Origin of the sequence: Arthrobacter cavernae, assembly GCF_017368795.1 — a bacterium.
GTDB lineage: Bacteria > Actinomycetota > Actinomycetes > Actinomycetales > Micrococcaceae > Arthrobacter > Arthrobacter cavernae.
In genome coordinates, this window is record NZ_JAFNLL010000013.1 from 1 (window position 1) to 115,343 (window position 115,343).

102 protein-coding genes, 1 tRNA gene and 3 pseudogenes (1 of these 106 running past the window's edge) are annotated in these 115,343 nt (G+C 64.5%); 37 read left to right on the forward strand and 69 right to left on the reverse strand.

Features of this window, described 5'->3' with window-relative positions; genetic code table 11:
* Positions 1 to 59 precede the first annotated feature (59 nt).
* The 12 genes from J1902_RS06985 to J1902_RS07040 all read right to left on the reverse strand — a co-directional run bounded on the left by J1902_RS06985 (position 60) and on the right by J1902_RS07040 (position 12,712).
* On the reverse strand, positions 60 to 1,145 hold the full coding sequence (locus J1902_RS06985) for a phosphotransferase family protein (protein WP_242701724.1): 1,086 nt from the start codon (positions 1,143 to 1,145) through the stop codon (positions 60 to 62).
* Positions 1,142 to 2,263, reverse strand: a complete 1,122-nt coding sequence (locus J1902_RS06990; RefSeq protein ID WP_207615535.1) for an ABC transporter substrate-binding protein — start codon at positions 2,261 to 2,263, stop codon at positions 1,142 to 1,144. Before J1902_RS06990 ends, J1902_RS06985 begins: the two co-directional genes overlap by 4 nt.
* A gap of 71 nt (positions 2,264 to 2,334) precedes the next feature.
* Positions 2,335 to 3,351, reverse strand: coding sequence for an NADPH:quinone oxidoreductase family protein (locus tag J1902_RS06995; protein WP_207615536.1), 1,017 nt, complete (start codon positions 3,349 to 3,351; stop codon positions 2,335 to 2,337).
* A gap of 2 nt (positions 3,352 to 3,353) precedes the next feature.
* Complete coding sequence (locus J1902_RS07000; protein ID WP_207615537.1) at positions 3,354 to 3,575, reverse strand: biotin/lipoyl-binding carrier protein; 222 nt, start codon at positions 3,573 to 3,575, stop codon at positions 3,354 to 3,356.
* A gap of 2 nt (positions 3,576 to 3,577) precedes the next feature.
* On the reverse strand, positions 3,578 to 4,963 hold the full coding sequence (locus J1902_RS07005; protein WP_207615538.1) for an acetyl-CoA carboxylase biotin carboxylase subunit: 1,386 nt from the start codon (positions 4,961 to 4,963) through the stop codon (positions 3,578 to 3,580).
* A 12-nt stretch (positions 4,964 to 4,975) separates the two neighbouring features.
* Positions 4,976 to 6,550, reverse strand: a complete 1,575-nt coding sequence (locus tag J1902_RS07010; protein ID WP_207615539.1) for an acyl-CoA carboxylase subunit beta — start codon at positions 6,548 to 6,550, stop codon at positions 4,976 to 4,978.
* Positions 6,551 to 6,552: 2 nt separating this feature from the next.
* On the reverse strand, positions 6,553 to 8,775 hold the full coding sequence (locus J1902_RS07015) for an acetate--CoA ligase family protein (protein WP_207615540.1): 2,223 nt from the start codon (positions 8,773 to 8,775) through the stop codon (positions 6,553 to 6,555).
* A gap of 284 nt (positions 8,776 to 9,059) precedes the next feature.
* Entirely contained in the window at positions 9,060 to 9,734 is a 675-nt protein-coding gene (locus tag J1902_RS07020) for a substrate-binding domain-containing protein (RefSeq protein WP_207615541.1), read from the reverse strand.
* Positions 9,698 to 9,961, reverse strand: a complete 264-nt coding sequence (locus J1902_RS07025; protein WP_207615542.1) for a helix-turn-helix domain-containing protein — start codon at positions 9,959 to 9,961, stop codon at positions 9,698 to 9,700. The genes J1902_RS07020 and J1902_RS07025 overlap by 37 nt, the downstream gene beginning before the upstream one ends.
* Before the next feature lie 111 nt (positions 9,962 to 10,072).
* Positions 10,073 to 10,888: an SDR family NAD(P)-dependent oxidoreductase gene (locus tag J1902_RS07030; RefSeq protein ID WP_207615543.1), complete on the reverse strand. Its 816-nt coding sequence runs from the start codon at positions 10,886 to 10,888 to the stop codon at positions 10,073 to 10,075.
* A 97-nt stretch (positions 10,889 to 10,985) separates the two neighbouring features.
* Positions 10,986 to 11,837 carry an ABC transporter permease gene (locus J1902_RS07035; RefSeq protein ID WP_207615544.1) on the reverse strand — a complete coding sequence of 284 codons (852 nt, stop codon included), beginning with the start codon at positions 11,835 to 11,837 and terminating at the stop codon, positions 10,986 to 10,988.
* Between the two features lie 41 nt (positions 11,838 to 11,878).
* Entirely contained in the window at positions 11,879 to 12,712 is an 834-nt protein-coding gene (locus tag J1902_RS07040; RefSeq protein WP_207615545.1) for an SDR family NAD(P)-dependent oxidoreductase, read from the reverse strand.
* 398 nt (positions 12,713 to 13,110) lie between these two features.
* Here J1902_RS07040 and J1902_RS07045 point away from each other — a divergent pair, with 398 nt between their 5' ends.
* Genes J1902_RS07045 through J1902_RS07070 form a run of 6 tightly spaced genes read left to right on the forward strand, consistent with a single transcriptional unit; the run spans position 13,111 to position 18,515 of the window.
* Complete coding sequence (locus J1902_RS07045) at positions 13,111 to 13,950, forward strand: ABC transporter ATP-binding protein (RefSeq protein ID WP_207615546.1); 840 nt, start codon at positions 13,111 to 13,113, stop codon at positions 13,948 to 13,950.
* Entirely contained in the window at positions 13,943 to 14,755 is an 813-nt protein-coding gene (locus J1902_RS07050) for an alpha/beta fold hydrolase (protein ID WP_207615547.1), read from the forward strand. Before J1902_RS07045 ends, J1902_RS07050 begins: the two co-directional genes overlap by 8 nt.
* Before the next feature lie 49 nt (positions 14,756 to 14,804).
* A complete protein-coding gene (locus J1902_RS07055; RefSeq protein ID WP_207615548.1) occupies positions 14,805 to 16,718 on the forward strand; it encodes a flavin-containing monooxygenase in 1,914 nt (637 codons plus the stop codon).
* A 7-nt stretch (positions 16,719 to 16,725) separates the two neighbouring features.
* Positions 16,726 to 17,625, forward strand: coding sequence for an alpha/beta fold hydrolase (locus J1902_RS07060; RefSeq protein ID WP_207615549.1), 900 nt, complete (start codon positions 16,726 to 16,728; stop codon positions 17,623 to 17,625).
* Positions 17,625 to 18,335 carry an SDR family NAD(P)-dependent oxidoreductase gene (locus J1902_RS07065; RefSeq protein ID WP_207615550.1) on the forward strand — a complete coding sequence of 237 codons (711 nt, stop codon included), beginning with the start codon at positions 17,625 to 17,627 and terminating at the stop codon, positions 18,333 to 18,335. Before J1902_RS07060 ends, J1902_RS07065 begins: the two co-directional genes overlap by 1 nt.
* 15 nt (positions 18,336 to 18,350) lie before the next feature.
* Positions 18,351 to 18,515: a hypothetical protein gene (locus tag J1902_RS07070; protein WP_207615551.1), complete on the forward strand. Its 165-nt coding sequence runs from the start codon at positions 18,351 to 18,353 to the stop codon at positions 18,513 to 18,515.
* A gap of 88 nt (positions 18,516 to 18,603) precedes the next feature.
* On the opposite strand, the gene J1902_RS07075 is transcribed toward J1902_RS07070, so the two are convergent.
* Positions 18,604 to 19,398, reverse strand: coding sequence for an oxepin-CoA hydrolase, alternative type (locus J1902_RS07075; protein ID WP_207615552.1), 795 nt, complete (start codon positions 19,396 to 19,398; stop codon positions 18,604 to 18,606).
* A 71-nt stretch (positions 19,399 to 19,469) separates the two neighbouring features.
* Between J1902_RS07075 and J1902_RS19285 the strand changes: the two are divergent.
* Both J1902_RS19285 and J1902_RS07080 read left to right on the forward strand, forming a co-directional pair.
* Positions 19,470 to 19,620 (forward strand): annotated as a pseudogene (locus J1902_RS19285) (XRE family transcriptional regulator); the annotation flags it as partial.
* A gap of 83 nt (positions 19,621 to 19,703) precedes the next feature.
* The gene (locus J1902_RS07080) at positions 19,704 to 19,901 is read left to right on the forward strand and encodes a hypothetical protein (protein ID WP_207615553.1); all 198 of its coding nucleotides are present in this window, start codon (positions 19,704 to 19,706) and stop codon (positions 19,899 to 19,901) included.
* A gap of 19 nt (positions 19,902 to 19,920) precedes the next feature.
* Here the strand turns inward: J1902_RS07080 and J1902_RS07085 are convergent, their stop codons facing one another.
* Positions 19,921 to 21,270 carry an MFS transporter gene (locus J1902_RS07085; protein WP_207615554.1) on the reverse strand — a complete coding sequence of 450 codons (1,350 nt, stop codon included), beginning with the start codon at positions 21,268 to 21,270 and terminating at the stop codon, positions 19,921 to 19,923.
* 315 nt (positions 21,271 to 21,585) lie between these two features.
* The gene (locus tag J1902_RS07090) at positions 21,586 to 22,659 is read right to left on the reverse strand and encodes a YeiH family protein (RefSeq protein ID WP_207615555.1); all 1,074 of its coding nucleotides are present in this window, start codon (positions 22,657 to 22,659) and stop codon (positions 21,586 to 21,588) included.
* Positions 22,660 to 22,778: 119 nt separating this feature from the next.
* On the opposite strand from J1902_RS07090, the gene J1902_RS07095 reads away from it, so the two are divergent.
* From J1902_RS07095 to J1902_RS07135, 9 genes are all read left to right on the forward strand, one after another.
* Positions 22,779 to 23,660 carry a LysR family transcriptional regulator gene (locus J1902_RS07095; RefSeq protein ID WP_242701725.1) on the forward strand — a complete coding sequence of 294 codons (882 nt, stop codon included), beginning with the start codon at positions 22,779 to 22,781 and terminating at the stop codon, positions 23,658 to 23,660.
* 209 nt (positions 23,661 to 23,869) lie between these two features.
* Positions 23,870 to 25,072 (forward strand): acyl-CoA dehydrogenase family protein, encoded by a 1,203-nt coding sequence (locus J1902_RS07100; RefSeq protein ID WP_207615557.1) that lies wholly within the window; start codon positions 23,870 to 23,872, stop codon positions 25,070 to 25,072.
* A 53-nt stretch (positions 25,073 to 25,125) separates the two neighbouring features.
* Positions 25,126 to 26,352, forward strand: coding sequence for an acetyl-CoA C-acyltransferase (locus tag J1902_RS07105; RefSeq protein WP_207615558.1), 1,227 nt, complete (start codon positions 25,126 to 25,128; stop codon positions 26,350 to 26,352).
* Entirely contained in the window at positions 26,352 to 27,161 is an 810-nt protein-coding gene (locus tag J1902_RS07110) for an enoyl-CoA hydratase/isomerase family protein (protein ID WP_307794390.1), read from the forward strand. The genes J1902_RS07105 and J1902_RS07110 overlap by 1 nt, the downstream gene beginning before the upstream one ends.
* Positions 27,158 to 28,045 (forward strand): 3-hydroxyacyl-CoA dehydrogenase family protein, encoded by an 888-nt coding sequence (locus J1902_RS07115; RefSeq protein WP_207615559.1) that lies wholly within the window; start codon positions 27,158 to 27,160, stop codon positions 28,043 to 28,045. Before J1902_RS07110 ends, J1902_RS07115 begins: the two co-directional genes overlap by 4 nt.
* Before the next feature lie 45 nt (positions 28,046 to 28,090).
* Positions 28,091 to 29,251 carry an acyl-CoA dehydrogenase family protein gene (locus tag J1902_RS07120; RefSeq protein ID WP_207615560.1) on the forward strand — a complete coding sequence of 387 codons (1,161 nt, stop codon included), beginning with the start codon at positions 28,091 to 28,093 and terminating at the stop codon, positions 29,249 to 29,251.
* A gap of 29 nt (positions 29,252 to 29,280) precedes the next feature.
* Entirely contained in the window at positions 29,281 to 29,553 is a 273-nt protein-coding gene (locus J1902_RS07125) for a hypothetical protein (protein WP_207615561.1), read from the forward strand.
* A gap of 105 nt (positions 29,554 to 29,658) precedes the next feature.
* Positions 29,659 to 30,993, forward strand: coding sequence for an MFS transporter (locus J1902_RS07130; RefSeq protein ID WP_207615562.1), 1,335 nt, complete (start codon positions 29,659 to 29,661; stop codon positions 30,991 to 30,993).
* Positions 30,994 to 31,053: 60 nt separating this feature from the next.
* A complete protein-coding gene (locus J1902_RS07135) occupies positions 31,054 to 32,283 on the forward strand; it encodes an MFS transporter (protein WP_207615563.1) in 1,230 nt (409 codons plus the stop codon).
* 184 nt (positions 32,284 to 32,467) lie between these two features.
* Here the strand turns inward: J1902_RS07135 and pcaC are convergent, their stop codons facing one another.
* The 16 genes from pcaC to J1902_RS07215 form a co-directional block, all read right to left on the reverse strand.
* A complete protein-coding gene (gene pcaC / locus J1902_RS07140; protein WP_207615564.1) occupies positions 32,468 to 32,983 on the reverse strand; it encodes a 4-carboxymuconolactone decarboxylase in 516 nt (171 codons plus the stop codon).
* Positions 32,980 to 33,783: an alpha/beta fold hydrolase gene (locus J1902_RS07145; RefSeq protein WP_207615565.1), complete on the reverse strand. Its 804-nt coding sequence runs from the start codon at positions 33,781 to 33,783 to the stop codon at positions 32,980 to 32,982. The genes pcaC and J1902_RS07145 overlap by 4 nt, the downstream gene beginning before the upstream one ends.
* The gene (locus J1902_RS07150; RefSeq protein WP_207615566.1) at positions 33,776 to 35,200 is read right to left on the reverse strand and encodes a lyase family protein; all 1,425 of its coding nucleotides are present in this window, start codon (positions 35,198 to 35,200) and stop codon (positions 33,776 to 33,778) included. Before J1902_RS07150 ends, J1902_RS07145 begins: the two co-directional genes overlap by 8 nt.
* Positions 35,197 to 35,808, reverse strand: a complete 612-nt coding sequence (pcaG, locus tag J1902_RS07155; protein ID WP_207615567.1) for a protocatechuate 3,4-dioxygenase subunit alpha — start codon at positions 35,806 to 35,808, stop codon at positions 35,197 to 35,199. The genes J1902_RS07150 and pcaG overlap by 4 nt, the downstream gene beginning before the upstream one ends.
* A gap of 4 nt (positions 35,809 to 35,812) precedes the next feature.
* A complete protein-coding gene (gene pcaH, locus J1902_RS07160) occupies positions 35,813 to 36,688 on the reverse strand; it encodes a protocatechuate 3,4-dioxygenase subunit beta (protein WP_207615568.1) in 876 nt (291 codons plus the stop codon).
* A gap of 122 nt (positions 36,689 to 36,810) precedes the next feature.
* On the reverse strand, positions 36,811 to 37,998 hold the full coding sequence (locus J1902_RS07165) for a 4-hydroxybenzoate 3-monooxygenase (RefSeq protein WP_207615569.1): 1,188 nt from the start codon (positions 37,996 to 37,998) through the stop codon (positions 36,811 to 36,813).
* A gap of 121 nt (positions 37,999 to 38,119) precedes the next feature.
* Entirely contained in the window at positions 38,120 to 38,872 is a 753-nt protein-coding gene (locus tag J1902_RS07170; protein ID WP_207615570.1) for an IclR family transcriptional regulator, read from the reverse strand.
* A 58-nt stretch (positions 38,873 to 38,930) separates the two neighbouring features.
* On the reverse strand, positions 38,931 to 40,460 hold the full coding sequence (locus J1902_RS07175; RefSeq protein ID WP_207615571.1) for an aldehyde dehydrogenase family protein: 1,530 nt from the start codon (positions 40,458 to 40,460) through the stop codon (positions 38,931 to 38,933).
* Complete coding sequence (locus tag J1902_RS07180; protein ID WP_207615572.1) at positions 40,457 to 41,197, reverse strand: HD domain-containing protein; 741 nt, start codon at positions 41,195 to 41,197, stop codon at positions 40,457 to 40,459. Before J1902_RS07180 ends, J1902_RS07175 begins: the two co-directional genes overlap by 4 nt.
* Positions 41,198 to 41,227: 30 nt before the next feature.
* A complete protein-coding gene (locus J1902_RS07185; RefSeq protein WP_207615573.1) occupies positions 41,228 to 42,541 on the reverse strand; it encodes an NAD(P)/FAD-dependent oxidoreductase in 1,314 nt (437 codons plus the stop codon).
* A 2-nt stretch (positions 42,542 to 42,543) separates the two neighbouring features.
* Positions 42,544 to 42,864, reverse strand: a complete 321-nt coding sequence (locus J1902_RS07190; RefSeq protein WP_207615574.1) for a 2Fe-2S iron-sulfur cluster-binding protein — start codon at positions 42,862 to 42,864, stop codon at positions 42,544 to 42,546.
* A 50-nt stretch (positions 42,865 to 42,914) separates the two neighbouring features.
* The gene (locus J1902_RS07195) at positions 42,915 to 43,691 is read right to left on the reverse strand and encodes an SDR family NAD(P)-dependent oxidoreductase (protein ID WP_242701726.1); all 777 of its coding nucleotides are present in this window, start codon (positions 43,689 to 43,691) and stop codon (positions 42,915 to 42,917) included.
* Positions 43,684 to 45,558, reverse strand: coding sequence for a PEP-utilizing enzyme (locus tag J1902_RS07200; protein WP_207615575.1), 1,875 nt, complete (start codon positions 45,556 to 45,558; stop codon positions 43,684 to 43,686). The genes J1902_RS07195 and J1902_RS07200 overlap by 8 nt, the downstream gene beginning before the upstream one ends.
* Positions 45,559 to 45,624: 66 nt before the next feature.
* On the reverse strand, positions 45,625 to 46,740 hold the full coding sequence (locus J1902_RS07205) for a PEP/pyruvate-binding domain-containing protein (RefSeq protein ID WP_207615576.1): 1,116 nt from the start codon (positions 46,738 to 46,740) through the stop codon (positions 45,625 to 45,627).
* A 5-nt stretch (positions 46,741 to 46,745) separates the two neighbouring features.
* Positions 46,746 to 48,023, reverse strand: coding sequence for a cytochrome P450 (locus tag J1902_RS07210; RefSeq protein ID WP_207615577.1), 1,278 nt, complete (start codon positions 48,021 to 48,023; stop codon positions 46,746 to 46,748).
* Between the two features lie 136 nt (positions 48,024 to 48,159).
* Entirely contained in the window at positions 48,160 to 48,954 is a 795-nt protein-coding gene (locus J1902_RS07215; protein WP_207615578.1) for an IclR family transcriptional regulator, read from the reverse strand.
* Between the two features lie 423 nt (positions 48,955 to 49,377).
* Between J1902_RS07215 and J1902_RS07220 the strand changes: the two genes are divergently transcribed.
* Positions 49,378 to 49,650, forward strand: a complete 273-nt coding sequence (locus J1902_RS07220; protein WP_207615579.1) for an NAD(+)--rifampin ADP-ribosyltransferase — start codon at positions 49,378 to 49,380, stop codon at positions 49,648 to 49,650.
* Between the two features lie 105 nt (positions 49,651 to 49,755).
* Here the strand turns inward: J1902_RS07220 and J1902_RS07225 are convergent, their stop codons facing one another.
* On the reverse strand, positions 49,756 to 50,406 hold the full coding sequence (locus tag J1902_RS07225) for an alpha/beta hydrolase (RefSeq protein WP_207615580.1): 651 nt from the start codon (positions 50,404 to 50,406) through the stop codon (positions 49,756 to 49,758).
* Between the two features lie 216 nt (positions 50,407 to 50,622).
* On the opposite strand from J1902_RS07225, the gene J1902_RS07230 reads away from it, so the two are divergent.
* Positions 50,623 to 51,708 carry an ATP-binding protein gene (locus J1902_RS07230; protein WP_207615581.1) on the forward strand — a complete coding sequence of 362 codons (1,086 nt, stop codon included), beginning with the start codon at positions 50,623 to 50,625 and terminating at the stop codon, positions 51,706 to 51,708.
* Positions 51,709 to 51,726: 18 nt separating this feature from the next.
* Positions 51,727 to 51,846: a helix-turn-helix domain-containing protein gene (locus J1902_RS19800; RefSeq protein ID WP_207615582.1), complete on the forward strand. Its 120-nt coding sequence runs from the start codon at positions 51,727 to 51,729 to the stop codon at positions 51,844 to 51,846.
* A gap of 172 nt (positions 51,847 to 52,018) precedes the next feature.
* Here the strand turns inward: J1902_RS19800 and J1902_RS07240 are convergent, their stop codons facing one another.
* The 6 genes from J1902_RS07240 to J1902_RS07265 all read right to left on the reverse strand — a co-directional run bounded on the left by J1902_RS07240 (position 52,019) and on the right by J1902_RS07265 (position 57,992).
* Positions 52,019 to 53,500 carry an aldehyde dehydrogenase family protein gene (locus J1902_RS07240; RefSeq protein WP_207615583.1) on the reverse strand — a complete coding sequence of 494 codons (1,482 nt, stop codon included), beginning with the start codon at positions 53,498 to 53,500 and terminating at the stop codon, positions 52,019 to 52,021.
* Between the two features lie 50 nt (positions 53,501 to 53,550).
* A complete protein-coding gene (locus J1902_RS07245) occupies positions 53,551 to 54,651 on the reverse strand; it encodes an NAD(P)-dependent alcohol dehydrogenase (protein WP_207615584.1) in 1,101 nt (366 codons plus the stop codon).
* Positions 54,641 to 54,997, reverse strand: coding sequence for a muconolactone Delta-isomerase (catC, locus tag J1902_RS07250; protein ID WP_207615585.1), 357 nt, complete (start codon positions 54,995 to 54,997; stop codon positions 54,641 to 54,643). Before catC ends, J1902_RS07245 begins: the two co-directional genes overlap by 11 nt.
* A 39-nt stretch (positions 54,998 to 55,036) precedes the next feature.
* A complete protein-coding gene (catA, locus tag J1902_RS07255; RefSeq protein ID WP_207615586.1) occupies positions 55,037 to 55,900 on the reverse strand; it encodes a catechol 1,2-dioxygenase in 864 nt (287 codons plus the stop codon).
* Between the two features lie 71 nt (positions 55,901 to 55,971).
* A complete protein-coding gene (locus tag J1902_RS07260) occupies positions 55,972 to 57,081 on the reverse strand; it encodes a mandelate racemase/muconate lactonizing enzyme family protein (RefSeq protein ID WP_207615587.1) in 1,110 nt (369 codons plus the stop codon).
* Positions 57,078 to 57,992, reverse strand: coding sequence for a LysR substrate-binding domain-containing protein (locus J1902_RS07265; RefSeq protein ID WP_207615588.1), 915 nt, complete (start codon positions 57,990 to 57,992; stop codon positions 57,078 to 57,080). The genes J1902_RS07260 and J1902_RS07265 overlap by 4 nt, the downstream gene beginning before the upstream one ends.
* 258 nt (positions 57,993 to 58,250) lie before the next feature.
* Between J1902_RS07265 and benA the strand changes: the two genes are divergently transcribed.
* The 8 genes from benA (at position 58,251) to J1902_RS07305 (ending at position 68,020) form a co-directional block, all read left to right on the forward strand.
* Positions 58,251 to 59,618 (forward strand): benzoate 1,2-dioxygenase large subunit, encoded by a 1,368-nt coding sequence (gene benA / locus J1902_RS07270; RefSeq protein WP_207615589.1) that lies wholly within the window; start codon positions 58,251 to 58,253, stop codon positions 59,616 to 59,618.
* Positions 59,619 to 59,644: 26 nt separating this feature from the next.
* On the forward strand, positions 59,645 to 60,187 hold the full coding sequence (benB, locus tag J1902_RS07275) for a benzoate 1,2-dioxygenase small subunit (RefSeq protein WP_207615590.1): 543 nt from the start codon (positions 59,645 to 59,647) through the stop codon (positions 60,185 to 60,187).
* 28 nt (positions 60,188 to 60,215) lie between these two features.
* The gene (gene benC / locus J1902_RS07280; protein WP_207615591.1) at positions 60,216 to 61,268 is read left to right on the forward strand and encodes a benzoate 1,2-dioxygenase electron transfer component BenC; all 1,053 of its coding nucleotides are present in this window, start codon (positions 60,216 to 60,218) and stop codon (positions 61,266 to 61,268) included.
* Positions 61,265 to 62,065 carry a 1,6-dihydroxycyclohexa-2,4-diene-1-carboxylate dehydrogenase gene (locus J1902_RS07285; RefSeq protein WP_207615592.1) on the forward strand — a complete coding sequence of 267 codons (801 nt, stop codon included), beginning with the start codon at positions 61,265 to 61,267 and terminating at the stop codon, positions 62,063 to 62,065. Before benC ends, J1902_RS07285 begins: the two co-directional genes overlap by 4 nt.
* 83 nt (positions 62,066 to 62,148) lie before the next feature.
* A complete protein-coding gene (locus J1902_RS07290) occupies positions 62,149 to 63,555 on the forward strand; it encodes an MFS transporter (RefSeq protein ID WP_207615593.1) in 1,407 nt (468 codons plus the stop codon).
* A gap of 17 nt (positions 63,556 to 63,572) precedes the next feature.
* On the forward strand, positions 63,573 to 66,377 hold the full coding sequence (locus J1902_RS07295) for a helix-turn-helix transcriptional regulator (protein ID WP_207615594.1): 2,805 nt from the start codon (positions 63,573 to 63,575) through the stop codon (positions 66,375 to 66,377).
* A 205-nt stretch (positions 66,378 to 66,582) separates the two neighbouring features.
* Entirely contained in the window at positions 66,583 to 67,386 is an 804-nt protein-coding gene (locus tag J1902_RS07300) for an alpha/beta fold hydrolase (RefSeq protein WP_207615595.1), read from the forward strand.
* A 217-nt stretch (positions 67,387 to 67,603) separates the two neighbouring features.
* Positions 67,604 to 68,020, forward strand: a complete 417-nt coding sequence (locus J1902_RS07305; RefSeq protein WP_207615596.1) for a hypothetical protein — start codon at positions 67,604 to 67,606, stop codon at positions 68,018 to 68,020.
* 321 nt (positions 68,021 to 68,341) lie between these two features.
* Here J1902_RS07305 and J1902_RS07310 read toward each other — a convergent pair whose 3' ends face one another.
* From J1902_RS07310 to J1902_RS07330, 5 genes are all read right to left on the reverse strand, one after another.
* Complete coding sequence (locus tag J1902_RS07310; protein WP_207615597.1) at positions 68,342 to 68,647, reverse strand: helix-turn-helix domain-containing protein; 306 nt, start codon at positions 68,645 to 68,647, stop codon at positions 68,342 to 68,344.
* Entirely contained in the window at positions 68,647 to 69,000 is a 354-nt protein-coding gene (locus J1902_RS07315) for a type II toxin-antitoxin system RelE/ParE family toxin (RefSeq protein WP_207615598.1), read from the reverse strand. Before J1902_RS07315 ends, J1902_RS07310 begins: the two co-directional genes overlap by 1 nt.
* Positions 69,001 to 69,134: 134 nt before the next feature.
* Positions 69,135 to 71,555 carry a TOTE conflict system archaeo-eukaryotic primase domain-containing protein gene (locus tag J1902_RS07320; protein ID WP_307794391.1) on the reverse strand — a complete coding sequence of 807 codons (2,421 nt, stop codon included), beginning with the start codon at positions 71,553 to 71,555 and terminating at the stop codon, positions 69,135 to 69,137.
* A 568-nt stretch (positions 71,556 to 72,123) separates the two neighbouring features.
* Positions 72,124 to 72,492 carry a type II toxin-antitoxin system death-on-curing family toxin gene (locus J1902_RS07325; RefSeq protein ID WP_207615600.1) on the reverse strand — a complete coding sequence of 123 codons (369 nt, stop codon included), beginning with the start codon at positions 72,490 to 72,492 and terminating at the stop codon, positions 72,124 to 72,126.
* Entirely contained in the window at positions 72,489 to 72,689 is a 201-nt protein-coding gene (locus J1902_RS07330; protein WP_207615601.1) for a ribbon-helix-helix protein, CopG family, read from the reverse strand. The genes J1902_RS07325 and J1902_RS07330 overlap by 4 nt, the downstream gene beginning before the upstream one ends.
* Positions 72,690 to 73,354: 665 nt before the next feature.
* On the opposite strand from J1902_RS07330, the pseudogene J1902_RS07335 reads away from it, so the two are divergent.
* Positions 73,355 to 73,694, forward strand: a pseudogene (locus J1902_RS07335) (LexA family protein).
* 190 nt (positions 73,695 to 73,884) lie between these two features.
* Here J1902_RS07335 and J1902_RS07340 read toward each other — a convergent pair.
* The 4 genes from J1902_RS07340 to J1902_RS07355 form a co-directional block, all read right to left on the reverse strand.
* Complete coding sequence (locus J1902_RS07340; protein ID WP_207615602.1) at positions 73,885 to 74,922, reverse strand: hypothetical protein; 1,038 nt, start codon at positions 74,920 to 74,922, stop codon at positions 73,885 to 73,887.
* A gap of 1,227 nt (positions 74,923 to 76,149) precedes the next feature.
* The gene (locus J1902_RS07345; RefSeq protein WP_207615603.1) at positions 76,150 to 76,461 is read right to left on the reverse strand and encodes a Fic family protein; all 312 of its coding nucleotides are present in this window, start codon (positions 76,459 to 76,461) and stop codon (positions 76,150 to 76,152) included.
* 357 nt (positions 76,462 to 76,818) lie between these two features.
* Entirely contained in the window at positions 76,819 to 78,294 is a 1,476-nt protein-coding gene (gene pntB, locus J1902_RS07350) for a Re/Si-specific NAD(P)(+) transhydrogenase subunit beta (protein WP_242701727.1), read from the reverse strand.
* Positions 78,291 to 79,847, reverse strand: a complete 1,557-nt coding sequence (locus tag J1902_RS07355) for a Re/Si-specific NAD(P)(+) transhydrogenase subunit alpha (RefSeq protein WP_207615605.1) — start codon at positions 79,845 to 79,847, stop codon at positions 78,291 to 78,293. Before J1902_RS07355 ends, pntB begins: the two co-directional genes overlap by 4 nt.
* Positions 79,848 to 80,908: 1,061 nt before the next feature.
* Here J1902_RS07355 and J1902_RS07360 point away from each other — a divergent pair.
* Together J1902_RS07360 and J1902_RS07365 are read left to right on the forward strand one after the other, a co-directional pair.
* A pseudogene (locus tag J1902_RS07360) lies at positions 80,909 to 81,813 on the forward strand (IS982 family transposase).
* Between the two features lie 750 nt (positions 81,814 to 82,563).
* Positions 82,564 to 83,289 carry an Abi family protein gene (locus tag J1902_RS07365; protein ID WP_207615606.1) on the forward strand — a complete coding sequence of 242 codons (726 nt, stop codon included), beginning with the start codon at positions 82,564 to 82,566 and terminating at the stop codon, positions 83,287 to 83,289.
* A 253-nt stretch (positions 83,290 to 83,542) separates the two neighbouring features.
* On the opposite strand, the gene J1902_RS07370 is transcribed toward J1902_RS07365, so the two are convergent.
* The 3 genes from J1902_RS07370 to J1902_RS07380 form a co-directional block, all read right to left on the reverse strand.
* Positions 83,543 to 85,471 (reverse strand): coiled-coil domain-containing protein, encoded by a 1,929-nt coding sequence (locus J1902_RS07370; RefSeq protein WP_207615607.1) that lies wholly within the window; start codon positions 85,469 to 85,471, stop codon positions 83,543 to 83,545.
* Entirely contained in the window at positions 85,468 to 85,665 is a 198-nt protein-coding gene (locus tag J1902_RS07375) for a hypothetical protein (protein ID WP_207615608.1), read from the reverse strand. Before J1902_RS07375 ends, J1902_RS07370 begins: the two co-directional genes overlap by 4 nt.
* Before the next feature lie 343 nt (positions 85,666 to 86,008).
* Positions 86,009 to 87,301, reverse strand: coding sequence for a hypothetical protein (locus J1902_RS07380; RefSeq protein WP_207615609.1), 1,293 nt, complete (start codon positions 87,299 to 87,301; stop codon positions 86,009 to 86,011).
* Positions 87,302 to 89,357: 2,056 nt separating this feature from the next.
* Here J1902_RS07380 and J1902_RS07385 point away from each other — a divergent pair.
* A complete protein-coding gene (locus J1902_RS07385; protein WP_207615610.1) occupies positions 89,358 to 89,540 on the forward strand; it encodes a hypothetical protein in 183 nt (60 codons plus the stop codon).
* Between the two features lie 19 nt (positions 89,541 to 89,559).
* On the opposite strand, the gene J1902_RS07390 is transcribed toward J1902_RS07385, so the two are convergent.
* A complete protein-coding gene (locus J1902_RS07390; protein WP_207615611.1) occupies positions 89,560 to 90,198 on the reverse strand; it encodes a hypothetical protein in 639 nt (212 codons plus the stop codon).
* A gap of 943 nt (positions 90,199 to 91,141) precedes the next feature.
* Between J1902_RS07390 and J1902_RS07395 the strand changes: the two genes are divergently transcribed.
* Positions 91,142 to 92,380: an IS110 family RNA-guided transposase gene (locus tag J1902_RS07395; protein ID WP_207615641.1), complete on the forward strand. Its 1,239-nt coding sequence runs from the start codon at positions 91,142 to 91,144 to the stop codon at positions 92,378 to 92,380.
* Between the two features lie 362 nt (positions 92,381 to 92,742).
* Here the strand turns inward: J1902_RS07395 and J1902_RS07400 are convergent, their stop codons facing one another.
* Entirely contained in the window at positions 92,743 to 93,981 is a 1,239-nt protein-coding gene (locus tag J1902_RS07400) for a PIN domain-containing protein (protein ID WP_207615612.1), read from the reverse strand.
* A 269-nt stretch (positions 93,982 to 94,250) separates the two neighbouring features.
* Here J1902_RS07400 and J1902_RS07405 point away from each other — a divergent pair, with 269 nt between their 5' ends.
* The gene (locus J1902_RS07405; RefSeq protein WP_207615613.1) at positions 94,251 to 94,460 is read left to right on the forward strand and encodes a hypothetical protein; all 210 of its coding nucleotides are present in this window, start codon (positions 94,251 to 94,253) and stop codon (positions 94,458 to 94,460) included.
* Between the two features lie 353 nt (positions 94,461 to 94,813).
* Positions 94,814 to 94,936 carry a hypothetical protein gene (locus J1902_RS19665; protein ID WP_278253605.1) on the forward strand — a complete coding sequence of 41 codons (123 nt, stop codon included), beginning with the start codon at positions 94,814 to 94,816 and terminating at the stop codon, positions 94,934 to 94,936.
* 452 nt (positions 94,937 to 95,388) lie between these two features.
* Here J1902_RS19665 and J1902_RS07410 read toward each other — a convergent pair.
* A tRNA-Leu gene (locus tag J1902_RS07410) sits at positions 95,389 to 95,470 on the reverse strand.
* A gap of 196 nt (positions 95,471 to 95,666) precedes the next feature.
* Between J1902_RS07410 and J1902_RS07415 the strand changes: the two genes are divergently transcribed.
* Positions 95,667 to 96,272, forward strand: a complete 606-nt coding sequence (locus J1902_RS07415; protein ID WP_207615614.1) for an ANTAR domain-containing response regulator — start codon at positions 95,667 to 95,669, stop codon at positions 96,270 to 96,272.
* Between the two features lie 129 nt (positions 96,273 to 96,401).
* Here J1902_RS07415 and pyk read toward each other — a convergent pair whose 3' ends face one another.
* From pyk to hisI, 11 genes are all read right to left on the reverse strand, one after another.
* Complete coding sequence (gene pyk, locus J1902_RS07420; RefSeq protein ID WP_207615615.1) at positions 96,402 to 97,871, reverse strand: pyruvate kinase; 1,470 nt, start codon at positions 97,869 to 97,871, stop codon at positions 96,402 to 96,404.
* A 55-nt stretch (positions 97,872 to 97,926) separates the two neighbouring features.
* The gene (locus J1902_RS07425) at positions 97,927 to 99,384 is read right to left on the reverse strand and encodes a glutamate synthase subunit beta (RefSeq protein ID WP_207615616.1); all 1,458 of its coding nucleotides are present in this window, start codon (positions 99,382 to 99,384) and stop codon (positions 97,927 to 97,929) included.
* Positions 99,377 to 103,990, reverse strand: a complete 4,614-nt coding sequence (gene gltB, locus J1902_RS07430) for a glutamate synthase large subunit (RefSeq protein ID WP_207615617.1) — start codon at positions 103,988 to 103,990, stop codon at positions 99,377 to 99,379. Before gltB ends, J1902_RS07425 begins: the two co-directional genes overlap by 8 nt.
* 261 nt (positions 103,991 to 104,251) lie before the next feature.
* Positions 104,252 to 105,379 (reverse strand): prolipoprotein diacylglyceryl transferase, encoded by a 1,128-nt coding sequence (gene lgt / locus J1902_RS07435; protein WP_207615618.1) that lies wholly within the window; start codon positions 105,377 to 105,379, stop codon positions 104,252 to 104,254.
* Between the two features lie 3 nt (positions 105,380 to 105,382).
* Positions 105,383 to 106,189: a tryptophan synthase subunit alpha gene (gene trpA / locus J1902_RS07440; RefSeq protein ID WP_207615619.1), complete on the reverse strand. Its 807-nt coding sequence runs from the start codon at positions 106,187 to 106,189 to the stop codon at positions 105,383 to 105,385.
* Entirely contained in the window at positions 106,189 to 107,568 is a 1,380-nt protein-coding gene (trpB, locus tag J1902_RS07445) for a tryptophan synthase subunit beta (RefSeq protein WP_207615620.1), read from the reverse strand. Before trpB ends, trpA begins: the two co-directional genes overlap by 1 nt.
* A 131-nt stretch (positions 107,569 to 107,699) precedes the next feature.
* Positions 107,700 to 108,518 carry an indole-3-glycerol phosphate synthase TrpC gene (trpC, locus tag J1902_RS07450; protein WP_207615621.1) on the reverse strand — a complete coding sequence of 273 codons (819 nt, stop codon included), beginning with the start codon at positions 108,516 to 108,518 and terminating at the stop codon, positions 107,700 to 107,702.
* A 2-nt stretch (positions 108,519 to 108,520) separates the two neighbouring features.
* Complete coding sequence (locus J1902_RS07455) at positions 108,521 to 108,793, reverse strand: HGxxPAAW family protein (protein WP_207615622.1); 273 nt, start codon at positions 108,791 to 108,793, stop codon at positions 108,521 to 108,523.
* Positions 108,794 to 108,924: 131 nt separating this feature from the next.
* Positions 108,925 to 109,548, reverse strand: coding sequence for a Trp biosynthesis-associated membrane protein (locus tag J1902_RS07460; RefSeq protein WP_207615623.1), 624 nt, complete (start codon positions 109,546 to 109,548; stop codon positions 108,925 to 108,927).
* A complete protein-coding gene (locus tag J1902_RS07465; RefSeq protein ID WP_242701728.1) occupies positions 109,545 to 111,158 on the reverse strand; it encodes an anthranilate synthase component I in 1,614 nt (537 codons plus the stop codon). Before J1902_RS07465 ends, J1902_RS07460 begins: the two co-directional genes overlap by 4 nt.
* Positions 111,159 to 111,215: 57 nt before the next feature.
* Positions 111,216 to 111,650: a phosphoribosyl-AMP cyclohydrolase gene (gene hisI, locus J1902_RS07470; RefSeq protein WP_207615624.1), complete on the reverse strand. Its 435-nt coding sequence runs from the start codon at positions 111,648 to 111,650 to the stop codon at positions 111,216 to 111,218.
* Positions 111,651 to 111,739: 89 nt separating this feature from the next.
* Here hisI and J1902_RS07475 point away from each other — a divergent pair, with 89 nt between their 5' ends.
* On the forward strand, positions 111,740 to 112,384 hold the full coding sequence (locus tag J1902_RS07475) for a TIGR03085 family metal-binding protein (RefSeq protein WP_207615625.1): 645 nt from the start codon (positions 111,740 to 111,742) through the stop codon (positions 112,382 to 112,384).
* 89 nt (positions 112,385 to 112,473) lie between these two features.
* Here the strand turns inward: J1902_RS07475 and hisF are convergent, their stop codons facing one another.
* From hisF to ribA, 5 genes are all read right to left on the reverse strand, one after another.
* Positions 112,474 to 113,250: an imidazole glycerol phosphate synthase subunit HisF gene (gene hisF, locus J1902_RS07480; RefSeq protein WP_207615626.1), complete on the reverse strand. Its 777-nt coding sequence runs from the start codon at positions 113,248 to 113,250 to the stop codon at positions 112,474 to 112,476.
* 58 nt (positions 113,251 to 113,308) lie between these two features.
* Positions 113,309 to 114,169, reverse strand: coding sequence for an ATP phosphoribosyltransferase (gene hisG / locus J1902_RS07485; protein ID WP_207615627.1), 861 nt, complete (start codon positions 114,167 to 114,169; stop codon positions 113,309 to 113,311).
* Between the two features lie 110 nt (positions 114,170 to 114,279).
* Entirely contained in the window at positions 114,280 to 114,543 is a 264-nt protein-coding gene (locus tag J1902_RS07490) for a phosphoribosyl-ATP diphosphatase (protein WP_207615628.1), read from the reverse strand.
* Between the two features lie 134 nt (positions 114,544 to 114,677).
* Positions 114,678 to 115,163, reverse strand: coding sequence for a 6,7-dimethyl-8-ribityllumazine synthase (gene ribH / locus J1902_RS07495; protein WP_207615629.1), 486 nt, complete (start codon positions 115,161 to 115,163; stop codon positions 114,678 to 114,680).
* Between the two features lie 18 nt (positions 115,164 to 115,181).
* Positions 115,182 to 115,343, reverse strand: the end of a protein-coding gene (gene ribA / locus J1902_RS07500) for a GTP cyclohydrolase II (RefSeq protein WP_207615630.1). 543 nt of this gene lie beyond the right edge of the window; the window shows 162 of its 705 coding nt (coding positions 544–705); its start codon lies off the right edge, out of view — the gene reads right to left on this strand; the stop codon is at positions 115,182 to 115,184.

Genomic DNA, 115,343 nt, shown 5'->3' on the forward strand with positions numbered 1-115,343 from the left:
ATGAAGTCGACCAGTTCCTTCTTCAGGAGCTCGGTCCGCTCGTCGGTTGCGAAATCCATCTACTTGTACTCCTTCAGTGATTCGAGCCCGAGTCCCAGCAGCAAAGGCACAGTGCTGCCGCTGTCTTCGAAGCCCTCGCCAACGGTTTGGCGGTTGATGTGTCTGTAGCGGACGCCCTCGGAAATGCCTGCCAGCTTGAAGCAGGCCAGTCCCAAGTGGAATCCGAATCCGTCAAGAGAACGGCCGCTCTCTCTCTCGTACTGCGCCATGATCTCTTCCTCCGAGGGGTAGCCCGGCGCCAGCGTCACGTCATAGGTGGCCGGATCAGTCGATTCCCGGGCTGCCACGATCCGTGCGCGCCGCTGATAGATCAGCATCAGCGCCAGGTCCAGCAGCGGGTCCCCGAGCGTGGCCATCTCCCAGTCGATGACTGCGGCCGGCAGGTCGTCGGCGCCCATCAACACGTTGTCCAGGCGGAAGTCGCCATGGACGATGCCCGAGGCGGACTCGGAGGGCACCGCGGCAAGGAGCTCTTCGTGCAGCTTGTCCGCGCCGGGAAGTTCGCGGGTGAAGGATGCATCGAGTTGCTGCTTCCAGCGCTTCACCTGGCGGCCGAGGAAGCCCTCGGGTCGGCCGAAGTCATTCAGGCCGACGTCGGCGGGATCCACACGGTGCAGCTTCGCCAGGGTGCGCACCAGCTCGGTTCCGATGGCCCGTGTGCGTGCCTCGCCGAGCGGTTTGATCTCGTCGGCATACCGGTACGGAACGCCGTCGATCCGTTCCATGATGTAGAAGTCTGCACCCAGGACGTCCTTGTCCCCGCAATAGGCGAACATCCGCGCCACGGGGACATCCGTATTACGAAGCGCATCGGCCATGGTGTACTCGCGGCGCATGTCGTGGGCGGTGGCCATGATCGTGCCCAGAGGCGGACGGCGCACAATCCATTGGCTCACCCCGTCGCTGAGCTCATAGGTCAGGTTCGATTTTCCGCCCTGGATGAGGCTGGCAGAGAGCTCTCCCGCAACCAGACCGGGGCACTCCCGGGCCAGCCAATCCGTCAGGCGGTCAAGGTCGAGACCTGTGGGCGATTCACGGCGCGTCGCCACGCCGCCGTCGTGTGCTGTCTTCATTGCGTCACTCATGCCCGGGCGAACTCCGGGACGAGCGCCTCATAGGTGATGTCACCCTCCTTGACGCTTCCAAAGCGAAGGGCAAGTTCGGCCATATGGTCCACGGTCTCCTTCGTTGCCTTGAAAATCGGTTTGAGCTTGGGTGCCACCTCGTTCGAATAGTGCTCGACGTAGGCCGCAGCGATCTCAGGAGCCTTGCCGCCGAGGCCGGTGGTGTTGAGCAGATCGGCCGCCGCCGCCTTGTTCCCGATGATCCATTTGCTGGCATCGTCCTGGGCAGCCAACCAGTTCTTGACGATGTCCGGGTGCTGCTGCACCATGTCCTCGCGGACGCCCATCGCGACCACGGCCTGGTTGCGCATCAGCTCGGGCACATTCGCCTCGGCGAAGTCAATCAGGATCTTCCCGCCGGTCTCCTGGGCGACGAAACGCGTGGCAGTCCACTGGACCGTGACGTAGGCATCGATGCGCCCGGCATTCAGGTTGGGGATCGCCTGCGCCGTGGGGCCCACGGCAAGGGCCGTGACGTCGCCGTACTGCATGCCTGCCAGCTCAAGGGCAAGCTTCAATTGCAGATCGCCGCCGGAGCCGACGCTCGAGACGCCGATGCGTTTCCCCTTCAGGGAACGGATCTTCTCTTCGAAGCTCGCCTCGGGCCCAGGCCAGCTGTGGTCTTTGCTGCCGACGATCCCGTAGGTTGTTTCGAGAGTCCGGAAACCGACGAGCAGCGGGCGCTTGCCCTTGGAGCTGTTTGCGTGGGTTGCCATCAGCAGCAGCGTGTCCGATGCGTAGGCGTCGACGGCGCCGGCCACCAGCAGCTGGTATGCCTGGACACCGCTTTGGGGGTTGAGGTGCTTCGGGACCTCAAGCTGGTGCTTCTCATAGTCCTTGTTGGAAAGGTTGATCGCATCAAGGAAATACGCGTCGCCGGGGAAGGCGGCAATGGCGAACTTCTGCGGCTGGGAGGCGGTGGCCGCACCACCGCCTCCTCCACAGCCAGTCAGCAAAGAGGCCGAACCAATCGCCGCCGCGCCGAGGCCGAAATACTGCAACAGCGATCGTCGGGAGACGCCGCCGTCCAACGCCAGCAGACTCCCGAAGGGCGATCCGCCTTTCTGTGACTCAAACATTCCTACTCCTTTGTAGCTGATTCATGCCTGGCGGACTTGGCTGTGCCCATTGCCCGCATTGGTGCGGCTTCCTACCGCTCGGCCCTGGCGTGTTCCATGACGACCCGGCCAACGGTCTTTCCGTCGGCGAGCCGCTGAAGTGCTGCGGGCACGCCGTCCAAGGTGAATCTTTCGCTGACGAAGGGGGCAATGGCACCCGCGTCCGCCAGTTTGCTCAGTTCACGGTGGCATTCATCGACCGCTGCGGGGTTCTTGGTGTTGTAGAGGCCCCAGTGGATGCCGATGATCGAGTAGTTCTTCACAAGTGCGTGGTTCAGGGAGGCGGACTGGATCTCCCCGCCGGCAAAGCCGACCACAATGATCCTGCCTTCGAACGCGATGCACTTGGTGGAACGCTGGTAGGTCTCCCCGCCGACCGGGTCGTAGATCACGTCCGCGCCCTTGCCGCCGGTGAAGATCTTGACCTGCTCCACGAAGTCGTCCTTGCGGCGGTCGATGACCAGGTCCGCGCCGAGCTTCCTCGCGTATTCAGCCTTGGCTTCGCCACCGACGACGCCGATGACGGTTGCGCCGGCAGCCTTGCCGAGCTGGATGGCGGCACTGCCCACGCCGCCGGCGGCGGCGTGGACCAGCAGAGTCTCGCCTGGCTGGATCCGGGCCAGCCGGTGCAGCCCGAACCAGCCGGTCTGGTAGCCGATGAACAGGCTGGCTGCCTGCGCGTCGTCGAGCGAGGCCGGCGCCTGGTGCACCTTGTCCTGGTCCATCAGGGCGTACTCGGCGAAACCACCGTACGGAAGTGTGGTCAGGCCCAGCACCCTGTCGCCGACCGCGGCCCGGGTGACCCCCGGGCCCGTGGCGATGACCTCGGCGCAGACCTCGCGTCCGGGTGTGGAGGGCAGCTCCGGCTTGACCTGGTAGACGCCGCGGCACATCAGCACATCGGGGAAGTTGGCCGCGGAGGCCAGTACGCGCACCAGCACCTGGCCTTCGCCCGCTTCCGGCACTGCGCGTTCAACAAGTTGCAGGGCATCCACCGGTTCACCGAGTTCTGTGACCGACCACGCCTTCAAAGTGTTGGGGATGGACATGCCTACTCCGCCTCGAACTTGATCAGCGGCTGCCCGGGGGCAACCACGTCGCCTTCGGACACATGGACTTCCAACACAGTGCCGGTGTCCTCGGCCGTGACCGGAATTTCCATCTTCATGGCCTCGAGGATCATGAAGACGTCGTCTTCCTCCACCTTGTCACCCGGTGCCACCAGGATCTTCCATACGTTGGCACCCATGTCTGCCTGAATTGTCTCTGCCATTTTCATGCACTCCTTTTGGCCAGCTTGGCCTGTTCTTTAAGTCGTTGCTGGATGCGCTCCACCAGTCCGGTGTCGTAGCGTCCGTCAGTGAATTCCTCATCGGCGAGGATCTCCTCGAGGAATGGCTGGTTGGTGACCAGCCCCTCAATCTCGAAGTCCTCGCAGGCCTTGATGGCCCGTGCCAGTGCGTCTTCGCGGGTTTCCCCGTACGCGCAGACCTTGGCGATCAGCGAGTCGAAGTGCGGGGTGACCTCGGTGCCGGCCGCGTAGCCGGAATCCACCCGGATTCCCTCGCCGGTTGGTTCGATCCAGCCGTCGATCGGGCCGGGGCGCGGGAAGAACTTCTTCGGGTCCTCGGCGCAGATGCGCAGCTCGATCGCGTGTCCTCGGAACACCGGGTTGAAGTCCGCGGTGGTCGTGCCGGAAGCCGCGATGCTCAGCTGCTGCTCGATCAAGTCGACGCCGTGGGTGAGCTCGGTGATCGGGTGCTCGACCTGGATGCGGGTGTTCATCTCGAGGAAGACGAAGTCGCCGGTGCGGGTGTCGAGCAGGAACTCGACGGTGCCCGCGTTGCGGTAGCCGACCGAGCCTGCGGCCGCGATGGCCGATTCGATGAGCCGTGCGCGGGTTTCCGGGGCCAAGTGCGGCGCCGGGGATTCCTCGATCAGCTTCTGGTGGCGGCGCTGGGTGGAGCAGTCGCGCTCGCCCAAGGCCACGATGGTGCCGTCGTTCAGGCCCAGGACCTGGATCTCGACGTGGCGTGCGGACTCGACGAAGCGCTCGACGAAGACGCGGTCGGAGCCGAAGCTGCGCTCGGACATCGACTTGGTGTTCTCGAAGGCTTTGCGCAGCTCGTCGGCGTCGTGGGCCACGGCCATGCCGATGCCGCCGCCGCCGGCGGAGGCCTTGACCATGACCGGGTAGCCGACGCGTTCCGCTTCCTCGACGGCCTCATCGCCGGTCTTCAGGGCCGCACCCGCGTCGCCGCTGATCGGCACGCCTGCAGCCGCGACGGCGCGGCGGGACTCGACCTTGTCGCCCATGACGTCAATGACGTCGGCCGAGGGGCCGACCCAGGTCAGTCCGGCGTCGGCGACCTCGCGGGCGAAGCCGGCGTTTTCTGCCAGGAACCCGTAGCCGGGGTGGATGGCGGTGGCGCCCGCTTCCTTGGCGATCGCGATGATCTGCTTGCGGTCAAGGTAGGACTGCACAGGCACGTCGCCCTTGAGCTCGATGGCCACGGAGGCCTCGGAAACGTACGGCAGGCCGGCATCGACCTTGTGGTAGACGGCGACGGTGCGGACGCCGAGTCGATTTGCCGTCTTGATGATGCGTCGTGCGATTTCGCCGCGGTTGGCGATCAGCAGGCTTTCCGGAAATGAATTCACGGTGATCTCTCCTTAGAAGCTCGTCGGCCAGGTGCGCAACAGGTGTTCGCCTACGCCGTTGCTCCGGGCCCGGTAGTGGTCCTTCAAGGCGCCGAGGATGAACTCGCGCGTTTCGGACGGATCGATGACCTGTTCAAAGCCGAAGACCTGGGCCACGTCGTAGGCGGTGGTGCCCTTGTTCATCTCCGCGAGGCGCAGCTCGTACATCTCGGGGTCGCTTTCGGGGGTGATGCCGTGGACCACGGAGACAGCGGAGGTCGGATCCATGAAGCTGACCTCGGACGACCACCAGCCGGCGGTGGCGTCGGCGGTGCCGCCACCACCCATGTTGATCAGGGCCTGGCCGTAGTTCTTGCGCATGGTGACCGCGATCTTCGGCACGGTGACCAGCGAGAGAGCGTTCATCCAGTTGATGATCTTGCCGGCAACCTTGCTCCGCTCGGCCTCGAGGCCGATCAGGAAGCCCGGCTGGTCGACGAGCATGACCACGGGGATGTTGTAGGAGTCGCAGAGGACCAGGAAACTGGTCGCCTTGTCGCAGGCGGCACCGTCAAGCGCGCCGCCCTTGAACATCGGGTTGTTGGCGATGATGCCGACGGACTGTCCGCCGATGCGGGCCAGCGAGGTCACCAGGGACTTGCCGTACCGGGCCTTGATTGGGAACACCGAACCGGTGTCGGCCACAATGTCGATGACCTTGCGCACGTCATAGGTCTGGGTGCGGGACTCGGGGACGATCGACTTGAGCTCCTCCGCACGCTCACCGGATCCGTGGGGAATCGGCGCGAGAGGCGGGGTCTCGCCATTGTGCGAGGGCAGGTAGGAGAGGAAGCGGCGGATCAGTTCGATCGCTTCCTCGTCGGTGTCGGCAACGGCATCGGCGAAGCCGGTGACCTCGGCGTGCATCTTCCAGCCGCCGAGTTCCTGGGCGTCCACCTGCTGGCCGGTGGCGCGGGCCACCAGGTTGGGGCTGGACACGGCGAGCACGGCCCCCTTGCGGAAGACCGCGAAGTCGGAGGCCATGGTGTGCCAGGCGGCCGAACCGAAGCAGTAGCCGAACGCAGCGGAGACCCACGGGCTTTCACGCTGGCGCAGGAAGCGGGTCTTACCGCTGGCACTGCCCATGCCGGTGCCGCCCATGGCGTCGGGCATGCGAACGCCCGTGGATTCGCAGAGGTAGACCAGCGGCTGGCCGGTCTTGACGACCAGTTCCTTGAAGTGGGCCATCTTCTTGTTGCTGATCGGGGAAGAGGATGATCCCTTGACGGTGAAGTCGTAGGCGACAACGCTCGCGCGCCGGCCGTCAACCTCGCCGGTACCGGTGATCTTGCCGTCGGCAGGGGTCTTGTCGCGGTCCGCCGGAACGGCCGAGGTCACGAACAACCCGCTCTCGCGGAAGGTACCCGGGTCCAGCAGCAGCGCGATGCGCTCGCGTGCGTTCAGTTCGCCCTTGGCGGCCCGGGCCTCAAGCTTCCTGGTGCCGCCCATGGCCAATGCCGCGGCACGCTTCTTCTCGTGCTCCTGCTCGCGGGTGAGCTTGGCTTCCTCGATGGTGATCGCGTCGGTCTTGACTGCTTCGGTTGTCATCTCTACTGCCTTCCGTCTGCGCCACGCGACGCCTGGTGGATCTGCTTGCTCTGTTCGAGCACTGCCCGTGAGGCCAGTGCCGCGTCTTCGAAGGCCCCGAAGACCGGGATGCCGATCTGGCGTGCGCGCTGGGCGTAGGCCTTGACCATGTCGCCGGTTCCGTCGCTGCCGTCGGACTTCAGCACCAAGAGCTGGTGGGTGTTTGATTGTGATTCGTCGCGGGCCGCGGCGATCGAGTCGATGATGGTCCCCGTCACGTCGCCGTGGGTGGCCCCGAGGTTGCGCTGGATGATGCCCACGTTCAGGTGGGTGATCAGCACTGCGGGTTCGCTGCCGGCCAGGACGACCTTGAGAATGTCCCCGGCCACGCCGCCGCTCTTGACTGCCAGCGTCCCGGCCGGTACGTCGATCGGGTTGTGGAACCCGTTGCCGGGCGGAACCTCGAGGGATTCCAGTTCGGCGATGACCGATTCCGGAAGGGGCGTCGTGGAGATGCCCTGACGGTCAAGTGCGTCGGCGCCGAGCACGCTGGCTCCGCCGCCGTTGCCGAACAGGACGGCCTCGTTGCCGTTCGGCTTAACGCTGAGGTCAACGGTCGAGAGGGCGTGAAGGGCGGTTGCGAAATCGGCGAGGGAATCAACGAGGGTGATTCCGGCCTGGCGGGCGATGGCCGGCCACAGCCGGTGGTTGCCTGCCAGGGCGCCGGTATGGCTGGTGGCGGCGCGGGAGCCGCCGCTGGTGCGTCCGCCGGCAAGCAGCACTACGGGCTTGCGGGTTTCGGCCGCGTCGAGCACGTCCAGGACCTCGCGGGCAATGCTGAGGGATTCCAGGTACAGGCCGATGACATGGACCTCGTCGTTGCCCAGGTGGGATGAGACGAGTTCGGCGGCGCTGACATCGGCGCTGTTGCCGATGCTGACGACCGAGTGGAAGTCGATGCCGCTGGCAGCCCCGACGCGCAGGATGTCAACGCTCAGCCCGCCGCTCTGGGAGACCACCGCCGTGGTTCCCGGGGTCAGCGGGGCCTCGGGGACGAAGGAGAGCTTTCCGGCCGGGGCGTGGGTGCCCAGGCAGTTCGGGCCGATGAGGCGGATGCCTGCCTCGCGCACCGTTGCCACGAGCGTGGCCTCGAGTTCCTTGCCCTCTTCGACCTCGCCGAAACCGCTGGACACGACCTGGGCGAAACGGACCTTGCCGGCGCCCTGGCCCAGCGCCTCGGCGACGCGTGCCCCGGGCAGCGCCACAAAGGCGTAGTCGATGGGTTCGTCCACATCGGCCAGCGAGGCGATGGTGGGCAGGCCCTCGATCTCGTCGGCAGCGGGGTGGACCGGGATGATGGTGCCGTCGAAGCCGCCGGCGCGGAGGTTGCGGATGAACCGGTTGGCGAGGTTCGGGCGCTTGCCGCTGGCACCGAGCACCGCGATGCGGCGGGGGTGGAAGAGCGGGGAGAAGTCGGTGGCCTGGGCGTTGCCGGCTGCGGAACCTTCCGTTTGGGCGGCTTCGGAGCCGCCGACGACGAAGCGTGCGTCGACTGCCACAGCGCGGGTGTCGGAGACGATCACCGGGTTCAGGTCGATTTCGACGACGTCTTCGGGCAGTGCGGCCAGCAGGCCTTCAGGGCCGGCCAGGCGTGAGATCAGCGTGACGAGTGCCGGAATGTCGGCCTTGACGCCGCCGCGTGCACCGTTGAGCACCTTCATGCCGCGCAGTTCCTGCAGCATGTCAAGAATCTGGGTTTCGGAAAGCGGGGCCAGGCCGAAGGCCACATCCTCGAAGACCTCCACGAGGACACCGCCGAGGCCGACCATGACGGTCCAGCCAAGTCCGGGCGCCCGCACAGCGCCAACGATGATTTCGTGGCCGGCCGGCACCATCTCTTCGACAAGCACGCCATCGAGCTCGTGTCCGAAATTGGCCAGGCTCCCGCGCATCTGCAGCGCAACTTCGTCGAGCTCGGCGCGGGACACTCCAACGCGGACTCCGCCGGCGTCGGACTTGTGCACGAGCGTGGTGGAGATCGCCTTGACGACCAAGGGCTCGCGAAGGTGGCCGGGAAGTTCCTGGCCAACCTCGATCTCGACACCCTGGGGGGTATCGATTCCGAAGGCCGAAAGCAGGGATTTTCCTTCGGCTTCGGTGAACATGGCCGATTCTCTGTTTTTGGCCTGGGCGATGAACTCGACGATAGTGTCGGGGCTACTCGTCTGGGCTGTATCAACTAACAACTGGGGGCACCTCACTGAACGTCGGATCCGGGCGGCAAGCGGTCGCGCCCGTTGTGATTTCAGTCTCGTGAGTGAATCCGCCCTTGGGAAGGCCGCCAGCCGTGGCAGGGTGATACCACTGCACTATCGGAAGGCCCGCGAACACGGCACAGCGACGGCACGAAAGCAGGAGGCAGGGGGCATGACGGAAGGCGGCAGCCGCCGTCGTGGGAGCGCCACGGATGTGACCCCTCCCACGACGGCATCACCGCCCATGAAGGCCGCCCTTTCGGGCGGCATGGCGGCTAGAAGGTCTTGGCCGCTTCCCGCAGGAGGCGCAGGAATGCCTGGACGGCAGAGGACCTGGCCTCGTCCTTCCTGACGATGGCCGAAATGCTGGCGTGCGCCCACTCGAAGGGAAGCGGAACGAGCGAAACACCGTTTCCGCTCACGGTCGAATCGAGAAGCGTGTTGGACATGCAGATGCCGACACCGGCGCGCACCATGGCTTGCGATGCCTCCGCGTTGGGCGTGGTGTAGACGATCCTCGCCTCGATGCCTTCGAGCAGCTGTTCCCACGCCGCACGCAGGATGCTTGATTCCGCGGGGAAGATCAGCGGCTCCCCCTCCAGATCGGAGGGTTCGAAGTCATCTTTGTCGGCGAGCCGGTGGCCCTCCGGGACCGCCAGCACCAGCCTGCCCTGGATCAGGTCGATGTGGTGCAGCAAGGCATCTTCGGCTGGGGTCAATTCGATGCCGGGCAGGCGGGTCACCAGGCCGACGTCGAGTTGGCCGCTGAGGACACCGCGGACCACATGCTTCGACGGGCCCTCGTCGACCTCGAAGCGTACGTTGGGGAATTCCGTCAACAGGCGTTTGACCGTCCGGGGAAGGATCGTCTGGGACGCTGCCGGCACCGTTCCGAGCCTTACTGTTCCCAGCTTCAGGCCGCCGATGGCGCTGGCTTCGGCGCGCAGCATTTTCTCGGCCTGGACCGCAGCGACAACGTGCGGCAGTATCCTGTCGCCGCATAAGTCGGCCGGACCCCCTTGGCGCCGCGGGTCACCAGAATGACACCCAAATCCTCTTCGAGCCGCTGCACTTGGTTGGTGATCGTCGGCTGCGAGATATCCAGTTCCTTGGCGGCTTGCCGGAACGAACCGGTTCGAAGCGCTGCCTCCAGGTAGCGCAGTTGCGCAAATCTCATGGCACCCTTTCTTTTCCTTCGCGGCCAGAGGCCGCTGGTAGCCCACGTTACTCCGATCACACCCCCCGGAGTGACTCACGAAGCACGTGGGCCCTTTGTAACTGTTCGTTCTCAGCCCAACATCTCATCGAGCCCGGTGGAGTCCCTGGACAAGGAACCTCCTTCGACCGGAATCGTTGTCCCTGTGATGTAGCCGGCTGCCGGGGACAGCAGGAACGCGATGGTGGCGGCCACTTCGAACGGTTGGCCGAGCCGCCTGAGCATGGGGCGCGTTGCCAGGGCCTGCGCATCGCTGCTGCTTCGTTCCTTGGCCAGGTATCTGGGTGACAGGAAGAGCCCGGGCGCCACGGCATTGACGCGGACGCCGCGCGGCCCGTGTTCGGCAGCCATCTGCTTGACCCATACCTGCAAGGCCGCCTTGCCCGGGCCGTAGCCCGGCGCCGTCAGCCCACCGTGAGTCCCCACCACGCTGGAGACATGCACTATCGACCCGTCGCTGACCAGCGGGGCTAGGCTTCGCGCAGCCAAAAAGGCATGCGCCAGGTTGACCCTGAAGTCCAGCTCCCAGTCGGCCAATCCGTAACCGGAGAATTCCTTGCGATGCATCTGCCCGATGACATCGACGTAGCCGTTGATCCGGGCGAATTCGGTTTCGGTGCACGCTGCTATGCAGTCGATGCCTTCCTCGCTTGTCGCATCGGCAACAAGGAACGGCATCTGCAGCTGGTCGGCAACCGCGGTCACCCGTTCCTCGCTGATATCCACGCACAGGACGCGGCCACCCATCCCGACGATCGTCCTGCTGACGTGCTCCCCGATCCCGCCGCCTGCGCCAAGGACGACATAGGATCTGCCCTCCAGGCTGAACAGCTTCGAGTGATTGACCTCGTAGGCGGGAATCGCGTTGTCGGTATCGCCGATGTACATGACGTCCTTTCGTTAAACTGACACCGACCGAGGCAGCGTTAATGCCTGCCCCGGCCGATATCGCCCTAAATTTGGTTATGGCCGAACTGGGGTCGAGCTACCGCGTCCACTTCGTCACGAGCTTTTGCAAGCCCGAGATGGATAGGTCAAGGACCATCGACAACAAGCCCATGGCGAGCAGGATGGCGAAGGTCTCCGAAACCTGGAAGTTGTTGGTCACCACCACCAGTCGCTGTCCCAGGCCGGTGTATGCGCCCACCATTTCCGAGACCACCGCACCGAGCACCGAGTACACCGCGCCCAGCCGCAATCCGCCAACGATGGACGGCAGCGCCGAGGGCAACTCGATCTTGAAGAAGCGCTGCTTGCGCGTCATGCCCAGCGACTGGGTCAGCTGCTTGATGTCGTGGTCGATGCTCTGCAAGGCACCCATCGTGCTGGTCATCAGGACGAAGAACACGACGCTAAAGGCAACGAGTGCCTTCGGTCCGAACCCCAGGCCGAACCAGAGGATGAAGATCGGTGCCAGCGCCGGGCGCGGAAGGCTGTTCATCAGGGTCAGGAAGGGCCTGGCCGCGACATGCAGAACCTCGACGCGGGCGAAAACGACGCCTGCCAGGATGCCGAGGATCGCACCGGAGACCAAGCCGGCCATGGCGCCGCTGAACGTCGCGGTCACATCAACCCAGAAGGTTCCATCACCGAGTTGCTTGATGAAGGATGTCCCGACAGCATCCGGGGTGGAAACCAGCGTCGGATCCATGATCCCCTGACCGGTCACAAAGGACCAGCTGAAGACGAAGACAGAGAGCGCACCGATCCTCAGGGCCCAGATGCTGAGCTCCCGGTTGATGCGTGATCGGCGCCGTTCGTCGAGGATGGTGCTGTCGTTGTAGGCCGGCGAGCCTGCGGAGGCGAGCAGAGTGTCCGCCTTGGTGATCGTTCCCATGTCAAACCCTTCCCTTGCGGTCTTCGGTAGTGCTGGATGAATCACGCATTGCGCGGTGCTCGAACGAGCTTTGAATCCAAGGGCGATGAGGTGTGCGGTCCGCCCGTGACCTGCAGGACCGTTCCGGTGATGAAACTGGACGCGTCAGAACACAGGTACAGGCACGCGTCAGCGACTTCCTCCGGCAAGCCCACACGCCCAAGCGCCAGGAATTCGCCGAAGGACTTCTCTACGTCCGGCGAGGCAAAGCGCGATGACGGGGTCAGGGTGGCGCCCGGCTCGACGCAGTTGGCGCGCACGCCGCGGTCGGCCCATTCCCAGGACATGGTCTTGGTCAGCGAGGCAAGCCCCGCCTTGGCGGCCGCATACGCTCCACGCATCGGGTGGGCGTAGTTCGCCGAACCCGAGCCGACGTTGATGATGTTGCCGCCGCCCTGCTTCTCGAAGACCGGGAGGCAGGCGACCGAGGCGTGGAACGCACCGCTGAGGTTGGTGCCGATCGTCGCGTTCCATGCATTGACCGACAGGTCTTCCAGGCGTGCTGCGAAGTTGCCGCCGGCGTTGTTGATCAAGACATCGATCCGGCCGAATTCCTCCAGGGCGGCGCGGACCAGCGCATCGGCGGTCTCGGGTTCCCGGATGTTTCCGGTGACCACAATGGCCTTGCGTCCGAGTTCACGGAGCTGCTCGGCCTTCGCTTCGAGCGCCTCGGCCTTGCGCCCGTGCAAGACCAAATCCGCGCCGGCTTCGGCGAACTTGTCAGCAAGTGCCGAACCGATGCCGCCGGAAGCGCCCGTCACGATGACGACCTGGCCGGTGAAATCGAATGTGGTCTGACCCGACTTCTTGCGGGTGGTGGTGACTGTGTTCGTCATCTGACGTCCTCCTGATTGATGCGCGCCCTGTGTGTGCGGCTGACTATCACGCACGGCGGGGCCCTCATGGCAATGGTGCGCTTGAGAAAGCTTCCTTCCATTCACAGCCAGGGGCAATGTCCTAATCGCTATCGAGGCGATAGCCCTGGATAGGCCGTCTTTTTCTTGACTCTTTTGCCAAGGTGTTCAACGATTCATTGACCAGTGGGTGACGTGCACCACAGGATCAGCCATCCGGTTTCCACGTGTTCATTGCTGTTCCAGCGTGATCATCCTTGGTGCCGGCTCAGCAAGCGTCAGCCAACGAAGACTGCCACATCGGGTCGGCCCCGCAAATAACGACTGGAGCGACAATGCCCAATACAACCCTCCGCTCAACCGGCGATAGTGAGACTTCCATGACTGAAACGGCAGCGCTGCCCACCGCAGCCAAGGGGGTTTCTGTCGAGTTCGAAAATGTGAACCACAGCTTCCTCCACGGCAACCGGCCGGTACGGGTCTTGGACAACTTCAACCTGCGCATCGAGCCTTCCGAGTTCGTCAGCATCGTGGGCCCGTCTGGCTGCGGCAAGACGACGGCACTCGGCATGGTGGGCAACCTCTTGAAGCCACGCAGCGGCAAGGTCCGCATCGATGGCCACGAAGTGCGCCCCGGCAGCAATGACGCTGCCTTCCTCTTCGCCCGGGATGCCCTTCTCCCCTGGCGCCGGGTCCGCAGCAACGTCGAACTCGGGATGGAAATCCGCGGCGTGCCCAAGGAAGAGCGCCGTGTACGCGCCGAGGCCTGGCTCCGACGAGTCCGCCTGCACGAGTTTGCCGACTCCGATGTCCTGCACCTCTCCCAGGGCATGCGCCAGCGCGTTGCCATCGCACGCACCCTGGTCCAGAACCCCAAGGTCCTGCTGATGGACGAGCCGTTCGCGGCCCTTGATGCACAGACCCGCGCGATCCAGCAGGAGGAGTTCACCCAGCTCTGGGAAGCCGAGCGACCCACGGTCATATTCGTTACGCACGACCTCGAGGAAGCCATCCTCCTCAGCGACCGCGTTATCCTGATGGCCAGCCGGCCGGGCCGCATGGTGGTGGACATGAAGATCGAGCTCGAGCGGCCGCGACGCCAGGAGATGCGCCGGGATTCCGATCTGTTCAAGTCCTATTTCCACGACATGTCCGATCGCCTTCGGAGCGAAGTCGAACTCGCCGAACAGCGCATCAGGGAGGAAAACCAGCATGGCTGAGACCCTGCAAAAGGTTGCCGGCGCCGATGGCACCACCGTTGCCTATCGCCAGTACGGCGAAGGTCCGCGCCTGATTACCTGCCTGCACTCATTGGCCCTTGACGGGTCCTGGTACGCACCTTTGGCCGAGGCGCTTGGCGAAGAGTATCGCCTGCTCGCACCGGACTTCCGCGGACATGGCGAAAGCGCGCACGGAGAATCCGCCCCCACGCTGGGACTCGTTGCACAGGACATCGCCGCCATGTGGGACGCCGAAAACATCGAGAGTTCAGTCATCTTGGGCATCTCGCTGGGCGGCATGGTCGCCCAAGCTGTCACCGGAACCTTCCCCGACCGCGTCGACGCGCAGATCCTGATGGCAACGCGGGGAGCCTTTGACGAAGCAGCAACCCGCGGAACCCTGGCGCGCGCGGCCGAGGTCCGGGCCCCGAACGGGCTCGAGCAGGCGGAAGAAATGACCATGCACCGCTGGTTCGGCGAAGGTTCGAGAAATACCGCGGACCCGCTGGTCCGGCAGGCCCGCGCACAGTTCCTCGGCGCAGGCGGCAACACCATCGCCGAGTATTTCGAAGCCATGACACAGGTGGGCGAATTCCATACGGACTCCCCGCCGCCAACCCTCGTCATCGGCGGAGATGACGACCAGAGCACCCCCCGTGCGGTGATCGAACAGCTCGCCATCTCAATCACAGGTGCCGAACTGCGCTTTGCGAAGGGCGGACATCTCGTCGCCTTCGAGAATACGCAGGAGGTCGCCGCAACGGTGCGGCCGTTCCTCGACAGCCTGGATTGCTGGACACGCTAACGGCCAACGAGCCCGTCGTTCCCTTGATAAACTGCCTTACGGAGAAGAAATGAACAAGACCCTGGATCGCAACTCGACGCAGGTCACCGAAGAAGAACTCGCCGCCCACCTCGCATCTGCCCAGGTGCCGGCGCTGGTCATGCTCACGGCCCACGTCACTGGCGACGCCTCGGTGCTGCGCGATGAATGGCGACCCAATCTGAAGACGCTTCCGCTCAGCGGCCTGGATCCGGAAACCGAGGCGGCGGCCCGCTCCCGCTGCTTCGAGCTGCTCGCACCCTTCCTGGCCACCCAGCACGAATGGGCGGCCGTCCCCGGCGAGCCGCTGCGCCGGAAGCTCGTCACCTGGCTGATGGGCGGGGAGAACGAGGACGCCCAGGCCATAGCCCAGGTCGCATTCACCCCCAACAAGGTGGACCCGCGCCGGCCGGACTGGACGCTGGACTCGGCTGCCCCGGACAGCGCCCTGAATGCCGTGGTGATCGGCGCAGGGTTCTCCGGCCTGCTGGCCGGCCTCCGCCTGAAGCAGGCCGGCGTTCCGTTCAAGATCATCGAGAAGAGCGTCGGCGTCGGCGGTACCTGGTGGGAAAACACCTACCCCGACTGCCGCACCGACGTCCGCAGCCACATCTACACCTACTCCTTCGTGCAGCACGACTGGGAGACCCACTACGGCCGCCAGGACAGGATCCACGGCTACCTGCACCAGTTCGCCGCCGACAACGGCCTGCTCGAGCACATGGTCTTCGGTACCGAGGTCACAGCCACCCGCTGGGATCAGGAAACCGGAACCTGGACCCTTGAAACCAAGACCGCCCAGGGCGTCGGGGAAACCATCGAATCCAACATCGTGGTCAGCGCCGTGGGCCAGCTCAACCGTCCCTCGATCCCCAAGCTCCCGGGCTTGGATACCTTCGACGGCCCAGTGGTGCACTCCGCGCAGTGGGACCACGGGATCGACTTCACAAACAAGCGCGTAGTGGTCATCGGCACCGGCGCCAGCGCCCTGCAGTTCGCACCCGCCGTCGCGAAGGTCGCCGAGCAGGTCACCATCTTCCAGCGCAGCGCCCCCTGGCTGCGCCCCACCCCCGTGCTGCGCCAGGAAATCGAAAACGGCGAACGCTGGCTGCTGATCAACCTTAACCAGTACCGCGCCTACTACCGCTTCTCCATCTTCCTTCCGCGGTTGATCGGCAACCTGCCGGCCGCAACCGTGGACCCTGACTTCCCGCCGACCGAGGTCTCGGTCTCTGCCGCCAACGAGGCGCTGCGCCAGGAGCTGACCGCATACCTGGAGGAGCAGGCCGGGGACGACGAGGAACTGCGCAAGCAGATCATCCCCAACTACCCACCGGCAGCCAAGCGCATCATCTGCGACGACGGCACCTGGGTGAAGACACTCAAGCGGGACAACGTACGCCTGGTCAGCCAGGGCGTGAACCGCATCGACAAGGACGGGGTGTGGCTCGGCGACGAGCACGTCCCGGCCGACATCATCCTGCTCGGCACCGGCTTCAAGGCCTCCGACTTCCTGCTGCCCATGTCCGTGGCGGGCATCGACGGCAAGGACCTGCACGAGACCTGGGGCATCGACGCCAGCGCTTACCTGGGCGTGACGCTTCCCGGCTACCCAAACTTCTTCTGCATGTACGGGCCCAACACCAACACGGTCGTCCACGGCAACCTGGTCTTCTTCCTCGAATGCCAGGCCAACTACATCATCGACGCCGTCAAGACACTGGCCACCGGCGGACACCGTTCCCTGGACCTGCGCGATGACGTGTTCGCCGCGTACGACAAGGAAATCGTCGCCGAAAGCGCCAAGCGCACCTGGGGCTGGTCCAAGACCCATTCCTGGTACATGAACGCCGAGGGCCGCTCCACCATCATGTGGCCGCTGCCGGCCCGGAATTACTTCGAACGCACCTCGAAGGTGCGCACCGAAGACTACAAGCTCAGCTAACCCCCCCATGACTTCCACCATCCGATCCACTTCAACGGAGACCACCTTGCTCACCGAGACACCCTTGATCACCGAGGAAACGATCCTCGTCGCCAACCTCGAAACCCGCTACTTCTCCGGAGGGCCCGAAAACGGGACCCCCGTCGTGTTCCTGCACGACGGCGCCTGGGGCGGCGCCTCGGACGTGACCTGGAGCCAGGTCCTGCCGCTGGCGGCGGAAAACTTCCGCGTCATCGCCCCCGACTTCCTCGGCTACGGCGGATCCGCCAAGTCGATCCGCGTGGACGTATCGCCGTTCGCCTTCCGCATCCGCCACATCTTCTCGCTGCTCGATTCCCTGGGCGTGACCGAGCCGGTGCACATCGTCGGCAACTCGTTCGGCGGATCGATCGGCCTGCGTGCGCTGGCCGACGAGTCCTACCGCGGCCGCATCGCCTCGGTCACCACGATCAACGGCACCGGCGGCCCGTGGAAGGCACCGGACATGACCAAGATCGGCGACTTCGACGGCACCCGCGAGCGCCTCGAGGAAATCGTCGACATCCTGTGCGATGCATCCGAGGACAAGGAAAGCCACCTGGATGCCCGCTTCGGCTGGGCCACCGCACCGGGGCACTTCACGGCCATGCGCGGACCGCACATGCCGATCCCGGAGGCGCTGAAGGTCGAGCGCCCGGCCGATCCCTTCCCGGCACCGCTTGAGGGCGTGTCGACCCCGGCACTGCTCGTCGAGTGCAGCGGCGACACCCTGCTGGAGGCCGGCTGGTCGCAGAAGCTGAAGGCCCTGCTGCCCAACGCACAGGCCGAGCTGCTGCCGTACAAGCACTGCCCGAACATCACCCACCCGCAGGAAACCTGGAACCTGATCAACGGATTCCTCGAGACCATCACCGAGGGCGGCAAGTAATGGCGGCGAACTCCACGGCCCCGGCACTGGTCCTCACCGGCGGTTCCTCCGGCATCGGCGAGGCGCTGGCCAACGACCTGCGCAACGACTGGGACGTCACCTCCGTCTCCCGCTCCCTGCCGACCAACCCGCTGGACGGGGTCAACTACGTCGCCGGCGATGTCGCCGGAAACGCACCGGAAGCCGTGCGCGAGTCCCTGGCCGCTCAGGGCCGCACCAGCATCCACTCGCTGGTCCACTGTGCCGGCGTTGGTTTGTTCGGCAAATTCCTGGACACCCCCAAGGCCGAGTGGGAACGAGCGCTGATGCTGAACCTGCATGGCACGCTGAACTTCATCCAGGGAACCGCCGACCTGGTGGAGGACGGCGGGCGCATCGTTCTGTACTCCTCGGGCACCGTGTTCAAGGCTCCGGGCGGAGCTGCCGCCTACGCTGCATCCAAGGCCGGCATTATCGGCTTTGCCCGCAGCTTTGCCGTGGAGATGGGCGAACGCAACATTACCGTCAACGTGATCGCACCGGGTCTGGTCATGACACCGTTGGCTACCGATCTTGCGGGTGGCGAGGCAGCAAATATTGCAACCCGAGCCATCAAGCGCGCCTCGGTTGTTGAGGATTACGTGGGTCCGACCCGCTTCTTCCTCTCCGAGGGCGCAGGATTCGTGACCGGGCAGACCCTGGTGGTCGACGGCGGCTCGATCCGCCGCTGATTCCCGCAGCATCCCATGGCCGCCGGCCCCGCACCCCGTATGGGTGCGGGGCCGGCGGTTTTTTGGGTATCAGGGCATGCCGATCAATGCCTCGTCCACACCTATGAGGGCATTGACTCCGTCCAGTCGCTCATCCTGGACCGCGAAGTCACCGGGATCTCCGCCTTCAACGGCGCCTGACCCGCCCGCCGCAGACGCAGGAGGCGGTGACCATGTGGTCACCGCCTCCCGCGTTTCGCGTTCCCGGCGCCTGCGCGCCGCGCTGCCGTTAGCCGCGCAGCGCATCGAAGTCCGGGTTGCGCCGCCCCAGCACCGCCGCGATCCCCTCGACCGCCTCGGAATCCCCCAGGCTTTCCACCATGGACCCGGCCTCCCGTTCCATCTGCTCGTCCAAGGGCAGGGCGGGCGCGGTGCGGCACAGCCCGAGAATCCGGGCGGTGGCGCGTTCCGGTCCGCGGGCCAATTGCCGGGCCAGGCCGATGGCCGCCGCCTCCGCACTGCCGGGTTCGGCCAGCGTGCCCACCACGCCGAGTGCATGCATGCGCTCGGCGCTCACGCGTTCGCCGGTGAGGCACATCCGGGTCAGGAATTGGCGCGGCACGGATTCGGCAAGCAACGCCGTCAGTCCGCCGTCGGGAGTCAGCCCCGCCTTGATGTAAGCCGCAGCGAAGAACGCGTTGCGGGCGGCGACCAGCAGGTCACCGGCCAGCGCCAGGGACATGCCGGCCCCGGCGGCCCCGCCCTCCACGGCCATGATCACGGGTTTCGGGTTATTCCTGATGGCGCGGATGAGCCCATGGAGCAGCTCGAGCCTGGCACGGCGGGCCTCAGCGGTGAGCTCCCGGGTGGCGGCCAGCTGGTTGAGGTTGCCACCGGAGGAAAAGAATCCCCCGGCTCCGGTGAACACGATGGCGCCTACCACCGGGTCGGCCGCGGCCGCATTCAGCGCCTCCCTGGCGGCCTGGAAGAACTCGGGGCCGATCGAGTTGCGGGTGGCGGGATTGTTGATGGTCAGTACCAGAGCCGCACCTTCGTTGCGGGCCAGTAGAACCTCGGTGTTCATGGTGCGAATTCCTGTCCGGGTCGGCCTTTCGGCACACGGGGCGTGCGGCTAGGCGAGCGTCAAAGGCCGTGGACGTGAGCATCGACGAGCTGCTCGTCGCCGAGCCGCCAGCCGCCGTGCCGCCGCGCCGCCGTGGAGATCGAGCTCGAACGCGCCCAGCGCGGGCCCCTATGTCAGCCTCCCAGACTGGCCGCGGTCCGCATCAGCTCACGCCTGCCGCTAGCCACGCCGTCTACGACTGCTGTGCCTCGCTTATCAGGTATTTCTGGGACTTCCGTCTCCATCGGGGCTGCACCCCTGAAGGCATGGCCGCGGTCTGGGGACTGGCGAACCCTGCCCTGGGTGAACGCAACGACGCGAAGGCCCTGCTCACCCAAGACCAGCATCTCGTGACCGCGAGCCAGGTGATCGTCGGGGACAAGGGCTTTGCCGGCCGAAACTCGAACGCTTCATCGTCGGCAGCCTCGGTCCTGGGGAAGAGGAACCCCGGGCGGCGTCTCTGACAGACGTAACTTCAGCGGCTCATCGGGCGGCCTGCTTGCGTCTGGCATGGATCTCGGTGAGCTCCAGGAGGCGGATCCGGGCGCGGGCGGGATTCAGCATGACGCCGCCGGCAACGCCGAAGATGCAAATGACGATGCCGACGATGAAGAACCCGTTGGCATATCCCTCTGCGGGAGTTGCGGCGCTCTCAACAATAAGACCCAGTGCGTAGGGTGCAACCATTCCTGCCACCGAGTATGCGGCGATGATGCAGCCAAAAAACGCTGCGCGCTGGTGGGCGGGCAGGAAGTCCGAGGCCCCGGCGAAGCCGATCGCGAAAGCGATCGAGTTGATGGAGAAAGCGGCAACTACCAGCAACAACTGCAACGGGCCTGCGGGGAGCTGGGTGAAAGTGATCATGCAGACCCCGGCGAACAGCAGGCAGGCGGCGGTGAGGAAGGAGCGCGCCACGCGGGAGGAGAATCCTCGCTTGAGCATCCATCCGGAGAGCGCGCCCGTTCCGAGCAGGATTGCCATGGCAGAAACGTAGGGAATGGCCGCCAGCATACCAACAGTTTCCATCGAATAGCCCAAGCCTTCGTTCATGAAAGCCGGCAGCCACGTGACCTTCAGCGAGGTGATCAGGTACCCGGCAAAGGAAAGCAGGGCCAGTCCCCAGAAGCTGGGGAGCATCAGCAGCCGGTAGAAGGGGACAATGATGTCGCCGTTGGGGTCGACCGTTGCTTCCTTCTCTTCGGCGGTTTCAATACGCTTCTTGAACGGAAGGCGGTCCGCGTAGAAGAACCACACGACGGTCCACACCACACTGACCCCGACCAGGAAGATGAACGACGCGTGCCAGTCCCACGTCAGGATGATCCATGTCAGCACGGGCGCTGCGATCAGCGGGCCGAGTGATGTCCCGGCGGTGACTACGGCACCGGCGGCAGCCCGCTTCTCGGCTGGGAAAAGCCCATGAACGATTGATTGACACAAAGCGTGCGCTGGGCCCTCAAAGAACCCGAGGGCGACGCGGCTGGCTAACAGGACGCCAAACGTGGTTTGCGTCGTCAATGGCAGCATTGTCAAGACCCAGGTCATCATCAGAATGCCGACGGCCCAGTTGTAGGAGATCTTCCGGAAAACCGCGGTCAACACCACGGCGCCAATGGCAAATAGCCAGAAGAATGCGCTGGAGAGCAGTCCGTATTGGCTGGCACTGAGATCCATGGTCTCGCGGATCGGCTTGCTGGCCAGTCCGATCGCCGCCTTGTCGGCAAAATTGAGCATGGAGAAAATCAATAGCATTAGAACAATGCCCCAGTTGCGCCGGCTGGTAGGCGTGCTGGACTGGGTGACGCTGCCTCGCAGGGTCGTGGTAATCGCCACGACAGTCTCCTTGCGTTTGGGAGTCGATGGACGTGAGGGCGAACGTGATCTAGCGCACATCGCTATCCTCTCGTAAAAGTAGAACCGAGGCACTGGGGACGATCAACGGCCAAGGGACTATCAGTCTGATCGGGAAATCATGTGGACAAGTGGATCGTTTTCCCACCTGCGGCTTGCCGCCTTGCCCTGGACGGACCGCCGGACCCTGGAGGCCATGAGGATCCGGGCGGTTGCCCAGGTGGGGCCGGGGCGCATCCGGAGGACGTGGCCGCTGCGCTGGGGCTGCACCGCAACCAACCTCCCTGGGCAGCCCAGCTAGTGTGCCGGCGGGAAAAGCAGCGTGCCGGCCACCGCAACCACCAGGATCACGATGGTCGCCAGGGCCGCGAGCACCAGCGAGCGGCTGCCTGAGCGCATCAGCCCGCGGATGTGGACCCCGAGCCCGAGCCCGAACATTGCGGCGGCGAGCAGGAACGTCTGGGCCAGCTGGGCCGCTTCGAGCAGCGGTGCCGGCACCGTCCCCGTGGTGCGCAGCAGCATCGCCGCGATGAAACCGAGGACGAACAGCGGAACGAGCGGCGGCTTCTTGGCCTCCCCCACGGAGTGCTTCTTCCGCATGTAGATGCTCAGCCCCGCCACGATGGGGGCCAGGGTGACGACGCGGGCCAGCTTGACGGTCACTGCCACGGCCAGGGCGCTGGAACTGACCGCTCCCCCGGCGGCCACCACCTGGGCCACCTCGTGGGTCGATGCCCCGATGAGCATCCCGATGGCTGACTCATCCATTCCGAAGAGGGCACCGACCGCCGGGACCGCCGGGATCATCAGGGTGCCGAAGAGCACCACCAAGCCGATCGCCGTCGCCACTTGCTCCTGCTTGGCCCGGGTGGCATTTTCCGTGGCAGCCACGGCCGCGGCACCGCAGATCGAGAATCCGGCCGCGATCAGCAGCCGTTGCGGCAATTCGATGCCCAGCCACCCGCCGATGAGGAGCGTGGCCCCGAAGGTCACCCCGACGCAGAGCACCACCACCAGCAGCACGCCCGGGCCCAGGCCCAGGATCGTGGAGAGCGAGAGCTGCAGTCCCAACAGGACAATGCCCGTGCGCAGCAGCTTCTTGGAGGAGAACGTCACACCCGGACCCAGCGACGGCAGAACCGGCAGGGCATTGCGCCAGAGCGCACCGAGCAGGATCGCTATCAGAAGCGGGCTGGCCCCGGGGATCAGCTTGGCACCGGCCATCGATGCGGCACCTCCGATGATGCAGGCAACCAGGCCGGGCAGGAGCTTCTGCACGCGCTGGCCGTAACCGGCCGACGCGGCGGTTTCCACGGGCCGGGCTGCCGCAACAACCTCCGGTTCTTCGAGCGATGTCTCTTCGTTTCGCATGATACGAACCTTTCATGCCCACCTCTTGCCCGGTAGACTCCGCATGGCTATCACGGGCATATGCTTTTGATATGGATGAGGTTTCGGGGCGCTCGCCCGGGATGGAACACTGGATTCAGATGTCTTCACTCGCCCTGCTGGTGGGCATTGCCGATCACGGCAGCCTCAGCGCCGGCGCGCGTTCCGTGGGTATGGCGCAATCGAACGCGACCCGGGCAGTGAAGACCCTCGAGCGACGCCTGGGATACCCGCTGCTCTCCCGGGCAACCACCGGCTCGAAACTCACCCAAGAGGGGGCGCTGACCGTCGAATGGGCGCGCGAAGCGCTCCAGAGCCTCAACACCCTGTGGACCGGGGCGCAGGCACTTGCTGCCCCGGCGGACCGGGAATTCACCTTCGCGGCCAGCATGACGGTTGCCGAGCACCTGGCACCGATATGGATCGGCCGCTTGCATGAAGCCGATCCACGTATCAAGACCAGGCTGCAGGTCATGAATTCCCGCGAGGTCATTGCCGCCGTGCAGAACCGTGACGTTGCACTCGGGTTCGTCGAGACCCCGGACGTACCCCCGCAGCTATCGTCCGCGACGGTGTGGACCGACGAACTTGTGCTCATAGCCCCTCCCGGCCATCCCTGGGCCACGCGCCGGGAACCCGTCACCCTCCAGGAGTTGGCGGCAACGCACTTGTTGGAACGGGAAGCCGGATCGGGGACCAGGGCCTTCCTCGACGAACGCGTCGGCGCGGCGCGGGCCACGCCGATCGTGGAGTTCAACAGCAACTCCGCCATCTGCCAGTCGGTCTCTGCCGGCATGGGACCGGCGGTGCTGAGCCGCCTGGCCGTGGAAGGATCCCTGCGGATGGGCAGCTTCACCGAGGTTCCCCTGCGCGAGGGAAATCTGGCTCGGAACCTGCAGGCCATCTGGAGCGGACCGGCCCCGTCGGAAGGACCCGCAGCAATGCTGCTGGGCATCTGCGCACAGGCACGCACCGGCCTCTAGGAAGCCACCCGGGATCGGCAGCATCACGGGAGCGCCACACGAACCACGTCGCCGTCCAGGACACCGTCCTGGACGGCGACGTCCGTTAAGCACACCTTCCGACTATTACATTTTTCACAATAATCAGCACCCCAATAGGTATTGGACCGAAAGTAATCCCGATGGGATCGTTAGCTGCAGTTCAGTCAAGCTCAAGAACGGAACCTGCCATGACCACCACAGTCGATCAGCAAACTGCGACGTCGGATTACTTCCGCCTCGACGACGACCTCACCGCCGAGGAAATCGCCATCCGGGACAAGGTCCGCGACTTCGCCGAGCAGCGTGTCCTGCCGGTCATCAACGCCTATTGGGAGAAGGCAGAGTTCCCGGAAGAGCTCCTGCCGCCGCTGGCCGAGCTGGGCATCATCGGAACCACCATCCGGGGCTACGGATGCCCGGGGATGAGCCGCAAGGCCGCCGGCATGGTGGCCCGCGAAATGGCCCGCGCGGACGGCAGCCTCAACACCTTCCTCGGCGTCCACTCCAATCTGTGCATGGGGGCACTGAACATTCTGGGCAGCGGCGAGCAGAAGCAACGCTGGCTCCCCGCCCTGGCCCGAATTGAGAAGACCGGCGCCTTCGCGCTGACCGAGCCCGACCACGGCTCGGACTCCGTTGCCCTGGAAACCAGCGCCCGCCGCGACGGGGACCACTGGGTCCTGAACGGCCACAAGCGCTGGATCGGCAACGGGCACGCGGCGGACGTCATCGTCCTGTTTGCCCGGAACGCGGAGGATGGGAACGTCAACGCCTTCGTCGTCGAAAAGGACGCCGACGGCCGCTACCCCGCGGGCTACGCCCCCACCGTCATCACCGGCAAGGTGGGCAAACGCGCCATCCTCCAGGCCGACATCGTCATCGACGAGATGCGCCTTCCTGCGGCCAACAGGCTGGAAGGGTGCCATTCCTTCCGCGACGTGTCCCGGGTCCTACAGGCCACCCGTGGCGGTGCCGCCTGGGAGGCCGTGGGACACGCCATGGCTGTCTTCGAAATTGCCGCGGACTACGCCCAGACCCGCCACCAGTTCGGCAAGCCCATCGCCTCGTTCCAGCTGGTGCAGTCCCGGCTGGCAAACATGCTCAGCGAACTGACCACCATGCAGCTGCTGTGCACCCGCATGGCCGAACTCGCGGACCGGGGCCAGCTCACCAACGCCCAGGCATCCATGGTCAAAATGGCTACCGCCCAGAAGGGCAAGTGGATCTGCAACGAGGCACGCGACCTGCTGGGCGGCAACGGACTGCTCCTGGAGAACCACGTCATACGCCACATGACCGACATGGAAGTTGTCTCCACCTATGAGGGAACCGACTCGATGCAGGCACTCATCGTGGGCCGCGACATCACCGGCATCTCCGCCTTCAACTGAACTTCCCCATCCGGCACGCCGGACAGCGACACGAACAAAAGGAATGAATAGACATGGCTGAGGCCTTTCTGATTGGCGGCGCCCGCACTCCCGTGGGCCGCTACGGCGGCTCCCTCTCCTCCGTCCGGCCGGACGACCTCGCGGCATTGACCGTGAGGGCCGCCGTCGAACGCGCCGGCATTGACCCGGCCACCGTGGACGAGGTCATCCTCGGCAACGCCAACGGCGCCGGCGAGGAAAACCGCAACGTCGCCCGGATGGCCTGGCTGCTCGCGGGCTACCCGGACAGCGTTCCCGGGATCACCGTCAACCGCCTGTGCGCCTCCGGGCTGTCCGCCATCATCATGGCGAGCCACATGGTCAAAGCCGGCGCCGCGGACATCGTCGTCGCCGGCGGCGTGGAATCGATGAGCCGCGCCCCCTGGGTCATGGAGAAGCCGGACAAGGCCTTTGCCAAGCCCGGCGCGGTGCTCGACACATCGATCGGATGGCGTTTCACCAACCCCGAGTTCCTCTCCGGGCAGCACTCCCGCGACGGCAAGGCCGCGTTCTCCATGCCGGAGACCGCAGAGGAAGTGGCCCGGGTCTTCGGCACCTCACGGGATGACTGTGACGCCTTTGCCGTCCGCTCCCACGAACGCGCCCTGACGGCCATCCAGGCCGGCCGCTTTGCCGAAGAAATCGTGCCCGTAAGCGTTGCAGGGCGCAAGGGCGCCGTTTCCGTGGTGGACACCGACGAGGGCCCCCGGCCCGGGACCACGCGTGATGTGCTCGCCGGACTCCGGCCCGTGGTCAAGGGCGGCTCCGTGGTCACGGCCGGCAATGCCTCCACCCTCAACGACGGCGCGTCCGCAATCGTGGTCGCCTCCGAAGCTGCGGTCAGGAAGTACGGCCTGACGCCGCGGGCCCGGGTCCTTGAGGGCGGCTCCGCCGGAGTGGCCCCGGAAATCATGGGGATCGGCCCGGTCCCCGCGACCCGCAAGGTGCTCGAGCGCGCCGGCCTCTCGGTCGGCGACCCGGGCGCCGTCGAACTGAACGAGGCCTTCGCCTCGCAGTCGCTGGCCGTCATGCGGGAGCTCAAGCTGGAAGAAGACATTGTGAATTCCGACGGCGGCGCCATCGCCCTCGGCCACCCGCTCGGCTCCTCGGGGTCCCGCCTCGTGGTGACCCTGCTCGGGCGCATGGAACGCGAACTTTCCCGGGAAGGCCGCAAGCTCGGCCTCGCCACGATGTGCGTCGGCGTCGGCCAGGGCACCGCCCTCCTGCTGGAAGGCGTGTAGTGACAGCGGTAGTGAACGACGCCGGGACGGCGTTGGATGCCTCGGCTTTCGTGACGCTTCTGGTCGAGGAACGCGGGGACCGTTTGGCGGTCCAGCTGAACCGTCCCGAGGTGCGCAACGCCATCGACCAGACGATGGTGGATGAGCTGCACGCTGTGTGTGCCTACCTTGAGCGCACTCCGAAAGTCCTCATCCTGTCAGGAACAGCGGCGGACCCGGAGACCGGGGCGAAGGCCATTTTTGCCTCCGGCGCTGATATCGCCCAGCTGCGCGAACGGCGCAGGGATGACGCCCTGGCCGGCATCAACTCCTCACTGTTCGACAGGATCGCGAAGCTTCCCATGCCCGTGATCGCAGCCCTCGACGGCTACGCCCTCGGCGGGGGCGCCGAGCTCGCCTACGCCGCCGATTTCAGGATCGGGACCTCCGGCCTGCGCATGGGCAACCCGGAAACCGGGCTGGGCATCATGGCAGCAGCAGGTGCCACCTGGCGCCTTCGCGAGCTCGTCGGGGAACCCCTGGCCAAGGAAATCCTCCTCGCCGGACGCACGCTGACAGGCGAGGAATGCCTCAGTGCGGGACTGATCACCGAGCTCGTGGAACCCGGGGCCCTCCTTGATGCGGCCCACGCCCTGGCCGGCCGCATCGCCCGGCAGGAGCCCCTCGCGGTCCGCCTGACGAAGACCGTGTTCCACAGTCCGCGCGAAGTCCACCCACTCATCGACAACCTCACCCAGGGCCTACTCTTCGAATCCGCGGCGAAATTCGACCGCATGCAGCAGTTCCTGGACAGGAAGAAGCAGTCATGACCAACAGCAACGAAGCAAGCCAGAACAGCTCCGCAGTGCTGCTCCCCGCCACGGTCGGCGTACTGGGCGGCGGCCGCATGGGCGCCGGCATCGCCCACGCCTTCCTCGTCACGGGCTCGAACGTCATCGTCGTGGAACGCGACGACGACTCCGCCCGCGGCGCCCACGAGCGCGTCGCCGCATCCGTCGCGGCGTCATTTGACCGCGGCATCCTGTCAGGGAACCAAGCCGAGGTCCTCGCGAGGTTCGACACGAGCACCGACTACGCCGCCTTCGCGTCCTGCGACCTCGTCGTCGAGGCAGTCCCCGAGGACGGAAAGCTGAAGGCGACCGCACTCAGCGCCGTGGCGGAGCACCTGTCCCCGCACGCCTACCTGGCCACCAACACCTCGTCCCTGTCGGTCAGCCGGCTCGCCGAAGCGCTGCCCACGCCTGAGCAGTTCCTCGGCCTGCACTTCTTCAACCCCGTCCCTGCCTCCACTCTCATTGAGGTGGTCGTCGCGGAGAAGACCTCCGAAGAGACCCTCGCCGCCGCACGAGGGTGGGTAACGGCGCTGGGTAAGACCGCCGTCGTGGTCCGGGATGCGCCCGGCTTCGCGTCATCCCGCCTCGGTGTAGCGATCGCACTTGAGGCAATGCGGATGGTCGAAGAGGGAGTAGCCGGCGCCGAAGACATCGACAACGCCATGGTTCTGGGATACAAACACCCGGTAGGGCCGCTTCGGACCACAGACATCGTCGGGCTCGACGTGCGCCTGGGCATCGCCGAATACCTGCAGTCAACCCTGGGCGACCGCTTCGCACCCCCGCAGATCCTCCGCGACAAGGTCGCAGCCGGTGAATTGGGCCGTAAAACGGGCAAGGGCTTCTACGACTGGAGCTGAACGCCCGTCCCGCAGCAATCGACCACCACTGTGAAAGGCCCACACATGTCTGATCCCAGCGATCTGATTGATTTTGATTCCCTGCTCACCGCAGATGAGCGTGCGCTGCGCGATTCCGTGCGGACTTTCGTGGACAGCGAGATCAAGCCGAACATCGCAAGCTGGTACGAAAACGGCGTCTTCCCGCTGGAGATCGTCCCGGAACTGGCCAAGCTGGGCCTGCTGGGCATGCACCTGAAAGGCTACGGCTGCGCCGGCCGCTCCGCCGTCGACTACGGCCTGGCCGGCGCGGAACTGGAAGCCGGCGACTCGGGGCTGCGGACGTTCGTTTCCGTGCAGGGCTCGCTGGCCATGAGCGCCATCCACAAGCACGGCTCCGAGGAACAGAAGGCCGAGTGGCTGCCGCAAATGGCCAAAGGCGAGGCGATCGGCTGCTTCGGACTGACCGAACCCACCGCAGGGTCGGACCCAGGCGGCATGACCACCTTCGCCCGCCGCGACGGCGGTGACTGGGTGCTCAACGGCGCCAAGCGCTGGATCGGCCTGGCTTCCGTGGCCCAGGTCGCCGTCATCTGGGCCCAGACCGAGGAGGGCGTGCGGGGCTTTGTGGTGCCGACCTCGACGCCGGGATTCACGGCCACCCCGATCGAACCGAAGCTCTCCATGCGAGCCTCGATCCAGTGCGACATCGAACTGACCGATGTGCGCCTGCCCGAATCCGCGGTGCTGCCGAACGTCGTCGGACTCAAGGGCCCCTTCTCCTGCCTCAACGAGGCCCGCTACGGGATCATCTGGGGTGCCATGGGCGCGGCCCGCGACGCGTTCGAGGCCGCCCTGGACTACTCCAAGGGGCGCATGCAGTTCGACAAACCACTGGCCGGATACCAGCTGACCCAGCAGAAACTGGTGGACATGGCCCTGGAGATCAACAAGGGCTTCCTGCTCGCCCTGCACCTGGGCCGCAAGAAGGACGCCGGCACGCTGCAGATAGAACAGATCTCGGTCGGCAAACTCAACAACTGCCGCGAGGCCATCAAGATCGCCCGCGAGGCCCGCACCATCCTCGGCGGCAACGGCATCACACTGGACTACTCACCGCTGCGCCACGCGAACAACCTCGAATCCGTCCGCACCTACGAAGGCACCGACGAAGTCCACACCCTCATCCTGGGCCAACGGCTCACCGGCGTCCCGGCCTTCCGCTGACCGGGAGACCCCACGAAGGAACTCGATTCATGCACACGTTGAGGCGAAGTGAACCCTATCTGATGACCCGGTGGAAGTACCTCTGGCGCAACGAGTTCGTCGAGCTGCGCCGGGAGCAGCGGGTAACCGGCGCCGGCTGGGTCGACGACGTCAGCCCGGATGGCACCATCCTGTGGATCCACCTGGCAGGAGGAAGGGGCCGCGTCATGATTCACGTCGACGACGGACTCGACATTTGGCGGGTGGATCCCCGGATGCTGCCAGACCGAACCGCGCCAATCCCGGCAAGGCTTGCGAGCTAACCGGCCAGGCGCCCGCCGCTGGCATGCCAACAGGGCAGGCCACACACCAGGCGTCAACCGTCCGTGCTGTTGCGCAAAGGTGCGCAACAATAGAAGGGTAATGACATGTCCAAACCCACCATTCTGCAAGCAACACCGGAGACAATGATGTCGCCGGGTCAGGAGTCACGCGCCAAGGCGTGGGGCCTGACGTCAGTACTGGTCTTGCTCTACACAGTGAACTACAGCGACAAGATCCTGCTCGGGCTCGTCGCCCAACCTCTCAAGGACGAATTCGGGCTCACATCAGCCCAAATCGGGCTGACCGCGAGCGTGTTCTTCTTCGCGTTCTCGGCCGGAGGATTCTTTGCCGGACTCATCAACAAGTGGGCCTCCCTCAAGTGGTCGCTGATGGCGTTGGCCGTCATTTGGGCGGCCTGCATGGTCCCCATGATCGTCGCCGGCAGTTTCATGGTTCTCCTTGTCAGCTGCTTCCTGCTCGGTCTGACAGAAGGCCCTTCCGGTGCACTCATCCACACGGCCGTGTATTCATGGCACCCTGTGGAAAGGCGCTCGATGCCCGGGGCGTTCATCGCCTCTTCAAGTTCACTGGCAAAGATCGCCGTTGCACCGGCATTGGCATTCCTCATCGTGCAATTCGGCTGGCAATCCGCCTTTGTTGCCATGCTGGTTGTTGGCTTGGGCTGGTGCGTGCTGTGGCACTTCACGTGGCAGCCAGGGCCCCATGGCGAAGTCCGAATTTCAGCGGTCAAGGGTTCGGCCACAGCCACGACTCCACCTCCCTCCGTTCCGTGGATGTCGATCTTCCGCACGCCGACCTTCCTGGGTGCGGTTGCAGCAGTTGTCCCCATGTACGCGCTGCTGACCGTTGTCCTCACGTGGTTGCCGTCGTACTTCGAGGTCGGATTGGGTTTCACCCGCCTCCAGGCTGGAGCGATGTTCGGGTTCCCCAGCATGGCAGCAATGCTCGCAATGTTTGCCAGCACATACTTCAGTGACAGGTTCATGAGTCGAGGCGTGAGTTCAAGGATCATGAGAGGAATCGTCCCGGCCGCAGGACTTCTTGTGTGCGGCCTGTCGATGGCAGCGCTGCCATATATCGGCACTCCCATCGTCGTGGTGGCAGTTGTCTCCATCGGCTACGGAATCGGCTGCATCCTCGCTCCCATCATGAACGCAGCCATTTCGCAGATCTGTCCCAAGCATCAGGTAGCGGGTTCACTGGGCATGTTCCTGGCCGTGATGGCCATTGGTGGCATCGTCGCTCCGCCATTGACGGGAATGATCGTGGACCAGGCGGTTTCACCCGCCGTCGGATACGCACAATCCTTCCAAATATTCGGCATCGTTGCGGTGGTCGGCGCGATTCTGGCCATGATCCTGGTGAATCCCGACCGTGACGCCGCGCGCGTGATGGCACAGCTTGCACCCGCTGGCTGACGGTCCATGTCGTCGGCCATGAAGCGGGCACGGACGGCGGCCGGAGACAGGCAGCGGTCGATGGTTGGCTTGGGCGCGGTCCTGACCCTGGCCACAGGGATCGGTCCGCTACTCACCACGGGCGTGAGTGCCCTGGGTCCTTTGCTGACCCGGGACCTGAACCTGACGCGCCTGGAGTTCGGCTCCTTTGCCGTGGTGGCCTCTGCCTCCGCTGCGCTCCTGTCCACGCCGCTCGGCTGGGCTGCCGACCGGTTGTCACAACGTACCGGCATCCTGATGCTCCACGGCTTCGGGCTGGGCGCCCTGGTCACCGCCGCCCTGTCCCAGTCGATGGCCGGCCTGTGGGCCAGCGCCGTCCTCGGCGGAGCAGCCCTTGGCCTGGCCAATCCGCTGACCAATGGCATGGTGGCGTTGCGGGTCGAGCCGGGCCGCCGCGGCATGCTGGTGGGCGTGAAACAAACGGGCGTCCAGCTCATCCAGATGTTCACCAGCCTGGCCTACCCGCTGGCTGCCGCACTGGTGTCCTGGCAGGCGGGGTTCCTGGTGGGCGCCATCGTCACCGTACTCTCACTCTGGGCGGCCCTGCACTACCTCCGCGCCCGGCCCCAATGCACCGCGCCACGACTCGCGTCCCGCGAGCGGCGCCGCCACATCAAGGCGTCCGGGCTTGCATGGCTGGTGGCCTACGCCTTCCTCTCCGGCTTCCAGTACCAGAGCTTGGCCTTCTACCTGCCGCTGTTCGCTTTCGAGGCCCTCCATCTGCGGCCCGAAATCGCCGCTGCGTGCGGTGTGGTGCTGGGGGCAAGTGGCCTGGTGTCACGGCTAGTCTGGGGCCGACTCACGGAGCGGTTCAGGTCCCCCGGGGTGCCGCTGGCCTTGATAGCAGTCTTCAGCGCCGTGGCCGTAGGCCTTGTCGCCGGTTCATCGCTTTGGGGAACACAGGCCCTCATGTGGACAGGAACCGCGCTCTACGGCTTGTCCGGAACCGCGGCCGCCGTCATCCTGCTCACGGTGGTCATGCACCTGGTCCCCAGGGCCCAGGCCGGTGCCGTGACTGGACGGATCTCCATGGGGCTGTTCGCCGGCTTCGCCACAGGACCGGTGCTCTTCGGACTCCTGGCAGACCAGTGGGGCTATTCCACCGGCTGGGTGAGCCTGCTGGCCGCAAGTGTCATGATGATGCTGGCACCGCTCGGCCTGCGCAGGCTGGCAGTTCCAGATCCACCCAAAGAAGAAGTACACGTAAGCGGGGAGACGGCCGCGGATCTACGGCAAGCTGACACCCACTGACACGCCCCCGGGCAACCCCCGCCACGGAAGCCAGTTCGTGTGCCGCAGGCGCAAGGCATCCATGCCGCCGTCCACTGGGAAGTCGCTCCTCGTCGCAGCGTGCTGGACCTGCTGGGGACCCCGGCAAGGCCGGAACCGAACTTGCCGAAGGGGGTGCGCACGGCGTCGTACACATAGGCCTGGTTCATGGGGATTCCTCTGATTCCAACTGAGTAAGGGTGCGTGGCTGATGGGGCGGGCCGGCGGCTTCGTCGATGTCTGCGGCGTCGTCGATATCGGCGAACACTGCCTGCGCGGTCTTGAAGGCCGTGTTGGCGGAGGGGACGCCGCAGTAGATGGCACTCTGCAGCAGGATTTCCTTGATTTCGTCCCGGCTCAGGCCGTTGGTGAGCGCGGAGCGGATGTGCATGGCAAGCTCTTCCCAGTGCCCGTGCGCGATCATGGCGGTGATGGTCACGGCCGAGCGCATGCGCCGGTCCAGGCCGGGCCGGGTCCAGACGCCGCCCCAGGCGATCCGGGTGATCATGTCCTGGAAGTCGCCGGTGAAGTCGTCCTTCCCGGCATTCGCGCGGTCCACGTGCGCATCGCCGAGCACTTCGCGGCGGACCACCATGCCGGCGTCGTAGATGTCCTGCGAGGTGGCGTCCGGCTGCACGGCGCCCTGCGATGGGTCGCTGCTCTGTGAGGGATTCGTGCTCATCGTCCGTTCTCCTTCATGAAGTCGCGCATCAGTTCAGCGACGACGGCGGGTGCTTCGGCGGGCGCGAGGTGCGCAACGCCGTCGAGCGCTACGGCCACGGCGCTGCCGCCGCCGGCGTTGATGCCGGCCGCGACTTCCTCGGCGAACGACGGCGGGGCGACCGTATCCTCGACGCCGGCAATCGCCTGCGTGGGGACGGTGATGCCGGCGAGCTGCCCGCGGACGTCGAAGCCGGCCAGGGCTTCGCAGCAGAAGGCGTAGCTGAAGCGGTCGGCGTCGCGGAGGGCGTGCAGGAGCCGGCTGCTGGTGTCCGGCCGGCGGCCCATGAAGCCCGGGGCGAACCAGCGCTGCGCGGAACCCTGGACCATCACGGGCGTGCCCTGGGCACGGACGGTTTCGGCGCGCTCCAGCCAGCCCTCCGGGGTGCCGAGCCTGGCGCCGCTGCACTGCACGGACAGGCTGCGGAGACGGTCGCCGTGCTTGATGCCCAACTGCAGGCCGGTGGCCCCGCCCAGGGAAACGCCTGCGTAGTGGAAGTCCGCGCCGGGACTGACTGAGTCGACAAGATCGACGACGGCGTCGGCCAGTTCCGCGACGCTGAAGCCTTCCGTGGCGGCCGGCGAGATGCCGTGCCCGGGCAGGTCCCAGCCGATGACGTCGTACTCCTCGCCGAGCAGGGCAGCGGCCTCGGTCCACAGCACGGTGGACGTGCCCAGCGAGGGCCCCACCACGAGGAGCGGCTTCGCACCCAGTTCACGCTGCGGGGACAGCAGCACCGCCTTGACAATTGGCTTAGCCACGCGGGGCTCCCTTCCTTGGAGTTGTTGCAGTGAAGTCGGGATAGGCGGCAAAGATGCGCCGGCTGATTTCGGCGGCCTCGCCCAGATAGCTGACGGGATCCAGCAGGGCCTCGAGTTCGGCGTCGGAGAGCATGTCCGCCGGGACGGTTTCGCGCAGGAGCTTGGCGTAGATACGGGACTGCTCGGCGGCAGGCGCCTGGAGCGTTTCGTCGACGACGGCCTGCAGCTTCTGCTTTCCATCGGAACCCAGGAGAGGCGCGACGGCGGACACCACCGCTTCGCTGAGCAGCAGCGGTCCCGAGATTTCCAAGTTCCGGCGCATGGCTTCCGGGAAGACCCGGAGCCCTTCGGTGAGTTCGCGGAGGTGACCGGCGGCTCCCAGGGCGAGTGCCAGCAGCCGGCGCAGGGCCGGCCATTCGCTGTGCCAGGCCCCGTCCGGGCGCTCATCGTTGAAGGTGGCGGCCGCGAGGTGCAGCTGCGCGGCCAGGCCGGGGGCCTGCAGCGCGGCGCTGCGGATCAGAACGGACAGCACGGGGTTCTGTTTCTGCGGCATGGCCGAGGACACGCCGCGTCCGGCGGCCAGCGGTTCGCCGAGCTCCCCGACTTCAGGCCGGCTCAGGAACAGCAGGTCCGAGGCGATCTTGCCGAAGGCGTCCGTGAGGGCCGCGATGGCGTCCCCGAGTGCCGTGACGGCCAGCCGGTTCGTGTGCCAGGGGGCGGGGGCAGGAGCGAGGCCCAGCTTCGCGGCCAGGGCGTCGGCCAGGGTGAACGGGTTTGAGGAGGAACCGGCGGTGAGGACCGTGCCCGAGGCGAGCGTTCCGCCGGCCCCGCCGAACTGCACGGGCAGCCCCAGGCTCTCCAGGCGGGCAGCCCCGGCGGCAACGCCGTGGAACCACTGCGCGGCCTTGAGCCCGAAGGTGAAGGGCAGCGAGTGCTGGGTCAGGCTGCGGCCCACACACAGCGTGTCCGCATGCTGCACTGCCAAGGCTGCCAGCGCCGTCGTCGTACCCTTAACCTCGGCGAGCAGCGCCTCGACGACGCGGCTCGCAAGGAGCATGAGGGCGGAATCGAGGACATCCTGGCTGGTCAGCGAGGTGTGGACGGCCTTTCCAGCGCCAATTCCCGCGGTGTCCAGCGCTTTGACCCGCGCGCGCAGGTCGCCGAGCAGGGGGATGACGGGGTTGCCGCCGCCCTGGGCGCGTTCGGCGATCGACTCCGGGTCATACAAGCCGGCACCGGCGGCTTCGGCCGCGACGGCGGCGGAAGAGGCGGGCGCCAGGCCCGCCTCTTCGAGCACGGCGGCCCAGGCGGCTTCGACGTCGAGGATTGCCGCGATCACGGCACGGTCGCCCGTCAGCGCCGCCACGGCGGGCGCCGCCGACACAGGCGTGAGGAGGCCGAAGTCGCCGTCGGTCATGCCCGGATTCCTTCGAAGTCCAGGAACACGGTCTCGTCCCTGCCCTGCAGGCGGATGTCCCAGCTGAGGCCACCATCGTGGTCGCGGCGGGCGATGAGGGTCTTGCGGCGCTCGGGGTCCAAGGAACTCAGCAGCGGGTCCTTGGCCAGGGCTTCTTCGTTTTCCGGAAGGTACACGCGGGTGAAGAGGCGGTTCATGAGGCCGCGGGCAAACACGGCCACAGCGATGAACGGGGCGGCGCCTGGCTTTCCGGGGACCGGTTCGGTGGGGCCGGGGTTGACCGTGGTGAAGGTGTAGACACCGGTGTTGCCGACGGCGGCGCGGCCCCAGCCGGTGAAGGTGTAACCGTCGCGGACCAGGGAGCCGGTGCGCTGGACAATGTTGCCGTCGGCGTCGGGCTGCCAGATTTCCAGGATGGCGTCCGGGATGGGGTCGCCGGCGCCGTCGTAGACGATGCCCTGCAGGCGGATGCTGCCGGGGGTGCCCGGGGCCAGGAGTTCGTTGTCCTTGGTGAAGGGCAGCGCGTAGCCATAGAAGGGGCCAACGGTCTGTCCGGGCGTTGGGGTCAAAACTGTTGGGGTCAAAGACGTGGGTGTCAGCTTGCTCATGTGTCTACTCCTCGTCGCCGGCGTTGCCGAATGCTTCGTTTTCCGTCCAAGTCCGCTTGGACCCACTCAGGATGATGTCCCAGTTGTAGCCGAGAGCCCATTCGGGGCTGGTCTGCTCGTGGTTGTACGTGGCCACCAGGCGGTCACGGGCATCCTGATCCACGATCGACTGGTAGATCGGGTCCAGCGGGAAGAGCTGGTCGCCCGGGAAGTACATCTGGGTGACGATACGCTGCGTGAACTCCGTGCCGAACATCGAGAAGTGGATGTGGGCCGGGCGCCAGGCGTTCAGGTGGTTCTTCCACGGGTACGCCCCGGGCTTGATGGTGGTGAAACGGTAGGAGCCGTCCGGGCCGGTGATGCATCGCCCGACGCCGGTGAAGTTCGGGTCCAGCGGGGCCGGGTGCTGGTCACGCTTGTGGATGTAGCGTCCTGCAGCGTTTGCCTGCCAGATCTCCACCAGCTGGCCGGCGACCGGGCGGCCGTCGCCGTCGAGCACTTTGCCCTGGACGATGATCCGCTCACCGATCGGCTCGCCGTTGTGCTGGATGGTCAGGTCCGATTCAAGCGCGTGGACATCCTGGTGGCCGAACGCCGGGGAATACAGCTCGATGGTCTCCGGATCGGCGTGGTAGAGGTTCTTGGTGGGGTGGCGCAGGATGCTGCTGCGGTAGGGTGCATAGTCCAGGCGGGGCTGGGTTTCCGGGGCTGCGCCGTTCCTGAGGGCCCGGGCGTAGGCATCGCTGAGGGAGCCGATCTCGGCCGTGAGATCCTCCTGCGTATTCGCGGCGGCATCCGACGACACATGCGCGGCCCGCGGCTCGGCGGCCGGCACAAGTTCGTCTTCGGCCGGAAGCACGGAGGTTGATTGGTCCAGCATGGCTGGCTCCTTTCGGGTGGTTCTTGCCTGTTCTGGCGAGGTGAGGGGTCTATTGGCGACAGTGCTTCATTGGCGACATCGGCAGTAAATCCGCCATGCCGCCGTCGGGCAATCCTGCGGAATTACCGCGAACCCGGCCAGCCCGTGTACTGCTCCGCCAGGTACGCCTTGGCATGCTGGGAGGAGACCACGGAGTGCAGTTCGCCGAGCTGCCGCGCACGGCCGAAGTCGTCCGCGCCGGGGAGGCTGTGCAGCATGGAGGTCATCCAGTAGGAGAAGTGCTGCGCCTTCCAGACGCGGTCCAGGGCGTGGTCGCTGTAGGAATCGAGCAGGCCGGTGGAGCCGGTGGCGTAGAAGGAGTCGAGGCCTTCGAAGAGGACCTTGACGTCGTGGATGGCCAGGTTCAGGCCCTTGGCGCCGGTGGGCGGGACGGTGTGCGCGGCGTCTCCGGCCAGGAAAAGGTTCCCGTGGCGCATCGGCGACTGGACGAAGCTGCGGAACGGCAGGACCATCTTCTCGGTCACCGGGCCTTCCTTCAGCTCGAAGCCGTTGCCATTGACCCGCTTGCGGAGTTCGGTCCAGATGCGTTCGTCGTCCCAGTCGGCCACGTTTTCCGTCGGGTCGCACTGGAAGTACATGCGCTGGACCGTCTCGGTGCGCTGGCTGATCAGGGCGAAGCCGTGCTCCGAGTTCGCGTAGATCAGCTCATCGGAGCTGCGCGGGGCTTCGGTGAGGATACCGAACCAGGCGAAGGGGTATTCATGGAAGTGCTGGGTCCGCGCGGCTTCCGGGATCTGGCGGCGGCAGTGGCTGCGGGAGCCGTCGGCGCCCACGAGGAAGTCGGACTGGATCTCGAACTCCCGGCCCTCGGCGTCGGTGAACCAAACCTTGGGCTTGCCCTCGAGCTCGTGCACCGTGGTGTCGGTAACGCTGTAGCGGACGTCGCCGCCATCGGCCTCGCGACGGGCTGCGAGGTCTGCGAACACGTCCGTCTGCGGGTAGAGCCACACGGACTCCCCCACAAGCTCCTTGAAGTCGATCCGGTGGCTTTCGCCGTTGAACCGCAGCTCGATCCCGTCGTGCCGGTCGCCGTCGCGCAGCACGCGGTCCGAGACACCGGAGTCCACCAGCAGGTTCACGGTGCCGTGCTCCAGGATGCCCGCGCGGACGGTTTCCTGGATTTCCTTGCGGCTGCGGATTTCGACCACGACGGACTCGATGCCCTGCTTGGCCAGCAGATGGGAAAGCATCAGGCCGGCGGGGCCGGCGCCCATGATGGCCACCTGGGTGGTGATGGTAGTGCGTGCCATGGTGTTCCTCGCTTCGTTGCGGATCCCGGCGTTGGCGCGGGCTGTGCGGTGGGCTTCTTCCACCAGTGTGGCCCGGGCCGCATGATCGCCGGAACACGGATTCCGTTGAACGGAAGATCCCTTAGCCTTCCCGCAGCTTGTCGAGTTGCCGTCCGATGCCCCGCGCGGCCGTCTGGAGCGCCGGCACCAGCGCCTGTGGCCGCGTCTCCGCCAAGGGGAGCACCACGCCGAGCGCCGCCACCGTGCGGCGCTTGCCGTCCACCACGGGCACGGCGATGCTCCAGGTGTCAGGGTCCACCACGCCCGCGAGCTGTGCATAGCCCTGCTGGGCGGTCTCGGCCAGCAGTTGGCGGACGACGCCGGCGGTTACCTTGCCGCCCGGGTCGCTGAACTGTCCGAGGTACTCGGCCTGCACGTCACGCGGCTGGTTGGCCATCAACGCGAGGCCGGCCGAGGAGATGTGCACGGGCATCCGGCCGGCAACGCGGGCACGGTTAGCCACGGATCCCCGTCGCGACAGCCGTTCCACGAACAAGGCCTCCCAGCCGTCAAGGACCGCCAGATTCACGTTCCGGCTCAAGACCTGCTGGATGTCCTCCATGAACGGCATGGCCGCCTGGCGCAGGGCCAACGTGGGCGAATTCCGATTGACAAGCTCCCACAGCCGCATTCCCAGACGGACGTTGCCACCGGCACCCAGATCCAGGAATCCATGCTCCGCGAGCTGGCGGACCAGCCGGTGCGCACTGCTCAAGGGAAGCCCCGCACGTTCCGCAAGCTCGGACAGCTGCAGAACCGCAACGCCTTCCGGAAAAGCGGCAATGACGCGCACGACGCGGTCCACCACGGAATCCCCCGATGCTGAATTGGCCACGCCGGCTCCTTTACTGTTCGCCTGCACTTTCCATTCAATGGTACGGGCTCGTCCGGTACTAGGCCCGGCGGTGGATCGACTTGTAGCTCAGGTAGGCGTTCAGGCCCTCGATGCCGTACTCCGTCCCGAGGCCGGAGTCGTGCCGCCCGCCGAAGGGGGCCGCATGGTTGGAGGCGAAGAAGTTCAGGCCCACCGAGCCGGTGTCCATGCGGTCCGCCACGGCGAGCGCGGCCTCAGGGTCCGAGCCGAACACCAGCCCGCCCAGGCCGAACTCGGTGTTGTTCGCCAGGGCAACCGCCTCGTCGACTCCGCTGTCGACGTCGTCGTACTTAAGGATGCACATGACGGGCCCGAAGATCTCCTCGCGGGAGATCCGCATGTCCGGGGTGACATCGGCGAACACCGTCGGTTCCACGAAGTAGCCGTTTTCCAGCCCTCCGGAGAGCGACGCGGCGCGGCCGCCGGTGGTGGCACGGGCACCTTCGTCCAGCCCCGACTGCACGTATTCCAGCACGGTCCGGTACTGGGACTCCGTGGCGCAGGGACCGAACACGGTATCCGGCTCCAGCGGATCACCCTGCTTCCCGGCGGCGATCGTGGCGGTCACCATGTCCACCACCTCGTCATAGCGGCTCGCTGGGGCGAGGATCCGGGTGGAGATGTAGCAAGTCTGGCCGGTGTTGCGCATGGAGGACCGGATCAGCACCTTGGACATGGCGTCCAGGTCCGCGTCGGGCAGCACAATGGCGCTGGATTTCCCGCCCAGCTCCAGGGTGACCGGGCGCAGCAGCTCACCGCAGGCCGCGGCAATCTTCCGGCCCACCGGCGTCGAACCCGTAAACGCCACCTTGGCCACACCCGGGTGCTTCACCAGCACATCCCCCAGCCGGCCGGAGCCGGTGACGAGGTTGACCACGCCGGCCGGGACCCCGGCGGCGGCGATCGCGTCGATGATCACGCGGATGGAAAGGGGCGTGGGCGACGCCGGCTTAATCACCACGGTGCAGCCGGCCAGCAGTGCCGGCGCCAGCTTGATCACCACCAGGTTGATGGGAAAGTTCCACGGCGCGATCAGCGCGCACACGCCCAGCGGGTCGCGCCGGACCACGGACTCGCCGCCGCCGCGCGGGAACGGGCGGACGTCGTCCCGTTCCAGGTATTCCGCGAGGGTGGCGAAGTAGCGGAAGATGCCTGCCGCGTTGGCCGCAGCACCGGCGGACTCGGAGACAGGCGAGCCGTTTTCGCGCGAGTTCGTCAGGGACAGCTCGTCGGCGCGCTTCTCCACTTCCTCTGCTATCCGGACCAGGTAGGCGGCGCGCTCGGACGGGGAGAGCCGGGGCCACGCGCCGCCGTCGGCACCGGCAAACGCCCGCTGGGCGGAGCCGACGGCGGCATCCACATCTTCCGGAGTGCCGTCCGGCACCGAGCCCCACACTTCGCCCGTGGCGGGGTCGGTCACCGGGATCCGGCCGGCACCACGGGAAGGCTGCCAGGCGCCGTCGACAAAGATCGTGTCCACATGCGTGTACGGCAGGGACAGTCCCGCCCGGGCGGCCAGGGCAGGAGCGTCATGCATGGCTGCGGTCATCGGATGACTCCCGTCTTCAGCAGGGCGTTTGATCGGTTGAGGTCCGCGGTGGCCATGTCCACGGCGGCCTGCGTGATGAGTTCGGGCACGATCTCCGTGGCCAGCCGCTCGGTGTACGTGGCTGGGTCCATGCCGAACCACGAGGAAGCCAGAGCGATCCCGGCGCGGTCGAAACGCCACAGCCGGTCGGCGTCGCGCATCAAAGCATCCTCCAGCGAGCGTGCCACCGGCCGGGTGTCATGTCCGTCGATGATCTCGCAGACGTGTTCCACAAAGTCCGGGGAGTAGCCCAGCCCGGGGAGCACGCGGCGCGCCACGTTGCAGCCCTGCTGCTCGTGTTCGTAGCGGATGGCGGCCTTCCGCCAGTCTCCCGAGAAGCCCTCCGAGATGATGCGGGACTCATCAACGTGGGCCCAGCCGGTGTCGTGCAGCAGGGTGGCCACGCGCACCAGTTCCGCGTCGGCGTCTGGGTAGGCCCGGCAGAGCCGCTCGGCGAAGGCCAGGGAAATCGGCAGGTGGATGTCGTTGCCGCGCGTCCGGGTCTCCTGGACAACGGCCTTCCACAGCGCGTCGAGCTCCTCAAGGGCAGCGGGGGTGTTGCAGATGGCGGTGGTGTCCACCGGACCGGCCGCGGGAACGGGACGGACGCTGTACGCCGCGGCGAAGGCCTCGGCCAGCACGTCCGCGGGTTCAGCCGTGGGGCCGGCCGAGGCGACCGGAGTCTTGGGGGTGCTCATAATGCTCCTTCGGGTGCGCCGGCCTGGCGGCTAGCTGTCCGTGGTGATGGTCTTGAGTTGCGTCGCGGGGTCTGCTGCGGCGTCGGCCGGGATGTTCTGGCCCTTGGCCAGGGCGTTCTTCACGGCCATGAAGTCCAGCGGGGCATTGACGCAGTCCGCGGCGATGACCTGGCCCCGGCGGTAGTAGAGGACGCTGAACTTCCCGCGTTCCTCGTCGTACCGGAGCACGGTCTGGTCGTAGCCGTTGCACAGGCCCGCGATCTGGAGCTTGAGATCGGCCTGGTTGGACCAGAACCACGGGATGCCGGCGTATTCCTCGCGCCGGCCCGTCAGGGAGTACGCGGCCACTTTGGCGTGCTCGATGGCGTTGTTGACGCTTTCCAGCCGGATCCGCTCGCCCGGCTCCGAGCCGGGGACCGGGTTGGGCATGTTGGCCACGTCCCCCACCGCCACGGTGGTGCCGTCCGAGGCCAGCGCGAACCGGTCCACCACCACCCCGTTGTCCACGTCCAGGCCCAGCTGTTCGGCCAGCTGTGTATTGGGGATGACGCCTATACCGATCAGCACGATCTGCGCTGGCAGTACCGTGCCGTCCTGAAGCTCGACGGCGGCGACTGCCTTGCCGTCGTCGGCAGCTGAAAAGCGCGCCGCACTCGTGTTCAGCCTGATATCCAGTCCGCGGGAGCGGTGTGCCTGCAGGAAGTACTCGGCGGTCTCCTCCCCCACGGCCCTGCCGACCAGCCGTGGCCCGAATTCGAGGACCGTGACGTTTTTGCCCATTTTCTGCAGGCTGGAGGCGGCTTCCAGGCCGATGAACCCGCCGCCGATCACCACCACGTCCGTGGCGTCGCCTACGCGGGCCTTAAGTGCCAGGGCGTCGTCGGCGTTGCGGAGGTACAGCACGCCGTCGAGGTCCCCGCCGTCGATCTCCAGCTTCCGGGCACGGGCACCCACGGTGAGGGCCAGCCGCCTGAAAGGGAACTCCCGGCCGGAGGACGCATGCGCCACCCCGGAGCCGTCCGCTTCCTTGTCGATCCGGACGATGTGTTCGCCTTTGACCAGGTCCACGTTGTGCTCGGCCCAGTAATCGTTGGAGCGGAAGATCAGGGATTCGCTCTCCACGGTGCCCTGCAGGAATTCCTTGGACAGGGCGGGCCGCTGGTACGGGCGGTGGTCCTCGTCCCCCAGGAGCGTGATGTGCTCGCCAAAGCCCAGGGCCCGGAGCGACACCGCAAGCTGAACCCCTGACTGGCTGGCGCCGATGATCAGGAGCCCGGTTCTGGTGGGAACCGTAGCGGGGCCGTTCGTGGCACCGGCTGCCTGCTCCGCTGTGTGCGTGCCCACGGCTACACCTGGGTTTCCGGGGTAGTGACGAACAATTCGAGCCCATCCGTCAGGCGCAGCTGGCAGGACAGCCGGGAGTTGTCCTCGCGGTCCACTGCGGTGCCGTAGAGCATCTCGTCTTCCATGTCCTCCATCGGCGGGAGCTGCGAAACGCAGTCTTCCCGGACGAAGACGTGGCAGGTGGCGCAGGACAGGGAGCCTCCGCACTCGGCCACGATTCCGGGGACGCCGTTGCGCACCGCGGTTTCCATGACCGAGTCGCCCACGTTGCCTTGGACATCGCGGACGGCGCCTTCGGCGTCGGTGAAGTGAACCGTTGGCATTGGTCCTCCTTGGGGTTGAAGTTGCTTGTTTGGTGAAATGACGTGACTGGTCAGATGAACTGCCGGCCGCCGTCGACCACCATGGTCTGGCCGGTGTAGTACGAGCTGTCCGGTCCGGCGAGGAAGAGCGCGGCACCCACTATGTCCTCCGGCTGGCTGGCCCGCTTGATCGCGCCGCGGTCCACGCCGTAGTTCTCGGCGTTTTCCATCAGCCCGTAGCTGGCCTCGGTGAGGGTGAAGCCGGGGGCGATCGCGTTGACCGTGATCCCGCGCCGGCCCAGTTCCTTGGCCATGACCCGGGTCAGGGCCACCACGCCGCCCTTGGAGGCGACGTAGTGCAGCCACTGCTCCGAGCCGCTGAAGATGGTGGCGCTGGAGAGGTTGATGACGCGGCCGCCCTCGGGCAGGTACGGGCTCGCGGCGCGGGTGACCAGCCAGGGGCCTTTGAGGTTCACGTTCATCACCAGATCCCATTCGGCCGGGTCGATCTCCTCGAACGGGCTGCGGGTCACTCCCGCATACACCGCCGCGTTGTTAAGGACGACGTCGATGCTTCCGTTTCCGAAGTCCGCGCAGCTTTTCGCGAGGTCCTCCGTGGAGGCCACGCTGGTGACGTCCGCGGAGAACGCCGCCGCTTCGGCGCCGCTTTCGCGGACCAGGTTGGCGGTCTGCTCAGCACCTTCGAGGTTGATGTCGGCCACCGCCACGCGGTAGCCGCGACCGGCAAAGCCGAGTGCAAACGCCCGGCCCAGCCCGCCGGCGGCACCGGTGATGAGGACGGTCTTCCCTGCTTCTTGTCCCGCTGCAGGCATGGGCACGTCAGACATGGCTGTGGCTGTGGGCGCCCGGGCCGGTGACAAGCAGCTCTTCCAGGGATTCGGCGTCGAGGATCTGCACCGTGCCCTTGGTTCCGTCCACCCGCAGCAACTGGCCGGTCTTGATGGTGGTGGAGGCTGAGCCGGTTCCGGTCACGGCCGGAAGTCCGTATTCGCGGCACACGATTGCGGCGTGGCTCATCATGCCGCCGATGTCCGTGACAGTGGCCTTGATCTTGCCGAAGATCGGGCCCCAGGACGGTGCCGTGACGGTGGCCACCAGGATCTCGCCCTGCTGGACCTCGGAGAGCTGGTCTGCATCGGTCACCACGCGGGCCAGGCCTTCCACCACGCCCGGCGATGCGGCCATGCCGCGCAGTCCTCCGCCTTCCACCGTTTCGCCGGCGCCCAGCCACTGCTGGACCTGTTCGGTGGTGATGCCCCAGAGCATCCGGGTGAAGGGTTCGGTGATGGACTCCGGCGGGGTGTTCAGGGCCGGGGCGGGCCGGGCGGTCTTGAGCGCGTCCACGATGCCGCGGCGGCGCTCGATCTCCTCCGGCCAGAAGTCGGGGCCGATGGGCTTGGCGCCCACGCCCCAGCCGGTGACCAGGTCAAAGAGCGCGTCGCGGACCTCATTGCGGCCCAGGTAGAGCAGGTCGTCCGGTCCGGACCAGAAGCCCTCGGCAGCCATCATGCGGGACAGTTCGCGGATCTTGCGCCAGAAGACGCCCATGGTCCAGTGCTCGATGTAGAAGTTGTGGTTCTCCACGTACGGGTAGGCGGTGGCGGCCAGGCCGCGCTTGGCGTCGAAGACCGCCTGGTTTTCGCCTTCGAGCAGCTCTCGGTATTCCTCGATGATGCGGTCGCGTTCCACGATGAGGGCCTCGACGGGGCGCATGATTTCCTGGCCCTCGTCCACGCGGCGGATGTAGTCCGCGATGTAGCCCAGCGGGATTTCCTGGTGTTCGTTCCAGTATTTGTCGTGGCCGTAGAAGCCGTTGCCGACGGTGAAGTTGAACCACGGGTCCTTGGCGCCGTCGTACTGGGCGCTCCACCGGTCCCCGCCGGGAGCGGCGGCGATGGCACCCAGGGTGGCATCGACGTCGTCCGTGTTCCTGAAATGGGCCTGCAGCCCGAGCTCGACGGCCAGCTTGGCGAGCTGCTTGAGCTCATCGTCCGGGCGGAAGAGTTCCATGTCCACGCCCTGCACCATGGCGGCGATGGACTGGTCGGGAACGTTGGGGAAGACCTGCTTGCAGAAGTTGAAGAAGTCCAGGTAGGCGATGTAGCCCAGATTCAGGAATTCGAAGTGATACTGCCAGTTCTGGTAGGCCAGCTGGATGAGGCGGTCGTAGCTTTCCAGCAGCTTCTCGGAACCGTCCTTCCCCTTACCGGAGGTGATGTCCTCCATGGGGACGATGTCCGGCAGCTTGGGGAAGGAGATGCGCTCCATCTCGTCAATGGTTCCGCGGACCTTGACGTGCCAGTGCTTCAGCTTCTCTTCCCAATTCTGGAAGTAGTGGCCAATCCGTTGCTCGAAGAGGGGCACGCGGGCGGCGATCTGGTCCTCCGGCACGGGGATGGGAGACATGTAGAGGTAGCCCAGGTGGATGCGGAACTCGATGCCGTTGGCGTTGGGGATCATGAGGTGCCGGGCGTTGTACTGGCCCAGGCACTTGACCGCGAACTCGCCGCCGATGGTCTCAAAGGGCTTGAACACGGTGGGCCAGTGCTGGCTGTCGCAAAACCAGAACTTGGCGTCCTCCTGCTCCTTGAGTTTGTCCTGGAAGACCAGGTAGTAGGGATAGATCTTTTCCCAGCCTTCGGCGCCGGCGGGGACCGTGAGCTCGGAGGGTTTGGGGAAGGACTTCAGGGACATGGCGGTCCTTTCAATAGGGCTCGGCGGTGAGCCTTGGTGTGTGGAGCCTTGCTGGTGTTCGTGCGCTTAAGCGGAGGGTTTGAGGAGGGAGGCGGTGATGCTGCCGAGGCTGAAGCCGCCGGTAGCGGGAGCCGGGCTGGAGATCCCGCCGAAGTAGCCACCGGCGGTGGCCGTGGGCTGCGCTGCGGGTTTGGAGGAGTGGACGGTTTCCGGGCGGGACTGGAGAAGGAGGAGGTTTTCGCCGTTCGGCAGGTCCCAGTCCAGGGCCCATTCGATGTCCTGGGGGCACTTGTAGTGCTTCTCGGCCCACTTGGCCATCTGGGCGACGGCGGTGAGTTCCGCGTCGGTGAGGCTGCGGCGGCCGCGGCGTTCGGCGTCGACCTCGCGTTCCACCAGGCGCTTGGCGCCGGCGTCGGGGACCAGTTCGGCGTGCTTGTCGCCGAGGTGGTCGGCGACGACGGCGAGCGTGACCTTGTCCAGCACGATGTTGTCCGGGGTGACCTGGCCCGAAACCACCATCTCGCCCACACCATAGGAGGAGTCGATGGTGATCTTGGAGCGGTCCCCGTTGGTGGGGTCCATGGTGATGGCGACGCCGGAGACCCGGGAGTTGACCATCTTCTGCACGACGACGGCCATGGACAGGCCTTCGTTGGGGATGTTGTTCTTCAGTCGGTAGATGATTGCGCGGGAAGTGTACAGGGAGGCCCAGCACTGGCGGATGTGCTCGGTGACTGCCTTGACGCCGTCGAGCCAGAGATAGGTGTCCTGCTGGCCGGCGAACGAGGCGTCCGGGAGGTCTTCGGCCGTGGCGCTGGAGCGGACCGCCACCGGCACCGGGGCGTCGAAGCGGGACATCAGGGACTCGTAGGCCCTGGTGGTCTGATCGCGCAAGGCCTGGGGCACCGGCCGGGAGCAGATGTCTTCGCGGATGGCGGCGGAGACCCTGTCCACCTGGGCGGTGTCCTCCGGGTCCAGGTCAGCGAGCAACTGGTTGATCTTTGCGGTGATGCCGGCCTCGTCCATAAAGGCGTCGAACTCTGCTGTGGTGACCACAAAGCCGGGCGGGACGGGCATGCCCGCGGAGGTCATGGTGACCAAGGACGAGCCCTTGCCACCAAGGTTTTCAAGCGTCGGCTCAATGCCGCCGTCGAAAAACTGGATGTAATCGTTGCTTTGCATGGTGGTTAGGCCTTCCAACTGACAGGAACGGTCTCGGGGACACGGAAGGAGAGGTTTTCACGGAAGGCGATGCCCTCCGGGTCCTCGAGTTGCAGCTCCGGGGCGAGCCGGGCCACTTCCTCGAGTGCGATTTTTGCCTGGAGCTTTGCGAGCATGTTGCCCAGGCAGTAATGGATTCCAAACCCGAAGCTGAGGTGCTCGCGGGCGTTGGGGCGCGTGATATCGAAGTCCTCGCCGGCTTCGAACTTACTTTCGTCGCGGTTGGCGGAGCCCATCAGGAGCAGCAGCTGCGAACCTTCCTCGATGGCCACGCCACCCACTTCGGTGTCCTTCAGGGCTTTGCGGCGCCAGCCGACAATGGAGCCGGCGTAGCGGAGGACCTCGTCGATGGCGGCGGGGATCTTCTTGGGATCCTCCACCAGCTGCTGCCACTGCTCGGGGCGGGCCAGAAGCTCGCGCAGGGCGTTGGAGATCAGGGTGGTGGTGGTCTCGTGGCCTGCGAAGAGCAGGCTGTAGAGCACGGAGGCGATCTCGTGGTCCGAGATTTCGGCGCCTTCCTGCTGTGCTTTGACGAGGTCCCCGGTGAGGTTGTCGCCGCCCTGTTCGTGGGCCACCCTGACCAGGCGCAGGCATTCCTGCCAGTACTCCACCAGGTTGTGGGCGTGGGGGACCTGATCCTCATCGCTCAGGTCGCCCCAGGTCATGGCGGCGCGGGAGTCGCTCCAGCGCTTGAAGGTGTCCACCTGGGAGACGTCCGCGCCGATCAGGGTCAGGATGGTGATGGTGGGGACGTCGTAGGCGAGGTCTTTCACAAGATCACCGCGGCGCTCGGGGCGGGCCAGCATCTTTTCGATGAGGGCAACCACGTTCTGCCGGATGAAGGGCTCCAGCGCCTTGTAGCGGCGGGGAGTGAACGCCTTCTGCACCACGGCGCGGATCCGGGTGTGCTCCGGCGGGCGGCGAGCGGACAGCCCTGAGTAGGCGGTGAAGCCGCCCTCTTCCATGATCTTCTTCGCCGCGGGGCCACGTTCGCGGACCGGGGCCTGGGCGTTTTCGCTGGAGAAGGTTTCCCAGTCCTCGAACACCGCCTTGATGTCGTCATAGCGGGAGACAACGTACAGGCCCACGCGCTCATCGAACATCACGGGCTGTTCGGTCCGGAGTTCGGCGTAGGCGGTGAAAGGATCCTTCATCTGGAAGGGCTCGTAGCCGTGATGCCCGGCGGGGGCTTCGGCGCCGTACCCGAAGGGACAGCGGCCGGCCGTTTCTGTCGACGATGACATCTGGACTCCTGGTGTCTTGGTTCCGCCCGGCACCGTGAGGGTGCCCGGGATTCCTAGTCATCAGTGTGGTCCACATCACCGGTCGGTGAACAGCCTTAACTTCCACTGGGTGGAAGGCAATGTCGCGACGGGCCGGTTAGTCCTTGGCCCCGCGGTGCACGCCGATCAGCGTCTCCAGCGGGATCCGTGCCGTGGCCCGCTCAATCTGGGCCGATATTCCCTTGAGGACAGGAAGGTGCCGGGTCATTGTGGACGCGTGCGAGGAGGGCAGCACCAGGCCAATGGCAGCGCCGATCCTGCCGGTGTGGAACACCGGGACGGCGATGGAGCACGAGCCCAGCCGCACCTCCTCCATGGTGGTGGCGTAACCCTGCTCCCTGATCTGGCCCAGCTCTTCGGCGAACCGCCGCGGGTCAATGTGGGTGTGGGCGGTGGGCCGTTCCAGGTCCCGGTTCAGGTAGGCATCCCGGACCCAGTCCTCCTCGAAGGCGAGGATGACCTTCCCGACGGCGGTGGCGTGCATCGGGAGGCGGCCTCCCACCCGGGAGGCCCGGGGAACGCGCTTGGAACCGTAGACCCGGTCGATGTAGAGGACCTCGTGCCCTGCCCGGATGGCCAGGTGCGCGGTCTCACCGGTCAGGGAGAACAGGTCCTGGACGAACGGACGGGCAGCATCGCGGAGCTGGCGTCCGGTGTTCTGGGCGAGTTCCCACAGCCGGATGCCCAGCTGGTAGCGGCCGTTGGGTTCCCGTGAGAGGAGGCCCCAGTCAGTCAGCTCATTGACCAACCGGTGCGTCGTGCTGAGCGGCAGCCCGGATTTGTCGGCGATGTCGGTCAGGCTCAAGGCACTGCGGGACGTCTCAAAGGCCTCCAGGATGGCCAGCACCTTCGAGGTCACGGTGCGTCCGGGTTCGCGGCTGCCGCCGGCCATGATGACCTCCTTGTTCCAGTTCCGCCTGACGGCGTCCGGATTCGAGTCTAGACGGCAGGCGGGTCCCCGCCTCAGCTCCCGGCAAGAAGGCGCTGGCGCTGCGGCCACAGGCGACCGATCGCGGGAAGCACGACGGCGGCATCCCCTTCCGGCCGCGAGTTCGGAATCCAAGGCAATCACGCCGTCGGATCCGCTTCAATGCCGGCCGAATCATCCCGCCCGCAGTAGTTCGCTGCCGCCTGCAACTTCGTCATGCCGCAACCTTGCTCCGTCAACCACAGCCTGGCAGCGGCAGACTCCTGCTAGTGGAAACCTTGTGAAGCCGCCCACGCCGGCAGGCCCAGCGTTGCCCCTGGTTCTGGGGAATCAAAAGACCGAGACGGGCGGAACCTGAATCCCTCAGTTCATATCTCTAATGGACCGATGTCGTCCGGGGCCAAGGATCCCGGGCCTTTCTACCACGGCACGAAGGCTGACTCGGAGCCTGGAGAGCTGCTGAAACCCGGCCACAGCTCAAATTACGGGGAGCGAACGAGGGCGAACTACGTCTACCTCACCGCAAACCCGGATGCTGCCATCCTGGGAGCGGAACTTGGGCTGGGCGAGGGACCAGGACGAATCTACCGCGTGGAACCCACTGGCATGCGGAGCCACCTGGAAGAACTCAAGCGGCAGGGCATCGAGGCAATCAACTGAACTACTGCGCGGCAGTTCAGTCCATGCGTGAGCCGGAGAACAACCGCGCAGTCGACCGTGGCGGAGGTATGCAGCCGGCGACCTGACGTGCGTCTCGGGTGGTGCTCAGGCGCGGGCAACCGCGTGGGCGCCGAGCTCTGCGGCGAGGAAGTCGCGTACGTCGTCCAGCTCGTCCGCATTGATTCCATGTGCCAGCCCCGGATACACCCGCTCAATCAGCGAGGTGTGCTGCGGAAGGTACTCGCTGCTGCGGGTAATGGCCACGGGCGCGATGACCCTGTCTTCGGAGCCTCGGCCCCAGAAGAGGGGCGGGCGACTGCTGCGCAGCGTCTCGTCGCCCGGCTGCGGGGCGCCCAGCACGAATCCGCCCAGCACCACGGGGGCCAGCACCCGTTCGGGCCGCGCGCGGAGCAACTGGCTGGCCATGAGCCCTCCCTGCGAGAACCCGATGGGCACGATGCGGATGTCGGGGTCCACGTTTGCCTCGACCCAGGCCCAAATCGCGTCGCTTGCCGCCTCCACCGGCGCGGCCTCGGGATTTCCTGGCGTGGTGATGGAGAACCATGCCGCTCCTCCGTTGCCGAGCTCAATCGGTGCCCGCAGGGATGCCCAGGGCAGGTTCAACCCCAGCGCCTGCGCCAACGAACCCAAGTCGTGCTCGTTGGATCCGAAGCCATGCAGGAAAAGTGCGACCGCATCGGAAGCGGCATTGGTGGCCCAGTCTTGCGAGCGCACGTCGCGCAGTGTGGTGTTCATTCGAAGGCCAGCTCCTTGGCTTGGTGGAATCCGGGAGCCGGAGTGCAGCCCCAATTACTTGCATCTTCAACTATATAGCCTTCACGCCGCACACGGAGGGCCGAGCCTCCACGGACTGACACTCAATGACGTCCAATTCCTGGCAGACGCGACTGGTACACTTGCGGAAGTTTCACCACTTTCACCAGTTTCACTTACTTTCACCCCGGAGGTCCCGTGCAGAATCCTTTCAAGCCGACCGCCGGAGCCACCCCGCCGGATTTGATCGGGCGGGCCGGGCTCCTGGATGAATTCGAATACGGCCTGCACCAGGGATCGGGCGCCCCGGGGCTGCTGGCCATCATTACCGGCTCCAGGGGCATCGGCAAGACGGTCATGCTCAACGCTGCGGAAGCGACCGCCAAGGAGCACGGCTGGGCCGTGATCTCCCGGACAGCAACCCCAGGATTCCTGGCGAAGATCGGCGACGACATGCTCCGCCTCACCGACGAACTCGGCGATGGCCCGCCCACACGGAAAATCACCGCCTTCTCCGCAGCCGGGTTCGGACTGACCACCCAACTCCCTGCGGAACGGGTTCCGGACTGGCGCCGCACCGGAGAGGAGCTCCTGCGGCTGCTGGACGCACAAGGCACCGGCCTGGTCATCACCATTGACGAAATCCACGCCGTCGACAGGACCGAAATCTCCCAACTGGCCGCCGACGTACAACACTTCATCCGCGACGGGCTGCCCATCGGCCTGGTCTTCGCCGGCCTCCCCTCAGCCGTCTCCGACCTGCTCAACGAAGGCGTAGCCACCTTCCTGCGGCGGGCCGACAGGATCAACCTCCACGAAGCCGCCATCGCCGAAGTCACCGCCTCCTACCGGGAGCTATTCAGAGACGGCGGCATCGACGTCGCCCCGGAGCTGCTCGACGAGGCGGCAGAAGCCACCGAAGGCTACCCATTCCTCATTCAACTCGTTGGCTACTACCTCTGGATGGAGGCCGGCAAGGCCAGCTGGACCCTGGACCAGAACAGCGTCCACAAAGCCACCGCGGCCGCACAGCGACGGAACACCCTGGTCGTCGTCGAGTCAGCCCTCTCAGACATCTCCGACAAGGACCGCGAGTTCCTTCACGCCATGGCCGAACAAGACGGCCCATCAGCAGCAGCCCAGATCGGACACATCATCACGTCCAAACCCAACGTCGTCTCCAAATACCGCAACAGGCTCATCGCAGCCGGCCTGATCGAACCAGCCGGCTACGGCAAGGTCGACTTCGCCATCCCCGGCCTCCGCCAATACCTTCGAGGATAGCCAGCACAGGAGGACGCCGTGACATCTGGAACCAGGATCCACACGCCCGCGGCAGTCGATGCAATCGTCCGTGCCCGGCGCCAGGACCGCGGACTGTCGCAGGAGTCCCTCGCCGAGGCCACCGGCGTCTCACGGTAATTCCTCATGGATTTCGAAGCCGGACACGAACGCGCCGAGCTCGGCAAAACCCTTGCCGTCCTCGAACGCAGCCTGGCAAGACCGCAGGTTATGACTGATGGGCGGGCAAAGGTCCTGCCCGCCCATCCGTGGTCGGCGATTGCCCGCGTGAGCGCAGGCCCGGCGCCTAAGTTCAGTTGTTGAGCCGCTTGATGCCGATGCTGTGGTCCGTGGTGAATTCCGCGATGGCCCAGTCGCCGTTGAAGCGGCCCAACCCTGAGTTGCGCTCCCCGCCGAAGGGAACATGGGGCTCATCGTGGACCGGCATTTCGTTGACGTGGGTCATGCCGGCCTTGATGCCCAGGGCAAACCGCGCCCCGCGATCGAGGTCCTGCGTGAACACCGAGCTGCTGAGCCCGAAGACGCCATCGTTGGCAAGCTCCAGGGCGTGGGCCTCGTCGTCAGCCTTCAGGATTCCCACCAGCGGGCCGAAGATTTCCTCCCGGGCGATCTCCATATCGGCTGTCACGTCAGCGAAGATGTGCGGAGGAACGATGCGCCCCTGGATCTCCCCTTCCAGGACGGTCCGGGCGCCCTCACTGCGGGCCGTGCCGATCTTGGTGCGCAGGCTCTGGAGCTGGCTGTCATTGATCACGGGCCCGACGAGCGTAGTTTCCAGGGAGGGATCGCCGGCGGGGACGGTAGCGGCAGCAGCCGCAAAGCGTCGGACAAATTCCTCGTAGAGCGGGGCCTCGACGATGATCCGGTTGATGGACATGCAGATTTGGCCCTGGTGCAGGAACTTGCCCAGCACCGCTGCCTCGACGGCGGCGTCCAGGTCGGCGTCGGCCAGGACGACGAAGGGGCTGTTGCCTCCCAGCTCAAGTGCAACGTGTTTGAGGTGCTTTCCACCGGCGGCCAGTTGCCCAACGTTCTGTCCAATGGGGGTGGAACCGGTGAAGGAGATGAGGCCGGGGACCGCGTGCGTCACAAAGTCGTCACCGATTTCGGATCCGGACCCGACGACGACGTTGAGGACTCCCGCCGGCAGGCCGGCCTCCTCGAAGATCCTGGCCAGAATCAGTCCCCCGGTCACGGGCGTGTCGCTGGCGGGTTTGATGACGACGGCGTTGCCCAGGGCCAGTGCCGGGGCGACCGAGCGCTGGGAAAGGTGGAGGGGGAAGTTCCACGGGCTGATGACGCCCACGACGCCCAGTGGGCGCCGGTAGATCCGGACTTCCTTGCCGGGAATGTTGGATTCCACAATGCGTCCATGTACACGGGTGGGAAAGGTCGATGCCTCCAGCGTGATGCCGGCGGCAAGGGAAACTTCCGCATTGGCCTTGATGACCGTGGATCCGGACTCCCGGACGAGCCACGCCACGATCTCCTTGCGGCGCTCCTCCAGCAGTTCGGCAGCGCGCATGATGACCTGCCGGCGGACGGACGGCGGCTGAGCGGCCCACGCGCGCTGGGCCACCTCGGCAGCGCGGTAGGCCTCATCGAGATCTTCAGTGGACGCTTGCCGGATGGTCGTCAGGACGGTGTCGTCGTAGGGGTTAGTGACGGCGATGGTCTTGGCTGAGCGGCCCTCCCGCCATTGGCCCCCGATGTACTGCAGGGTCACCGGCTCCCCGGCGAAGGTGGACAACGATTCAAGAATGGTGGTGGTCATGCTGTGCTCCTGTGTCTCATGTGTTGGTGGACAACGGCTTGGAATACGGATCAGAAGAGGATGACGGGCTTGATGGTTTCGCCGCTGGCCGAGGCCGCGAAGGCGTCGTTAATGTCACTGAAGGCGAAGGTCTTGGTGAGCTTCTCGATCGGAAACTTCCCCTGTTGCCAGAGACGGATCAGCTGCGGGATGAACACCTGGGGCACTGAGTCGCCTTCGACAATGGTGCGGAAGTGCCAGCCCTTGATCAGGGAAGCCCCCACTTCGAAGGAAACCTCGGTTCCCGGGGCGGGCGCCCCGATCAAGGCCACGGTCCCGCCAATGCCCAGAATGTCAGCAGCCTGCCTCAGCACGGCAGGAATACCCGTCGTGTCCAGGGCATAGTCCACGCCCCGGTCCTGGCTGATGCGTGCGATCTCGGCACCCACATCCGTGGTGCGGCTATTGATGACGTGCGTGGCACCAAGTTCCATGGCTGTCGCAAGGCGGGAATCGACAATATCGACCGCGATGATGGTGGTTGCGCCCACGGCAGCGGCTGCCATCAGTGCGGCGCATCCCACCGCTCCCGTGCCGAAGACTGCAAGGCTGGATCCCGGGCGCACGTCCAAGGAGTTGATGACGGCACCAGCACCGGTCTGCAGTCCGCAGCCCAACGGGCCAAGCAGTTCCAGCGGAAGGTCCCTATCGACTTTGACCACCGTACGCTGCGCGGCGTTGACGTGGGTGGCGAAGGACGACTGGCCAAAGAAGTGCGAGGAAACGGGGGTGCCAGCGTCAGAAAAGGCGCTGGATCCGTCGGGCCGGGTGCCTCCGAAATTGCGCCCGAAGAAATCGGTGCAGTAGGGCGGACGGCCCTTCAGGCACTGCTCGCACACCCCGCAGCTGTTGGCGGAGAGGACAACTGCGTCCCCGGGCTCCACCGCGGTGACTTCCGAGCCGACCGCTTCAACAATGCCGGCTCCTTCATGGCCCAGCACTGCCGGCAGCGGCGTGGGGTAGACCTGGTCCCGTACGATGGCATCGGTGTGGCAAACGCCGGTCGCCACGAGCCTGACCCGGACTTCATCCGGGCGCAAAGCGTCGAGTTGAAGGCTGCCGAGTTCGAAGGGCTGTCCCTGGCCGCGCACAATAGCTGCCTTAATGTCCATTACCAATTCCTTTCAGTTCATCCACGGATTGGGGCGAGATCACCCGGTCAGCCAGCGGACCCGAGCCGAGCGCAATGTCCGAGGGGTGGGCTGCCAGGGGCGTGATGTCCATCTTCATGTAAGGGAAGAGCGGCAGCCCCCAGAGGATTTCGTGCAGGCGTTCATTACCTGCAACGTCGAAAATGCTGATGTTCGCGTATTCGCCCACGCAGCGCCAGATACTCTGCCACTCCCCCGTACGCTGCAGTTCCTGCGAATAGGCTTTCTCCTTGGCGAGCAGCTCTGTTTTGGCCTGTTCGTCCATTGCCTGGGGGATGGTGACGTCCATGCGGACTGCAAATAACACGGTCTGCTCCTATGTTCGGGCCGGGGCGCGGTTTCGTGCTTAGCCGCGTTCGGCGTCGAGCACGAAGTCGTAGGTCACTTCGTTGCCGGTGCCGTCGACGCTCGGGGCGGGGCTCAGGACGAGTTCCGGCTTGACGGCCGAGGCGATGTCGTCGGACAGGTGCTGGTCGCCTTCAAAGTACAGCTGCGCAGTCAGCAGCTGGTACCCCGGAGCTGACACCTTCAGGTGGAGGTGGGCCGGGCGCCACGCGTGCCAGCCGGCCGCGGCGATCAGCTTGCCGCAGGCGCCGTCAGTGGGAATCTGGTAGGGCGCCGGCTGCACCGTGTTCAGGGCAAAGTTGCCCTCGGCGTCCGCCACGACGGTGCCGCGCAGGTTCCACTCGGGAAGGCCGGGGGCGAACTGGGAGTAGAAGCCGTTGTCGTCCGCATGCCAGATTTCCACATGGGCGCCGGAAAGTGCGGTGCCGTCCACGGCCCGCACCTGGCCCTGGAACAGCAGCGGAGTGCCGCCTTCGCCGTCACGCATGGGCAGCGTCGCAGGGGATTCGAACTTCGGGGAGCCTGGAACATAGTACGGGCCCTCGATGGTGCCTTTGTTGCCCTCGCGGTCCTCCGTGGAGACTTCCTCAACAACATGCTCAACCCAGACATCCAGGAACAGCGGCCATTCGCCGTCCTCGCCCACGCTGATCAGCCACGACTTGAGGGCGTTGAATTCGTCATACGTCACCTTGTGCTTGCGAATGGTTTCGTAGACCGCGCCAAGGACTTCGTTGGCCAGCAGCGAGACCCGCTCTTTCGGAACAGCCAGGGACGCCGTCTTGCCGCTTTCACGGAAGCGTTCAGTGGCAGCGTTGCCGGACTCTGCGGCCTTTGCCTCAAACTCTGTTTGCTGGGTTGTCATCGTTGATTCACTTTCTAGAGGGCGCCGCCTCGGTGCCGGCGCCGTGGTGTTGGGTTGGTGTTTCAGGTAGCTCAGTTGTTGACGTCAAGCCGGTACTTGGCCAGCTTTTCGGGATCAATGTCGATTCCGATTCCTGGGACCTGCCGTGCCGCAAGCCTGCCGTCCACGATTTCCAGCGGGTCGGCCAGGAGGTCATCGCTCATGTCCAGGAAATTGGACAGCTCGCCCGCCCGCCGGGTGGTGGACTGGAAGGCGGCGCCGAAGGTGACCGTGCACAAGGTGCCGAGCTGGCCATCGATCTGGTTGCCCATCACCACCTCGGCGCCCAGTCCGTCGCACTGGAACAGCACGCGCTGGGAGTGCGAGAATCCCGTGCGGGCCGTCTTGATGCTGACGGCGTTGGCCGCGCCGCTGAGCAGTTCCCGCGTTACTTCCCCCGGATTCGTGGCACTTTCGTCGGCCACGAACGGGATGGGGCAACGCTCCACGAGCCACTTCCGGCCGAGGACGTTGTCGGCAGGGCATAGCTCTTCGGCAAGGGTCAGGTCAAGGTCCGCCATGGCGTTGAGGGCGCGCAGGGATTCCGACGGCGTCCAGCCGCGGTTTCCGTCAACGTACAGTTCGGTGTCTGGCCCGAGGTCTTCGCGCAGGGCGCGGCAGACAGCGACATCCAGGCCAAACGGCCGGCGGCCCACTTTCACCTTGAACGTGGTAATCCCGTAGCTGTCGCGCATGCGTTCAGCTTCGGCCACCATTTTGGCGGGTTCGGCGAAGCCGAGCATGTGGCTGACGCGCATGCCGTCCGAGAAGCCGCCCAACAGCGCCGTCACCGGCTGCCCAAGTGTCTTGCCGATGACGTCCCAGATGGCCATGTCCACCGCAGACTTGGCGGTGGGGTTGCCAATGGTTCTGTCCATGACGGCATGCACGGACTCACGGTCCAGAACGGACATTCCCGTGATCTGAGGTGCAAACAGGGTCTCGATGGCGGCCACGATGGATTCCTGGGTTTCGCCGTAGGTAAAGGGCCTGGCCGGTGCTTCGGCGAACCCGACAATGCCGTCGTCAGTCCGCACACTGACCAGGACGTGCGAGGCAGTATGCACCTCTCCGCTGGCGAACCGGAGGGGCTTGACGTAGGGAATGGCGAAGGGAATCGCCTCAATGGAAATGATCTTCACGGAAATCCTCCGGAGTAGCTTGAATCCAGGAAGACACGATTGTCTTCAAGGCTGGCCAAAAAGGCATCGACCAGCGGTGATTCGCTGGTTCGGCGCCATGCGACAGCGAGCTCGACCTCTTCCGCGCCGGACACCGTCCGGTACTGCACGCCGGTCAGGGCTATTCCACGGACCGATTCCGGGAGGACGGCGATGCCGAGTCCTGCCGCCACCAGGGAAAGCTGCGTCGAGGTCTTGGCAGATTCATGTGCGACGCGGGGGTGGTAGTCCGCCGCACGGCATGCCCGCATCACCGCGTCGTTGACAACTGACCGGGAGCCGGCCGGGTACATGATGAAGTCCTCGGCACGCAGTTCCCCGACGGTCACGGTGTCAGACGCAGTGAGACGGTGACCCGCAGGAAGGGCCACGACGAAGTTCTCCCGCGCTATGGCCCGCACGGTCAGTGACGGTTCGCTGGCGGGCGGGCGCAGCACACCCACGTCCAGTTCGCCTGCGGCGAGCGCCAGTTCGATGGCAGGAGTCAGCATCTCCGTGTGGATGTCCAGCACAACATCCGGCAGATGCTCCTTCACCATTCTGGCCAGGGCCGGCAGCTGGGTGTAGGAGGCTGTGCCGGTCAGCCCGATGCGCAGAGTGCCCGCCCTTCCTTCTGCAAACTGCCGCGCCCGCCGGGCGGCCTCATCGACACTGCGCAGGATGCGCTGCGCATCCTCGAGAAACGCCTCCCCCGCCGGGGTCAGCTTCACGCTTCGGGTGGTCCGGGTCAGCAGCTCCGCTCCGAGTTCAGCTTCCAGCTGCCGAATCTGTTGGGACAGTGGCGGCTGCGCCATCTGCAGACGCTCGGCGGCCTGCCCGAAGTGGCAGGTTTCGGCGACCACCACGAAGTAGCGCAAATGCCGGAGCTCCATGGCGCACCGCCTTCCTGTGTCCTGTCTCACGTCTATGGGTTGTTGGTTCAACAGCGTAGGCCGGAATTTGGTATTCCACAAAGACCTAAATAGTCGCTATTCAAACTTGCTGAGTCTGAATAGCCACCTAGGCAGCACTAGGCAAAGCCCTAGTGTGACGGGCGCCACGGGCTGGCAGGGTGGATTGCATTCATTGACCAGCCGAACCACCGGCAGGTCCGCACGGGCAACGCCGCCCGGCCATTGATAGGAGCCAACATGACAGAGACGCTGGCGGGCATCCGAGCCCACCTCGACCAGGCCCTGATCGAGGATCACGAGAACGGCGTATATCGCGCCAAGCGGAGCATCTTCACTGATGAAGATCTGTTCGAGCTGGAAATGAAGCACATTTTCGAAGGCAACTGGGTGTACCTGGCGCATGACAGCCAGATCCCCAACGTGGGCGACTACTTCACCACGTACATCGGCCGCCAGCCGATCATCATCTCCCGCGACAAGCAGGGCGGCCTGAACGCCCTGATCAACGCCTGCAGCCACCGTGGAGCCATGCTCTGCCGGCGCAAGACGGACAACCGCACCACCTTCACCTGCCCGTTCCATGGCTGGACCTTCAACAACACCGGCAAGCTGCTCAAGGTCAAGGATCCCCGCGATGCCGGCTACCCGGAACAGTTCAACAAGGAGGGGTCCCACGACCTCACAAAAGTTGCCCGTTTCGAGAGCTACCGGGGCTTCCTGTTCGGCAGCATCAACCCGGACGTCAAGCCGCTGGAGGAGCACCTGGGTGAGTCCACCAAGATCATCGACATGATCGTGGACCAGTCCCCCGATGGCCTGGAGGTACTGCGCGGCGCGTCCAGCTACACCTATGACGGCAACTGGAAACTCCAGGCCGAAAACGGCGCCGACGGCTACCACGTGTCCGCCACGCACTGGAACTACGCTGCCACCACCGCCCGCCGCACCACGGGCGAGTCAGCCAACGAGACCAAGGCTATGGACGCCGGCGGCTGGGCCAAACAGAAGGGCGGCTACTACTCCTTCGACCACGGCCACCTGTTGCTCTGGACCGAATGGTTGGACCCGTCCAACCGCCCCCTGTACGACCGCCGCGACGAGCTGGTCGAAAAGTACGGCGAGGCCAAGGCGGACTGGATGATCAATATCTCCCGCAACCTCTGCCTCTACCCCAATGTCTACCTCATGGACCAGTTCGGCTCCCAGATCCGCCATTTCCGCCCCATCTCGGTGGACAAGACTGAGGTCACCATCTACTGCATCGCGCCCAAGGGTGAAAGCGACGCTAACCGCGCCAACCGCATCCGCCAGTACGAGGACTTCTTCAACGCCTCCGGCATGGCCACTCCGGACGACCTCGAGGAGTTCCGCTCCTGCCAGAAAACATATCTGGCAGGGGCAGCACCGTGGAACGACCTCAGCCGCGGTGTGACACACCAGATCACGGGCCCGGACGCCAATGCGGACAAGGTCGGACTCAAGCCGATTTCCAGTGGCGCCCGGACAGAAGACGAAGGCCTGTACCCCATCCAGCACGGCTACTGGGTGGAGGCGATGCGCAAGGCGGCAGCCGCCGAAGAAGCCGCACTCGCCGCCCAGAGCTAGGCCCTACCGGACTCCAGGAGAACCCCATGACACAGACCACCGACGTTGCAACGCCGGACGTTTACACCGCGACCACCGGCCCCGCCACGCTGGAAGAAATCCGCTCGTTCCTTTACCGCGAAGCGCGGTTCCTGGACGACCGTGAGTTTGACCGCTGGCTGGACTGCTACCACCCCGAAGCCGAATTCTGGATGCCCGCCTGGGCGGACGATGACCAGCTCACCAGCGATCCCCAACGGGAAATTTCGCTCATCTACTACTCCAACCGTGGCGGACTCGAGGACCGCGTCTTCCGTATCAAGACGGACCGCTCCAGCGCCACCAGCCTCCCCGAACCGCGGACCGGCCACAACATCACCAACGTTGAGGTCATCGGCTGGCACGGAGAGAGCGTGGATATCCGCTTCAACTGGCACACCTTCTACTACCGCTACCAGACCATCGATCCGTATTTCGGAACCTCGTTCTACACGATCGACTACTCCGGCACGCAGCCCGTGATCACGAAAAAGAAGGTCGTCCTGAAGAACGACTACATCCACCACATCGTGGACATCTACCACATCTGATTTTTCGAACGATTCGAATCGAGTTCCCATGAGTTACCAGATTGCCCTCAGCTTCGAAGACGGGGTCACCCGTTTTGTCACCGCCAACGCTAACGAAACGGTGGCCGACGCAGCCTACAAGTCACGCATCAACATCCCTTTCGACTGCCGCGACGGCGCATGCGGCACCTGCAAGGCCTTCTGCGAATCAGGCAAGTACGACGGCGGCGACTACATCGATGAGGCCCTCACCGAGGACGAAGCAGAGAAGGGCTTTTGCCTCCCCTGCCAGATGGTCCCGGAGACCGACCTCGTGCTGCAGATCGCCGGCACGTCCGAGATGGCCAAGGTGGGCGCAACCACCTCCGAGGCCACCGTCAAGGAGCTGAGCTGGTTCGCCGACAACACCGCGGCCCTCACCCTGACAGTGGAGAACCGCGGCGACCTTAAGTTCCTGCCCGGGCAGTACATGAACTTCGCGGTCCCCGGCACCGAAGCGGTGAGGTCCTACTCGTTCAGCAGCGGCCCCTCAGCTGACGAGCTGAGGTTCCTCATCCGGACGGCACCGGACGGCGCCATGACCACCTACCTCAAGGAACGCGCCGCCGTCGGCGATGTGCTCCCCCTGACCGGTCCCATGGGCAGCTTCTTCCTCCGCGACATCAAACGGCCTGCCCTGATGCTGGCCGGCGGCACCGGCATCGCGCCGCTGCTGTCCATGCTGGACAAGATCGCCAACGACCTGGAGGAAGCTCCGGCGTACCCTGTGCACCTCGTCTACGGCGTCACCTTCGACAAGGACCTCGTGGAGCTGGACAAGCTGCAGCAGTACGCCGAGGCCATCGAAAGCTTCACCTTCGACTATTGCGTCACGGATCCGGAAAGCTCAGCCCCGAACAAGGGGTACGTGACCCAATACATCGCCGCCGGTCAACTGAACGACGGCGATGTGGACGTTTACCTTTGCGGCCCGCCTGCCATGGTGGACGCCGTCCGCAAGTACTGGGACGCGCAGGGGATCACTCCCGCCAACTTCTACTACGAGCGGTTCGCGGTCGGCAGCACGGCGGCAGCGCCCGTCCTCGCCGGGGCCCCCGCTTGAGCCAGGTCAGCCCGGGACGCTTTGCGGGGAAGGTCGTTGTGGTGACCGGAGCCGCGCAGGGAATCGGCCGGGCCGTCGCAGCACGCGTTGCCGCCGAGGGAGCCCATACCGTCCTGGTGGACCGTGCTGAACTGATCCACGACGTAGCCGCGGCTCTCGCCGGCACAAGCGCAGACGGTGCCACCGCCGTCGGGGTTACCGCGGACCTGGAAAACTACGAAGGTGCCGGCGGCGCCATCGAGGAAGCCCTCGGGCTCCGCGGCCGCATCGACGTCCTGATCAACAACGTGGGAGGCACCATCTGGGCCAAACCGTTCGAGCACTACGCACCGGACGAGATCACCAAGGAAATACAGCGGTCCCTCTTCCCCACCCTCTGGACCTGCCGTGCCGTCCTTCCGCACATGATCGGGCAGCAGTCCGGCGTCATCGTCAACGTCGCCTCCGTCGCCACGCGCGGCGTCAACCGCGTCCCGTACGCGGCTGCCAAGGGTGGGGTCAAAGCCATCACCGCGGCGCTGGCCCTCGAGGCTGCCCCGCACGGCATCCGCGTGGTCGCCACCGCCCCCGGCGGCACCGAAGCACCACCACGAAAAGTGGCACGCGGCCCCCAGCCGGAAGGAGACAGAGAGAAGGCCTGGTACCAGCAGATCGTGGACCAGACCATCGAATCGTCCCTCATGAAACGCTACGGAACCCTGGACGAGCAGGCCGGACCCATCGCGTTCCTGGCCTCCGATGAAGCCTCGTACATCACCGGCAGCGTGCTCGCCGTGGCCGGCGGTGACCTCGGCTAAGGCGGTATCCCGAGCCACACCGCAAGCAACCACCCGCAGTACCCACCAGCCGCAATGACGCGGCCCAGGCAATGGAGCCCTCCATGAACGCACTGCCCTCATCAACCAAGGCCCCATCAACTGATGCGGCCCGCACCAAGACAGTCCGCTGGGTGATGGCCATCGCTGCCGCAGCCCTGCTCTTTGACGGCTACGACCTGGTTGTCTATGGAACCGTCGTCTCGACCCTGCTGCGCGACCCCAGCCAGCTCGGTTCTTTGGATGCTGCCCAGGCTGGGGCCCTGGGCAGCTACGCGCTCATGGGCGTCATGGTGGGCGCGCTTGCCGCCGGCGCCGTGGGTGACTTCCTGGGCCGGCGGAAACTCATGCTCATCAACATCGTCTGGTTCTCCGTCGGCATGGCATTCACGGCCATGGCCACCGCCGTCCCGGTGTTCGGCCTGTTCCGGTTCCTCACCGGGGTCGGCGTGGGAGCGCTCGTCGCCACGGCCGGCGCCGTCGTGGCAGAGTTCGCCCCGGCCGGCAAACGAAACTTCTACAACGCGATCGTCTACTCGGGAGTGCCCGCGGGAGGGCTGCTCGCTTCCCTGCTGGCTATCGTGCTGAACGGCATCACCGACTGGCGTGGCCTGTTCATGATCGGCGCGCTGCCTCTCGTCATCCTGTTTCCCCTGGCACTCCTGAAGCTGCCCGAGTCACCCCGCTGGTTGCTGGCCCGGGGCCGCACGGAACAAGCGCTCAGCCTCTCGGCCAAGACCGGCATCCCGCTCCAGGACGGAACCTTCTACGCCGGCCCGGCCTCGGGACGGTCCCGGTTCTCCGTGCAGCCGCCCGCTGCCGTGCGCAAGGACGGACGCCCCCTCACCGGCTTCGCGGCCCTTGCCTCCGGGAACTACCGCACGCCCACCATCCTCCTTGGATGCATGAGCTTCTGCGGCCTGCTCCTGACGTATGGCCTGAACACCTGGCTACCGGAAATCATGGGACAGCATGGCTACGGTAAGACCTACTCCCTGAGCTTCCTGCTGGCCCTGAACGCCGGAGCCGTGATCGGCGGACTCCTGGCATCGCGGTCCGCGGACCGGTTTGGCCCCAAAGCCATCGTGTCCACCACGTTCGTCATCGCCGCCGCGTCCTTGGTACTGCTTACGCTGGGCTTCCCCCTGCCTGTGTTGCTCATCGCTGTGGCCTTTGCTGGCGTGGGCAGTCTCGGCACGCAGGTCCTTGTCTATGGCTTCGTGTCCAACTACTACCCCACTCCATCCCGCACAGCCGGCGTCGCTTGGTGTGCAGGCTTTGGCCGACTGGGCGGAATCGGGGGCCCCTTGGTGGGTGGCTTCCTGATCAGCTCTCAACTGCCGAGCAACGCGGCGTTCTTCGTTTTCGCCGGCGTGGCCCTTGCCGGAGGGCTTGTCACCCTGTTCGTCCGCCGGCATGAGCCGGCCAGCGAAAACCTTCAGCACGCCGATCAGGTCCGGCTTCCTGCGTAGTCATAGACTTGGAAACGATGCCCGACCATGACCCTGACCTCTTCGCCGGACGCACCGCGGAGATCCAGCACCTGCAGGAACTGCTCCAGTCTGTCCGCTCCGGAGCCCCCGGAGTGGCCGTCATCCGCGGCGACCAAGGTTTGGGCAAGACCTCCCTGGTGGAACACGTCCTCCGCCTGGATGCGATCACAGGAAACCCGTCAACCGTCCTCCGGGCGGCGGGAGCTGTCTGGGAGCGCGACAGTGACTTCGGGGTCATTCGGCAGCTGCTCCTCTCGCCTCGACTCCATCCGCGTCGACACGATGCTGCGCCACTCAAACCCGCGGCCCCGCGGCTGCCCAGCGAGTACGGAGATGTTCTTCTTTCGGAAGTTTCCCGACTCGCCGGCGAGACTGATCACGCGCTGGTTCTCTGGATCGACGATATCCAGTGGGCAGACCGCCCATCGCTGCAGGCCCTGTTACATGTCCTGCGGCGGGTGCAGCCCATGGCCTTGTTGGCCATCCTGTCGACCGACCTGACGCTGAGCGAACTGGATGATGCGGCCGCCGGACTTCTGAGCTTTCCCTCGGTTCAAACCATCAGGCTGGCTCCCCTGACTCCCGGTGATGTCCAGCTCATTGCCAGGCAGATTCACGGCAGCGGCGGATCCGAAATTTCCCTGCCGGCCGCCAGGATCCTGGTCGAATACACCGGCGGCCGCCCGGGGCTGGTCCGGCCCCTCCTGGAACAGTTCCATCCCTCCGTCTGGTCAACCGGACAGAAAATCTTGCCGGTGCCCGCGGAGCTGGCGGCGTCTGTCAGCATGAAGCTGGCCGGACTGCCGCCGGCCGCCCTCCGGCTTGCCGAGGCGGCGGCCGTGCTGGGCGTCCGCTCCCCGCTTGCCCAGGCAGCTGATCTGGCGGGTCTTTCAGATGTCCTGGCTGCCGTCGACGCGGTTCAGGCAGCGGATCTGCTGACGATTTCCACCGACGCAGCCGAGACGATGCTCCAGTTCCCGCTGCCCGTGGTGCGGGCTGCGGCCTATCAGAGCCTGGCGGCCGGCCGCAGAATTGCGCTGCATTCCTCAGCCGCCAAGCTGACTGCTTTAGACCACGTGCAGCTCAGGCACCGGGCAGCTGCAGCCCTGTTGCCTGACGCTTCCTTGGCGAGGGAACTGGAGGCTGCTGCTACCTCTTTCGCAGCAACGGGCGCCTGGGGGTCCGCCGCCGAAGCCTACTCCCAAGCTTCCCGGCTCAATCCGGCGCGGGAGGAACAGCAGTCACTTCTCGTCAGGGCCGTGGACGCCATGGTGGGCGCCGGACAGCTGCCACGAGCTTCCGCAGCACTGGAAGGCATCGCACCGGGTCCCAAGGGCGATGCGGTCCGCGCGTATCTTGCGATTCTCTTTGGCCGTCCTGCGGAGGCCGATGCGTTGCTCGAAAAAGCCTGGAAATCCGTGGACCCCGCCACAGATCCCGGGACTGCGGCTCAAATATGCCAGCGTCAGGTGCTTCACTCCCTGGCCCGGTTTGATGGCCGGGAACTGGTGACTTGGGCCGTCCGGGCCAGAAGCACCGCGCCGGCAAACAGCCCGGCGGCGATCGAGGCCCGCGCCATCGAAGGACTCGGACTCGGGGCCATGGGCCGGTTCAGCGAAGCGGAAGAGAGCTACCGCGTCGTCGAGCGGCTGACCGAGAACAGCGCGCAGCAACAGCGGATCAACATGGGCAAGGGCTGGCTGCACCTTGCCATGGACCGGCCTGAAGAAGCCCGCAGCGAGCTCGCCAGCGCTGTGCCGACAGAATTCCGCGGCGGCTCCTACCGGATTTCCCTGTGGGCACAAGGCTGGCTGGCCAGGACTGATCTTGCCCTGGGTGCCTGGGACAGCGCGCTGCGAACCGTAGAGAAAGCCGTGGCCGTTCAGGAAGAGTCCGGCATTGAGCTCCTACGGCCGCTGCTGCACTGGAGCGGCGCACAGATCCATGCCCTCCGCGGAAACTGGGACTCGGCCGCCCATCACTTGGAGCGGGCCGCCGTCGCGAGCGACGGCTACCCGATAATGCTGCTGCCTTACAGCATTGCCCTGGCACAGGTGGCCGAGGCCAAGGCCGATTACGACGGCGTGATCAGGGCGTTGCTGCCTGTGGTCCGGATGCGGCGCAGCAGCGGAATCGATGAACCGGGCTTCTGGCCGTGGCAGGACCACTACGCCAATGCCTTGGTCATGGTGGGACGGGTGGAGGAAGCCGGACAGTTCCTTCGCCCCCTTGAGCTTCTCGCGGAGAAGCGTCAACACAGGTCAACGCAGGCACGGCTGGCCTACGTTCGCGGCAGGATCTACGCCGCCGCCGGAGACCTCGATGCTGCACGCCTCAGCTTCCATGACGGCCTGGCAAAAATTGAAACGCTGCCGATGCCCTACGCGCGGGCCCGGATCCTGTTCGCCTACGGCCAGTCCTTCCGTCGCGCCGGAAAGCGACGGGAGGCGGCCGATGTGCTGATCCAAGCGCGCGAACTCTTTTCCGTGCTCGGTGCCGTGGCCTATGCGGACCGCTGTTCCCGCGAACTGCGCGCCAGCGGGGTCAGCACGGAAGAACACTGGAGAGAAGGCACGCCAGCCCTGACAGCCGCCGGCTCACCAAATCTGCTCGACGAGCTGACCGATCAGGAAAGAGCCGTGGCCAGGCTGGTCGCTTCGGGCCTCAGCAACAAGGCCGCCGCAGGTGAACTGTACGTTTCCGTCAAGACCGTGCAATACCATCTGACCCGTATCTACAGAAAGCTCCGCATCAGCTCGCGTTCCGAGCTGGCGGCCCTGTATCTCGAAGCACGTTCCTGAATCGCGCCGGGCACGATTTGTTCGCAATAAGAACTTGTGCGCTAAGAGCGAACACATGCGCTAATCTGAATCGAGCGTCCGATCGGCGGCGCCCCTGGCGTCCTGGCCAGGATGCGCTGGATCCTGCCAGCTACCTCGGGCGACGTCGAATTTTCGCCGCCTTCCCGGACTTCACCGGAATAACGCCAAACGAAGGAGGCCCCACGTGGCCAAGCCAACCATCAAGGCCGTGCTGCTGTCCCCACAGCGTGAACCGGGGGTCAAGCCGCTCCTGGTGGTCGGCCCCTCCCTGGGCACCTCCACCGTGCTGTGGACGGAGGCCGCTGCCCTGCTGGGTGATGAGTACGATGTCATCGGCTGGGACCTGCCCGGCCACGGCATCTCGCCGGCCGCCACGGAAGGGTTCAGCGTCGCGGAGCTGGCCGACGCCGTCGTCGAGCTTGTCGATTCCGTCAGCCCCGGCGCGGCCTTCCACTACGCGGGCGTTTCGCTGGGCGGGGCCACCGGCCTGCAGCTCGGCATCAAACACGGGGACCGGCTGCGCAGCCTGTCCGTGCAGTGCAGCGGCGCCAAGCTCGGCACCCCTGAGGGCTGGCTTGAGCGCGCCGAAACCGTCCGTGCCCAGGGCACGCCCGTGATGATCCAGGGCTCCGCGCAGCGCTGGTTCGCCCCCGGCTTCATGGACCGCCGACCGGAAACCAGCAGCCGGCTCCTGCATTCGCTGCGCGACGCCGAGCGCTTCAGCTACGCCTTCTGCTGCGAGGCCCTCGCGGCGTTCGATGTCCGCGGTCAGCTTGGCGGCATCACCGTCCCCACGCAGGCGCTGGCCGGCGTCGAGGACACTGTCGCCCCGCCGTCGTTCGCTGAGGAAGTGGCGGAAGGCATCAACGCCGGCGGCGGCAGCGCCGTGGCCGTGGCGCTCGACGGCGTCGCCCACCTGGCGCCCGCGGAGGCGCCGGCCGCTGTGGCCGGGCTGATGCGCACTTTCATGAAGGAGAACGGACGATGACTGCCTCGGGGCTGAACCGGATCGCAACGTCCACGGCGATGTGTGCTCCTCGGCGGCGAATTGCTCTAGCCTACGATCGAGGTCTTCGGGACGCGAGGATTCAATGGCCATCCCAAATGGCGCCGAATTAGCCCCAAGGCCATTTCTAGGAATCTGCCGACCCGACCTTCGAAGGGATGCTGTAGTAACGACTCCGTCCGACGCGCTTAATGAGGCCGTGACGGACGAAGCCTTCGAGGAGGTCCAGGAGTTCGGCGCGATTGAGGTTCGCCGAAACTCGTTCTGCATGCGCGCGTCGGAGTTTATGCAATGCTGGCATATCCTCAAGGGTGGACGCGGCTTCGACAGTGAGGGTGCCGTGCAGGGCGAGCAAATGCCCAACGTCGTGTCGGTTGAGCCCGGGTGTACGCCCGGTGTGGTTGCGGTGGTTCAGTTTTACGAATACCTCTTCGAGCGTTGGCTCAGAGCGGTTCTCCGGGTAGCGACAGCCGCGGCAGACCCAGGGGTTCACATTAGAACGGCGCGATTCAGGCAACTTGAAGATTCTGTCACCCGGGACGAACGCCCCTCCGCAAATTCCGCAGACACCAGGAAACTTGGCAACGATGCCGAACCTCTCCTCATGATTTCCTAGCGTCTGCTTCCTAACCGCCGGGGGTCGACAGTGTGCCAAGTCCTCCGCGTTTGTCATGAGACAAACCTACTGCGATAGCAGCAAGAAACCACTCTGACGCTGCGGAGACAATGTGCCCGAGTTTGGACTCGAACGGGTTTCCGGACCCTCAAAACACTGGACTCCGCAGGAAACACACGGAATCCGGGCCCGTCCGGCAGCAGCACGGGCGAGTCGGAAGCCCAGGGTGTGCACATCGTGACACCCTGGGCTTCCGCATTTGAACCTCGCCGTCGGTATGGGCAAGACGACTGCCGAGGCGGACCGCCCCGAGTCGCTTCGTCAGGCGATCTGAATTCGTTCGTCGCCGAGTTCAACCTCGACACGAAGCCGGCCACCGAGCGCCTCGACGTATTTTCGCAAGGTGTCGACCTGAGCACGATCAATGTCACCGTGTTCGATGCGGGACACCCTGTTCTGACTGACGTGTAAACGTCCGGCCAGCTCGACCTGCGTCAGCTCCGAGGCCTCGCGGAGCTCCCGAAGCCGGTAGGCCCGGACTTCATCGAGCATGCGCTTCTTGTGGGCATCCACAGCAATCCGGTCAACAGGACGCTTGGCCAGCAGTTCCTCAATGGACTTCGCCACTACGATTCTCCTCTCAGAATCCTCAGATGATCGTCAAATAAGTCATCCGCAACCGGAATGTTCGTCTTGTACCACTTGGTCCAGTTGCCTGCCTTGTCCCCAGCGACAAGCAGGATCGCCCGCCGCTCAGGATCAAATGCAAATAGGATTCGTAGTTCTGACCGCCCGCTCGATCCCGGCCGCAGCTCCTTCATATTCTTATGCCGCGAACGAACCACTGTATCGACCAATGGACGTCCAAGTTGAGGTCCGCGCTCGGCGAGAAGCTCCAATGCAGCAACAATCTGCTCATACGAGTCTTGGTCAAGACCTAGCAGCCACGGCTCCACGAGTCCCAGGTCAACATTCCACATCGAACCCATCATACAACTCAAGGGTTCTACAACCCAAGTGCTATATTGCCGGGAGAAGAAGGCCCGCAAGTGGACGGTCTCATCTCGGTCGAGGTGGACTCATTGACCGCTGCCGACCGCCTTTGGGAACGATGTCAGCGGATTGTGATCTTCCGCGGATCAGGGAATCCGAGTGAGACGTACCCTGGCGCCCGTTTGTTCAGGGACGCTGCCAGTACGGGTGTGGATTCGTCGTAGTAGTCGTGAACAGTCGCCACAGTTTTCCCCGGGTATGGCCGGATAACCCGGCCGACGTACTGAACCAATCTGCCCTTGAACGACACAGGCGCCGCAAGGAACAGGGTATCTAGCTTGGGGCAGTCAAAGCCTTCGCCAATGTATGAGCCCGTGCCCAAGACCAACAGGGGCTGCGCATCATCGGCGGTGGAAAGAAGGTCGACGGCGGCCTGTCGCTCCTTGGCTTTCATCGCTCCCGTGAAAACCACCGGCTTCAGACCAGCCGCCTCGAACCGGGACCTGAACGAATCAAGATGAGCTTTCCAGGTCGTCAGTACCAGGATTCGGGAGTTCTGTTCGTAGGCCGCCATGACGTCGTCGTAAATTTGCTGCAGGCGTTCCTCATCCGCGATCAAGTCCTTGTAGATGGCAGAGATCCCGCCTGGTTCGCTTGGGTCCGCGGCGCCCTCGTACGCGTATGAGGTCCGGTGCAGTTCCAAGGCCAGCGCCGGCTCGGAAATGTCGCGTGCGTGCGTTGGTAGCTGCTGCGGAGCAGCAGGAGAAATCGTGTGTGAGATTTGGCCGAGCTGGTGGTAGATTAGCGAGTCCAATTTGTCCCGCCGGTACGGCGTAGCCGTCAGCCCCAGCCAGTACCGGGCCGGGATCTGGTTCATGACGTGGCTGAACGCTGCCGCCGGGACATGGTGACACTCGTCCACGATGACAAAACCGTAGCCGGCTGTCAGCTCGGCAATATTTTCCCGGCGCGCCAGCGTAGGGAGGAGCGCTACGTCGACCCGGCCCGTCATCTTTGCACGCCCGCCTCCGATTTGGCCGCATTCCTCGTCGATGAACTCACGAAGACGGCTGCGCCATTGCTCGGCCAAGGCCTTGCGATCAACCAGAATAAGCGTTGAGACGCCACGAAACGCCATTGCAGCACAGGCCATCACAGTCTTTCCGGTACCGGGCGGGGCCACCAAGACTCCGCGATCGGAGGCAGTGGCAGCGTCCACGGCATCTTGTTGTTCCGAGCGCAGACGGGCCGAGAACTCGAAGCTCTGGGCGCCACCTGCCGCCCGTTGATCATCAATGCTCAGCGAGCTGCCACTCGATTCGACCAGTTGCTGCAAGAGCGGCAGCAACCCACGCGGCAAAATGAGGTCGCCGTCAAGCGTTTCGTCGTAGTTGCGCAGGTATCGGGGAATATTCCATGTGGATCGACGCTGGCGTTGGCGTTCATAGAACTCAGGGTTCGGCATGGACGCGGCATGCTTGACGGCTGAGATCATGGCTGGCCCCAGGTCTGCTGCCTTGATCGTCAGGCGTGACCTGAAAGCTGCATGGACGATCAGTGCGGGGCGTGGAACGATCTTGGACGATTGGGGCAGTTCGAGCCGGCGAACCTCTTGTCCCAACCTAACCGCAGGCAGCCTGCGGATATGGTCGCGAACTTCCCGGTCCGAAAGCCGATCCAGGCTGGACAGGTAAGCCCATTGGTCCTCATATGGTTCGAGGGTCGTTGTGTCGAGGAACAACGTGGTGCCATGCTGCCGGCGCTTGCCGTTCAGCGGCGCCGCAATCAAGTTACCCATGCCTTTGCCGGAATGAACGTCCTGGGCGGGGAAAAGCCTGTCATAACTGGCCAGGCTCATGCTGCCACGCAAGGCCATCGCCTCGTGGATGAGACCGGTGCCAAGCTGACGTGCCGCGGACGCTGGCATGGCGGCGCTGAAGAAGATCCACACATGGGCGCCACGTCCGGATTGGGACACTTCCAACGCTGCGGGAATCCCCCGAAAGCGAGCAGCCTTGACGTACGCCAACGCATCCAGCATTGCGGCGCCGCCGTCAAAGTCCGCAGCGACCCACCAACAGGTGTCCTGTTCAGTCAAGGGATAGAGGCCAATGTGCTGCACTCCGCGCAAATGATCCGCAACAACTAACGGAGTAAGCGGCAAGAAACTGGTACCCGCGATGCTCGCGCCCTTGCGCCAACCACCGGCGACCGCAGGAACCCAGCCGGAGCGACCGTCCCGCGAGTTTTCCCACCGGACTGCGTAGACATCACCGCGCGCCCTGAACAGATCCTGGAACAGACGGACTTTCGCTTCCGGCGACGATTCCATGGTGACCGGACCATGGTGCATCACCGCAGGAATTACAGCCTGGGCCAGGTGTGCTGCCTTTGACTCCGCTTCCGTCAGTTCCAAGACTTTCCGCAGCCTGGCATTCTCAAGGCGCAGTTCCTCGAGCTCGCGTCTCAGAGCCCTGTCTGCTGCATCGGATAGGCCCGGCAATGCAGTTTGACCAGAAGCTTCAGTGGTGTTTTCAATCACGGTTCCATTGTGGTCGGCAGGGGTCATCACGCCGAAACCCGAGGAAAGTCATCCAACTGAACAGGCGTGGACACTGTCCACGCACCCTTGGATGGACAATCGTCCGAGCCACTCCAAAAGCAGCGACAGAAACACGCGAACCGAGGACAAAATCCTGAAGCAATTTCCACCTGGTCATGTCATCACAACAGCCCCGGGACATGAATAGGTGGAAGACCAAGCCAGAAAGGAGGCCCGGTGAGCCCACATCCCAGCAAGCACAGCGCCCAATAGCCAAGGCTCTGAACCGCCACCCACATAACTTCATAGGCCACCGCGGCGCCAGGCGAAGCCGAGGAACAGCGTCAGGGGGACCCGCCCAGGGCGATGTCCACACGTTAAAGCAAAAGACCCCTCTGACGAGGGGTTGAGCTGCCGTGGTGGGACTCGAACTGCATTCTCTCCCTTGCGAACACTGGGAAGTCCCGAAAACATCAGCAATCCGGTCCAGTCCGGCAGCGGTACGGCCGACTCCGACGGCCAGGGTGTGCACATTGTGAACAGCCCTGTTTTGGCTTCCTGAGCAGACCTAGCGGGGGACCATGTGCCGGGAAATCAATGAAGCAGAGTCCCGCAGTTCAACAGTGCCAGCCGCTACTCCCACCACCAGATCGAAGCCTTCATCGGTCGTGAAGTCGTGGCGGTACCCGTTGATCCAAAGCAACAACACCATGAGCGTCCAGGCAGTGCGTTTGTTGCCGTCAATGAGCGGATGGAAACGGGCCACCGACTCCAACAGCGCGGCCGCCTTCATGGCCAGGTCGGGATAGGCTTCAGCGCCCATGGCGGTTGTCGCCGGCCTGGCCAAGGCCGAGGCGAGCAATCCGACGTCGCGGATGTGGAACCCGTACCGGTCGACGATCTGAAGTGCGTCCTCGATGTCCAGATACGCGGTCACGCGTCCTCAAGACGCGTGAGCAGCTCAGCATCATGACTCATCACAAAATCCAGTCCTTCACTGATCTCACGGCGACGCGCGTGGCGCTGCAGAACCAGTTCGGCACCCTGAAGCAAGAGAGCAGACTTGGATGTATGTTCCTCGGCTGCAAGCCGCTCAAGCCGGCGGTCAAGTTCTTCGGGAACACGCAGATTCATGGCCATACCCAATGGTACCAAACCAGTACCACACTAGTACGAACTCCAACAGTCAATCGCGGCCCGCCCCACACCGGAAACGAATGACGTCACCGAGGACTTCACGTTCCGCTGGCCTAATCCTGGGCTGCTGGAAGCACGTCATGTCGCGTGGGCCCGGGAATGCCATGAAGAAGTAGCAAGCCAAGAACGTCACCCACCCCAAGGAAAGAGGCACCCGTGACGGCTATGTCTGACAGGGTTGGTGGGCCCGCCCTGGCCTGCTATCTGCCTGGGCGGGGAACTCTTTCCGCGGGGAAGCCGAAGACCAGGGTCTTTACGCCCTAGTTCTGGATGCTCCAGACGCGCCGGACGCGTATACTTGTAAGTGGCCTGCGGGACGGGCGAGGGAGCCGAAAGGCTGAGAGGCCAGAAGATCGAAAGGTTGACTGGCGACCCCCAATTACCTGATCCGGACAATACCGGCGAAGGAAAATCGCCTCGCAGGTCTCGTCATGTCTGCGGAAATGCCCTCAGGCCCGGAGCGCGCGCCGGTTAGCGCATGCGGCAACACCCGCTCCCTCTCACCCCCGCCCCGGACAGGCAACGCCCTTTGCCGACAGCGCGGGCGCACTCTCCATTGCCGGCAGCTTGGCGGACGATGTGGCACGCGAGCTGATTGGCCGATACGCCCCGCCCAGGACTCCTTTGAAGGCCGGATCGACCTGAACGAGCACCTGATCAAGGACATCACCAGCACCTACGTGGTGCGGGTGACCGGGGACTCCATGGAAAACGCGAGAATCAGCGACGGCGACGAACTGATCGTCAACCGCGCTGGAACCCAAGGACGGATCCGTCGTCGTCGCCGTCCTTGACGACGAGCTGACCATCAAGCGGCTGCGGATCACCGCCGCCGGGGTGGTGCTGCAGGCCGAGAACCCCCGCTACCCGGACATCCGCATCCCCGCCCTGGCCGACCTCGTCATTTGGGGCGTCGCCACACGGTGCCTCCACAGACTCTAGTGCGCGCGCTTTTCCCTTAAATGCGAACTTTGCGGCTTTGCTGGACGCTTTATTGCCCTCTTGCCACGGGTCGGCGCTTATCGGCTAGGCCCGCGTCTGCACATCGATGACTACCTGTCTCCCGGGCGCTGAGCCCCCCCTGTCTCCCACAGGGCACGGCGCTCGGGCCCCTTCACATGCGGGGATGGCTTCAGATCCAGTCGTCTGAGACGCCCGGGACTGTGCCGTCCCGGTGCACCGCGACCATCTGGGCCGCGCTCATCCCCCTCAGGTACCCCTCGGCTGCCTGCGCGGCGGTGATCCCCGCGTCGGCGAGCCTCATCAGGTCGTGCTCGTCCGGCAAGGCTGACAGCCCTGCCGCCCCCGAGGCCCCCGCCAAGACCTCCACCCCGAATAGGATCAGGCGCCGCTCGAAGTCGAGACCGCGCCTCCCGCCGTAGGCGGCACGCGAGAGGGCGCTGGCAAGCCTCACGGTGCGGGCATCCCGCGGGATCTGCGCGGCGAAGTCGCCGCCGTGCCGTACAGCGAGCCGGTAGACCCCAGTCTTGACCTCGTTCGGGGTCGCCAGGCCGATCCCGAACCGCTCGATCCAGCCGCTGATATCCTCGGCCCGGAGCGGCTGCTCTGAGCCCGACTTCACGCTGGCCAGCAGCCCACCGAGAGTACCCTCGTCGTCGTCGGCGTCGAGGAACCGCGAGATGCCGATCTGGAGGATGTCCCGCAGATCAATCCTGCGCTCCTGCACCGCGGCCCAGACCGTCTTGTTCCTCCGGAGCTTGCCGAGCAGGTCCTCCCCCAGCTTCTCCCCGAAGCCCTCCGGGTCCTCATAGAAGGACAGGGGGGAGTGCTGGAAGCGGTCGAGCACCTCCGAAGGCATCGCCGCCCAGCGGAGCGCCGCCTCCGCGGCGTCGTGGTTGTCCTCGACGAGATCGTCGAGCCCTTGCTCTTCGAGGAACGCGACGGCCTCGTCCGCCGTCGTGATCCCCGCGTCGAGCAGGGCCACGGCAGTCTCCGGGGACGCCACGCAGAGGACCTCGCAGAAGTTGTATGGAGTGGCCGTAAACTCGAACTCGGCCTTGCGCCCCCCGCGGCTCGTGCGCTTGGCGAGGGCGTCCAGCAGGCTGTTGCTACTCGGGAGGTCGCGAGCGTACGTCTCCACGACGCGGCGGTGCACATCGTAAGACGGAGCGTCCGGGAACCTCCGCCCCGGCACGCGATCGCTGCCCATACGTCCGAGACTAGACCCTTCCCGCGTCGTCAGAGGTCCTCGGGACGGGAACCGCACGTTCCTTGAGAGGCATGGCCGACCGATTTCGTCTCGTCCCGGCCCAGATCACCGACAGACAAGGCGGAGACCACCGTCTACCGGCGACCTCCCAAACCTCGTCCACGACGAAGACACACACTTGGCGAGGTCACACATGCTCACAGAGCCACACTTTTTGGAGTTTTGTACACTCAGGGACCTAATAGGCCCCTGACGCGGGGAAACACTGTGCCCGAGGTGGGACTCGAACCGGACTCCAGGGCTTGAAATCGCTGGGAAGTCGCGGAAATATGCGGAATCCGGGCCAATCCGGCAGATGTACGGCCCAGTCCGACAGGCAAAGTGTGGACAGTGTCCACACTCTCTTTTTGCCTTGCCGCAGCAACGCCGGGCTCGCAAGAAGTGTCAGCGGAACCCAAGGAGACCGCCGAATTGAACCTGCACGGGCCGCCCGCATTGATTCCGCCGCAACATGACGTTCGAGCACCTGTCCTGGACGCACGCACATCATCCCCACTCCCTTCTATCCGCCATCGGTTCTCGCACCCTTCATTGCGCAGCCTACGGTGCAGGATATGACCGAACCGGGAGGATTGAGGGCTTCTCTAACTCCGAAGGGCCTGAGCCGCCATCAGGGAGAGGACCGCTTCGGACTCCGGATTGAACGGCGGGCGGGTCATGGTGGTGGTCATCAGAACTCCTTTGTTCTTCGCCGCTCAACTGCGGCGTCCGTTTCATCGTCCCCCGCCCAGGATCTTGCCGAACACCGCCGAATGCGGCTGATTGCGGCGACCCCACCCGCCGTTCGCGCGGTACCAGCGAACAGCATGAAGATATGGTCGCGCCGACAATACGTCAGGAGCCGGTAGTCCAGTTTGCCCTCGGGAATGTGCCCGATATGGGCGATTTGGTCTCGTTGAAAACCATCGCGTGCTGGGCGATCTCAATTGACTGACTGTTGGCGTCAGGGAGTCGTTGCAGCGCCTTGCCTTCAGCCGACGTGGCGAGGGTGATCCCCCTCTTGCTTGCAAGTCCCGGGGTTCCGCCAGAAGACCGTGGGACTTGGATCCATCCGCTTTTCGTTCCCAAATGCTGGCCCTACCGAAAATTCCAGGCTTCGTGTACGACTCAGTCCGGAGGGCAAGTATGGACAACGTCCACACCCCCTCTCTTGCCAGTTCCGACGGACTAACGAGCCACGAACTGCTTCGAAATTTCCGCGGCAGAGTCCCGCAATTCGATCTTGCCAGCGGCGACGCCCACGACCAGCTCAAAACCCTCATCGGTCGTGAAGTCATGGCGGCAGCCGTTGATCCACAACAGCAGGACCATGAGCGTCCAGGCGGTGCGCTTGTTGCCGTCGACGAGTGGACGGCAACGGGCCACCGACTCCAGCAACGCAGCCGCCTTCATCGCCAGGGCCCCACCGACGGTGGATCTGACCGCTGCAGGAATGCCGATGCCGCCATCCTGAAGCAGGCTGACGGCATCGGCTGCCATGCAGGTTATCAAGGCTCCCCTGGGAGCCGGCCAGTCCTACTCCACGGATTCTTCAAGCAATTCGTGCCTATGGTGGAGCAGGAACTCATGCTTGTGGTGAAGACCGATCCACGGTGAGGCGGCCAGTTCGTCGATGTCGAAAACGTGACGGGGTGAGGGAACTTCTTCTGGGCCGGAGATCCGGTCCAGAACGCTGGATCTGAAACCCTTCCCTGCGGGGATGCTGAAGGGAACTCGCCGTCTGCGCATCGTGTTTCCTCTCATCAGGTGGTCAGGGGCGCGTATGTGTCGAGACCACAGGTAGCCGGGCCGAGTATTGCGGCCTGGATATCTGGACACGTCAGGAGGGGGCTCCTCTTAGAAGGCTTTGAGGATGTCTTCGACGCGTTGTTTGGCGTCGCCGAAGAGCATTTGAGAGTTGTCGCGGTAGAAGAGGGGGTTTTGGACGCCTGCATATCCGGCGGCCATGGAGCGTTTGAACACAATGACGTTTTCGGCTTCCCAGACTTTGAGGACGGGCATGCCGGCGATGGGGCTTCCCGGGTCCTCCGCGGCGGCGGGGTTGACGGTGTCGTTGGCGCCGATGACCAGGACCACCGAGGTCTCGCCTAGGTCGTCGTTGATTTCATCCATTTCCAGGACGATGTCGTAGGGGACCTTGGCTTCCGCGAGGAGGACGTTCATGTGACCGGGCAGGCGGCCTGCGACCGGGTGGATCCCGAACCGCACGTTCACGCCGCGTTCCCGCAGCTGGTGGGCCAGCTCCGCAACCGGGTACTGGGCCTGGGCCACTGCCATGCCGTAGCCGGGGGTGATGACCACGCTGGAGGCGTTGGTCAGCATTTCAGCGGTGGCCTGGGCGGTGATTTCGCGGTGTTCCCCGTGGTCCGCGGCGTCCGATGCTGCGGGGGCGGCGATGCCGAACCCACCGGCGATCACGGAGATGAAGGACCGGTTCATGGCCTTGCACATGATGTAGGACAGGTAGGCGCCGGAAGAGCCCACCAGGGCGCCGGTGATGATGAGGAGGTCGTTGTTGAGCAGGAAGCCGGCTGCTGCCGCGGCCCAGCCGGAATAGCTGTTGAGCATGGAGACGACCACGGGCATGTCGCCGCCGCCGATGGACGCGACCAGGTGCCAGCCCAGCCCGAGGGCCAGGACGGTAACGACGATCAGCAGCCAGAGCTGGGAGTCGTTGACGTACCAGACGGTCAGGGCGATGAATGCGGCCAGCGCCCCGAGGTTGATGGCGTTCTTGCCCGGCAGCATCAGGGGTGAGGATTTCATCCGGGCCGAGAGCTTCAGGAACGCCACGATGGAACCGGTGAAGGTCACCGCGCCGATGAACACGCCGATGAACACCTCGGCATGGTGGATCGCCATCAGCTCCGGGGACAGGGCGGGGGCTTCGAGGTGGCCGTTCCAGCCCACCAGGACGGCGGCGAGGCCCACGAAGCTGTGCAGCAGCGCGATGAGCTCCGGCATGCCGGTCATTTCCACCACGCGTGCGCGCCAGAGACCGATGGCCCCGCCGAGCAGGACCGCGGCCACGAGCAGGCCCAGGCCGGTGAGGGCGTGGCCGGTGCCCCAGGCGTCCTGGATTGTCAGCCAGATGGTGGCGGCGAGGGCGATGATCATGCCGGTGATGCCGTAGATGACGCCGGCGCGGGCTTTCTCGTGTTTGCTCAGCCCGGCGAGGCTGAGGATAAAGAGCAGGGCCGCGACAACATAGGCCGCCCCCGCGATGGAGTCGGCGGTCAACGGACCGGAGACGGTGTCAGACACGGTAAGGCTCCTCGTAAGTGTTGCTGCTGTTTCGGTGGCGGCGTTCATGAACGTGCCTTCCCGGCCGAGAACATCGCGAGCATGCGACGGGTGACGGCGAAGCCGCCGAAAATGTTGATGCTGGCCAGGAGGACCGCGACGGCGGCGAGGACCTGCATGATGATGTTGTCGGAGGTGACCTGCAGCAGGGCGCCGACGACGATGATTCCCGAGATCGCGTTGGTGACGGACATCAGCGGGGTGTGCAGGGCGTGGTGGACTTTCCCGATCACGTAGAAGCCGACCACGATGGAAAGCATCAGGACCGTGAAGTGCTGGGGCAGCGGCGCCGGGGCAACGGCGTTGATCCCGAACAGCACCGCGATCCCCGCGGCGAACAGACCCCCCTTACCGGCAGGGCTGAGGCCCTGCTTCTTTTTCGGCGCAGTATTGTTGGCGGCCGTCCCGGCTTCCGTCTTCACTTGGGGTGCGGCGGAGACCTGGACCGGGGGCGGCGGCCAGGTCCTCTCACCCTCACGCACCACCGTCACCGACCGCTGGACGACGTCGTCGAAATCGATCCGCAGGACCCCGTCCTTGTCCGGCGTGAGGAGCTTGAGCAGGTTCAGCATGTTCGTCCCGTACAGCTGGGACGCCTGCGCCGGCAGCCGGGCCGGGAGATCCGTGTAGCCCAGGATCACCACCCCGTTGTCCGTGACGATGCGTTCCCCGGCGACGGAGCCCTCCACGTTCCCGCCCTGCCCGGCTGCCATGTCCACAATCACACTGCCCGGCTTCATCCCGGCCACGTCCTCGGCGGTGAGCAGCTTCGGGGCCGGACGGCCCGGGATCAGGGCCGTGGTGATAATGATGTCCACATCAGCCGCCTGCTCCGTGTAGATCTCCGCGGCACGGGCGTTATACGCCTCGGACGTGGCCTTCGCGTACCCGTCGGAGGACTCCATCTCCTCGGCCACCTCAACCTTGAGGTAGGTCCCGCCGATCGACTTCACCTGGTCCGCGACCTCGGGCCGCGGATCCGTCGCACGCACAATCGCCCCGAGGCTGCTCGCAGCCCCAATCGCCGCCAGGCCGGCCACCCCGGCGCCGGCGACCAGGACCTTCGCCGGCGAAACCTTGCCCGCCGCCGTCACCTGACCGGTGAAGAACCGGCCGAACTCATGCGCGGCCTCAATCACGGCCCGGTACCCGGCGATGTTCGCCATCGAGCTCAGGACGTCCATAGACTGCGCCCGGGAAATCCGCGGCACCGCATCCAACGCCAGCGCCGTGATCGGCCGTGCCGCCAATGCCACCACAAGCTCGGGCCGCAGTCCGGGGCTCAGCGAGCCGATCAGCGTGGCGCCCACTGCAAGGCGGCCGATCTCATCCTCAGTAGGCGGATTGATCCGCAACACCACCTCACTGCCCCACGCCTCATCAGCCCCAACAATCAAGGCACCCGCCGCAGCGTAGTCTTCGTCCCTGAAGGAAGCGGACTCGCCCGCACCCTTTTCGACCACAACCTCGTAGCCCAGCCCCAACAACTGCTGTACGGTTACAGGCGTTGCTGCAACCCTCGTTTCGCGGCCCAACTCGGCCACGATGCCAATACGCGTCATTTGCTGCTCTCTTTCATCATGAATATGCCCGGGACGGAAATCCGCCGCGCGGGCGTACCGACGTGTGTTCAATCGCCAGGGAGCCTGCAGACGCTAACCGTCGAGCATGTCGGGTTGCGGAGCCGCGGTCCCGGACGCCCGTCTCGCGGCCCTGCGATGTCTGGCGCTGACTTAAGTGGAGCAATTTTCAGCACCGTGACTCCGCAAACGGCGCGATGGGGACGGAACATCACTCGAACCACAGCCAGTCCAACGCTGCCGGTACTGCCTCGCTGCAGTCCCAGCTGGCTGTCCCGACGCGGCAAATCTTTCCTTGGTCACTACTTTTCAGCACTTCCAAGAGGCTTTCCAGAGAAAGTCATGGAAAGAAGTTCATTTCTTCGCGTATTCTCAAAAACTCAGCAATTCGACATGCAGAAAGGACTGTGGTTTATCTGTTGACGCACTATCCCTTATCGGTGCGATAGACCACATTAGAGGAAAGTGTCCTCAGGCCTTTGGCGACATTTTCAGTGCTTACGTCTCGGCGCCGGGGCTGAGGTGTCCCGGAAGGCAGCGACGGCCTCCTGGACGATAGCAACCTCCTCGAGTTCGGCGGGCTTTGCACCGTGGCAGCAGTGAATCCTCTCGTCCTGCCGGTGGTTCACGCAGCACTGTTTCGCTGGTCCCCTCGCCCCGGGTCAAGGGGAACGTCATCCGGCGGCTGCCCTCCCCGATGAGGTGCTGGACCGGCAAGGTGCCGTCAGTGGGGAGATCGTCGGCAGGGCTTCTGTGACGGGCACGTCGATGTCCTAGCCCTGTCGATGTCAACGCCTGTGAGCGGAAATACACGATATGGCTGGCGTTTCCGAAATCCTCAAGAAACTTCCCGATAGTCATGTCCTCCTACAACGCCGGGACATGGACAGGTGATGGCCAAACAAGGCCCACCAAAGAAAGGTCAGAAGGAGGCCCAATTACCGCAGATCCCGACAGCGAAGCCTCACTGGATGATTGAGTCCGAATAGCGCTCGACCGTGTGGGAGCTGCCAATCGTAGGCGGAGGGTGTTAAGCCCGGTGTGTGAAAACTGACGTTGACACCCTCCTGACCACACTTTACGTCTATCTCGATGATCATGTCCTGCCCGGCTTGGGCTGGGCCCGCGCCCGGATCCCGGGACAGAAACCGGCCCTGAGCGATGCCGAGCTGCTCTGCCTGGCAGCAGCGCAGCATCTGCTCGGTATCTCCTCGGAACGCAAGTGGATCCGGTACGCCGCCAAGCACCTGGCCGCCATGTTCCCGAACCTGCCCGGACAATCCGGCTACGGCAAACGGCTCCGCAACCAGTCCGGGCTGATGTCTGCCGTGATCACCGCCCCGGCCCGGGACACCCCCTCCTGGGCCGAGAACCTGCGCCTGCTGGACTCCACCCCGCTGCCCTGCGGCCAATCACGGAAAACCGTCCAACGGTCCGATCTGTCCGGCCAGGCCGGCTACGGTTACCGCGCCTCCCACTCACGCTTCTTCTGGGGCTTCCGCCTGTACCTGCTCAGCCCGAAGGAATGCCCGTGATCTGGGGCCTGGCGAACCCGAAACTCGGAGAACGCGGGGTCACCGAGGCCCTGCTCCGCCACGACCACCACCTCATCGGCACCGGGCAGGTCATCCTCGCCGACAAGGGCTTCGCCTGCGGCGAGTTCGAACGGTTCATCACCGAGGACCCGGGCGCCACCCTGATCCGCCCGGACCGCAAGGACGAGACGCCGCGCTTCGGCAAGTTCGGCGGCATCAGGCAATGGATCGAGTCCGTCATCGACACCCCCAAAGGCCAACTCACCCTCGAACAACACGCCGGACGGACCCTTCCCGGCGTCTACGCCCGAGTCGCGGCCCGGCTCCTCGCCCTCGCCCTCGCCGCAGGCATCTGGCACAACTGGAGCATCGAGGCACCCGACAAACGCTCACTCATCGCCTACGACCACTGAACCATTCGGACTCAATGATCCAGTCAGGGCCCTGAACCCGCCAGCACATGACTTCAAAGGCCACCGCGACGCCCAGTACCGCCCGCGGCAAGCGTTAGAGGGGCCGCGGAGGGTCAATGTGAACAGGTTAAGAGCAAAAGACCCCTCTGACGAGGGGTCATGCTGTGCCCGAGGTGGGACTCGAACCGGACTCCAGCCCTTGCAAACACTGGGAAGTCCCGGAAACATGCGGAATCCGGCCCGGTCCGGCAGCAGTACGACCCAGTCCGAGACCCAAAGTGTGGACAGTGTCCACACCCCCAATTCCACCCTCCAATGTCCTTGGTCGAACTGCCGCACCCGCATCAAGTGGGTGCGGCGCTTTATTGTCATGACCAGAAGATCCTTCCTGCCGGAGGAGCCCACGCATGACCGCAAGCAGGTCATGTCCGAGCTCGTTGCAGGATTCCCGCGCAGGCCGCACGGCAGACTTGGTCTGTGGTGTCTTCACAGTGGCTCCACCTCCCTTCAGCCGTTCATGGTCTGATCCGCTGACGGCCGCATGACCGGCGGCAGTACGCGCCCTGGCGGCGGAGGCCCAAGGCCGGAACAAGGCGGCGGACGGGCGGTTCGGCTGGCTCTGGGACATCCGGGGGCCTGAAATTCTTCCAGCCGCAGTTAACGGCTGAGGGCCCCGTAGCGCCTGGCCACGGGACCCTCAGTAATCCATAACAGGGAACCTGCCCCTGTCTTCCTCTACAGTTTAGTCCCATGGCGTCAACGCACCAAACACCGATCGAACGGGTCCTCCAACACAGGATCAGCCCGGAACGTCTTGCACCCTACATCCGCGAGACACCCACCCTGCAGGAGGCCATCCGCCTCTACCGGTGGAACATCGACCTCTCCGGCGCCGTCTACGAAGCCCTGCATGTTTTCGAAGTCGTCCTCCGCAATGCCATGGACGAGCAACTCTGCAGCTGGAACGCCTCCCAATTGGACCCTGATACCGGCCGACGTCACTCGTACGACTGGCTCATCGACCCAAGCGCCCTACTGCTCCGCATCGCCGGCCGCGACATCCCCGAGGCCAGACGTCGCGCACTCAAATCCACTACACGCCGGCCACAGGGCCAACGGGAGCCCCTCCATGAAGACATCCTGGCCGCGATGTCCCTCGGAACCTGGCGCTTCATCCTGCCCGGCCGCCACGACGCCGGCAAACAGCGCCTCTGGGACGAAGCTCTCCACCTAGCATTTCCCCATCTGCGCAGAACCCCGAGAGAACTCGAACGCGCCGTCGAAGGCGTCTACAACCTCCGGAACCGGATAGCCCACCTTGAACCGATCATCAACAGCAACGTCCCAGCCCAACTCGTCAACATGCGAACGGTCATCGGCGCCATCGACCAACAGCTACTCTCCTGGTTCACCAGCACAGAACGCATCAGCGCCTCAATCACGGCCCGGCCCTCCCCCGCATCCAGCACAAGATAGGCAAACTAAACTGAGCGATCATCGCCGATGGATGCGTACGCGTTTGTCGGCTTGTTGATTCCCTCGGTCAAGGGGTAGCGTCCCAGGCCGGCGGGCTAGTGCTGATGGAAGCCGTCCGGGCCAGGATCCAATGCTGCCAGAAACATCTCGTGCTCCATCCAGTCGTCTTCCAATGGAATGAGCTGATTGGGTCCACGACTTCATGGGGTGGAGGAAGGAACGACATGGCGAAGGACAGGCTTGCTACTACGGCCTACGCTTCTTCGACTCCGATTCTCCTAACGGCGTCCCTGCCAGGGTGGCGAACTGTTGGAACAGTCGGGTGATCGTAGTCGAAATCGAACTGTTCGTAATCCTGCCGGTAGTCGGCAGGAAGCTCGTTGTCGCCAATAATCACTTGCACCCGGCCCTGGGCTGCATCGGCCATCGTGACCAGCTTCCGATAGAGGGCGGCAGAGAGATCATCACTGTTATTTAGAGAGGTGCGTGGGCTATCCATCAGCAAGAACGCAGGAAAATGAGTGTCTCGCCGTCGTAGCGCGACGTTCATGAGCGATATCCAGTAGGCAACTTGGGTGGCCGTTCGTAGCCCGCCCACAGGACTAAACTTCTGAAATGACTTTCCATTTAGGATGGGGAGATAGGTCTTGCGATCAATCTTCGCCGTTTTGACACCAGGAAGGCCAATGGCGGATACCAATTCGGAAAACTCTTCATCAAGTTCATCAAAAACGTCAATACGTCTAACGTTCAGCGCAGCTTCCGCAACATTCAGGTCTCCTTTTTTGGAGTCCAGTTGACGTTGAAAGCCAACCGCTTTCTGCTCAAGATCGTCTGCCCGGTCCCATTGGATAAGCGTCTTCTCGAGTTCGCGCTGCTGGGCTTCTGCTTCGGCTTTACTTGCAGTTGCATCCGCGAAGGCCTGCAGTTGGGGGGTTATCCGTTCCTGTGTGCGCTCTTGGATGCGACCACTCAAATCGACGATCAGTGCTTTCCGGTCCTCTATCACACGGGACAGGGCGTCGTAGGATGAGGAGACACTTACAAGCTGTGCATCCATTTCCTTCGCTTGATCGCGAAGTTGGTCTTGCTCGTAAGTTGAAGAATTTCCTTCGCTATCAATTTCCAACACGGGATCCGGCTGAAGACACAAGCGACAGGAATGTGCCGGCACGTTGCGATTTTTTACACTCTGCATGCATCGTGGGCAAACGGCAAATTCAATGTTTGCCAAGAGCTGCCCTGAAAACCTCATGCGATCGAGGCGCTGAATATCCTGATCGATCAAATAACGTTCACGTTTGAAATCAGAATGCTGCTGCTGGAGGAACGTTTGTGAATTCTGCGATTCCGCAAGGGTTCTCTCAGCTTCGCCCAGAAGCTCACGAAGTGTTTGGGTTTCTCTATCGATCGCAGGAATTGTGAGTTCTCGAATTGAATCAAGTTGTTCCTCTGCGTCGGCTCGTTGCTTCAGTGCTTCAAATTGTGCTTTTTCAGCATCAAGTCGGCTTTGCGTATTGCTATCTGATAGAAACTGCTGCACTACGGTAAAATCGCGTTCGGCTACTTCCCAATTTCCCCGGATCGATGCAATCTGAGATCTCAATTCGAGTATTTCTGGGCTCGTCAAATCAAATAGAACCTCAAATACCGCTCGGCGCTTGGGCTGATAGTAGGTATCACCACTTCCCGCAATCTGCTTATTAATCTCACCCTGAGAGATATACATGTACTTGAACACATCATTAAAAGTGATCCGGGCACCCTGGTTCGTACTTCCGCCGCTCGCAGCTGCACGCATGTCGTCAGGAAGATCCAACGACTCAAGTAGCAGAGAGTTAAGCGTTGGCTCATCCCGCTCAATAAAGTGATCGGGGAGCCTTTGCTGATCCTTTATGTCAAAGACACGAACCCGATTCCATTCCCTCGGCAATGTGGACCGAGTAAGTTGAATCTGTTGAGCACCCACTGTGACGTCGAGGGTTACAGAAGTAATGCTGGTCTCGACTACGTCGGCCAGGAGCGCCTCCCCACCAAGCCCATGTTTTATGAGCTCAAACAAGGTGCTCTTCCCTACGCCAACGCTTCCAGCGAGTACGGTTAGCGCGGAACCAAACTCATACTCCACCAGACCGCCGGTTGTCTGCATTGAGACTCTATTGATGCGAAACTTGATGCTCATTTGATCAGCTCTCGATGTGGTCGGTCCATCAGTGCAGGGAGGCGGCTGTAGATCAGATTCTTGAGGGTATTGCCGTTGAGACCGGCCGAAGCTTCCGCGATGGCGAGGCAGCGGTCAAATGTGAATTTCCACTCGATTGAGACACTGGCCTTTTCGGCAAACTTCTTCCCTGCGGGTGTTGGGCTAAGCGCCACGCTTCCTTGGCGTCCTTTGACGTATCGGACGAATCCGCGCCCGACCAAAGCACCAATGATTGGGTAGTACCGATCGTCCCAGGGCCCATACCTGTATCGAATCATTGGAGCTTCGACGTCCGTCGACGCTAATGCTTGGTGTTCAACCAAATGTAATCGACTGTCCGCTGGATCGAGTTTTTCGAGGACTATGGGACTCAGCGCTGGATATCTGACAAGAAAGTCTAGTTTGGCCAGTTTTGTCAAGCCATCTAGTTTCCTGCTATTCCCGTTCGTCCCCGAGACGGCAACCACAAGAAGGTGCACCCGGATTTGGTGGTAGGCCAAGTCCTCCCGAAGCGCTTCAAGATGGTCGGCCAGAAGTCGTTGCTCCATTCTGCCCTCCCCCTTGAGTCTTCATATCCGAGATAAAACCTTTTACGTCGAAACCCTCGCTGAACCATACTTTGCATTGAGATGAGAGATAGCAGACCCCGCCTAGGCTTAGATCCTCATCCAGATCGAAGTTGGTTAATTCATTCTGGTTCTTCAGACGATGGGACAGCGCCGACCACAGCTCCGCCCCCCATGAACCGGAAGGGTTACGTACCCTCTGAGTTTCCTCGTCGGCGATTCGATGAAGTACACGCTCTATCTTCTTGATCTCTCCCACGCTCCCCGGCACTGCGTTTCTCAGCTCGCGGCGATAGTCGGAGTAGTCCAGCCGGAGCTGCTCCGCTCTCTCGATGCTCGTGTGGGAACAACGGCCCTGAGCCATCTTTGCGCTGAGCTTCGTAGGGCGGGAGGGAATTGCCACGGGAATATACGCATTGGGATGCCGAACCGCTGTGGCGATGGCTACTTCAATGTCACCCAGACTTACGGTACGGGATTCGACTGACTCAACGGCCCCCTGAGTCAGACCGTTCCTTCCAATCGTGGGAAGTCCGCCCTGGATGGTGTCACCGCGAGCCCTCATACGAATCCTGAGGACCTGGAGCACCACTTCCCACATTGCCTGCGCCGTAGCAGAAGCATGGCCCAACCGGGACGCAACGGGTTGGGCGTACATGCTTGATGCCGCGTGGGCGACGTAGGAGCGGCTCGGACGTCCTTCATCAATTCTGAGGATACGAAGAAATGCATGACCCGCATCAATAAGGTCGTCGGGCACGGTCAGGTCCTTAGAACGTGCTTCTGCGGGGGCCCGCCACGAATCAGGGACATTCTTGCGATACATCATTATTCCCCGGCAAAATGCATCGATGATCGTATCTAACTCGCCATTCAAGTCGTCCGCTATTCTTCCTGATTGGCTGATCTGAGATGGAAGGTTGCTGCAATCAGCTAGCCGCCTGGCTGGACCCGGCGCGGTCGCTGCGTTGGTGACCAAGCGTGCTGTTGGCTTCCTGTCAGCGGCAAGCCACCGCACAAAGAGGTGACCGACGCCGCCATCTGACACAAGGGTTGCCACGTCCTTCCAAGGGCCGGAAGATGGATCTCTATGTTTCGCTGATACGAGTTCGGCTTCGGAGCCAAGTTGAACTATCCAGTCTTCGTGCAGTTCGCAAATGATGTTGATCTCGTCTGGGTTAAGCCCCGCAAAGTCACCATTGTGCCATTGAAGGTAAACTGCGAAGCTATCGGCGGCTGCCATTGCAGCCTGCCACTCATATCGGTCGGCCGTCTGCGCTCCTGCGTCGTCTGCCTGCGGGAGAGCCAAGAGTGTCGAAATTGCACTCAGATTCGAAGAAACCGCGTTGACACCGTCAGCCAAATTGCGTGCCGCCTCATCGGCCTGGATTCCACCTGCGCCTAGGTCCGGTTGGCTTGAAGACAAGCAGGCACCTCCTCGTTCTAGTGTCAATGCTTCCAATCCTATGAGACCGGGCGCCCTGAAGTTGACAGGCCTGACACTCATGCCTGAGGTGCGTCGATGGCACTGGGAATCTCGGACACGAAGGAAGCCCGTTATCAATTGCACCAGGGCGCAATTGATAACGGCTGAATGCACGGTTGCTGCGCCGAGCAAGCAACCGGTCCGCGATTGTGATCCGTTCCGGCCCAGAGAGAAACCGGGCAGAGATCACGGCCGGCCTCTGATGGGAAATGGGAGCGTACTGCTTGATGTGCGCTGACTTCAGAACGACCGTGTGGCCGTGCCGCCAGCGAGTGCCCGAACTACGGCTGATTCCCACAATCCGGCACGCTTCGGAATTGCCCATTCCCTGTCTCATCCGCTGACCATAGTGAGCCCGAGCAGCGTTCTTCGGGGGCCCCGGGACTTCCTTGGTCTTTTCATGTCCGCCAATTGCAACTCCTAAAAACTCAGGTGTTGCGACGACCGCTGGACGCCAAGCCGTCACAATGGCTCAGTTTTCACCGTCACCGACACCCCTGCCGGGAACAGAATTGCCCTGAAGAAGGTCCGGACCCCACACACCTGTATTCTGTAGACGGATCGGACGCCAGCCACAGATCACCCCAAAGACGTTTCGGCTGAACCAGGAACGTCCTAGGAAACCTACTATCTGGGCCGCAAAGTCATGTCGCCTGCAACTGAGAACTGCATGAAGTAGTGTCGGCAGAACCAGGAGGAAGGGGTCAAAATGCTGGTCGAAAAGCCGGCTGTGCACAGAGGTATGGACATTGTTCGCACCCCCTTTGGCCCGACAAACACTCGATGAGCGCACTCTGCCGGGTTCGCAGAAAGCAGCTATCCGAGGAAGATCGTCGAAGAAGACTTTTCTTCGTCATGTCGTCGCCACAACTCTTGGGCCATGAATGTGTGAAGGCCAACAACTGGCCACCGGAACAGCCAGTTAGGACGGCACATAGCCAGATTCCAGCAAGCGGAGGGTCCGCAAGCCAGGACCCTGATACCGCTACCCCCCAACCGAATAAGGCGACTGCGGCGCCAGGCACCTGACCGCGGACAGCGTCAGAGGGCCCAGCGGAGGCTCAATGTCCACACGTAAAAGCAAAGACCCCCTCTTGCGAGGGGGTCTGCTGTGCCCAAGATAGGACTCGAACCGGGTTCCGGGCCTTGGGAACACTGGGATGTGGCGGAAACATGCGGAATCCGGGCCAGTCCGATGGTCTTACGCGCCAGTCCGAGGCGGTAAGTGTGGACATTGTCCGCACTCTCTTTTCGTTCATACGGGTGGCTTCCCGGACAGATTTGACAAGGGAAAACCAAACCCACTGGGGCGGCCGGAAGGTACCAGTCGAATGCCACCAGAGCCGACCTTTGCGGAGCAGGACGCCTTCATCAGATTCCCTCTTTTCACACATCCATGGGCAGCGGACCGGAGGCTGTATGTTCAGGCCACCGAGATAGGAATTTTTGGTTCTTGCAGCGGCGACCCGCCTCTTACACACCTTTAATGCAAAGGCTCCGTACGCGCTTCCGAGTCGCGCCGCATGTTAGCTAGGCGTAGATTCAACCTGTGCAGAGGTATGGCACGCCGGTCTAACAGGACGGCAAATGGCGCCGTATCCCAGGAAAAGCAAGGAGTAAGTTTGCAACGAGTGCGGGGCCCCCGCCGAGGAAGATCCGTCTCCCTTCCTCACAAGGGATGGCACGCGATACGTATGGGCTCCCCAACGATGTAGCGATCCGAAGTGCGTGAACCGCCAAAAGCTCTACTTGAAAAGGATTGGTACTCGCCCGTCCAGACAGGCTGATTTGGCCGCCACCTATGCTTGTGATCATGGATACATACAAGCTGACTGATCGGGACCGCAACGATGTCGAGGTCTTTGAAGCTCGGCACCAAGGTGAAGCCATTCTCCGCGCCAACGCGATAGACAAGTTGTCTAACCTCGGCGGCACCACGCTTTGGGTGCAGCAGACAAATGGAGACTGGATCGCTATCGACAATCCGAAGTCCTAGAGTCGTGGCGCCGCACAAATCAGGTGGTCTTGAGCGTTGACGTCCTTGCGTTTGTCGTACGCAGATTGTCATGATGTGTTGCAGCCGCGCTTCCAATAGATTGGATAGCACTCCATAGTTCGGTGAGGCTTGTCCCGTCATCCAGCACTGAGACTCGGTTGGTGTAGGGATCGATGTGTCGGAGCATGTTTATGGGATCAATCCCTCCGAGTTCATGCACGGAGCAGACATTCGAATCGACAAGCTGCACTGCCCCGTCCAGGATATGGGAGTCTATCCGTTCATCGAAGTGCTCGACGGCGTTGCGCACTTGCCGGTTCTTCAAGATCGAATCATCGCTCACGTTCAGCACTTTGCGGACCGCCTTAGCGCGGGCCAAAGTGAATGACCTCTTGGCCGCGTACTGTTCGTCTGAGAGGCCAGATCCAGATGGCTTCCTTTTCGGCATGACGACCCACAGAAGTTTTGAGATCTGCGCGGCGGAAGTGAGCAGCGCCTGAGCCGCCGCGTACATCTCAACGATGTCGCCATATGTAAACGCGTCCGCTTTGAAGTTATCTCTGGCGGAGATGTATCTGTCCAGTGAATGCCGCGCAAAGTCCCGCTGCCTCATGACTTCGATCAGATAGATTTTGATCATCTCGTGTTGCCATTCCATGCCTTCACTTTATGTGTTGGCGAGCGGACCTCTCGACGGCGTGAGCCACAACGGGCGCCCGGACGGCCAACCGGCTACATTCGGGTCAGGCGTGTGGCGCCCCGTCATCGTGTAGCTAATGGACAAGAGGTACTCGGCGAAGCGCTGACACGCCCGATTCTGGCCGGGTTGGGCTCGCGCGCCCTGGGAGCTCACGCGTTCTCCGCGAAGGTCAATCCCTTCCTGGCGTGTTGGACATTGCGCTGATAGTAAAAGGCAACGGCCTCACTCGTCTCCATGCCGGCCACGGTTTCGGCGCCCACCGGGCCGTTCCGCACCACCCACGAACCAGCTCGTCCAGCTTCTTGAGGCGCTTCTGGTGCCGACCCAGACAATCAACTAATCCCGGGCAGACTGCAACCAGCAAAGAGGCAGCGCCCGGATCGAATCGTCCATGGCGATGCAGAATCCGCATACGTTTTAAGGCTCGGTACAGCTCCCCTCTTCGCTATCCATCGCAGCGGTGCCGCGGCCGCGCACGTACTCGGCAATCTGCACAGCCGTCGCCCCGGAAGCCGTCCGAACCCGCCTGATGAACACCACACCGGAGACACTAGAGCAAATCCCCTTAGTGCGTGAAAAAGCACCAATCAGAACACATCACCGCAGGTCAGCAATACGGCGCCTCCGTTCCTGGGCGCACCGTGGTGCGCGAAGATTTGGCAGTGTCGGGCTGGCCTGTGGTGGTTGCTCGCCTTCACGGCGCACACTGAAAGGGTTCGTCGTGGTCGACCCCGAATCCTCTGTAGTGCTGCTGAGCCTGTAGGTCAGCATGGTGGTGGAGGGCTCCACGGGAACCGTGGATTGTTGCCTTCGAGCACGAGCGTCAGACTTACCTTTCTCCCTGCCCTCCCCGCGACGGACATCAGTGATGGTCCTGTTTGATAAGGAGGAGGAAGTAGCCATGGAAGTCGTCCACGTCCGCTGTGCCGGGCTCGACATCTCCAAGAAGGACGCCAAGGTCTGTGTCCGGATCGCCGAGGCAGGGCGTCGCAAACCAATCGAAACGGTGACGACCTGGTCCTCGATGACCAACCAGATCCTCGCATTGCGAGACCACCTTGCCGCTGAGCAGGTCACCTGTGTGGTGATGGAAGCGACCGGAGACTACTGGAAGCCGTTCTATTACCTGCTCGAAGACCTGCCCGGAGCCGAGGTGATGCTGGTCAACGCCCGGCATGTAAAGAATCTCCCAGGCCGCAAAACCGACGTCTCGGACGCCACTTGGCTGGCCCAGCTCGGCGCGCACGGCTTGGTGCGTGGTTCGTTTGTTCCACCGGACCCGATCCGTAGATTACGGGACCTGACCCGGGCCCGGACCGCGATCACCCGTGAACGCGGCCGTGAGATCCAGCGGCTCGAGAAGCTCCTCGAAGACGCCGGGATCAAACTCTCCGCGGTGGCCTCCGACATCACCGGTGTTTCCGGACGGTTGATGCTCCAGTCCCTGATCGAAGGCCAGCGCGACCCGGCCGTCCTCGCGGACCTGGCCAAGCGACGGCTGCGCTCAAAGATCCCGGCGCTGACTGAAGCGCTGACCGGCCGGTTCAGCGAGCACCACGCGTTCCTCGCACGGGTCCATCTGGACCTGATCGACCGGCATTCCGCCGCGATCGAGGACATCTCCTCGCGGATTGAGGTGGTGATCAAGCCCTTTCAAGGATTCCGAGAGCTGATCACCACCATTCCCGGCATCGGCGTCTTGACCGCCGATGTGATCATCGCCGAAATCGGAGGGGACATGTCCAGATTTTCCACCGCCGGCCACCTTGCGTCCTGGGCCGGCACGACACCGGGCAGCAACGAGTCCGCAGGACGGGTCAAGTCCACCAGGACCCGCCCGGGCAACCCCTACCTGCAAGGAGCCCTCGGGGCAGCCGCGATGGCATGTGCACAAAATCCGACCACCTACCTCGGTGCCCGATACCGGCGGATCGCTTCCCGGCGCGGTCCGCAGAAAGCAAACGTCGCCATTCAGCACAAAATGCTCGTTGCAATTTGGCACATGGGCACCGCCGGAACCCTCTATGACGACCCCGGCAGCGATTTCTACACCCGTTTACATCCGGAACGGGCAAAGACCCGGGCGGTCCACCAGCTCGAAACCATGGGCTACCGGGTCACCCTCGACCGGGCTGGCTAACCACAGCACTCTGACGCGAATCCAATCTTCGCGTCAGAGCCCCGGTCCACCGCGAAACCGCGACCCGTGAGCCACGTCAGGTTAAACCACGGGGGTGTCTGCCGTGCTGGAGTCAATGGGATGACGCTGGCCTTTGCTCCGCCGGCCCCTCAATGAACCACCAACCCCGAGGCGGGGCTTCGCCCCGAACGCCGCTGGGTGCTCCGGGGGTGTGCGCGCCCTCGCTCTTATCCCCGATGGTAGTTCCGTGTCCCGCAATGGTCCCTCTGGACACCCCTCAACGATCGCTCTATCCGACGACGACCGAACCCTGGTTGGCGCTCAGCTCGGAAGAAGTGGAACCACTGTTCCAAACGACCGGTTCAGGAGCCAATCCCAAGTTTGATCGACACGAGCTCTGTAATTTCAGGAACTCCGCTGCCCTCAATCCGAATGCCTAGCTGTGCGATGAAGTCTGATGAGAACGTGACTTCCGCCATGTGGTGGTTGTGGTTACTGTTACTTACATGTATCTCTGAGCTTGCGTCAGCCAGGGCCAGCTCGCTCTTGAACATGTAGCCCTCAAGCTCAATCTCGCCTTCGATGGTCGCCGTGCCGACCACGGTCGTCCCGTTATAGTTCTCATCGAGCTGCCACATGACTGTGCCGGGATCTCCTTCTATATAGGAAACCGTTGCGTTCTGGATTTCGCGGGGGTATGCGTTCCCGATTAGCTCAAGACCTGCACTGTTGTCGTAATTGTGATCTGCAACTTCCTGATACATGACATCCGAATCTAGGTAATCCACGCAAGCTTTTGCCACCAAGTCGTCTAAGCCCGAGTTGCGGGACTCTATGTGATGGGTTTGAGCTGGTTCCGCTTCGTCCTCTGCAGCGCTGTCATGCGTTGTCATGAGGTCTCCCGGTCGCGGGGTATTGGAGTCAGAGCGAGAGTTGAGAGAGTCACTTAGAGTGCCAAGGGTTTGAAGAATCTTGAATTGAGATCCGTCTGGCAGAGATTCCGCTAGATCTGCGTGCGGTGCGCCCTTGTCCTTTTCGCCAGCCGAGAAGTCTTTGTAGTTGGCGCTCACAAACCAGATTTCAGCATCTGGACGTGAGTGAGAAAGGACTACGATGGTTCGCCAGATCAGATAGTCTCCTGCTCCTTCACCGTTGGGTTTAAACGGCTTCTTCCGCCCTGTCGCCGCCGCAGCGAGATGGTCGGCATCAACGCTTGGCGCGGGAAGGATCTGACCGCCCACCCTTGCAACGGCTTCTTCGAGACTTTTCCTGACATACTCCGCGCCCATGTGAATTTCCACTAGGCCTTCAAGCTTCGGGAAGTCGATGGGATCAAGATTTGCCTTGGACCTCTCCAAATCCTTTAGTGCCTTTTTGAACCTGTCGATTTTCTGCTTTGTTTGATCCTGGATGTCGGAGGTTTTCTGGCGGGTTAGTTCCTTCAAAACCACCTCAGGGAAGTACAACTCGACCCGGCCCGCCTTCTGATGTTCGGCGATGCGTTCCCAGATCTTGCCTTCAAAGGAAATCGCCCCGTGAACGGCGTTCGAATCAATTACGGCGAGAAGGGGCTGGGTACTCGCAGGAGGCGTCTCAGTCATGCTCTCATTCTGCTTCATCAAGCTTGAAGCTGCTTCACGAGTCAACTGTGTCTGCGCAACTCGACAACTACTTGTGAGGCGCCATCGCCCAATTGAGCTGGCCTGCTGCCACCGGATTTGTCACTGCCTCCTTGAGGGGCCAGCCCTGATCTGGCGCCTCGGTAGTCCCGCTGGCTTTCTGCCACACTGCGCTGGCGTTCTACAAAGGGTGCTTCGTCCGCAACACCAGCCATAGCGTAAACACCCGCGAGGCGGACGGCGACGTCGGCGTGGCCGAGCTGGGCGGCCGCTGCGCCGAAACGCTCGATGAATCGGTTCTGCTCGGTACCCTGCTGTCCACGGTAGGCAACGACGCCGCCGATTCCCGCGACGATAGTCAACGCGAACTGGGTCAGCTCCTTCGGCTGGATCTGTTCACTCCCAACGGGAAGGAGCTGATGGAGGAGCAGATAAGCAGAAACGCCGAGGGCGGAGGCTAACGCCACGGTGGCAACCACCGCGATCAGGAGCCGCTAACGCTTTGCGGTTCGGGAAGAACGCTCAGCAAGCCGGAAACGCTTATGTCGAGCCGCCTGCCCGAAGAGTCGAAGCCTGAAGTAACTAGCCCGCTTCCTGACAATCATGCCTAATGGTCACATCCAGATAGCGTGTATGGGGCTTATTACGTGCCACGTCGCCTACTCCCACCAGTTGGTAGAGCCCCGGCTTTCGGGCGTGACGAAGATACGCCCTGTGGTCGCGCTTTCGTAGTAGGTCCGATCCCTAGCTTGACAGGATCACGGATATCGGCATTCGGCCTGGGCCGTCGTTGGACGGGAGAATCGCGCATCTGATGACCACCACAATGGCCACTGAGAACATCCTGGCAGGCCATGACGATAACGGTCCGGGACGCCATGGCAGCGGGCTGCTCGACGAAGGCGCCTATTCCTCCAAGGTCCCGGTCATGTCGTAGGTAACGACGCTCACCAATGAAGCTGTGTGAGCAAGAGATTCGGAACCGGCCCACCCTCGCCAAAAAGCAGACTTAAGTGTGGACAATGTCCGCACCCCCTTTGGCCAGACAAAGGCGATGCGCCGACCGGCAGCAGGGAGCAACGATGAACCGGACCCTGAAAAATCTTCAAGAAAATTTGCTGAAAGTCATGTCATCGGCACATGAGAGAACCATGAAGAAGTGAACGGCCAAAAAGGGCCGCCACAACACCCCGGAAAGGAAGACCGATTGACCCCAGATCCCAGCAAGCGGAGCGCCCACCAGCCAAGGCACTGATCCCGCTCCCCTACCCAAATTGAACAGGCCACACCCCGGCGGCTAGGTCCCAGCCGGGAATATGAGGCAGAGGCACTTGTCAAGCTTTGTCCACACGTTAAAGCAAAAAACCCCTCTGACGAGGGGTCGTGCTGTGCCCGAGGTGGGACTCGAACCCACACACCTTTCGATACCGCATTTTGAGTGCGGCGCGTCTGCCAATTCCGCCACTCGGGCGCGGAGACACCGGAACAGGACCATCCGACGTCGGGCTCTTCACAGAACCCAACGCTCCCTGTTGCAGTGCGCGAAACTACTCTACATGCAGATAGGCTGATTCCCAGAACCGGCCCGCCGAAGCAATAAGTCATACGCAAGGGCCGCGTGCAACTAAGATGGATCTGAACCCGCCGTACCTTTTCAAGGAGATCCCGTGACAGAACAGACGGAGTCCACGCCCGTATCCCAGCCGGCACGCCGCGTAGTCGTAGCCGAGGATGAGACCCTCATCCGGCTGGACATCATCGAGATTCTCAAGGGCGAAGGTTACGACGTCGTGGGAGAGGCAGACAATGGCCAGAAGGCCGTTGAACTTGCCGAGGAGCTCAAGCCGGACCTGGTCCTCATGGATGTGAAGATGCCCGTCATGGACGGCATCTCCGCAGCCGAGAAGATCGTTAAGGCCCGCATTGCCCCGGTGGTGCTGCTGACCGCATTCAGCCAGAAGGAGCTTGTTGAGCGCGCCCGCGACGCCGGCGCCATGGCCTACGTGGTCAAGCCGTTCACGCCCGCCGACCTCATCCCGGCCATCGAGATCGCACTGTCCCGCCACGAGGAAATCAAGGCCCTCGAAAACGAGGTCTCCGACCTCCAGGAACAGTTCGCCACCCGCAAGCTCGTAGAGCGCGCCAAGAGCCTCCTGACCACCAAGATGGGCCTGACGGAGCCGGAAGCCTTCCGCTGGATCCAGAAGACCTCCATGGACCGCCGCCTCAGCATGCGCGAGGTTGCCGAGACCATCATCAACCAGGTCAACTAGCAACAAGCCAGCAGGCCAAGCCGAAAGGGGCGACCGGACTCCACAATAGGAGCCGGCCGCCCCTTTCGCTGTCTCCACCCAAGGCAAAAGTAAAGGCCCCGCCAAACGGCGGGGCCTTTATTTTGCGGCTTAGCTTTCCGGCCAGGGGCCGACCTTCTCGCGGACGCGGTCTGCGGCACCGGTGTCGGCGAGGTCGCCTACCTTGTGGACCTTGAGCGAGTTGGTGGAGCCGGCGACTCCCGGAGGGGAACCGGCGGCGATCACCACGAGGTCGCCCTCGTCGGCGATCTTCATGTCCATCAGGCTGCGGTCAACCTGTGCCGTCATTTCGTCGGTGTGGCCCACTGTGGGGACCAGCACCGGCTGGATGCCCCAGGTCAGTGCCAGCTGATTCCACACGTGCTCCACGGGGGTGAACGCGAAGACCGGCTTGACCGGACGCAGGCGGGACAGGCGGCGGGCTGAGTCACCGGACTGGGTGAAGGTACAGATGTACTTTGCTTCCAGCTGGTCGGCGATCTCGACGGCAGCACGGGTGATGGCGCCGCCGCGGGTCTTGGGCTTGGTGCCCAGCGGGGGGACGCGCTCGAGGCCGTGGACTTCGGTGGACTCGATGATCCTGGCCATCACCTTGACGGTCTCGATCGGGTAGGCACCAACACTGGTCTCGCCGGACAGCATGACAGCATCGGCACCGTCGAGCACCGCGTTGGCGCAGTCCGAGGCCTCGGCGCGGGTGGGGCGCGGGTTCTCGATCATGGATTCGAGGACCTGGGTGGCCACGATGACCGGCTTGGCCCAGCGGCGTGCCAGTTCAATGGCGCGCTTCTGGACGATCGGGACGTCCTCGAGCGGCAGCTCAACGCCGAGGTCGCCACGGGCAACCATGATGGCATCGAAAGCGTCGATGATCTCGTGGAGCTGGTCCACGGCCTGCGGCTTTTCGATCTTGGCGATCACCGGCACCCGGCGGCCTTCTTCGTCCATGATTTCGTGGACGCGCTTGATGTCGCTCGCGTCACGGACGAAGGAGAGCGCGATGAGGTCCACGCCGCGCTTGATGGCCCAGCGGAGGTCGTCCTCGTCCTTTTCGCTCAGGGCGGGGACGTTGACGGCAACACCGGGCAGGTTGATGCCCTTGTTGTTGGACACCATGCCGCCCACCGTCACCGTGGCGACGACCTTGACGTCGTCCACCTCGATGGCGCGCAGGGCAACCTTGCCGTCGTCGATCAGGAGGGCATCGCCCACGTTGACGTCGTCGGTGAGGCTCTTGAGCGTGGTGGAGCAGATGTCCTTGGTGCCGGGGACGTCTTCAGTGGTGATGGTGAAGGTGTCGCCGACCGCCAGGGCGTGGGGACCGTCCACAAAGCGGCCAAGACGGATCTTGGGGCCCTGGAGGTCGGCCATGATGGCCACAGGCTTGCCCAGCTGTGCTGCGGCCTTGCGGACGTTTACGTAGGTGTTGTCGTGCACGGAGTAGTCGCCGTGGCTCATGTTCATGCGAGCAACGTCGACGCCGGCTTCCAACACCGCGAGGGTGTTGTCATAGCTGGAGATAGCCGGGCCGAAAGTTGCCACAATTTTCGCGCGTCTCATATACCTACCCTAGTAGTGTGCTGCTGGTTGAGTTGAATGGTCGTTCCTGCCGGTCCTATAAGACCGAGATGGCGCGGTCGGTGGGGGCCACCGGAGCCGGGAGAATGGTGCTGCCCATGAGGAACTTGTCGACGGCGGCCGCGCAGGCGCGGCCTTCCGCGATGGCCCAGACGATCAGGGACTGTCCGCGTCCGGCGTCGCCGGCCACGAACACACCTTCGGTGTTCGTCATGTAGTAGCCATCGCGTGCCACGTTGCCGCGGCGGTCGAACTCGGCGCTGACCTGCTCCGTGATGCCGGCCGATTCGGCGCCGGTGAAGCCGAGGCTCAGGAACACCAGGTCCGCGGGGATGATCCGCTCGGTTCCGGCCTTGGGCAGGCGCTTGCCGTCCACGAATTCCGTTTCGGCAACCTTGACGCCGGTGAGCTTGCCGTTTTCGCCGACGAACTCCACGGTGGAAGCCAGGTAGGTCCGCTCGCCGCCTTCTTCGTGGGCGCTGGCGACCTCGAACAGGGTGGGGAACGTTGGCCAGGGCTGGTTCGCGGCACGCTCCAGCGGCGGCTGCTTGCCGATCGCCAGGGTGGTCACAGAGGACGCACCGTGGCGGTGGGCGGTGCCGAGGCAGTCGGCACCGGTGTCGCCACCGCCGAGGATCACCACGTGCTTGCCCTTGGCGTTGATCTGGTTCTCCACGGTCTCGCCGGCCACCACGCGGTTCGCGGGGACCAGGTAGTCCATGGCGTAGTGCACGCCCTCCAGGCCGCGGCCCGGAATCGGTAGGTCGCGCGGCACCGTGGCACCGGTGGCGATAACCACGGCGTCGTAGCGGCGGCGCAGCTGCTCCCAGGTGACATCCGTACCGACGGCGACGCCGGTGCGGAAACGGGTGCCTTCGGCCTTCATCTGCTCCAGGCGGCGGTCCACCTGTTCCTTCTCCATCTTGAAGTCGGGGATGCCGTAGCGCAGGAGGCCGCCGATCTTGTCGTCGCGCTCGTAGACGGCGACGGTGTGGCCGACCCGGGTCAGCTGCTGTGCCACAGCCAAGCCGGCGGGACCGGAGCCGACGACGGCCACCGTCTTGCCGGTGAGGCGCATCGGCGGGAGCGGCTGGACCCAGTCGTTGTCGAAGGCTTCGTCAATGATGGAGACCTCGACCTGCTTGATGGTCACGGCGGGCTGGTTGATTCCCAGCACGCAGGACGCCTCGCAGGGCGCAGGGCACAGGCGGCCCGTGAACTCCGGGAAGTTGTTCGTGGCGTGCAGGCGTTCAATTGCGTCCTCGCCCTTGCCGCGCCACGTGAGGTCGTTCCACTCCGGGATCAGGTTGCCCAGCGGGCAGCCCTGGTGGCAGAAGGGGACGCCGCAGTCCATGCAGCGGCCGGCCTGGCTCTTCAGCACGCCCTTGTCCTGGGCTTCGTACACTTCCTTCCAGTCCATGATGCGGACGGGAACGGGACGGCGTGGCTGCGTTTCGCGCTGCCGGACTTTCAGAAATCCGCGTGGATCAGCCACCGGTTACCTCCAGGATTCGAGACCATACTTCTTCGCCGTCGGGGTCAAGGCCCTCTTCGATGGCGTCGAGACGGGTTTGCAGGACTGCGGCGTAGTCGCGCGGCAGTACTTTGGTGATGCGGGCTGCGGTATCGTCGAAGTTTTCGAGCAGGCGGCCCGCCAGGACGGATTCGGTTTCCTCGACGTGCTTGACGAGGAGGCCGTGGACGATGTCGCGGTCTTCGGCATCCAGCTCGAGGAGCTGGAGTTCGCCGGAGTCCAGCGCATCCTTGTTGACGCGGGCCGGCTGCAGGTCCAGCACATAGGCCGTACCGCCGGACATGCCGGCGCCGAAGTTGCGTCCCGTGCGGCCGATGATCAGGGTCTGGCCGCCGGTCATGTACTCACAGCCGTGGTCGCCGATGCCCTCGACGACGGCGGTGGCGCCGGAGTTGCGCACCAGGAAGCGTTCGCCCACCTGGCCGCGCAGGAACATCTCGCCGCTGGTGGCGCCATAGCCGATCACGTTGCCCGCGATCACGTTCCGCTCCGCCTGGAACACGTTGGTGCGGTCCGGGCGGACGATGATCCGTCCGCCGGAGAGGCCCTTGCCCACGTAGTCATTGGAGTCACCGAACATGCGCAGGGTGATGCCCGCGGGCAGGAAGGCGCCGAGGGACTGGCCCGCGGTCCCCTTCAGCGTGACGTCGATGGTGTCCGTGGCCAGCACGTCAGTGCTGAACGTCTTGGTCACCACGTGGCCCAGCATGGTTCCCACGGAACGGTCCGTGTTGATGACGTCCACCGAGATCTTGACAGGGGTGCGGTCGCTGAGTGCTTCTGCGGCCATCCCGATCAGTCGCTGGTCGAAGTGCTTGTCCAGCTCGTGGTTCTGGCCGGTCATGTTGCGCAGCGGCACATCGTCGTCGAACTCGAGCCCGTGCAGGATCGGGTCCAGGTCGAGGCCTTCGGCCTTCCAGTGGTTGATCGCCTCACGGGAGTCGAGCATTTCGGCATGGCCGATCGCCTCCGCCAGGCTGCGGAAACCGAGCTCGGCGAGGATCTCGCGGACTTCCTCAGCGAGGAACTCGAAGAAGTTGACCACGAATTCGGGCTTGCCGTTGAACCGGGAGCGCAGCTCAGGGTTCTGCGTGGCAACGCCGACGGGGCAGGTGTCCAAGTGGCAGACGCGCATCATGATGCAGCCGGAGACCACCAGCGGTGCGGTGGCAAAACCGTACTCTTCGCCGCCCAGGAGCGCGGCGATGACCACGTCGCGGCCGGTCTTGAGCTGGCCGTCCACCTGCACCACCACGCGGTCGCGCAGGCCGTTGAGCATGAGGGTCTGCTGGGTTTCGGCAAGGCCGAGTTCCCAGGGCACACCGGCGTGCTTGAGCGAGTTCAGCGGCGAGGCGCCGGTTCCGCCGTCGTGGCCGGAAACCAGCACGACGTCGGCCTTCGCCTTGGTGACGCCGGACGCCACCGTGCCGATGCCCACCTCGGAGACGAGCTTGACATGCACACGGGCCGAAGGGTTGGCGCGCTTGGCATCGTAGATGAGCTGCGCTAGGTCTTCGATCGAGTAGATGTCGTGGTGCGGGGGCGGGGAGATGAGCCCGACGCCGGGGGTCGAGTGACGGGTCCGGGCCACCCAGGGGTAGACCTTCTGGGCCATGAGCTGGCCGCCTTCACCCGGCTTGGCACCCTGCGCCATCTTGATCTGGATGTCTTCGGCGTTTGTCAGGTACAGGCTGGTGACACCGAAGCGCCCGGAAGCGATCTGCTTGATCGCCGAGCGGCGCTCGGGATCCAGGAGACGGTCGACGTCCTCGCCGCCCTCGCCGGTGTTGGACTTGGCGCCCAGCCGGTTCATGGCGATCGCGAGGGTCTCGTGCGCTTCCTTGGAAATGGAACCGTAGCTCATGGCTCCGGTGGAGAAGCGCTTGACGATGCTGGAAACCGATTCGACTTCCTCGAGCGGCACCGCAGGACGCAGCCCGGTCTTGAACTTGAGCAGGCCGCGCAGGGTCATCAGGTTCTCGGACTGGTCGTCAATGCCCTTGGTGTAGGCCTTGAAGATGTCGTACCGGCGTTCGCGGGTGGCGTGCTGCAGGCGGAAGACCGTCTCCGGGCTGAAGAGGTGCGGTTCGCCGTCGCGGCGCCACTGGTATTCGCCGCCGCCCAGGAGCGGGCGGTGCGGGTGCTCTATGCCGCCCTCGGGGTAGGCCATCTGGTGGCGTGCCGAGACCTCGGCAGCGATGACGTCCAGGCCCACGCCGCCCAGCTGGGAGTGCGTGCCGGAGAAGAATTCGTCCACGAGTTCCTGGGACAGGCCCAGTGCCTCGAAGGTCTGGGCGCCGCAGTAAGAGGCCACCGTGGAGATGCCCATCTTGGACATGATCTTCAGGACACCCTTGCCGAGGCCCTTGATCAGGTTGTAGACGCCGTCCTCCGGGGTCACACCCACCACTTCGCCGGTGGTGATCAGCTGTTCGACCGATTCCATGGCCAGGTAGGGGTTGACGGCGGAGGCGCCGAAGCCCACCAGCACGGCCACGTGGTGCGTCTCGCGGACGTCGCCGGCCTCGACCACCAGTGCGGTCTTGGTGCGGTTGGCGCTGCGGAGCAGGTGGTGGTGCACGGCGCTGGTCAGCAGGAGGGACGGGATCGGCGCCCACTGTGCGTTGGAGTCACGGTCGGAGAGCACGATGTACTGCACGCCGCGGTTAATGGCGCCGGAAACCTGCTCGCAGATTTCCGTCAGGCGCGCACGCAGGGCCGCTTCGCCACCTTCGGGGCGGTAGAGGCCGCGCACCTTCATGGCGACCTTGTCGCCGTCGGCGTTTTCGATGTTCGCGATCTTGGCGAGCTGGTCGTTGTTGATCACGGGGAACGGCAGCGAGATCTGCGGCTGGCGGACCTGGTTGACGTCCAGAAGGTTGCCGTTCGGACCGATGGCGCACTTGAGCGAGGTGACGAGTTCCTCGCGGATGGCGTCCAGCGGCGGGTTGGTGACCTGCGCGAAGGACTGCACGAAGTAGTCGAACAGCAGGCGCGGGCGCTTGGAGAGCACGGCCACCGGGGTGTCCGAACCCATGGCGCCGAGGGGCTCGGCACCGGTGCGGGACATGGGGCCGAGGAGGATCTTCAGTTCCTCGGTGGTGTAGCCGAAGGTCCGCTGGCGGATGTTGACGGACGCGGCCGTGTGGACCACATGCTCGCGCTCCGGCAGGTCCTTGAGGTCGATCAGGTTGTCCTTGAGCCATTCGGCCCAGGGGTTGGCAGCGGCCACCTCGGCCTTGACCTCGGCGTCGTCGATGATCCTGCCCGAGCCGGTGTCCACCAGGAACATCTTGCCCGGGGCAACACGGCCCTTCTTGACCACCTTGGCGGGCTCGACGTCGATCACGCCCACCTCGGAGGCGAAGACGATCAGGCCGTCCTCGGTGATCCAGTAGCGGCCGGGGCGCAGGCCGTTGCGGTCCAGGGTGGCGCCCACGAGGTTGCCGTCGGTGAAGGACACGGCGGCCGGTCCGTCCCACGGCTCCATGAGCAGCGAGTGGTACTCGTAGAAGGCGCGGCGGGCCGGGTCCATCGTGGCGTGGTTTTCCCAGGCCTCGGGGATCATCATCATGATCGAGTGCGTGATGGGGCGGCCGGAGAGCCACAGCAGTTCGGCGACCTCGTCGAAGGACGCGGAGTCGGAAGCACCCGGGGTACAGATCGGGTAGAGCTCTTCCGGGGTGTCGCCCAGCAGCGGGTTGGCCAGCTGCGACTGGCGGGCGCGCATCCAGTTCCGGTTGCCTTTGACGGTGTTGATCTCACCGTTGTGGGCGATGGTACGGAACGGCTGGGCCAGCGGCCACGACGGGAACGTGTTCGTGGAGAAGCGCGAGTGGACGATCGCCAACTTGGTCTTGAAGCGCTTGTCCGAGAGGTCCGGGTAGAACGGTTCCAGCTGGGCGGTGGTCAGCATGCCCTTGTAGACGATGGTGCGCGAGGACAGCGAGGGGAAATAGACGCCGAACTTGTTCTGGGCACGCTTGCGGATGCGCCAGGCACGGGAGTCGATCTCGTTGCGTTCCAGCTGCTCGCCGGTGGCCGATACGAAGAAGGGCTGCGAGAAGTACGGCATGCAGGCGCGGGCCATGGCTCCGACCAGGTCCGCCACCACGGGGACTTCGCGCCAGCCGAGCACGGTCAGGCCTTCGTCGGCCGCCAGTGCTTCGATGCCGGCCTTGGCCGTCTCGGCCTCACGGGATTCAGCGGGCAGGAAGGCCGTTCCGACGACGTACTGGCCGGGAGCCGGCAGTTCGAATTCGGTGACGGCGCGGAAGAATTCGTCGGGAACCTGCATGAGGAGCCCGGCGCCGTCACCGGTGCCTTCGTCAGCGCCGACGGCGCCACGGTGTTCAAGGTTGCGGAGGGCCGTCAGTGCCGCTTCCACGATGTCGTATCCCGGCTCGCCGCGGAGCGTGGCAATGATGGCCAGGCCGCAGGCGTCCTTTTCCTTGTCCGGGTTGTACAGACCCTGGGCCTCCGGAAGCGCGGCGAAGCGCTTGAACGGAGAGATGGTCCCCTCGGAGCCGGCCTTTTCGGACCAACCGGGGTTATGAAGATGGGTCATGGAAGACGTCCTTCCTCGTGATCGTGCGTTGGAAGGGACAACGTTGGCCCCACTTTGCCCCGCCCTGTGACGGGCACAACAAAGCGCTTGTTTTATTGGAAGTGTAGGCCAGTAGGACAGACGCAACGAAGAGTTACGCGACCACTGGCCTTGGCTTGACCGGGGGGCAGCTATGTGCACCTTCCGGTATGCCGGGGTGCCACGCCATTGTGGACGGCGGGCCCAAGGAGTGGTGACTCTGCGGCCCTCTGCCGGGCTCGACTACTTGGTGTCGTCAGCTTCCGGGGCGGATCCTGGCGTTTTGCCGCCGGTGACTCCAGCCGTTCCCGCATCCGGCGTAGTGCCGGCCGCGGGTTTCTCAGCTGCTTCCCGGGGCTCGACAATGTGGCCTGGATCGCTTTTCTCATCTCGCAGATTACCATGCACACCCTCCCCGGAAACAGATCCGCCCGCATCATGGCCAGTGACGCTGCCCACTGCGGCGTCGGGCCCGTGCCCAGGCAAGTAGGCGGTGTCCGGTTCCGGCCGGCCCTTGAGGCCCATCACGATGAACACGGCCAGTGCAACCACGAACACCAGGATGCTGGTCCAGACGTTGAGGCGGGTGGTGATGCCGAAGAGGGTGACCTGCTCGGCGTCGTCGATCCGCAGGGCTTCAATCCAGACGCGGCCCAGCGTGTAGTACATGGCGTAAAGCCAGAACAGGCGTCCCCGGCGGAAGTGGAACCTGCGGTCCAGGACCAGCAGCAGCGCGACGCCAACCAGGTTCCACAGGGATTCATACAGGAACGTCGGATGGAACAGCGTGTCCGTGGGCATGCCCGACGGGAAATTGGCGTTGGCGGGATCGATCTGCAGGCCCCACGGCAGGGTGGTGGGGGCACCGAAGAGTTCCTGGTTAAACCAGTTGCCCCAGCGGCCGATCGCCTGGGCGAGCAGCAGGCCCGGGGCCGCCGCATCAAGGAAAGCCGTGAGCTTCACGCCGGCGCGGCGGCAGCCGATCCAGGCACCGAAGACGCCCAGCACCACGGCGCCCCAGATTCCCAGCCCGCCGCGCTGGATCTGCGGAATGAGCGAGAGGTCGCCGGTGCCATCGAAGCCGGGGCCGAAGTAGGCATCGGGCGAGGAGAACACATGGTAGAGGCGGCCGCCGATGATGCCGAAGGGAACCGCCCAGATGGCGATGTCCCACAGGCTGCCTTCCGGGGTGCCGCGGCCCTTCCAGCGCGCCGACGTCAGCCACAGGCCGATGACGATGCCCGCCAGGATGCACAGGGCGTAAGCGTGGATACGCAGAGTCCCCCACGGCAGCGGAATATCGAATCCGGACCAATCAGGGCTCGGAATGCTCAGTGGAGCCATTGCCGCTACGTGGAGGACTGTCTGCATCGTTTAGGCTTCTTCCCTGGTCAGGCCGGCGCTGAGGTTCTTGGTGAGCTGCCCGACGGCGTCCACGCCGCCGTCGCGGATGGCCGCGACCAGCGCGGTGCCGACGATCACGCCGTCGGCGTAGGCTGCGATCTCGCGGACGTGGTCCGCGTTCGAGACGCCCAGGCCCACGCAGACGCGTTCCGCGCCGGCGGCGTGCGTGTTGGCGACGACTTTCTCGGCGCTGCTGCTGACGGACTGGCGGGTTCCGGTGACGCCCATGATGGAGACGGCGTAGACGAAGCCCCGGCTGGCCTTGACGGTCATGGCAAGGCGTTCCGGGGTGGATGAGGGCGCCACGAGGAACACGCGGTCCAGGCCGTACTTGTCCGAGGCTGCAAACCATTCGGAGGCTTCATCGGGGATGAGGTCCGGCGTGATGAGGCCCGCTCCCCCGGCTTCGGCCAGGCGGCGGGAGAATTCGTCCACGCCCATGCGCATGACGGGGTTCCAGTAGGTCATGACCAGCACGGCAACATCGGTGGCCGCCGTGATGCCGGCGACCACATCGAAGACGCTGGCCACGCGGAAGCCGCTGGCGATCGCCTCGGTGGTGGCCGCCTGGATGACAGGGCCGTCCATGACGGGGTCCGAGTACGGGATGCCGATTTCGATGAGGTCGGCGCCGTTGCGGGCCATGGCGATGCCGGCGTCGATGCTGGCCTGCACGCTGGGGTAGCCGGCCGGCAGGTAGCCGATCAGGGCCGCACGGCCCTCGGCCTTGGCGCGGTCGATGGCCGCTGCGGACTTGCTCGTGATCTGTTCAGTCATCAGTTCTGGTCCTCTTTGACGTCTGCAGCGCCGGCTTCGGCTGCGCGCTCGGCCGGGCCCTTGGGCTTGCGGGTGGAGAGGGTGGTGCCCTTGACGTTGCCTTCCTCATCCAGCATGTCGAACCAGGCGGCGGCCGTTTCGACGTCCTTGTCGCCGCGGCCGGACAGGTTCACGATGATGGTGACCTCGGATGGGTCGGCCTTGCCCTCCGTGAGCCGCTGGCCCACCTTGATGGCGCCAGCCAGGGCGTGCGAGGACTCGATCGCGGGAAGGATGCCCTCAGTGCGGCACAGGAGGCGGAAGGCATCCATGGCTTCGGTGTCCGTGATGGGCTCGTACGTGACACGGCCGATGTCGGCGAGGTACGAGTGCTCGGGGCCCACGCTCGGGTAGTCCAGGCCGGCCGAAATCGAGTGCGATTCGATGGTCTGGCCGTCCTCGTCCTGCATGAGGTAGGAACGGGCGCCGTGCAGCACGCCGGGGCGGCCGAGCGTGATGGCTGCGGCGTGGCGGCCGGTGTCGACGCCGTCACCGCCTGCCTCGAAGCCGTAGATCTTCACGGAGGCGTCATCCAGGAAGCTGTGGAAGATGCCGATCGCGTTGGAGCCGCCGCCGATGCAGGCGCAGACGGCGTCGGGCAGCTTGCCGGTCTGCTCAAGGATCTGGGCGCGGGCTTCCACGCCGATGACCTCGTGGAAGAAGCGGACCATGGCCGGGAACGGGTGGGCCCCGGCCGCGGTGCCCAGCAGGTAGTGGGTGTTCTCCACATTGGAGACCCAGTCGCGGAGGGCATCGTTGATGGCGTCCTTGAGCGTCTGGGACCCGTTGGTCACGGGGACCACGGTTGCGCCCAGGAGCTGCATGCGGGCCACGTTCAGGGCCTGCCGGCGGCAGTCCTCGGCGCCCATGTAGACAACGCATTCGAGGCCCAGCAGGGCGGCGGCGGTGGCGCTGGCCACGCCGTGCTGCCCGGCACCGGTTTCGGCGATGACGCGGGTCTTGCCCATGCGCTTGGCCAGCAGGGCCTGCCCCAGGACGTTGTTGATCTTGTGCGAACCGGTGTGGTTGAGGTCTTCGCGCTTGAGGAAGATCCTGGCGCCGCCGGCGTGCTCGGAGAAGCGCTTGGCCTCCGTAAGCAGGGACGGCCTGCCCGAGTAGTTCTTGTTCAGGTCGTTCAGCTGCGCCAGGAACTCCGGATCAGCCTTGGCCTTCTCGAACGTGTGCTGGACCTCGTCAAGGGCGGCAATGAGGGACTCGGGCATCCAACGGCCGCCGTAGCGGCCGAAGTAGGGCCCCGGTGCGTTCCGCAGCGAAACGCCACCTTGCAGGAATGCGTCGGCCGCATTCTCTTCCGAGTTGGCCGCTGGCGCGTCCACCATCAGTCTCACCGTCCTGTTCCAGTCATCGATCGAATAAGTTCCAGTTGCCGCAAGGCAGCCGCGGGCATCAATGTCCGGGCTGCCTCGTGGCGGTCGCCGTGCTTAAGGTACGCCATGTGTGGCGCACCGGTTCAGTTCCTGACCGCGATGGCCGCGGCTCCGGCTGCCTTGAATTCAGCGATTCGCTCACGCGGCGTGGCGTCACTGACCAGGGCCTCCCCCACCAGGATGGCGTTGGCGCCGCCCGCGGCGTAGTGCGAAACGTCGTCGGCTCCGCGGACACCGGACTCGGCCACGATCACTGCCTCGGCAGGAATCAGGCCGGCCAGGGAGCCGAAAAGCGAGCGGTCGACGTCGAGCGTTTTGAGGTTGCGGACGTTGACGCCGATGATGCGCGCCTGCGCGGCAACGGCACGTTCGATTTCCTCTTCCGTGTGGGTCTCCACCAGGACGTTCATGCCGAGTTCGTGGCTGAGCGCGCTGAACTCGTTCAGCTGTGCGTCGGAGAGTGCGGCAACGATGAGCAGGATAAGGTCGGCACCGTGGGCACGGGCTTCCCAGATCTGGTACTCGTCCACCGTGAAGTCCTTGCGGAGCAGGGGGATCCCGACGGCGGCGCGCACCGCGTCAAGGTCGGCCAAGCTGCCGCCGAAACGGCGCTGTTCGGTGAGCACGCTGATCACGGAGGCCCCGCCGTCGGCGTACTGCACGGCAAGGGACGCCGGGTCCGCGATCGACGCGAGGTCTCCCTTGGACGGGCTGCGGCGCTTGATCTCCGCGATGACCTTGAGCTCATCCCGGCTCGGCGAGGGGCCGCCGAGGGCGGTCCAGGCGTCCAGGGCCGGCGCTGCTGCCGCCGCACGGTCCTTCAGTTCCGCGAGTGAAACCAGGCGGCGGCGGGACTCCATGTCCTCCCTGACACCAACGATGATGTCATCAAGAACCGTCACGGTCAGTGGCCGGAGTTCTTCAGCTTGCTGCCGCCCACGCCGTAACCGGCCTTACGCATGGCCCAGCCGGCCAGCAGGCCGAGGACCATGACCACGAGGCCGCCGATGAAGACCGGGGTGCTGGCGATCACGTAGGCGATGGAGGAAACCAGTGCGCCAACCAGCATGATAATCACGCAGGTCCAGGCTGCCGGGCTGTTGCCGTGGCCGATCGCGTCAGCGTGGCTGGCGGTGGTCACGGGGGCGTGGGTAGCGGGCGCTGTGGTTTTGCTCATGTGGAATCTCCTCAAGACGAATACTGCTTACATTCTGCCATTTATTGACGGCGGCCGAGACATCGTCCGACGTCAGCGCCGGGAACCGCGTTTTGTTGCGGAGGGCCGGCACAAGCTCTGCTGGATCGACGCTACGTGGGGTCTTCCCCGCGTGACAGGCTGTCCCAGCTGTCGATTTCGTCGACGGGGCCGGTACCGGCCTGCCGGGCGCGTGCTGCGACGTCGTACTTGGTGCGCGTCTTCCAGTGGCGGCCCGCCGGCGGGAGGACCATGGCACAGACCGCCAACAGGGAAGCCGCGACGACGGCGAGCAGCGGGAAGACGGTTGCGGTCGCCGCAGCCTGTCCGCCGGAAATCCCGGTGGCAGCGGCAATCGAGCCCTGCGCGGCGGCGAGGGGGGCGGCCAGGACGGTGGCCGCGGCCGCGATGATGCCCGCCGCGGAGAGGGCGATGATCACGGCGATGATCCAACGCGAGAACCGGCCGGCAATGGAAGCTGCCAGGCCGCCGGCCAGGGCCACCAGCGCCAATGCCGTCACGGCCGTGGCCGCCTTGCTGCCCTGAACGTGAAGGTCGCTGCTGGACGCGCCCGCGGGGTCCAGGCGCACCTCGATCCAGCTCTGGGTGGTGGTGCCGAAGACCGCGAGGGCCAGGAGCACCGTCACGAGCACCAGGGTGGACTTGCGCGCCCAGCGCGGCGGCCGGACAGCTGAACTTGCCGGTGTCGGGGAGCCTGCCGGTATTGCGGTGCTCATGGGGCGGGCGTCCCGCCGTCGGCGCTTCCGGCCGCGGCGTCTCCGGCCGCCTTGTCTCCGGCCGCCGGCACGGAGTCTGCCGAGATGTTGCGCAGCGAGCCTGCCGTGTGGACGGCGCGCAGCGGCGCGGCGGCCTTGTTCACGGTTTCCAGGGCTTCTGCGGGCTTGTGCGAGTCCGCCACGATCCCGCCGCCGGCCTGGACGTAGGCCCGGCCTTCGCGGAGCAGGGCGGAGCGGATGGCGATGGCCATGTCCATGTCCCCGGCGAAGTCGAGGTACCCCACCACGCCGCCGTAGATGCCGCGGCGGTGCGGTTCCAGCTCATCGAGCAGGCGCAGGGCCCGGGGCTTGGGCGCACCGGAGAGCGTGCCGGCCGGAAACGTCGCCTTCAGGACATCGTAGGCCGTGGCCTTCGGGGCGAGCTCGCCCACCACGGTGGAGACGAGGTGCATGATGTGGCTGAAGCGCTCCACTTCCATGAACTGCGTGACGTCCACGGTTCCGGCAACGCAGACCTTGGAGAGGTCGTTGCGGGACAGGTCCACCAGCATGAGGTGCTCGGCTCGTTCCTTTTGGTCGGCGAGCAGCTCCGTGGCCAGGGCCTTGTCCGCCTCCACGGTCTTGCCGCGGGGACGCGAGCCGGCGATGGGGTGCGTGATGACCTCGTTGCCGTGCACGGTGACGAGGGCTTCCGGGGAAGACCCGACGATCGAGTACTCCCGGCCTGCGGAGTCTTCGAGGCTGAAGATGTACATGTACGGGCTCGGGTTGGTGTTGCGCAGCACGCGGTAGACGTCCAGGGGGTCGGCGCCGCATTCCATTTCGAAGCGGCGCGAGATGACCACCTGGAAGACCTCGCCGTCGACGATCGCCTCCTTGCCACGGTCCAGGGCGGCCATGTACTTGTCCTCGTCCCAGCGTTCCTGGACGCTGGAGGCAAAGTCGACGGCGGCCGTTTCCAGCACGGAGACGGGCTGGGCCACGGGCGTGCTCACCTGTTCGAGCAGCGCCTTCACGCGGGCCACGGCGTCGTGCCAGGCATCGTCCACGCGTTCGGAACTGTTGTCAAAGTTGATGGCGTTCGCGATCAGCAGGACGGTGCCGTCCATGTTGTCGTGCACGGCCATGTCCGTGACAAGGTTCAGCGCCATTTCCGGCAGGTCCAGGTCATCCTCGGGTGGGCTCGTGAGCTTTTCCCAGTGGCGGACGGTTTCCCAGCCGAGGAATCCCACCAGGCCGGAGGTGAACGGCGGAAGGCCTTCGAAACGGTCGGTCTGCAGTGCGGCGACCGTGTCGCGGACGGCATCCACGGGGCTGCCGTCCACCGGCACGCCCACCGGCGGCTCGCCGATCCAGTGTGCCTGGCCGTTCTTGCTGGTCAGCGTGGCGCGGGAACGGGCGCCGATGAAGGAATAGCGGGACCATGCGCCGCCCACGGCGGCGGATTCCATCAGGAACGTGCCGGGTTGCCCCTGGGCCAGCTTCCGGTAGAGGCCGATCGGCGTCTCGGCGTCGGCCAGGACCTTCAGCCGGACGGGGATGACACGGCTGTGGAGGGCGAGTTCGCGGAACTCTTCCAGGCCCGGGCTGATGATTCCAAGGTCCTGCATGGCTATTCTTCTCCGCCTCTGCTCAGTGGTGGTGCGTGTGTGAATGTGGTGCGGGGACTAGTCCCGGTGGCCTGTCTGGTCCCGGTGGCCTGTGACGACGTCGAAGCTGCGGTCATCGAAGCAGGTCCGGGTTCCGGTGTGGCATGCGGCGCCCACCTGGTCGACACGGATCAACAGGGCATCGCCGTCGCAGTCGAGGGCAACGGACTTGACGAATTGCGCGTGCCCGGAGGTGTCGCCCTTGCGCCAGTATTCCTGGCGGGAGCGCGAGTAGAACGTCACCCGACCAGTGGTCACGGTGCGGTTCAGCGCTTCATCGTCCATCCAGCCGAGCATGAGCACCTCGTTGGTGTCGTACTGCTGGACGATGGCGGCCACCAGTCCTGCGGAATCACGCTTCAGCGCGACGGCAATCTCCTGCGGAAGCGGGCTTTCGGGGTTGCTGGAAAGCTCCGCGGTGGGAGTGGGGCTGGGGACAGACTGCTCAGACATCAGACCAAGTCTAGTGCCTTTCAACAGGGCGAAACTCTGCGGCGGTTCCAGTGCGCAAGAGAGGTCCTCTCGTGCTAGTTTCACAAGTGATGCATTTCGTCGATCCCTCCCGCGAAGTACTGGCCGAAACACTCCTGGCGGCCGGTCCTGACTCAGCCACGCTCTGCAAAGGGTGGCTGACCCGCGACCTTGCTGCGCACCTGTACCTGCGTGAGCGCAAAGCCTCCGTGGGCGTCGGACTCCTGATCCCCCGGCTCGGCAAGGCCTCGGACAAGGCGACAGCGAAGCTGGCCGCCAAGCTCAAGACCGCCGAGGACTACGCCGGGATCGTGAACGCCTTCCGCGCCGGTCCCGGCGCCCTCTCGCCGCTGAAGATCAAGGCACTCGACGAAGCTTCCAATCTCATTGAGTACTTCGTGCACACCGAGGACATCCGCCGCGCCGGCGACCGCTGGGCCCCGCGCGCACTGGACGAAGAGTATTCCGACGCGCTCTGGGATGAACTCATCAAGCGTGCGGCCTTCCTGTACCGCGGCGTCGACCTCGGCATCGTCCTGGTCCGTCCCACCGGCCCCCGCCACGTCGCCAAGCGCGCCCCGGTCTCGGTGGCCATTGTCGGCGAGCCCGGCGAACTGCTCATGCACGCCCACGGCCGCACGCGCCAGGCGCTGGTCACCTTCGAAGGCCAGCCGGACGCCGTCGCGCTCCTGCAGTCGGCCGACATCGGTCTCTGACCCTGTAGACACGAAAACGTCGGCGGGCCCACCGGATATCCGGTGGGCCCGCCGACGTTTTGCTCGGATGAAGTCCTAGGAGACACGCCTTAGCGGACCTCGAAGCCTGCCTCGCGGATGGCGGTCTTGACCTGGGAGATCATGTCGTCCGGGCCGAAGTGGAAGACCGAGGCGGCCAGGACGGCGTCGGCCCCTGCTTCGACGGCGGGCGGGAAGTGTGCCGGCTCGCCGGCCCCGCCCGAGGCGATGATGGGGATGTTGACGGCCGCACGGACCAGGCGGATGAGCTCGAGGTCGAAGCCGTCCTTGGTGCCGTCGGCGTCGATCGAGTTGAGCAGGATTTCACCCACCCCGCGGTCCGCGGCTTCCCTGGCCCAGGCGATGGCGTCGATGCCGGTCCCCTGGCGGCCGCCGTGGGTGGTCACCTCGAAACCGGACGGGGTCGGTTCGGAGCCGGGCCGGATGCGGCGTGCATCCACGGAGAGCACCAGGACCTGTGAGCCGAAGTGCCGGGTGATTTCGTCGATGACGTCCGGGCGGGCCACGGCTGCGGTGTTGATGGAGGCCTTGTCAGCACCGAAGCGCAGGAGCTTGTCCACCTCGGCCACACCGCGGACGCCGCCGCCCACGGTCAAGGGGATGAAGACTTCCTCGGCGGTGCGGCGGACGACCTCGAAGGTGGTTTCGCGGTTGCCCGAGGACGCCGTGACGTCCAGGAACGTCAGTTCGTCGGCGCCTGCATTGTCATAGCGGTGCGCCAGCTCCACCGGGTCCCCGGCGTCGCGAAGGCCCTCGAAGTTGATGCCCTTGACGACGCGGCCCGCGTCGACATCGAGGCACGGGATGACTCGTACAGCTACAGCCATGGGTACTCCTGGAATTCTGCTCTTGGGTTCTACTGCTCGCGCCTGCCGGTGGGGCAGCTCAGATGCGGCAGGCGTGGATGCTGCTGACCAGGATGGCCCGGGCACCGAGATCGTAGAGCTCGTCCATGATCCGGTTGGTTTCCTTCTTGGGAACCATGGAGCGGACGGCAACCCAGTCCGAGTCGCGCAGCGGCGAAACCGTGGGCGATTCCAGGCCGGGGGTCAGTGCGGCGGCCTGCTCGACGAGCTCCTTGCGGATGTCGTAGTCCATCAGCACGTACTGGCGTGCCACCAGGACGCCCTGCAGGCGGCGGATGAGCACCTCAATCTCCTTGGCCGTGCCGTTCGCGGCACCGCCCTCACCGGTGCGGCGGATCAGCACAGCTTCGGATTTGAGGATGGGTTCGCCGAAGATTTCCATGCCGGCCGCCTTGAGCGTGTTGCCGGTCTCGACGACGTCGGCGATCGCGTCCGCGACGCCCAGCCGCACGGAGGATTCCACGGCACCGTCCAAGCGAACCACCTTGGCGTTGACGCCGCGCTCGGCGAGGTAGTCGCGCAGGAGGCCGTCGTAGCTGGTGGCCAGGCGCTTGCCTTCAAGCTGCTCGACGCCGGAGAAGTCGCCAACGGGGCCGGCGAAGCGGAACGTCGAGGCGGCAAAGCCGAGGGGAAGCAGTTCCTCTGCTTCCACCTGCGCGTCCAGCAGGAGGTCGCGGCCGGTGATGCCGACGTCGAGGGTTCCCTGGCCGACGTACACGGCGATGTCGCGCGGGCGGAGGAAGAAGAACTCAATGTCGTTGTCGGGATCGACCATGACCAGTTCGCGGGTGTCGCGGCGCTGGCGGTATCCCGCCTCGGACAGCATGGCCGTGGCGGCTTCGGACAGGGATCCCTTGTTGGGGACGGCTACTCGCAGCATGGAAAACTTTCTGGTTGGAAGGATGGTTTTCAGGCACTCGGGCCACGCGGTGGGTTCCGCTTCCGGCGGCCCGTCTGATTGACGGGGCCCCGGACGGCGGAATGGCGTGGCTAGAGATGCTTGTAAACGTCTTCCAGGGTGAGGCCCTTGGCGAGCATGAGGACCTGCAGGTGGTAAAGCAGCTGGGAGATTTCCTCGGCGGCGGCGTCGTCGGATTCGTACTCGGCGGCCATCCACACTTCGGCGGCCTCTTCCACGACCTTCTTGCCGATGCCGTGGATTCCGGAGTCCAGTTCGGCGACGGTACGGGAGCCTGCCGGGCGGGTCGCTGCTTTCTCACTCAGTTCTGCGAACAGCGTCTCGAAATTCTTCACGCACTCCAGACTACTTGCTCGCGGGCCGGCACTGCGTGTCGGGGCCTTGCATGACGAAGGGGATGTGAGTGATAACACACCCGCATCCCCTTCGGCCCATGGCCGGCGGCCGTTGGAACCGGCAGTCCTTGGAACTATGCGTACTGCTTGAGGGTCAAGGCCGTGGCGAGCGCCGCGGTGACGGCCTCGTGGCCCTTGTCTTCGGAGGAACCGGCCAGGCCGGCCCGGTCCAGGCCCTGCTCCTCGGTGTCGCAGGTGAGCACGCCGAAGCCCACCGGCACACCGGTGCGGACGCTGACATCCGTGAGTCCCGACGTCGCGGCCTGGCAGACGTAGTCGAAGTGCGGCGTGCCGCCGCGGATGACGACGCCGAGTGCGACGACGGCGTCAAAGTGCGGTGCCAGCCGTGCCGCTGCGACGGGGAGCTCGAAGGAGCCCGGAACGCGCAGCAGGACGGGCTCGGCGATGCCGGCCTCCTTGGCCGCGCGCAGGGCGCCGTCAACCAGGCCGTCCATGATCTGGGTGTGCCAGCTGGCGGCAACGATGGCCAGCTTCAGCTGTGAGCTGGCCTCCGGGTTGAGGGTGCTGAGGTCGATGGTGGGGGCGCCGTGTCCGCTCATGGGTCTGTGTTGGTCCGTTCAGTCTTGGTTGAGGTCGAAAGTGCTGTTTACTGTGTGCTTGGACGAACCGGCGGTCTCGGTGTCGAGGGCCAGGAGGTGGTCCATGCGGTCCTTCTTGGTCTGCAGGTAGCGGATGTTCTGTTCGCGGGACGGCACCTCGGTGGGGACCATCTCGACCAC

Coding starts and splice junctions, on each gene's coding strand:
- benA (WP_207615589.1), top strand. CDS start 58,251: ATGACAGAGACGCTGGCGGGCATCCGAGCCCACCTCGACCAGGCCCTG.
- J1902_RS07195 (WP_242701726.1), bottom strand. CDS start 43,691: ATGTCTGACGTGCCCATGCCTGCAGCGGGACAAGAAGCAGGGAAGACC.
- J1902_RS07395 (WP_207615641.1), top strand. CDS start 91,142: ATGGAAGTCGTCCACGTCCGCTGTGCCGGGCTCGACATCTCCAAGAAG.
- J1902_RS07355 (WP_207615605.1), bottom strand. CDS start 79,847: ATGACGCGTATTGGCATCGTGGCCGAGTTGGGCCGCGAAACGAGGGTT.
- J1902_RS07060 (WP_207615549.1), top strand. CDS start 16,726: ATGACTTCCACCATCCGATCCACTTCAACGGAGACCACCTTGCTCACC.
- J1902_RS07345 (WP_207615603.1), bottom strand. CDS start 76,461: ATGGCAGCCGATGCCGTCAGCCTGCTTCAGGATGGCGGCATCGGCATT.
- J1902_RS07370 (WP_207615607.1), bottom strand. CDS start 85,471: ATGAGCATCAAGTTTCGCATCAATAGAGTCTCAATGCAGACAACCGGC.
- J1902_RS07180 (WP_207615572.1), bottom strand. CDS start 41,197: ATGAGCACCCCCAAGACTCCGGTCGCCTCGGCCGGCCCCACGGCTGAA.
- J1902_RS06985 (WP_242701724.1), bottom strand. CDS start 1,145: ATGAGTGACGCAATGAAGACAGCACACGACGGCGGCGTGGCGACGCGC.
- J1902_RS07245 (WP_207615584.1), bottom strand. CDS start 54,651: ATGGACATTAAGGCAGCTATTGTGCGCGGCCAGGGACAGCCCTTCGAA.
- pcaG (WP_207615567.1), bottom strand. CDS start 35,808: ATGAGCAAGCTGACACCCACGTCTTTGACCCCAACAGTTTTGACCCCA.
- J1902_RS07330 (WP_207615601.1), bottom strand. CDS start 72,689: ATGAATCTGCGTGTTCCCGAAGAACTTGACCGCCGGCTTGAGCGGCTT.
- J1902_RS07240 (WP_207615583.1), bottom strand. CDS start 53,500: ATGACCACCACCATTCTTGAATCGTTGTCCACCTTCGCCGGGGAGCCG.
- J1902_RS07025 (WP_207615542.1), bottom strand. CDS start 9,961: ATGAGATTTGCGCAACTGCGCTACCTGGAGGCAGCGCTTCGAACCGGT.
- hisF (WP_207615626.1), bottom strand. CDS start 113,250: ATGGCTGTAGCTGTACGAGTCATCCCGTGCCTCGATGTCGACGCGGGC.
- J1902_RS07115 (WP_207615559.1), top strand. CDS start 27,158: ATGACCAACAGCAACGAAGCAAGCCAGAACAGCTCCGCAGTGCTGCTC.
- J1902_RS07125 (WP_207615561.1), top strand. CDS start 29,281: ATGCACACGTTGAGGCGAAGTGAACCCTATCTGATGACCCGGTGGAAG.
- J1902_RS07000 (WP_207615537.1), bottom strand. CDS start 3,575: ATGGCAGAGACAATTCAGGCAGACATGGGTGCCAACGTATGGAAGATC.
- J1902_RS07215 (WP_207615578.1), bottom strand. CDS start 48,954: ATGGCCGGCGGCAGCCGCGAACCCGGACGCACCGTGACCTCGAAGGTG.
- J1902_RS07460 (WP_207615623.1), bottom strand. CDS start 109,548: ATGAGCACCGCAATACCGGCAGGCTCCCCGACACCGGCAAGTTCAGCT.
- J1902_RS07225 (WP_207615580.1), bottom strand. CDS start 50,406: ATGAACACCACACTGCGCGACGTGCGCTCGCAAGACTGGGCCACCAAT.
- trpA (WP_207615619.1), bottom strand. CDS start 106,189: ATGACTGAACAGATCACGAGCAAGTCCGCAGCGGCCATCGACCGCGCC.
- catA (WP_207615586.1), bottom strand. CDS start 55,900: ATGACAACCCAGCAAACAGAGTTTGAGGCAAAGGCCGCAGAGTCCGGC.
- J1902_RS07020 (WP_207615541.1), bottom strand. CDS start 9,734: ATGCTGCGCGCCGAAGCCAGCGCCATCGGCGGCCTGAAGCTGGGAACA.
- J1902_RS07120 (WP_207615560.1), top strand. CDS start 28,091: ATGTCTGATCCCAGCGATCTGATTGATTTTGATTCCCTGCTCACCGCA.
- J1902_RS07340 (WP_207615602.1), bottom strand. CDS start 74,922: ATGGGCAGCGATCGCGTGCCGGGGCGGAGGTTCCCGGACGCTCCGTCT.
- pntB (WP_242701727.1), bottom strand. CDS start 78,294: ATGAACGCCGCCACCGAAACAGCAGCAACACTTACGAGGAGCCTTACC.
- J1902_RS07210 (WP_207615577.1), bottom strand. CDS start 48,023: ATGTCATCGTCGACAGAAACGGCCGGCCGCTGTCCCTTCGGGTACGGC.
- J1902_RS07075 (WP_207615552.1), bottom strand. CDS start 19,398: ATGAACACCGAGGTTCTACTGGCCCGCAACGAAGGTGCGGCTCTGGTA.
- lgt (WP_207615618.1), bottom strand. CDS start 105,379: ATGCAGACAGTCCTCCACGTAGCGGCAATGGCTCCACTGAGCATTCCG.
- J1902_RS07400 (WP_207615612.1), bottom strand. CDS start 93,981: ATGACTGAGACGCCTCCTGCGAGTACCCAGCCCCTTCTCGCCGTAATT.
- J1902_RS07165 (WP_207615569.1), bottom strand. CDS start 37,998: ATGGCACGCACTACCATCACCACCCAGGTGGCCATCATGGGCGCCGGC.
- J1902_RS07150 (WP_207615566.1), bottom strand. CDS start 35,200: ATGACCGACGGCGACTTCGGCCTCCTCACGCCTGTGTCGGCGGCGCCC.
- J1902_RS07100 (WP_207615557.1), top strand. CDS start 23,870: ATGACCACCACAGTCGATCAGCAAACTGCGACGTCGGATTACTTCCGC.
- J1902_RS07390 (WP_207615611.1), bottom strand. CDS start 90,198: ATGGAATGGCAACACGAGATGATCAAAATCTATCTGATCGAAGTCATG.
- J1902_RS07380 (WP_207615609.1), bottom strand. CDS start 87,301: ATGGCAGCCGCCGATAGCTTCGCAGTTTACCTTCAATGGCACAATGGT.
- J1902_RS07105 (WP_207615558.1), top strand. CDS start 25,126: ATGGCTGAGGCCTTTCTGATTGGCGGCGCCCGCACTCCCGTGGGCCGC.
- gltB (WP_207615617.1), bottom strand. CDS start 103,990: ATGACCCATCTTCATAACCCCGGTTGGTCCGAAAAGGCCGGCTCCGAG.
- J1902_RS06990 (WP_207615535.1), bottom strand. CDS start 2,263: ATGTTTGAGTCACAGAAAGGCGGATCGCCCTTCGGGAGTCTGCTGGCG.
- pyk (WP_207615615.1), bottom strand. CDS start 97,871: ATGAGACGCGCGAAAATTGTGGCAACTTTCGGCCCGGCTATCTCCAGC.
- J1902_RS19665 (WP_278253605.1), top strand. CDS start 94,814: ATGACCACCACAATGGCCACTGAGAACATCCTGGCAGGCCATGACGAT.
- J1902_RS07290 (WP_207615593.1), top strand. CDS start 62,149: ATGAACGCACTGCCCTCATCAACCAAGGCCCCATCAACTGATGCGGCC.
- J1902_RS07070 (WP_207615551.1), top strand. CDS start 18,351: ATGGCCGCCGGCCCCGCACCCCGTATGGGTGCGGGGCCGGCGGTTTTT.
- J1902_RS07055 (WP_207615548.1), top strand. CDS start 14,805: ATGAACAAGACCCTGGATCGCAACTCGACGCAGGTCACCGAAGAAGAA.
- benB (WP_207615590.1), top strand. CDS start 59,645: ATGACACAGACCACCGACGTTGCAACGCCGGACGTTTACACCGCGACC.
- ribH (WP_207615629.1), bottom strand. CDS start 115,163: ATGAGCGGACACGGCGCCCCCACCATCGACCTCAGCACCCTCAACCCG.
- J1902_RS07475 (WP_207615625.1), top strand. CDS start 111,740: ATGCATTTCGTCGATCCCTCCCGCGAAGTACTGGCCGAAACACTCCTG.
- hisG (WP_207615627.1), bottom strand. CDS start 114,169: ATGCTGCGAGTAGCCGTCCCCAACAAGGGATCCCTGTCCGAAGCCGCC.
- J1902_RS07130 (WP_207615562.1), top strand. CDS start 29,659: ATGTCCAAACCCACCATTCTGCAAGCAACACCGGAGACAATGATGTCG.
- J1902_RS07080 (WP_207615553.1), top strand. CDS start 19,704: ATGGCCGCGGTCTGGGGACTGGCGAACCCTGCCCTGGGTGAACGCAAC.
- J1902_RS07365 (WP_207615606.1), top strand. CDS start 82,564: ATGGCGTCAACGCACCAAACACCGATCGAACGGGTCCTCCAACACAGG.
- J1902_RS07190 (WP_207615574.1), bottom strand. CDS start 42,864: ATGCCAACGGTTCACTTCACCGACGCCGAAGGCGCCGTCCGCGATGTC.
- J1902_RS07295 (WP_207615594.1), top strand. CDS start 63,573: ATGCCCGACCATGACCCTGACCTCTTCGCCGGACGCACCGCGGAGATC.
- J1902_RS07315 (WP_207615598.1), bottom strand. CDS start 69,000: ATGTGGAATGTTGACCTGGGACTCGTGGAGCCGTGGCTGCTAGGTCTT.
- J1902_RS07050 (WP_207615547.1), top strand. CDS start 13,943: ATGGCTGAGACCCTGCAAAAGGTTGCCGGCGCCGATGGCACCACCGTT.
- J1902_RS07010 (WP_207615539.1), bottom strand. CDS start 6,550: ATGACAACCGAAGCAGTCAAGACCGACGCGATCACCATCGAGGAAGCC.
- J1902_RS07090 (WP_207615555.1), bottom strand. CDS start 22,659: ATGCGAAACGAAGAGACATCGCTCGAAGAACCGGAGGTTGTTGCGGCA.
- J1902_RS07465 (WP_242701728.1), bottom strand. CDS start 111,158: ATGCAGGACCTTGGAATCATCAGCCCGGGCCTGGAAGAGTTCCGCGAA.
- J1902_RS07040 (WP_207615545.1), bottom strand. CDS start 12,712: ATGACGAACACAGTCACCACCACCCGCAAGAAGTCGGGTCAGACCACA.
- J1902_RS07065 (WP_207615550.1), top strand. CDS start 17,625: ATGGCGGCGAACTCCACGGCCCCGGCACTGGTCCTCACCGGCGGTTCC.
- J1902_RS07175 (WP_207615571.1), bottom strand. CDS start 40,460: ATGACCGCAGCCATGCATGACGCTCCTGCCCTGGCCGCCCGGGCGGGA.
- J1902_RS07455 (WP_207615622.1), bottom strand. CDS start 108,793: ATGAGCAAAACCACAGCGCCCGCTACCCACGCCCCCGTGACCACCGCC.
- pcaC (WP_207615564.1), bottom strand. CDS start 32,983: ATGAGCACGAATCCCTCACAGAGCAGCGACCCATCGCAGGGCGCCGTG.
- pcaH (WP_207615568.1), bottom strand. CDS start 36,688: ATGCTGGACCAATCAACCTCCGTGCTTCCGGCCGAAGACGAACTTGTG.
- J1902_RS06995 (WP_207615536.1), bottom strand. CDS start 3,351: ATGTCCATCCCCAACACTTTGAAGGCGTGGTCGGTCACAGAACTCGGT.
- J1902_RS07205 (WP_207615576.1), bottom strand. CDS start 46,740: ATGCAAAGCAACGATTACATCCAGTTTTTCGACGGCGGCATTGAGCCG.
- J1902_RS07265 (WP_207615588.1), bottom strand. CDS start 57,992: ATGGAGCTCCGGCATTTGCGCTACTTCGTGGTGGTCGCCGAAACCTGC.
- J1902_RS07385 (WP_207615610.1), top strand. CDS start 89,358: ATGGATACATACAAGCTGACTGATCGGGACCGCAACGATGTCGAGGTC.
- J1902_RS07045 (WP_207615546.1), top strand. CDS start 13,111: ATGACTGAAACGGCAGCGCTGCCCACCGCAGCCAAGGGGGTTTCTGTC.
- J1902_RS07030 (WP_207615543.1), bottom strand. CDS start 10,888: ATGTACATCGGCGATACCGACAACGCGATTCCCGCCTACGAGGTCAAT.
- J1902_RS07135 (WP_207615563.1), top strand. CDS start 31,054: ATGGTTGGCTTGGGCGCGGTCCTGACCCTGGCCACAGGGATCGGTCCG.
- benC (WP_207615591.1), top strand. CDS start 60,216: ATGAGTTACCAGATTGCCCTCAGCTTCGAAGACGGGGTCACCCGTTTT.
- J1902_RS07220 (WP_207615579.1), top strand. CDS start 49,378: ATGTCGTCCGGGGCCAAGGATCCCGGGCCTTTCTACCACGGCACGAAG.
- J1902_RS07035 (WP_207615544.1), bottom strand. CDS start 11,837: ATGGGAACGATCACCAAGGCGGACACTCTGCTCGCCTCCGCAGGCTCG.
- hisI (WP_207615624.1), bottom strand. CDS start 111,650: ATGTCTGAGCAGTCTGTCCCCAGCCCCACTCCCACCGCGGAGCTTTCC.
- trpB (WP_207615620.1), bottom strand. CDS start 107,568: ATGGTGGACGCGCCAGCGGCCAACTCGGAAGAGAATGCGGCCGACGCA.
- J1902_RS07095 (WP_242701725.1), top strand. CDS start 22,779: ATGTCTTCACTCGCCCTGCTGGTGGGCATTGCCGATCACGGCAGCCTC.
- J1902_RS07200 (WP_207615575.1), bottom strand. CDS start 45,558: ATGTCCCTGAAGTCCTTCCCCAAACCCTCCGAGCTCACGGTCCCCGCC.